General features: G+C 62.0%; 107 protein-coding genes and 1 tRNA gene (2 of these 108 only partly in view). 60 read left to right on the plus strand and 48 right to left on the minus strand.

Going from position 1 to position 114,323, the window contains the following annotated elements; translation table 11 throughout:
- The 3 genes in view from CLV41_RS02950 to CLV41_RS02960 are tightly spaced (at most 4 nt apart) and all read right to left on the minus strand, a layout consistent with a single transcriptional unit that may run on beyond the window.
- On the minus strand, positions 1–79 hold the start of the coding sequence (locus CLV41_RS02950) for an ABC transporter permease (RefSeq protein ID WP_103220765.1). It extends 812 nt beyond the left edge of the window; 79 of the gene's 891 nt are visible here — the first part of the coding sequence; the start codon lies at positions 77–79; its stop codon lies off the left edge, out of view.
- A gap of 4 nt (positions 80–83) precedes the next feature.
- Entirely contained in the window at positions 84–1,010 is a 927-nt protein-coding gene (locus CLV41_RS02955) for an ABC transporter permease (protein WP_170107098.1), read from the minus strand.
- On the minus strand, positions 1,004–1,816 hold the full coding sequence (locus tag CLV41_RS02960; protein ID WP_103221495.1) for an HAD-IIA family hydrolase: 813 nt from the start codon (positions 1,814–1,816) through the stop codon (positions 1,004–1,006). The genes CLV41_RS02955 and CLV41_RS02960 overlap by 7 nt, the downstream gene beginning before the upstream one ends.
- Before the next feature lie 227 nt (positions 1,817–2,043).
- Here CLV41_RS02960 and CLV41_RS02965 point away from each other — a divergent pair, with 227 nt between their 5' ends.
- Positions 2,044–2,952 (plus strand): LysR substrate-binding domain-containing protein, encoded by a 909-nt coding sequence (locus CLV41_RS02965; RefSeq protein WP_103220766.1) that lies wholly within the window; start codon positions 2,044–2,046, stop codon positions 2,950–2,952.
- A gap of 85 nt (positions 2,953–3,037) precedes the next feature.
- On the opposite strand, the gene adhP is transcribed toward CLV41_RS02965, so the two are convergent.
- The 5 genes from adhP to CLV41_RS02990 all read right to left on the minus strand — a co-directional run bounded on the left by adhP (position 3,038) and on the right by CLV41_RS02990 (position 8,536).
- On the minus strand, positions 3,038–4,054 hold the full coding sequence (adhP, locus tag CLV41_RS02970) for an alcohol dehydrogenase AdhP (RefSeq protein ID WP_103220767.1): 1,017 nt from the start codon (positions 4,052–4,054) through the stop codon (positions 3,038–3,040).
- A 310-nt stretch (positions 4,055–4,364) separates the two neighbouring features.
- Positions 4,365–5,924 (minus strand): ABC transporter permease, encoded by a 1,560-nt coding sequence (locus CLV41_RS02975; protein WP_103220768.1) that lies wholly within the window; start codon positions 5,922–5,924, stop codon positions 4,365–4,367.
- Positions 5,921–6,769 (minus strand): ABC transporter ATP-binding protein, encoded by an 849-nt coding sequence (locus CLV41_RS02980; RefSeq protein WP_103220769.1) that lies wholly within the window; start codon positions 6,767–6,769, stop codon positions 5,921–5,923. The genes CLV41_RS02975 and CLV41_RS02980 overlap by 4 nt, the downstream gene beginning before the upstream one ends.
- A 6-nt stretch (positions 6,770–6,775) precedes the next feature.
- Positions 6,776–7,762 carry an ABC transporter substrate-binding protein gene (locus tag CLV41_RS02985; RefSeq protein ID WP_103221496.1) on the minus strand — a complete coding sequence of 329 codons (987 nt, stop codon included), beginning with the start codon at positions 7,760–7,762 and terminating at the stop codon, positions 6,776–6,778.
- A 33-nt stretch (positions 7,763–7,795) separates the two neighbouring features.
- A complete protein-coding gene (locus CLV41_RS02990) occupies positions 7,796–8,536 on the minus strand; it encodes a 5-formyltetrahydrofolate cyclo-ligase (RefSeq protein WP_103221497.1) in 741 nt (246 codons plus the stop codon).
- Between the two features lie 140 nt (positions 8,537–8,676).
- On the opposite strand from CLV41_RS02990, the gene CLV41_RS02995 reads away from it, so the two are divergent.
- The 8 genes from CLV41_RS02995 to amt all read left to right on the plus strand — a co-directional run bounded on the left by CLV41_RS02995 (position 8,677) and on the right by amt (position 20,087).
- Positions 8,677–9,528 carry a MurR/RpiR family transcriptional regulator gene (locus CLV41_RS02995; RefSeq protein ID WP_103220770.1) on the plus strand — a complete coding sequence of 284 codons (852 nt, stop codon included), beginning with the start codon at positions 8,677–8,679 and terminating at the stop codon, positions 9,526–9,528.
- 485 nt (positions 9,529–10,013) lie between these two features.
- A complete protein-coding gene (locus tag CLV41_RS03000; protein WP_103220771.1) occupies positions 10,014–11,384 on the plus strand; it encodes an ABC transporter substrate-binding protein in 1,371 nt (456 codons plus the stop codon).
- Between the two features lie 91 nt (positions 11,385–11,475).
- Positions 11,476–12,780: a carbohydrate ABC transporter permease gene (locus CLV41_RS03005; protein WP_103220772.1), complete on the plus strand. Its 1,305-nt coding sequence runs from the start codon at positions 11,476–11,478 to the stop codon at positions 12,778–12,780.
- Positions 12,777–13,622 carry a carbohydrate ABC transporter permease gene (locus tag CLV41_RS03010; protein ID WP_408013432.1) on the plus strand — a complete coding sequence of 282 codons (846 nt, stop codon included), beginning with the start codon at positions 12,777–12,779 and terminating at the stop codon, positions 13,620–13,622. The genes CLV41_RS03005 and CLV41_RS03010 overlap by 4 nt, the downstream gene beginning before the upstream one ends.
- Positions 13,622–14,680 (plus strand): ABC transporter ATP-binding protein, encoded by a 1,059-nt coding sequence (locus tag CLV41_RS03015; protein ID WP_103220774.1) that lies wholly within the window; start codon positions 13,622–13,624, stop codon positions 14,678–14,680. The genes CLV41_RS03010 and CLV41_RS03015 overlap by 1 nt, the downstream gene beginning before the upstream one ends.
- Positions 14,681–14,690: 10 nt before the next feature.
- On the plus strand, positions 14,691–16,196 hold the full coding sequence (locus CLV41_RS03020) for a glycerophosphodiester phosphodiesterase (RefSeq protein ID WP_170107099.1): 1,506 nt from the start codon (positions 14,691–14,693) through the stop codon (positions 16,194–16,196).
- Positions 16,174–17,193 (plus strand): LacI family DNA-binding transcriptional regulator, encoded by a 1,020-nt coding sequence (locus CLV41_RS03025; RefSeq protein WP_170107100.1) that lies wholly within the window; start codon positions 16,174–16,176, stop codon positions 17,191–17,193. The genes CLV41_RS03020 and CLV41_RS03025 overlap by 23 nt, the downstream gene beginning before the upstream one ends.
- A gap of 467 nt (positions 17,194–17,660) precedes the next feature.
- The gene (amt, locus tag CLV41_RS03030; RefSeq protein WP_103220777.1) at positions 17,661–20,087 is read left to right on the plus strand and encodes an ammonium transporter; all 2,427 of its coding nucleotides are present in this window, start codon (positions 17,661–17,663) and stop codon (positions 20,085–20,087) included.
- A gap of 29 nt (positions 20,088–20,116) precedes the next feature.
- Here amt and CLV41_RS03035 read toward each other — a convergent pair whose 3' ends face one another.
- The 6 genes from CLV41_RS03035 to dctP form a co-directional block, all read right to left on the minus strand.
- A complete protein-coding gene (locus CLV41_RS03035; RefSeq protein WP_103220778.1) occupies positions 20,117–20,842 on the minus strand; it encodes a ribonuclease activity regulator RraA in 726 nt (241 codons plus the stop codon).
- An 18-nt stretch (positions 20,843–20,860) separates the two neighbouring features.
- Positions 20,861–22,594: an L-arabinonate dehydratase gene (gene araD / locus CLV41_RS03040; RefSeq protein WP_103220779.1), complete on the minus strand. Its 1,734-nt coding sequence runs from the start codon at positions 22,592–22,594 to the stop codon at positions 20,861–20,863.
- Positions 22,595–22,597: 3 nt separating this feature from the next.
- Complete coding sequence (locus CLV41_RS27705) at positions 22,598–22,765, minus strand: hypothetical protein (RefSeq protein WP_170107101.1); 168 nt, start codon at positions 22,763–22,765, stop codon at positions 22,598–22,600.
- Between the two features lie 10 nt (positions 22,766–22,775).
- Complete coding sequence (locus CLV41_RS03045) at positions 22,776–24,092, minus strand: TRAP transporter large permease (protein WP_103220780.1); 1,317 nt, start codon at positions 24,090–24,092, stop codon at positions 22,776–22,778.
- Positions 24,082–24,603, minus strand: a complete 522-nt coding sequence (locus CLV41_RS03050; protein WP_103220781.1) for a TRAP transporter small permease subunit — start codon at positions 24,601–24,603, stop codon at positions 24,082–24,084. Before CLV41_RS03050 ends, CLV41_RS03045 begins: the two co-directional genes overlap by 11 nt.
- A 69-nt stretch (positions 24,604–24,672) precedes the next feature.
- On the minus strand, positions 24,673–25,698 hold the full coding sequence (gene dctP, locus CLV41_RS03055; protein ID WP_103220782.1) for a TRAP transporter substrate-binding protein DctP: 1,026 nt from the start codon (positions 25,696–25,698) through the stop codon (positions 24,673–24,675).
- A 465-nt stretch (positions 25,699–26,163) separates the two neighbouring features.
- Here dctP and CLV41_RS03060 point away from each other — a divergent pair, with 465 nt between their 5' ends.
- On the plus strand, positions 26,164–27,273 hold the full coding sequence (locus tag CLV41_RS03060; protein WP_103221498.1) for an OmpA family protein: 1,110 nt from the start codon (positions 26,164–26,166) through the stop codon (positions 27,271–27,273).
- 58 nt (positions 27,274–27,331) lie between these two features.
- Entirely contained in the window at positions 27,332–28,777 is a 1,446-nt protein-coding gene (locus CLV41_RS03065; RefSeq protein WP_208987239.1) for a caspase family protein, read from the plus strand.
- Positions 28,778–28,810: 33 nt separating this feature from the next.
- Here CLV41_RS03065 and CLV41_RS03070 read toward each other — a convergent pair whose 3' ends face one another.
- From CLV41_RS03070 to CLV41_RS27415, 4 genes are all read right to left on the minus strand, one after another.
- Complete coding sequence (locus tag CLV41_RS03070) at positions 28,811–29,167, minus strand: carboxymuconolactone decarboxylase family protein (RefSeq protein ID WP_103220783.1); 357 nt, start codon at positions 29,165–29,167, stop codon at positions 28,811–28,813.
- Positions 29,168–29,293: 126 nt separating this feature from the next.
- On the minus strand, positions 29,294–29,944 hold the full coding sequence (locus tag CLV41_RS03075) for a ZinT family metal-binding protein (RefSeq protein WP_103220784.1): 651 nt from the start codon (positions 29,942–29,944) through the stop codon (positions 29,294–29,296).
- 220 nt (positions 29,945–30,164) lie between these two features.
- A complete protein-coding gene (locus CLV41_RS03080) occupies positions 30,165–30,827 on the minus strand; it encodes a L,D-transpeptidase (RefSeq protein WP_103220785.1) in 663 nt (220 codons plus the stop codon).
- A gap of 280 nt (positions 30,828–31,107) precedes the next feature.
- Positions 31,108–31,290, minus strand: coding sequence for a hypothetical protein (locus CLV41_RS27415; protein WP_146048484.1), 183 nt, complete (start codon positions 31,288–31,290; stop codon positions 31,108–31,110).
- A 297-nt stretch (positions 31,291–31,587) separates the two neighbouring features.
- Here CLV41_RS27415 and CLV41_RS03090 point away from each other — a divergent pair, with 297 nt between their 5' ends.
- From CLV41_RS03090 to CLV41_RS03100, 3 genes are all read left to right on the plus strand, one after another.
- Entirely contained in the window at positions 31,588–32,097 is a 510-nt protein-coding gene (locus CLV41_RS03090; protein WP_103221500.1) for a GNAT family N-acetyltransferase, read from the plus strand.
- Between the two features lie 42 nt (positions 32,098–32,139).
- Positions 32,140–33,072 carry an NUDIX hydrolase gene (locus CLV41_RS03095; protein WP_170107102.1) on the plus strand — a complete coding sequence of 311 codons (933 nt, stop codon included), beginning with the start codon at positions 32,140–32,142 and terminating at the stop codon, positions 33,070–33,072.
- A 226-nt stretch (positions 33,073–33,298) separates the two neighbouring features.
- Positions 33,299–34,132, plus strand: coding sequence for a hypothetical protein (locus tag CLV41_RS03100; RefSeq protein ID WP_146048486.1), 834 nt, complete (start codon positions 33,299–33,301; stop codon positions 34,130–34,132).
- A gap of 360 nt (positions 34,133–34,492) precedes the next feature.
- On the opposite strand, the gene CLV41_RS03105 is transcribed toward CLV41_RS03100, so the two are convergent.
- From CLV41_RS03105 to CLV41_RS03115, 3 genes are all read right to left on the minus strand, one after another.
- Entirely contained in the window at positions 34,493–35,683 is a 1,191-nt protein-coding gene (locus tag CLV41_RS03105) for a hypothetical protein (RefSeq protein WP_103220789.1), read from the minus strand.
- A gap of 336 nt (positions 35,684–36,019) precedes the next feature.
- On the minus strand, positions 36,020–36,640 hold the full coding sequence (locus CLV41_RS03110) for a ferric reductase-like transmembrane domain-containing protein (RefSeq protein ID WP_103220790.1): 621 nt from the start codon (positions 36,638–36,640) through the stop codon (positions 36,020–36,022).
- Between the two features lie 7 nt (positions 36,641–36,647).
- Positions 36,648–37,148: a peptidase associated/transthyretin-like domain-containing protein gene (locus CLV41_RS03115; protein WP_103220791.1), complete on the minus strand. Its 501-nt coding sequence runs from the start codon at positions 37,146–37,148 to the stop codon at positions 36,648–36,650.
- Positions 37,149–37,716: 568 nt separating this feature from the next.
- Between CLV41_RS03115 and CLV41_RS03120 the strand changes: the two genes are divergently transcribed.
- Positions 37,717–38,373: a DUF2161 domain-containing phosphodiesterase gene (locus CLV41_RS03120; protein WP_208987240.1), complete on the plus strand. Its 657-nt coding sequence runs from the start codon at positions 37,717–37,719 to the stop codon at positions 38,371–38,373.
- Positions 38,374–38,816: 443 nt separating this feature from the next.
- Here the strand turns inward: CLV41_RS03120 and CLV41_RS03125 are convergent, their stop codons facing one another.
- Entirely contained in the window at positions 38,817–39,815 is a 999-nt protein-coding gene (locus tag CLV41_RS03125) for an aldo/keto reductase (RefSeq protein WP_103220792.1), read from the minus strand.
- 185 nt (positions 39,816–40,000) lie between these two features.
- On the opposite strand from CLV41_RS03125, the gene CLV41_RS03130 reads away from it, so the two are divergent.
- Positions 40,001–40,867: a DUF3883 domain-containing protein gene (locus CLV41_RS03130; protein ID WP_235867042.1), complete on the plus strand. Its 867-nt coding sequence runs from the start codon at positions 40,001–40,003 to the stop codon at positions 40,865–40,867.
- Between the two features lie 59 nt (positions 40,868–40,926).
- Here the strand turns inward: CLV41_RS03130 and CLV41_RS03135 are convergent, their stop codons facing one another.
- The 6 genes from CLV41_RS03135 to CLV41_RS03160 all read right to left on the minus strand — a co-directional run bounded on the left by CLV41_RS03135 (position 40,927) and on the right by CLV41_RS03160 (position 50,612).
- Positions 40,927–41,715: an endonuclease gene (locus CLV41_RS03135; RefSeq protein WP_103220793.1), complete on the minus strand. Its 789-nt coding sequence runs from the start codon at positions 41,713–41,715 to the stop codon at positions 40,927–40,929.
- Positions 41,708–43,039: a DNA cytosine methyltransferase gene (locus CLV41_RS03140; protein WP_103220794.1), complete on the minus strand. Its 1,332-nt coding sequence runs from the start codon at positions 43,037–43,039 to the stop codon at positions 41,708–41,710. Before CLV41_RS03140 ends, CLV41_RS03135 begins: the two co-directional genes overlap by 8 nt.
- Before the next feature lie 69 nt (positions 43,040–43,108).
- On the minus strand, positions 43,109–43,513 hold the full coding sequence (locus CLV41_RS03145; RefSeq protein ID WP_103220795.1) for a very short patch repair endonuclease: 405 nt from the start codon (positions 43,511–43,513) through the stop codon (positions 43,109–43,111).
- Positions 43,514–43,578: 65 nt separating this feature from the next.
- Positions 43,579–47,073 carry an error-prone DNA polymerase gene (locus CLV41_RS03150; protein WP_103220796.1) on the minus strand — a complete coding sequence of 1,165 codons (3,495 nt, stop codon included), beginning with the start codon at positions 47,071–47,073 and terminating at the stop codon, positions 43,579–43,581.
- A gap of 1,474 nt (positions 47,074–48,547) precedes the next feature.
- Entirely contained in the window at positions 48,548–50,041 is a 1,494-nt protein-coding gene (locus CLV41_RS03155) for a Y-family DNA polymerase (RefSeq protein WP_170107103.1), read from the minus strand.
- The gene (locus CLV41_RS03160; RefSeq protein ID WP_208987241.1) at positions 49,995–50,612 is read right to left on the minus strand and encodes an ImuA family protein; all 618 of its coding nucleotides are present in this window, start codon (positions 50,610–50,612) and stop codon (positions 49,995–49,997) included. The genes CLV41_RS03155 and CLV41_RS03160 overlap by 47 nt, the downstream gene beginning before the upstream one ends.
- 440 nt (positions 50,613–51,052) lie before the next feature.
- On the opposite strand from CLV41_RS03160, the gene CLV41_RS03165 reads away from it, so the two are divergent.
- The 6 genes from CLV41_RS03165 to CLV41_RS03195 all read left to right on the plus strand — a co-directional run bounded on the left by CLV41_RS03165 (position 51,053) and on the right by CLV41_RS03195 (position 58,054).
- Positions 51,053–51,742, plus strand: a complete 690-nt coding sequence (locus CLV41_RS03165) for a hypothetical protein (protein ID WP_103220797.1) — start codon at positions 51,053–51,055, stop codon at positions 51,740–51,742.
- 429 nt (positions 51,743–52,171) lie between these two features.
- Complete coding sequence (locus CLV41_RS03170) at positions 52,172–53,482, plus strand: extracellular solute-binding protein (RefSeq protein ID WP_103220798.1); 1,311 nt, start codon at positions 52,172–52,174, stop codon at positions 53,480–53,482.
- A 113-nt stretch (positions 53,483–53,595) separates the two neighbouring features.
- Positions 53,596–54,477, plus strand: a complete 882-nt coding sequence (locus CLV41_RS03175) for an ABC transporter permease subunit (protein ID WP_103220799.1) — start codon at positions 53,596–53,598, stop codon at positions 54,475–54,477.
- An 11-nt stretch (positions 54,478–54,488) separates the two neighbouring features.
- Positions 54,489–55,331, plus strand: a complete 843-nt coding sequence (ugpE, locus tag CLV41_RS03180; protein WP_103220800.1) for a sn-glycerol-3-phosphate ABC transporter permease UgpE — start codon at positions 54,489–54,491, stop codon at positions 55,329–55,331.
- Between the two features lie 14 nt (positions 55,332–55,345).
- The gene (locus CLV41_RS03185) at positions 55,346–56,422 is read left to right on the plus strand and encodes a sn-glycerol-3-phosphate import ATP-binding protein UgpC (RefSeq protein WP_103220801.1); all 1,077 of its coding nucleotides are present in this window, start codon (positions 55,346–55,348) and stop codon (positions 56,420–56,422) included.
- Between the two features lie 501 nt (positions 56,423–56,923).
- Positions 56,924–58,054 (plus strand): DNA alkylation repair protein, encoded by a 1,131-nt coding sequence (locus CLV41_RS03195; protein WP_103220803.1) that lies wholly within the window; start codon positions 56,924–56,926, stop codon positions 58,052–58,054.
- Between the two features lie 399 nt (positions 58,055–58,453).
- Here CLV41_RS03195 and CLV41_RS03205 read toward each other — a convergent pair whose 3' ends face one another.
- Complete coding sequence (locus tag CLV41_RS03205) at positions 58,454–59,659, minus strand: MFS transporter (protein ID WP_208987242.1); 1,206 nt, start codon at positions 59,657–59,659, stop codon at positions 58,454–58,456.
- A complete protein-coding gene (locus CLV41_RS03210) occupies positions 59,649–60,008 on the minus strand; it encodes an MmcQ/YjbR family DNA-binding protein (RefSeq protein ID WP_103220805.1) in 360 nt (119 codons plus the stop codon). The genes CLV41_RS03205 and CLV41_RS03210 overlap by 11 nt, the downstream gene beginning before the upstream one ends.
- A 633-nt stretch (positions 60,009–60,641) precedes the next feature.
- Here CLV41_RS03210 and CLV41_RS03220 point away from each other — a divergent pair.
- The 3 genes from CLV41_RS03220 to CLV41_RS03230 all read left to right on the plus strand — a co-directional run bounded on the left by CLV41_RS03220 (position 60,642) and on the right by CLV41_RS03230 (position 62,410).
- Positions 60,642–61,502 carry a LysR family transcriptional regulator gene (locus CLV41_RS03220; RefSeq protein WP_103220807.1) on the plus strand — a complete coding sequence of 287 codons (861 nt, stop codon included), beginning with the start codon at positions 60,642–60,644 and terminating at the stop codon, positions 61,500–61,502.
- Positions 61,503–61,673: 171 nt separating this feature from the next.
- Positions 61,674–62,093, plus strand: coding sequence for an Hsp20 family protein (locus CLV41_RS03225; protein ID WP_208987243.1), 420 nt, complete (start codon positions 61,674–61,676; stop codon positions 62,091–62,093).
- A 32-nt stretch (positions 62,094–62,125) separates the two neighbouring features.
- The gene (locus CLV41_RS03230) at positions 62,126–62,410 is read left to right on the plus strand and encodes a BQ00720 family protein (protein WP_408013442.1); all 285 of its coding nucleotides are present in this window, start codon (positions 62,126–62,128) and stop codon (positions 62,408–62,410) included.
- A gap of 151 nt (positions 62,411–62,561) precedes the next feature.
- Here CLV41_RS03230 and CLV41_RS03235 read toward each other — a convergent pair whose 3' ends face one another.
- Positions 62,562–63,758: an OpgC family protein gene (locus CLV41_RS03235; RefSeq protein WP_103221507.1), complete on the minus strand. Its 1,197-nt coding sequence runs from the start codon at positions 63,756–63,758 to the stop codon at positions 62,562–62,564.
- A 162-nt stretch (positions 63,759–63,920) separates the two neighbouring features.
- Positions 63,921–65,306 (minus strand): tetratricopeptide repeat protein, encoded by a 1,386-nt coding sequence (locus CLV41_RS03240; RefSeq protein ID WP_103220809.1) that lies wholly within the window; start codon positions 65,304–65,306, stop codon positions 63,921–63,923.
- Between the two features lie 241 nt (positions 65,307–65,547).
- On the opposite strand from CLV41_RS03240, the gene CLV41_RS03245 reads away from it, so the two are divergent.
- Complete coding sequence (locus CLV41_RS03245) at positions 65,548–66,699, plus strand: YeeE/YedE family protein (RefSeq protein WP_103220810.1); 1,152 nt, start codon at positions 65,548–65,550, stop codon at positions 66,697–66,699.
- 124 nt (positions 66,700–66,823) lie between these two features.
- Positions 66,824–67,315: a DUF302 domain-containing protein gene (locus CLV41_RS03250; protein ID WP_208987245.1), complete on the plus strand. Its 492-nt coding sequence runs from the start codon at positions 66,824–66,826 to the stop codon at positions 67,313–67,315.
- 308 nt (positions 67,316–67,623) lie between these two features.
- Here the strand turns inward: CLV41_RS03250 and CLV41_RS03255 are convergent, their stop codons facing one another.
- The gene (locus tag CLV41_RS03255; RefSeq protein ID WP_103220811.1) at positions 67,624–68,376 is read right to left on the minus strand and encodes an SDR family oxidoreductase; all 753 of its coding nucleotides are present in this window, start codon (positions 68,374–68,376) and stop codon (positions 67,624–67,626) included.
- 217 nt (positions 68,377–68,593) lie between these two features.
- Between CLV41_RS03255 and CLV41_RS03260 the strand changes: the two genes are divergently transcribed.
- The 10 genes from CLV41_RS03260 to CLV41_RS03300 all read left to right on the plus strand — a co-directional run bounded on the left by CLV41_RS03260 (position 68,594) and on the right by CLV41_RS03300 (position 79,842).
- Positions 68,594–69,379, plus strand: coding sequence for a potassium channel family protein (locus tag CLV41_RS03260; protein WP_103220812.1), 786 nt, complete (start codon positions 68,594–68,596; stop codon positions 69,377–69,379).
- Positions 69,380–69,542: 163 nt separating this feature from the next.
- On the plus strand, positions 69,543–70,406 hold the full coding sequence (locus CLV41_RS03265; protein ID WP_208987246.1) for an alpha/beta hydrolase family esterase: 864 nt from the start codon (positions 69,543–69,545) through the stop codon (positions 70,404–70,406).
- Between the two features lie 328 nt (positions 70,407–70,734).
- Positions 70,735–72,015, plus strand: a complete 1,281-nt coding sequence (locus CLV41_RS03270; protein ID WP_103220814.1) for a CaiB/BaiF CoA transferase family protein — start codon at positions 70,735–70,737, stop codon at positions 72,013–72,015.
- Positions 72,012–73,628: a thiamine pyrophosphate-binding protein gene (locus CLV41_RS03275; RefSeq protein WP_103220815.1), complete on the plus strand. Its 1,617-nt coding sequence runs from the start codon at positions 72,012–72,014 to the stop codon at positions 73,626–73,628. Before CLV41_RS03270 ends, CLV41_RS03275 begins: the two co-directional genes overlap by 4 nt.
- Before the next feature lie 87 nt (positions 73,629–73,715).
- Positions 73,716–74,186, plus strand: coding sequence for a P-loop NTPase family protein (locus CLV41_RS03280; RefSeq protein ID WP_103220816.1), 471 nt, complete (start codon positions 73,716–73,718; stop codon positions 74,184–74,186).
- Positions 74,187–74,230: 44 nt separating this feature from the next.
- Positions 74,231–74,443 carry a thiamine pyrophosphate-dependent enzyme gene (locus tag CLV41_RS03285; protein WP_235867043.1) on the plus strand — a complete coding sequence of 71 codons (213 nt, stop codon included), beginning with the start codon at positions 74,231–74,233 and terminating at the stop codon, positions 74,441–74,443.
- Between the two features lie 135 nt (positions 74,444–74,578).
- The gene (locus tag CLV41_RS27420) at positions 74,579–76,459 is read left to right on the plus strand and encodes a helix-turn-helix domain-containing protein (RefSeq protein WP_146048487.1); all 1,881 of its coding nucleotides are present in this window, start codon (positions 74,579–74,581) and stop codon (positions 76,457–76,459) included.
- 269 nt (positions 76,460–76,728) lie between these two features.
- Positions 76,729–77,580 (plus strand): pantoate--beta-alanine ligase, encoded by an 852-nt coding sequence (panC, locus tag CLV41_RS03290; RefSeq protein WP_103220817.1) that lies wholly within the window; start codon positions 76,729–76,731, stop codon positions 77,578–77,580.
- 35 nt (positions 77,581–77,615) lie between these two features.
- A complete protein-coding gene (gene panB, locus CLV41_RS03295) occupies positions 77,616–78,425 on the plus strand; it encodes a 3-methyl-2-oxobutanoate hydroxymethyltransferase (RefSeq protein ID WP_103220818.1) in 810 nt (269 codons plus the stop codon).
- Positions 78,426–78,783: 358 nt separating this feature from the next.
- Complete coding sequence (locus tag CLV41_RS03300) at positions 78,784–79,842, plus strand: bifunctional transcriptional activator/DNA repair enzyme AdaA (RefSeq protein WP_103220819.1); 1,059 nt, start codon at positions 78,784–78,786, stop codon at positions 79,840–79,842.
- A gap of 207 nt (positions 79,843–80,049) precedes the next feature.
- Here CLV41_RS03300 and CLV41_RS03305 read toward each other — a convergent pair whose 3' ends face one another.
- The 6 genes from CLV41_RS03305 to CLV41_RS03330 form a co-directional block, all read right to left on the minus strand.
- On the minus strand, positions 80,050–80,904 hold the full coding sequence (locus tag CLV41_RS03305; protein ID WP_103220820.1) for a fumarylacetoacetate hydrolase family protein: 855 nt from the start codon (positions 80,902–80,904) through the stop codon (positions 80,050–80,052).
- 159 nt (positions 80,905–81,063) lie between these two features.
- A complete protein-coding gene (locus CLV41_RS03310) occupies positions 81,064–82,008 on the minus strand; it encodes an ABC transporter substrate-binding protein (RefSeq protein ID WP_103220821.1) in 945 nt (314 codons plus the stop codon).
- A 75-nt stretch (positions 82,009–82,083) separates the two neighbouring features.
- Positions 82,084–83,088 carry an ABC transporter permease gene (locus tag CLV41_RS03315; protein ID WP_103220822.1) on the minus strand — a complete coding sequence of 335 codons (1,005 nt, stop codon included), beginning with the start codon at positions 83,086–83,088 and terminating at the stop codon, positions 82,084–82,086.
- Complete coding sequence (locus tag CLV41_RS03320) at positions 83,085–84,611, minus strand: sugar ABC transporter ATP-binding protein (RefSeq protein ID WP_103220823.1); 1,527 nt, start codon at positions 84,609–84,611, stop codon at positions 83,085–83,087. The genes CLV41_RS03315 and CLV41_RS03320 overlap by 4 nt, the downstream gene beginning before the upstream one ends.
- Positions 84,612–84,646: 35 nt before the next feature.
- A complete protein-coding gene (locus CLV41_RS03325) occupies positions 84,647–85,402 on the minus strand; it encodes an SDR family oxidoreductase (RefSeq protein WP_208987327.1) in 756 nt (251 codons plus the stop codon).
- A 44-nt stretch (positions 85,403–85,446) separates the two neighbouring features.
- Positions 85,447–86,973, minus strand: coding sequence for a UxaA family hydrolase (locus tag CLV41_RS03330; RefSeq protein WP_103220825.1), 1,527 nt, complete (start codon positions 86,971–86,973; stop codon positions 85,447–85,449).
- 107 nt (positions 86,974–87,080) lie between these two features.
- Here CLV41_RS03330 and CLV41_RS03335 point away from each other — a divergent pair, with 107 nt between their 5' ends.
- The 4 genes from CLV41_RS03335 to CLV41_RS03350 are packed head-to-tail and all read left to right on the plus strand — an operon-like array spanning position 87,081 to position 90,130.
- Positions 87,081–87,794 (plus strand): GntR family transcriptional regulator, encoded by a 714-nt coding sequence (locus CLV41_RS03335; protein WP_103220826.1) that lies wholly within the window; start codon positions 87,081–87,083, stop codon positions 87,792–87,794.
- Positions 87,795–87,822: 28 nt separating this feature from the next.
- The gene (locus CLV41_RS03340) at positions 87,823–88,878 is read left to right on the plus strand and encodes an aldo/keto reductase (RefSeq protein ID WP_103220827.1); all 1,056 of its coding nucleotides are present in this window, start codon (positions 87,823–87,825) and stop codon (positions 88,876–88,878) included.
- Complete coding sequence (locus tag CLV41_RS03345; protein ID WP_103220828.1) at positions 88,863–89,294, plus strand: RbsD/FucU family protein; 432 nt, start codon at positions 88,863–88,865, stop codon at positions 89,292–89,294. The genes CLV41_RS03340 and CLV41_RS03345 overlap by 16 nt, the downstream gene beginning before the upstream one ends.
- Positions 89,291–90,130, plus strand: coding sequence for an amidohydrolase family protein (locus CLV41_RS03350; protein WP_103220829.1), 840 nt, complete (start codon positions 89,291–89,293; stop codon positions 90,128–90,130). Before CLV41_RS03345 ends, CLV41_RS03350 begins: the two co-directional genes overlap by 4 nt.
- Before the next feature lie 285 nt (positions 90,131–90,415).
- Here CLV41_RS03350 and CLV41_RS03360 read toward each other — a convergent pair whose 3' ends face one another.
- Positions 90,416–91,165, minus strand: a complete 750-nt coding sequence (locus CLV41_RS03360) for an SDR family NAD(P)-dependent oxidoreductase (RefSeq protein WP_103220830.1) — start codon at positions 91,163–91,165, stop codon at positions 90,416–90,418.
- Between the two features lie 85 nt (positions 91,166–91,250).
- Here CLV41_RS03360 and CLV41_RS03365 point away from each other — a divergent pair, with 85 nt between their 5' ends.
- Positions 91,251–91,622, plus strand: coding sequence for a winged helix-turn-helix transcriptional regulator (locus CLV41_RS03365; RefSeq protein WP_103220831.1), 372 nt, complete (start codon positions 91,251–91,253; stop codon positions 91,620–91,622).
- Between the two features lie 69 nt (positions 91,623–91,691).
- On the opposite strand, the gene CLV41_RS03370 is transcribed toward CLV41_RS03365, so the two are convergent.
- From CLV41_RS03370 to CLV41_RS03385, 4 genes are all read right to left on the minus strand, one after another.
- Entirely contained in the window at positions 91,692–91,901 is a 210-nt protein-coding gene (locus CLV41_RS03370) for a putative quinol monooxygenase (protein ID WP_103220832.1), read from the minus strand.
- Positions 91,902–91,938: 37 nt separating this feature from the next.
- The gene (locus tag CLV41_RS03375; RefSeq protein ID WP_103220833.1) at positions 91,939–92,346 is read right to left on the minus strand and encodes a hypothetical protein; all 408 of its coding nucleotides are present in this window, start codon (positions 92,344–92,346) and stop codon (positions 91,939–91,941) included.
- Positions 92,347–92,458: 112 nt separating this feature from the next.
- Positions 92,459–93,193, minus strand: a complete 735-nt coding sequence (locus CLV41_RS03380; RefSeq protein ID WP_103220834.1) for an outer membrane protein — start codon at positions 93,191–93,193, stop codon at positions 92,459–92,461.
- A gap of 577 nt (positions 93,194–93,770) precedes the next feature.
- A complete protein-coding gene (locus CLV41_RS03385; RefSeq protein WP_328590029.1) occupies positions 93,771–94,388 on the minus strand; it encodes a MarR family winged helix-turn-helix transcriptional regulator in 618 nt (205 codons plus the stop codon).
- Here CLV41_RS03385 and CLV41_RS03390 point away from each other — a divergent pair.
- Positions 94,387–94,908: a DUF4405 domain-containing protein gene (locus tag CLV41_RS03390; protein WP_103220836.1), complete on the plus strand. Its 522-nt coding sequence runs from the start codon at positions 94,387–94,389 to the stop codon at positions 94,906–94,908. The two genes, CLV41_RS03385 and CLV41_RS03390, sit on opposite strands and share 2 nt — an antisense overlap.
- Positions 94,909–95,381: 473 nt before the next feature.
- Here the strand turns inward: CLV41_RS03390 and CLV41_RS03395 are convergent.
- Positions 95,382–95,471 (minus strand) — tRNA-Ser (locus tag CLV41_RS03395).
- A gap of 640 nt (positions 95,472–96,111) precedes the next feature.
- On the opposite strand from CLV41_RS03395, the gene CLV41_RS03400 reads away from it, so the two are divergent.
- From CLV41_RS03400 to CLV41_RS03480, 17 genes are all read left to right on the plus strand, one after another.
- Positions 96,112–96,771 carry a 50S ribosomal protein L21 gene (locus CLV41_RS03400; protein WP_103221509.1) on the plus strand — a complete coding sequence of 220 codons (660 nt, stop codon included), beginning with the start codon at positions 96,112–96,114 and terminating at the stop codon, positions 96,769–96,771.
- Positions 96,772–96,825: 54 nt separating this feature from the next.
- Positions 96,826–97,095 (plus strand): 50S ribosomal protein L27, encoded by a 270-nt coding sequence (gene rpmA / locus CLV41_RS03405; RefSeq protein WP_103220837.1) that lies wholly within the window; start codon positions 96,826–96,828, stop codon positions 97,093–97,095.
- Between the two features lie 138 nt (positions 97,096–97,233).
- The gene (locus CLV41_RS03410) at positions 97,234–97,839 is read left to right on the plus strand and encodes a GNAT family N-acetyltransferase (protein ID WP_208987247.1); all 606 of its coding nucleotides are present in this window, start codon (positions 97,234–97,236) and stop codon (positions 97,837–97,839) included.
- Positions 97,836–98,405, plus strand: coding sequence for a GNAT family N-acetyltransferase (locus tag CLV41_RS03415; protein ID WP_103220839.1), 570 nt, complete (start codon positions 97,836–97,838; stop codon positions 98,403–98,405). The genes CLV41_RS03410 and CLV41_RS03415 overlap by 4 nt, the downstream gene beginning before the upstream one ends.
- Positions 98,402–98,947: a GNAT family N-acetyltransferase gene (locus CLV41_RS03420; protein WP_103220840.1), complete on the plus strand. Its 546-nt coding sequence runs from the start codon at positions 98,402–98,404 to the stop codon at positions 98,945–98,947. The genes CLV41_RS03415 and CLV41_RS03420 overlap by 4 nt, the downstream gene beginning before the upstream one ends.
- The gene (locus CLV41_RS03425) at positions 98,944–99,510 is read left to right on the plus strand and encodes a GNAT family N-acetyltransferase (RefSeq protein ID WP_103220841.1); all 567 of its coding nucleotides are present in this window, start codon (positions 98,944–98,946) and stop codon (positions 99,508–99,510) included. The genes CLV41_RS03420 and CLV41_RS03425 overlap by 4 nt, the downstream gene beginning before the upstream one ends.
- A gap of 24 nt (positions 99,511–99,534) precedes the next feature.
- On the plus strand, positions 99,535–100,581 hold the full coding sequence (gene obgE / locus CLV41_RS03430) for a GTPase ObgE (RefSeq protein WP_103220842.1): 1,047 nt from the start codon (positions 99,535–99,537) through the stop codon (positions 100,579–100,581).
- The gene (gene proB, locus CLV41_RS03435) at positions 100,578–101,720 is read left to right on the plus strand and encodes a glutamate 5-kinase (protein ID WP_170107104.1); all 1,143 of its coding nucleotides are present in this window, start codon (positions 100,578–100,580) and stop codon (positions 101,718–101,720) included. Before obgE ends, proB begins: the two co-directional genes overlap by 4 nt.
- A gap of 39 nt (positions 101,721–101,759) precedes the next feature.
- Positions 101,760–103,040 carry a glutamate-5-semialdehyde dehydrogenase gene (locus CLV41_RS03440; RefSeq protein WP_103220843.1) on the plus strand — a complete coding sequence of 427 codons (1,281 nt, stop codon included), beginning with the start codon at positions 101,760–101,762 and terminating at the stop codon, positions 103,038–103,040.
- Positions 103,037–103,672 carry a nicotinate-nucleotide adenylyltransferase gene (locus tag CLV41_RS03445; protein WP_103220844.1) on the plus strand — a complete coding sequence of 212 codons (636 nt, stop codon included), beginning with the start codon at positions 103,037–103,039 and terminating at the stop codon, positions 103,670–103,672. Before CLV41_RS03440 ends, CLV41_RS03445 begins: the two co-directional genes overlap by 4 nt.
- A gap of 229 nt (positions 103,673–103,901) precedes the next feature.
- On the plus strand, positions 103,902–104,285 hold the full coding sequence (rsfS, locus tag CLV41_RS03450) for a ribosome silencing factor (RefSeq protein WP_103220845.1): 384 nt from the start codon (positions 103,902–103,904) through the stop codon (positions 104,283–104,285).
- Positions 104,286–104,364: 79 nt separating this feature from the next.
- Positions 104,365–104,847 carry a 23S rRNA (pseudouridine(1915)-N(3))-methyltransferase RlmH gene (gene rlmH / locus CLV41_RS03455; RefSeq protein ID WP_103220846.1) on the plus strand — a complete coding sequence of 161 codons (483 nt, stop codon included), beginning with the start codon at positions 104,365–104,367 and terminating at the stop codon, positions 104,845–104,847.
- Between the two features lie 31 nt (positions 104,848–104,878).
- Entirely contained in the window at positions 104,879–105,382 is a 504-nt protein-coding gene (locus CLV41_RS03460) for a GNAT family N-acetyltransferase (RefSeq protein ID WP_103220847.1), read from the plus strand.
- A 269-nt stretch (positions 105,383–105,651) separates the two neighbouring features.
- Complete coding sequence (locus CLV41_RS03465; protein ID WP_208987249.1) at positions 105,652–107,043, plus strand: murein hydrolase activator EnvC family protein; 1,392 nt, start codon at positions 105,652–105,654, stop codon at positions 107,041–107,043.
- Positions 107,040–108,368, plus strand: coding sequence for a S41 family peptidase (locus CLV41_RS03470; RefSeq protein ID WP_103220848.1), 1,329 nt, complete (start codon positions 107,040–107,042; stop codon positions 108,366–108,368). The genes CLV41_RS03465 and CLV41_RS03470 overlap by 4 nt, the downstream gene beginning before the upstream one ends.
- Positions 108,369–108,487: 119 nt before the next feature.
- Complete coding sequence (locus tag CLV41_RS03475; RefSeq protein ID WP_208987250.1) at positions 108,488–109,633, plus strand: divergent polysaccharide deacetylase family protein; 1,146 nt, start codon at positions 108,488–108,490, stop codon at positions 109,631–109,633.
- 9 nt (positions 109,634–109,642) lie between these two features.
- Entirely contained in the window at positions 109,643–110,173 is a 531-nt protein-coding gene (locus CLV41_RS03480; protein WP_103221512.1) for an RNA pyrophosphohydrolase, read from the plus strand.
- A gap of 258 nt (positions 110,174–110,431) precedes the next feature.
- Here the strand turns inward: CLV41_RS03480 and CLV41_RS03485 are convergent, their stop codons facing one another.
- The 3 genes from CLV41_RS03485 to CLV41_RS03495 form a co-directional block, all read right to left on the minus strand.
- A complete protein-coding gene (locus tag CLV41_RS03485; protein WP_208987251.1) occupies positions 110,432–112,612 on the minus strand; it encodes a hypothetical protein in 2,181 nt (726 codons plus the stop codon).
- Between the two features lie 154 nt (positions 112,613–112,766).
- Positions 112,767–113,912 (minus strand): tRNA epoxyqueuosine(34) reductase QueG, encoded by a 1,146-nt coding sequence (queG, locus tag CLV41_RS03490; RefSeq protein ID WP_235867044.1) that lies wholly within the window; start codon positions 113,910–113,912, stop codon positions 112,767–112,769.
- A 71-nt stretch (positions 113,913–113,983) separates the two neighbouring features.
- Positions 113,984–114,323 carry the end of a glutathione S-transferase family protein gene (locus CLV41_RS03495; RefSeq protein ID WP_103220850.1) on the minus strand. Its footprint extends 353 nt past the window's final position, so the window shows 340 of its 693 coding nt (coding positions 354–693); its start codon lies off the right edge, out of view; it ends in the stop codon at positions 113,984–113,986.

Raw genomic sequence — 114,323 nt, forward strand, 5'->3', positions numbered from 1 at the left:
CGATCCAGTTCGCATCCGACCACATCGGAATATGGAAAGGAGTGCCGCGCGATGAAGAGGTTTGGGTCACATCGGTCATCTGCTCATCCCTTGGCAAGCCGGATGCGGGGATCCGCGTAGGCGTAGGCGATGTCGACCGTCGCGTTGATCACGATGACGACGATGGCGACCGACAGAACGCCGAACTGAAGGACGGGATAGTCGCGAAGGATGGCGGACCGCACGAGCAGGTCGCCGATGCCGGGCCAGGCGAAGATCGCTTCCACGACGACGCTGCCGGCGGCGGCCAGTCCCGCGATCTGCAGTCCGATCACGGAGAGAAGCGTGATGGAGGCATTGCGCAGGCCGTGTTTCAGGATGACGATCCACTCCGGCAGACCCTTCGCGCGGGCCGTGCGCATATAGTCCTGGCTGAGCACGTCCAGCATGGCGTTGCGGGTAAACCGGGTGATGGCGGCGACCAGCATTCCGGAGATCGCAAGCGTGGGCATGATGAAGTGCAGGGCGGAACCGTCCCCGATCACGGGCAGCCAGTTAAGCGTGTAGCCGAAGATCAGCACCAGCAGGATGCCGATGATGAAGGCGGGCACGGCATAGCCGAGAAAGGCGATGACCATGACCACGCTGCCGACGATGCTGGTGCGATAGATCGCGGCCAGGATACCGAGCGGCACGGACACGATCAGGGTGAAGCTTACCGCGCTGAGCAGCAGTTTCAGGGACGGCCATGCCCGTCCCAGCACGATTTGCGATACCGGGCGGCGCTCAAGGAAGGACAGGCCGAACTCGCCGGAGAAGACGGAGGCAAGGTAGCGCCAGTATTGGGTTCCGATGGAGGCATCCAGACCGTAATAGGCGATCAGAAGCTCCCGGTCTTCGCGGGTAATGCCTTCGCCGAGAACGAAATCGACCGGATTGCCGGAGAGCCTTGTGGCAAAGAACACCAGCGACACGATGACGACCAGGGTGATCGCCATTTTCACGAGGGTGCGCAACACATAGGTCAGCATGAAGCCACCTCGATGGTTGTCGGTTCAGGGAGGGTCTGGGGTGTTTCCGGATAGCCGGCCGCCGGCGTCCGCCGGCCGTCCGCGACAAGGTGAATGAAATCGAGGCCGGCACGGATGGCCGCGGCGCCATCGGTATCGGCATTGTCGCCGACGAAGACTGCATCGGCCGTCGGAACGCCGGCATTTTTGAGGGCGGCTTCGATCAGGAACGGTTCGGGTTTGCCGAAAACCCTTGCCGGAATGTCAGGCCAGCAGGCCTGGAACGCCGCGAAAAGCGAACCGGTCTCCGGTACGGGCCGGCCATCGGCATTCGGGTGGGAGAGATCCGGATTGGTTAAAACCAGTTCCGCTCCCTTGTCCAGAAGACGAAGGGCCCGTTCCAGGCAATTCAGGGTGAAGCTTGTATCGCGGCCGAGCACGACGACATCGGCGCGGTCGTCGGTTTCCTGCAGGCCGAGATCCGCTGCGAGGTGCCGAAGCGGCGGTTCCGCGAACAAAAGCACCCGCGCGCCGGGGCGCTCCGCCGCGACTGTGCGCACAGCAAGCTCGCCGGCGAGGAAAATGCGGTCGGGCGGCAGCTCCAGCCCGATCGCCTTGAGTTTCCCTGAAAGCGTGGCTCCGGTATCCGCCGAGTTGTTCGATACGATCGACAGCCGGGTCCCGGCGGCCTGCACGAAGTCTTGCGCTCCGGGCAGGGCGCGCGCCTCGGCAATCAGGCATCCGTCCAGATCGCAGAGAATAGCCGCGTAGTCATCGACATCCGCCGCGCTCAGCGTTTTGGTCAGTGTTGTTTTGCGCGCATGCATTGCGAATTCCACACCTGTCCGCTTGCCGTTCAGCCCGCGCTGACCGGCATTGAAATGTCCGCCGGTCGGTCCGGCGACGGTCGAATTTCAGAAAAGCCTTGTCCGGTGGAGGCGGCCTGCTGAGGTCGCGATCAAACTGTCGTTACTCTGTGACGTTGCCGTTACAGACAGAACGTAAAGTTTGGGGTGATGAAACTTTTGGCTTTATTCTTTGGAGAAAGACGGAAATGTCCGTAACGCTGCCCCGTATTCGCGCCGTCAACGCGGTCGCTGCCGGTGGGTCGTATGCTGCTGCGGCACGTGCGCTGAAAATTTCGCAACCGGCCGTCGCCAGGCATGTGAAAGACCTTGAAACCGAATATGGCGTCCGTCTGTTCGATCGAAAGAACGGCATTCTGTCGCCGACGCCCTTATGCAACGAACTCTGTGATATCGCCGAACGCATGGAAGAGGCCGAGCGCGCGGCAACACGGCTCCTGACCCGGCACAACACACTTCTCAACGGCAGGCTGGTCGTCGGTCTCGGCAATTCGATGCCCGGCATGGCGTTGATCGCCCTGTTCCTGAAAAGGCATCCAAGCATCGAGATCGCCGTGGAGACCGGATCGCACGAACAGATCACCCGTGCGGTGCTGACCCGTGAGGTGGATATCGGCGTGTTGCCGGATGTTCCCGCCGACGGCCGCTTCCGGCGCGAACTGCTGGCAAGGCAGAACGTGGTCGCGATCGTTCACCCGGACAGCCCGCTGTCGCGGGAAAACCCGGTTACATGCGAGCGTCTCATGGCCGAACCCCTGATCTTCCGGACAAAAGGCTCGTCGACCCAGCGGGTGGTTGACCGGGCCTTTCGCACCGCCGGCTTCGAACCGTCGCCGCTCCTGACCCTCGATACGCGCGACGCGGTCTACGAGGCCGTCGTCAACGGGCTGGGTGTCGGCTTCATGTGGCGGTTCGGAACCGGCCGCACCGACATTGTGCACCGTGTCTCGGTGACCGACATGCATCGCCAATATGAAGAGGCGGTCTTTTCGCTGACGGACGAACGAAATCTGCTGTTCGATGCATTCTATTCCACCGTCACGGCCTTCCGGAGCGAGGCCGAGGTCATCCTGGAAAACGGCAAACCTTTTCCTTGATGAAGGCAGCCTGTCTGCCGCCGCCTCCACCTCCGTCTCCACGGGCCAGCCCGACGCCGTCGACGTGCCGATGTGCTCGTCGAAGTCAGATCTTCATGACGATCCGGCCCTCGATCTGGCCTGCCTTCATCCGGTCGAAAATACTGTTGACGTCGTCCAGCGTTTCCTCGGTGTAATGCGCGGCAACCTTGCCTTCGGCGGCAAAGGCGAGGGATTCCAGCAGATCGAGTCGTGTGCCCACGATGGAGCCCCGGATGGTCTTGCCGTTCAGCACCGTATCGAAGATCGACAGGGGGAAGTCTTCCGGCGGCAGACCGACGAGACTCATGGTGCCGCCGCGCGCCAGCATGCCGACACCTTGCTGGAAGGACTTGCCCGCGACCGCGGTGACCAGAACGCCTTCCGCGCCGCCGCCTGCCTGCACTTCGGCCACCGGATCGCATTCAAGTGCATTGATCACCTGATCCGCACCCAGTTTGCGGGCGAGTTCCAGCTTGTCGTTGGCAATGTCCACGGCGATGACGTGCAGCCCCATCGCCTTGGCGTATTGCACGGCCATGTGGCCGAGGCCGCCGATCCCGGAAATGACCACGGTCTGACCCGGGCGGGTGTCGGTTTCCTTCAGTCCCTTGTAGACGGTGACGCCGGCACACAGCACAGGCGCGGCCGCCGCAAGGCCAAGGCCGTCCGGAATGTGCCCGACATAGTCGGGATCGGCCAGAACGTAATCCGCGAAACCGCCGTTCACGCTGTAACCGGTGTTCTGCTGGTCGTTGCAAAGAGTTTCCCAGCCGCCCATGCAATGTCTGCAATGGCCGCAGGCCGAATGCAGCCACGGAATGCCGACTCGATCGCCTTCCTTGACCGCAGTGACACCGGCACCGACTTCGGCGACGATCCCGACGCCTTCATGGCCGGGAATGAACGGTGGATTGGGCTTGACCGGCCAGTCGCCGTTGGCAGCGTGCAGGTCCGTATGGCAAACCCCGGAGGCTTCCACCTTCACGACGATCTTGCCGTCCGTCACAACCGGCTTCTCCACCTCGCAAATGTCCAGGGGAGCACCGAACTTGCGCACTACGGCGGCTTTCATGCTGACCATGCCAGATATCCTTTTCCATATCGATCGTGAAACCCTTGCTCGGCCGGAGGTCCTGCCGACAGGACCTGTTTCGTGCATCGGGCGATAACGTGACGCAAACCGGTGACATTCGCCTGCCTGGCGTAAAAGCGGGAATGCCGACAGCCCGGGAAACCGGTTTTGCGCGATAGCGGAAGTCATATGGGAGGCAGCCGGGTCACGCCAGTTCGTCCGATTACGTACCGGGAACCATGCTGGCCGAAATACACAAGCGACAAACGGCGATGCGCCTGTCAGGCGAGGGAAGGTTCATCGGCGGCACTGCGCCCCATCACTTGCTCCGCCTGTCGGAGCGACCGACCCATTCCAGCACCGGAGTCAGCTGGTAGAGCAGCACGGACAGGAGAATGGAGACCACCGCGACGGCCCAGATCATGCCGTAGTCGAGATAGCCGCGCGACTGGTTGAGAAGATTGCCGAGGCCTTTTCCGGTGGCCAGCCACTCCGCGATCATGACGCCCAGCAGGGCCTTGGGCAGGGCGAGGCGCGCGGCGACGAACAGCCACTGCCGGCTGGCGGGAATTGCGATCAGCCGCAGCTTGCGGAGTGTGGAAGCGCCATAGGCATCGACAAGATCGAACGCGGCCTTGGGGATCATGGCAAAGCCCTGCGCCAGAACGACGAAGGCTGCGAAGAACGTGACGGAAATGGTGATCACCAGCGTCACCGTTATTCCCCGCCCGAAGATCAGCACCGCCAGCGGCGTCAGCGCCACCAGCGGCATGGTCTGCGTCACCAGCGCGAAAGGCAGAAGCGCCCGCATCAGAAGAGGCGCGGCGAAGGAAAGCAGCGCCAGGGCGAAGGCAAAGCCGAGCCCCAGCAGCATGCCTGCAATGGTGATCGGCACGGTTTCGGCAAGTGCCGCCAGCAGGCGCGTCTGCGCGGAAGATGCGGTCTTGCCGGTGATGAGATAGTCGATCACGCCCATCGGCGTCTTGGCGATGATCGGGGAAAGATCCGCCCACAACAGCATTGCCTGCCAGATCAGCAGCGGCATCAGGATCGCGGCGGCCAGCAGCAGCGCGCGGCGGACGGGCGCCTCGCTTGCCGTGTCCGGTTCCGGGCCCGCGATGCCGATGTTCACCGCGCGGTTGAGCGACGTCGTGCGCGCGGCAAGGGTCGCGGACAGGGCATAGCCAAGTCCGGCGATTGCAGTGGCGGTGAGACCGATCCCCCAGAGACGGTCCGGTTCCGCGCGTCCGAGCGAGCCGAGCAGAAAGGTGCCGAGGCCCCATCGGGCGCCGGAGCCGAATTCCGCCAGGACGGCCCCGAGCACCGCGGCCGGCGCCGCCACCTGAAACCCGCTCAGGATGGCGGGCAGGGCCGCCCGCAGACGCAACAGCCAGAGTGTCCTCAGCGGACCGCCGCCATAGGCACGGATGAGATCCACCGCGCGCGGATCGGCCGACCGCAAACCGGCCATGGCGGCGGTCATCGTCGGGAAATAGACTAGCAGGGCGGCGAGGGTGATCCGCGCCGTTTCGCCGTCGAGCGCGATCACCAGTACCGGCGCGATGGCAATCGGTGGCACGGTGAAGGCGGCGATGTTGACGCCCCGGAAAATCCGCTCCGTCACCGGCCACAGACAAAAGGAGACGGCAGCGGTGAGCGCCACGGTGTTGCCGATGAGGAAGCCGAGTGAGGCGGTGTAAAGCGTGGCGCCGACATGCGGCCAGTATTCGCGCCATTCCGCCGCCAGCCGCAGGAGGATTGCCGAGAGGGGCGGCAGCGTGCCGTCGGCAACCAGTTTCAACTGTCCGGCAAACTCCCAGGCAGCCAGCAGCAGGAGGATCAGAACGCCCGTGGCGATATGATCTCCGAGCCGGGTCATGCCGTTGTCCCGGTCTTTGCCGGGGCGGTTACAGATGAAGTCTCCAGGGCAGCGGTTTCGGCGGCGGCGCTGGCGGCCGAGGTTTCGGGATCCAGCAGGGCGGCGATCCTGTCGCACACGTGGTGAAACGCGGGGTCGCGCAGCAGTTCCGCACCGCGCGGACGGGAGAAGGAAACCGGAATGTCGGCAAGCACCCGCGCCGGCCGGGGCGACAGCACGATGACACGGTCGGCCAGATAGACCGCCTCGTCGATGCCATGGGTTATCAGCAGCGTTGTCGGCCGTTTCGCCGACCAGATACGCTGCAGTTCGAGATTCATCTGCCGCCTGAGGATCAGGTCGAGAGCCCCGAACGGCTCGTCCATCAGCAGCACCCGGGGCTCCGTCGCCAGCGACCGGGCGATGGCGACGCGCTGGCGCATGCCGCCGGACAGTTCGCCCGGGCGGGCCTTCTCGAACCCCTTGAGCCCGACCAGCTCGATCAGGCCGTTTATCTTCGCCGCGTCCGGGCGCTTGCGCCCGAGCACTTCGAACGGCAGGCGGATATTGCTTTCAACGCTGCGCCATGGGAGCAGGGCCGCATCCTGGAATGCGACCCCGACCGCCCCGGAACGGCAGATCGACCGTGGGCTGTCGCCGCCGATCCGCAGCGATCCGGAATCCTCGCTCTCCAGCGCCAGCGCCAGCCGGAGCAGCGTGGACTTGCCACATCCGGACGGTCCCAGCAGCGCGGTGAAGGACCCGGCCGGACAGTCGAGCGAGAGATTGTCGATGACGGGCAGAGCCTTGCCCTTGATTGAAAACGCCTTGGAGACGTTCGTGAACTGAAGGGGAAGGCCCTGCATTTCCGGTCAGCCTTTGATCTCTTCCAGGAGGCTCGTGTCGAACATGTCGGGCGTTGCCTTGATGCCGATCCGGCCAAGGGTCTCGATATTGGCGGCGATCCCCTCCGCGTCCATTGTAAAGATCCCGCCGGAATGTTCCATCAGCGGCTTCTGGGCGCCATTGAAGAAGACTTCGTTTTCGATGGTGCGGCCGGTTCCGGCAAACCAGGTGGAGGCGAATTTCGGCGGATAGGAGGCGGTGTCGGCGAAGTTGGCATTCCAGCCCGCGCGGCTCGCCTTCAGCCAGGCGACCAGTTCGGCGCGCTTGGTCTTCAGCACCTCTTCGGTCACCACGACCGTGTCGTTATAGGTCTTGTAGCCGAAATCGTAGAGCAGGAAGCTGACGGCTTTTTCGCCGGACTGTTCGATCGTGAAGGGCACGTTGGTGGTGAAGTCGAGCGAGGCGTCGATTTCGCCCTTGATCAGCGGTGTCGGATCGTAGGCGTAGGGAACGATATTGACCTCCGAGCGGTCGATGCCGTTGATCGCCAGCAGCGCCTCGACCGAGATGACATTGACCGGCGGCACCGCAAGCGTCTTGCCCTTGAGTTCCTCCGGCGAATTGATCGGCGTCTTGGCGAGCGAAACGATGCCGATCGGATTCTTCTGATATTGCGCGCCGATGATCTTGAACGGTGCGCCCTGATCGACAATCGTCTTGATGGTCGTGTCCGGCGTGGTCAGCGCCAGGTCCGCCTTGCCGGCGATGATCGAACTTTCCGGGATCACGTCCGGACCGCCGGACAGATAGGTCAGGTCCAGGCCTTCATTCTTATAGAACCCGTCGTCGATGGCGGCGAAGTAGCCGGCGAATTCCGCGTCGTTGATCCAGGCAGCCTGCATGGTCAGCGGAGTGGCGGCGAGGGCGCGCGAGACGAAGCCCGGCATGGCGCCGGCGGCTGCGCCGGTGCCCATGAGTTGCAGGAAACGGCGGCGGTTGGTCATAAGCGGCATCAAATGCATCCTTTCATATCCGGGAAGGCGGTTTCAGGCGTCAAGGCCCCGTAACTTGCGGAGTTCCTGAAGGGGGGGCGTCTGGGCGATCTGTTCGGGTTCGAGCAGATCCCAATGAATGCCGCGGGGACGTGTGCCGCGGTTTTCGATGCTGTGGAAACGCTCGGGCGTGGCGATATGATCGACCAGAATGTCCGTCGGGCTGGGGAAGAGCTTGTCCTCGACCACCTGAATGTCATGCACGATCGCGGTCACCGGAGACCTGTCGTCGACAATGCCGAGTTCCGTGAACATGCCCCATTCCATGTCGAAAAAGCCGTGGCCCTTTCCAAAGCGCACGCCATCCAGCGAAACGGCCGAGGCGCCGGTGACCAGAAAGTCGAACCGGCCGCGCTCGGCGATTTCGGCAAGGGTGATCGGACGGCCGAAATGCTCCAGCCCGTCCAGCCAGGCGGCGAACAGTTCCTGACCCTTCGGCACCATGTCCGGTTCCAGAAGCCAGAAGCCGCGATAGATCCCGTAGGTCGACACGACCATGGACTTGCCCGCCTCGAGCATGCGGCGGCGCAGATCGACGAGGCAATTGTCGGGAGTGATGAACGCATACGAGCCGGTCTGGAAAAACGGCTGTTCCACGATCCGGTCCGTCGCCTTGTCCGAGCCGATAAAGTCGGGGATCACTTCCGCGAAATTCTTGTGAAATCTGGAGTCCGGCAAGGCTACCGCATCGAGCTTCGACCAGATTTTTTCACGGACGATCTTGGTTTTTGTCACGTTAGGGTCCATTTGTTTCGTAATTGACATTTTCTGAAACAAGAGTTTCATAGACATTCTCACTTGTCACGTGTTTTTTCAAAACGGCCGTGAGAGTCCTGAATCGCACGGCGATTCTGCGAAAAGGGCGAAGGGTAGGAATGGGAACTCGACTGGCGCTGCGGATCCAGGAACGCTACGAGGAGCTGACCCCCTCGGAGCAGAAGCTCGCCCAGTTTCTGCTCGACCGGCCGGACGAGATCCTTGCCTCATCCGCCACCGAGCTCGCCAGGTTCACCGGCGTCTCCAAGGCGACCGCCGCCCGCCTGTTCCGCAATCTCGGCTACAATGATTTCAACGATGTGCGCCTGCAGGCGCGCGAGGAACGCAACCGCACCGGCCCGGTCCAGCAGATCCCCATGCCGCAGGCGGCGGTCGACGAGGTGGTCACCGTGCCGACGCATCTGCAGGTCGAAAGCGCCAACCTGACGCGCACCTTCGAGGAACTGCGGCCGGATGTCCTCAATGCGGCCGCCGAACAGATCGGCGGCGCCGGGCGGGTCTGGGTCGCGGGTCTGGGCATCGAGAACGGCATCGCCCGCTATCTGCGCATCCTGCTGACCCGCGTGCGTCCGGGCGTCCACATGATTTCCGAAAACGCGGCGACCTGGCCGGAGGAGCTGGCCTCCACCGGGCCCAACGACGCCCTGATCATCATCGCCGTGCGGCCGTGGACCAAGCAGATCGCGACCGTTCTGACCTTCGCCCGCACCACGCGGCTGAAGACCATCGTCATCACCGATCCCACCAACACAGGCAAGGCGCGGCGCAAGGAGGCGACGGTGCTCAACTGCCATGTCTCCACGCCCTGGAGCGAACTGACCCAGACCAGCGTCCTGTCCATGGCGCAGCTTCTTGCGGCGACAGTCGCCAACCGTATCGGCGGCCGTGCCAAGGCCCGCCGCGACCTCATCGCCGATCTCGCCGAGGAAATTGAATCGGGAGACATCTGAGCGCGGAGGGAGGGATTTCCCGGCGGTGTGCCCTTCGGAGACTGTCGATCAGGTTTGCAGGAGCAACACACCCACCGCGTCACCCCGGTCAAGCGCAGCGCAGAGCCGGGGCCCACTCGTAGTGCAACTTGTTGAAGCAGGGCAAATTTTACCAGCTGAGGGTCTGCAAGGTCGCCGGCTCTCTGGAAACGAGTAGACACCGGTATTTGAGGCAACTTCCGGATCAAACGTGATCGTTCTGCCTGAAAGAAGGGAGATCGCGAAAAAACGCTATATCTGAAACTCTATCGCTTCACCGTACACCAGCGGCTAAGACTTGCCCGATCGCGCCCTCGGCAGCCGAAATTTAGATTTCCCGTCCTCTTGTCATATCCCCGTAATCTGCCCGCTTTAAAACCGCCTTTGCACACGTGTGCAAAAAGTATCTATACTGCGCTTGGCGCCTCCGGGAGGGACGCCGCGCAACAGACAGCAGGCGAGATCAGATGACAACTCTAGTTTCAAAACTGCGCCAGTCCACAGCGGCTGCCGTTCTGGCCGTCACCGCGGCATCCTTTGCCGGTGACGCCTTCGCGAAAGACCTGACCATCACCGTTTGGGCCGGCGGTTCCAACGACAGCGACGTTTACCGTCTCGACGCAATCGAGATGGCGGCCGACATGCTGACGCGCGAATACGCGATCAACGGCGAAGAGCTGAACATCACGGTTGAAAAGAAACGCGACTTTGCCGACTGGGCCGCCTTCAAGCAGGCCGTGACCCTGGCCGCCGAAGCGGGCGACGCACCGAACATCGTCGTCACCAGCCACCTGGACATCGCTCCGTGGAGCCAGGCCGGCCTCATCGTTCCGGTCGAGGACTATGTCGACATGGACGCCTGGCCGCTGAACAACATCTATGAAAACCTGATCGAGATCACGTCCTATAACGGCGTTGTCTACGGCCTGCCGCAGGATGCGGAAAGCCGTCCGTTCTTCTTCTGGAAGGACACCATGAAAAAGCTCGGCTACTCGGACGCGGAAATCGACGCTCTGCCGGCCAAGGTCGAATCCGGCGAATACACGCTTGCCAACGTTCTGGAAGACGCCAAGAAGGCTGTCGACATGGAACTGGTGGAAGAAGGCTACGGCTTCTACCCGCGCGTTTCCAACGGCCCGGACTATGCCCAGTTCTACCAGTCCTTCGGCGGCGAGATGCTCGACAAGGAAACCGGCAAACTGCTGCTGGACAAGCAGGCCATGACCGATTTCTACCAGTTCTTCGTGGACGCCGTTGAGGCAAAGGTCACCCGCAAGAACCACATCGGCACCGAGTGGGACCAGTGGTACGCGGAAGTGGCCAGCGGCAAGGCGGCCATGTGGCACGGCGGCACATGGCACTATGCCCGCTACACCGGCAAGGAAGGCCTCGACGATTTCTTCGGCAACATCCAGTTCACGCTGATCCCGGCCGGCAATGAAAACGGCCGCGCCAACACCATCACCCATCCGCTGGCCTATCTCCTGACCGCGCAGGACAACGAGGACGATGTCGAAATCGCAGCGCAGCTGATCAAGATCGCTTCCGAGCCGCGCATCAACACGCTGCACGCGATCAAGTCCGCTCACCTTGGCATCGCGAAGGAACAGTCCAACATCGAACTCTATGCCAACGACCGCTGGGCGGCGGAAGCCACCGAGCGTCTGCTCGGCCAGGCAAATGCGCAGCCGAACCACACCGGTTACGGCCAGTTCTCCCAGATCATGTTCAAGGGTCTGGAAACGGCCTGGACCGGCACAAGGACCCCGGCCGAGGCCGTGGCCGAAGTCGAAGCCGAAATGAAGGCGACCCTGGGCGACGAAGTAATCGTTCGCTGATCCCGGTCCTGATCCAAGGATTGATTTAAGTACCGCAAACCGGGCGGCGGCGTCATGCGCTCCGCCGCCCGGGACCTTCAGGAGTTACCTTATGCGGCGCGCACATCTGCTGGGCCTCGGCTTTCTTTCGCCGGCCCTCGCGATCATTCTTATGCTTTTTCTGATCCCGGTCCTTCTGACCGTGATGTTCTCTTTCACAAACATGAGCACGGCGACCGGGATTTCCGGCGGCGCCTATGAAATCAACGCGGCTTCGCTGAGAAAACTGAGCGACGCGGGTGCTCAGGAGAGCTTTGTCGAAACACTCGGCAAGGAAGCCTTCGTTGTTGACGACGCCGGTATCACCGCGGCGGCCGCCGCCTATGGCGAACAATTCGCCAACGAGGTCGGTTCGCAGATGCTCGGCGAGCGGTTTGACAGCCGCCGCGATCTGGAGCGGGCCTTCCGCAAGTTGAAGTCCCGGCCAAGATCGACACGGGACATCAAGAAGGCCGCCGACCTTTTCAAGCGCTCCGTCCTCAACGTGCGTTTCGAGACGGCCGGCGGACTTCTGGACGCGGTCACGGGCAACGGCATCGAGATGACGCCGGATCAGCAGGAACTGCTGACAAAAACAATCTATACCGGCTGGACCTGGACCTCCGACAATTTCGCGCTGATGGCTCAGATCCCCTATGTCTGGCGGGTTGCGGGCAACACCTTGATGTATGTGGTCCTGACACTCGCGGCCTCCGTCGGTCTCGGTCTGTTTCTGGCGATCACCACCTTTTACCTGCCGTCCGGGACGGCGACCACGTTCCGGGCGATCTGGTTTTTTCCGCGAATCCTGCCCAACGTGATCTTCGTGCTGATGTGGAAGTGGCTTGCCTGGGACACGGGCTTCCTCTCCTCTCTGCTCGGCAATTTCGGCGTTCCACCCAGAAACTGGATGCTGGATACCGGGGCCAATGCCTGGGTGTTCATCGTGCTGATAAACGGCATCGTCGGAGCTTCGCTCGGCATGATCCTGTTCGGCAGCGCGATCAAGTCCATCCCGCAATCGATGCTCCATGCCAGCGAGGTGGACGGCGCGTCACGCTGGCAGCAGATCCGCTACATCATTCTGCCGCAGCTGCGCTGGCCGATCATGTTCATATGCGCCTATTCGACGCTCTCGCTGCTGACGAGTTTCGAATACATCCTGCTCTCCACCGACGGCGGACCGGGCGGGGCGACGGAAGTCTGGTCCCTCATGGCCTTTCACACAGCGCTCGACAATTACGCGGGCAATCTTCAATACGGCCTGGGTGCCGCCATGGCGCTGATGCTGGTGATCGTCGGCATTCTGGCATCGCTCGTCTATCTGCGCATATTCAACTTCAACGACCTCGTGGCCAAGCCACGGATCGAACAGTGAGGAGGGCCGCCATGACGTCCTCGAATTTCCGCTCCTGGCCCCTGTTCCTGGTTCTGGGCGTGATCTCGATGCCGCTGGTGATAATGTATGTGTACCTGTTCGTCGACACGGTCACGGATACCACGGCCGGGTCGCTGATCCCGGACCGGTTCACGCTCCATCACTGGCGCTTTTTATGGGAAGAGCCGGAAACCGGCCGCGTCAGCATCTGGACGGTGACGCTCAACACCTTCATCTTCGCCATCTGCACGACGCTTATAAACGTTTCGGCCTCCGTCACCGCCGGCTACGCGCTGTCGCGCCTCAACATGCCGTTCAAGCGTTTCTTTCTGGGCGGTATTCTGACGCTGCACGCCTTTCCCACGATCACCCTGATCATCTCGATCTTCCTGATCCTGCAGATGATCGGCCTCTACAACACGCTGATCGGCGTCATTCTGGTGAAGACCGCGCTGGAACTGCCGTTCGGCATCTGGATCATGAAGGGGTTTTTCGACAACGTGCCGTGGGAAATCGAGATGGCCGGGCTGCAGGACGGCGCCAGCCGGTTCACCGTGTGGTGGAAACTGGTGCTGCCGCAGGTTCAGCCCGGTGTCGCGGCACTTGCCGTGTTCGTGTTTCTATCCGCCTGGAGCGAGTTCATTCTTCCCCAGGTGCTTGCCCCGAGCGGCAGCGCGCAGGTGCTGTCCACCTATCTCTCGAACCTGATCTTCGATGACATCAAACCGGACTTCAACATGTTCAAGTCGGTCGGCGTCTTCTACGCGCTGCCGGTGATCGTCGTCTATCTGATCTTCAACAAGCAACTCATGAACATCTATGGCGGAGGCACGAAGGGCTGATGCGAATTTCAATCGAAAACTTCACCAAATCCTTCGGCGACACCACTGTCATCGAGGACATGTCGCTGGAAATCGGGGACGGCGAAATGCTCGCCCTGCTGGGGCCGTCCGGCTGCGGCAAGTCGACGACGCTGTTCGCCATTTGCGGCATTCACCGGATGAACGCCGGCCGCCTGCTGTTCGGCGATGCCGACGTTACGGAAGTCTCCTCGCAGAAACGCAATGTCGGGGTGGTGTTCCAGAACTACGCCCTCTACCCGCACATGAACGTCTACGAGAACATCGCCTTCCCGCTGAAGGTGCGCAAGGAAAGCAGGGCCGAGGTCGACCGGAAAGTGCAGGAGATCGCCGACCTGGTCCATATCGGCGAATTGCTTCAGCGGCGCCCGGTGCAGCTCTCGGGCGGCCAGCAGCAGCGGGTCGCCCTGGCCAGGGCGCTGATCCGCAAGCCCGATATTCTCCTGCTGGACGAACCGCTGGCGAATCTCGACGCCAAGCTGCGTCTGGAAATGCGCTCCGAAATCCGGCGTATCCAGCTCGCCACAGGAATCACCGCCGTTCTGGTGACCCATGACCAGGTGGAGGCCATGTCCATGTGCGACCGGATCGCCATCATGGACAAGGGACGGATCGTGCAGCTGTCCACGCCGAAGGACATGTACGAAAATCCGTCCTCCGCTTTTGTCGCCGGGTTCCTCGGCAATCCGCCGATCGCCTTTCTGGAGGGGACCGTGGCCGATGGCGGTTTCAGGCTGGCGAATTCGCGCGTCACCCTGCCGGTGCCCTCCGGCATTGAATTGCCGGGCGATGGCGCACCCATTCGCTTTGGCGTCCGGCCCGAATTCTTCCAGCCGGGCAACCCGCTCAAGGTCTCCGGCAAGGTCAGCTTCGTCGAAATCCAGGGCCGGGAGGAGCTCTACGACGTGACGCTGGAAAACGGCGCCGTGTTACGCTCCATTCAGGCCCAGAGCGCCGGCTTCAGACTGGGAGAGGATGTCTCCTGGGGGATCGCCCAGGACAAGGTCCTGGCCTTCGGTCCGGACGGCAACCGGCTCTGACGGAGGCATCATGACGCAGTTTGGCCCTGACAGGACCTGGATCCACGACACGCACCGCCCACCGCTGGCAATCGCCCATCGCGGCGCGAGCGCCTATGCGTTCGACAACACGATGCGCGCCTTTGAAGTGGCGCGGGAACTCGGCGCCGACATGTGGGAGGTCGATGTCCGGCTGACAGCGGATGGTGTTCCGGTGGCCTTTCACGATGCCGACCTGAAGGCCGCCTGCGGCAGGGACCTGCGTTTGAGCGATGTGACCGCCGCCGTCCTGGCGGATCTGACGGCGGCCGCCGGCCGATCCGCGCCGCTGTTTGCGGATATCGCCGCCCTCGCGGCGCGGGCGGGGGCCGGCATCTATCTGGACGCCAAGGAGGGGGAAGCCGCCTCGCGCGCCGTCGATATCCTGCTGGACAACCGCATCGCGCGGGCGATCGTCGGCGCCAACACTCCCGACTACTGCGCCGAGTTGCTCGCCGCCGGCTGCCCTTACCCGGTCTCCATCCTCGTCGGGCTCGGCGGGGACCCGTTCGAGATCGCCGACCGGTGCGGCGCGCAGATCGTCCATCCCTGCTGGGAGCGGGCGGGTGACCGTCCGGACGCGTTGCTGGACGATGCCTTTTTCGCGAAGGCCCGCGAACGCGGCCTGCCGGTGGTCACCTGGCACGAGGAGCGTACCGATGTCGTCGAGGCGCTGGTGAAGATGCCCGTTCTGGGCATCTGCTCGGACCAGCCGGAAATGGTCGCCCGGTATAAATCCGCAGGCCTGCGGCGCCCGGAAATCGTCTGTCATCGCGGCGCCTGCGGGATCGCTCCTGAAAACACCAAAAGCGCGGCGCGGGCAGCCTGGGCCGCGGGCTTCGACAGTGTCGAGATCGATGTCCGCGAAACCTCCGACGGCGAGCTGGTGGTTCATCACGATCCGCTGCTGGAGCGCACGACCTCCGGCGCGGGTGAACTTGCGGAAAAAACACTTGCCGAAATTGCTGCCCTCGACGCGGGAAGCTGGTTCGATCCGTTTTTCAACGATGAGCCGGTGCCGCTGCTTGCCGAGATCGTCGACATGGCCTTCGGGGCGGGCGGCAAGCTCTATGTCGAACTCAAGCAGGCCGATCCTGTCAGGACCGTGCAGGCGGTGCTGAAACGGATGGCGCCCGAGGATGTGTTTTTCTGGTCGGCCAATGTCGACTGGCTGCACCTGATCCGCGAGACCTTTCCTCAGGCCATGCTGATGGCCCGGCCGGAGGATTTCGATAGCCTGGATACCTGCCTTGCCGCTTTTGAAGCCGATATCATCGAATTCAACCGGCGCAATGCGAACGCGGCCGGTTTCGAAACGGTCCGCAGGGCCGGGAGGAAGGTTATGGTTGCCTATATGGGGAGCGACACCGCCGAGATGGAGCGGTTGCTGGGGCTTCAACCCGATCTTGTCAATGTGAATGAACCTTTTCAGGTGGCGCGTTTGCTGGCCGGAAAAGAAGATAACGGAAGTATGGATGTCAGACGCATCAGGGCCTAGGAAACAGATAAATTCCTTCGATGTCGCCCGGTTGGCCGGTGTGTCGCGCTCGGCCGTTTCGCGAACCTTTACCGATGGCGCCAGTGTTTCGAAGGAGACCCGCGACAAGGTGATGGAGGCGGCCCGCCGGCTCGGCTACCGGGTCAATGTCCTGGCAAGATCGTTGCACAAGCAGAAATCGGATCTCGTCGGTGTGGTTGCCGCCGATCTGGACAATCCGTTTCGCGCCGAACAGATCGACCTCCTGACGCAAGGTCTGCTGGAACTCGGTTTCCGCCCCATCCTGCTCAGGGGCGAACCGTCCGCCGACGTTGCGGACCTGATCGGCTCCCTGCTGCAATACAGCGTCGCCGGTGTCATCGTCACATCCGACACGCCTCCTGAGGAAATCTGCCAGGAATGCCTTCAGAACGGGGTCCCGCTGGTGGTGGTCAACAAGCGCGATCCGGGTGCGCCGGTCGACAGGGTGGTGACCGATTTCGAGGCCGGCGGCCGGATGGCACTGGAGCATCTTCTGGACTGCGGCTGCACAAGACTTGCCGTCGTCACGCCCGAACGGTCCTCCTATTCGATCAACGGCCGGGCGCTCGCCTTCGAACAGGCGGCGAACGCCAAAGGCGTTTCCGTCATCCGGATTGCCTGGGGGACCCAGTCCTATGAAGGCGGACTGGCCGCGGCCGGCTTCGTGCACCGCGTGCGCAGCGAAATCGACGGCATTTTCTGCACCGCCGACTATCTCGCCCTTGGCGTTCTCGATGGTCTGCGCCATGTGCACGGCCTGAAGGTGCCGAGGGACATTCAGGTGATCGGCTACGACGATATCCCGCAGGCGTCCTGGAAGGCCTACGACCTGACCACCGTGGCCCAGAGCCGCCGGGACCTGTGCGAAGCGACGCTGGACCTTCTGATTCAGCGCCTGGAAGAGCCCGAGACGCCGCCGCAGATCCGCACCTGCGGCGTGACGCTGGTCCAGCGCGGAACGACGCTGGGCTCGTGACCCCGCGGTGTGAATGATTCGCAGCACCCGGTTTCCCGGCGGTCGTCTGCATCGTGTGTGTGCGAGCCTGCATTCGCGGGAAGTCTCCGAAAAAACGAAAGTTTTTTTCGCGTCCGCAAAATGGAAATCCGGCGGGAAGCAAAAGAAATTATAAGTGAGCGAGATGAAATTAATAGGTTAGAAAGAGTGACCCCTCAATCAACCGCTTGTAATTATAGAAAATAATATGATTAACAATTTTTATATAGTTATAAATACGCAATATTGATTTTAGGAAGTATTCGTAAAAATGTCTATATCAATATCTTTTACGACATTTTTGGAAAATATCAGTAATTTACAATGTTAACACAAGAAAAAATCATAATCATAATAATCTAGAAAACGGAGTTACTTTTCGAGTTTACCTCCAGTTAAGCCGTTGCGTGGAACTTGGGTGCGACTACTTCGGTAACCGGAGGCTTCACATGCGTTTCGTGGCATTGGCTATTCTGACTATATGGGCATTCAGCTCCGGCGCGCTTGCGGCGGAGCCATCTGTCGAGGATCAGTTGCGGCAACTGAGATCGATGATCGAAAGCCAGCAGGCGAATGCCGATCACATGTGGACGATGACGGCGGCGGCTCTGGTACTGCTGATGCAGATCGGATTCCTTTTCCTGGAAGCCGGTATGGTTCGCTCCAAGAACTCCATCAACGTCGCACAGAAAAACGTGACCGACTTCGTTCTCTCGGTCTGCCTGTTCTACCTGGCCGGTTTTTCAATCATGTTCGGCTCCTCCATCGCGGGATTTCTCGGCGCACCCGGGCAACTGGCTGCTCTTGAGACCGCATCGGACTGGACATACACCTTCTTTGTCTTCCAGGCGGTTTTTGTCGGCACGGCGGCGACGATCGTTTCCGGCGCCGTCGCGGAACGGATGAAATTTTCCGGCTATCTGGTCATGTCGGGGGCCCTCGCCGTTTTCATCTATCCCGTTTTCGGTCATTGGGCCTGGGGCAATCTTCTGCTTTCGGACAATACCGCATGGCTGGCCGACGCGGGCTTCATCGATTTTGCCGGATCCACAGTCGTTCATTCCGTGGGCGGCTGGATCGGTCTGGCCGGTATCGTTGTTCTGGGTCCGCGTCTCGGCCGGTTCGATGAAAACGGTCAGGCGCGCACCATACACGGACATTCCATGGTCCTGTCGGCAGCCGGAGCGCTGATCCTTCTGGTCGGCTGGATCGGTTTCAACGGCGGTTCGACGACAGCCGGTACACCGGACTTCGCCCATATCATCGCCAATACGCTGGTTGCCGCGGCGGTCGGCGGCGTGGTGGGGCTGATTGCGGGCAGGTTCTATGACGGCTTGTTCCTGCCGGTGCGCTCGCTCAACGGCATGCTCGGCGCGCTTGTGGGGATCACCGCGGGCTGCGACGCGGTCAACCTGCATGGCGCGATGATGATCGGCGCCTTTTGCGGCGTGCTGGTGATCGTATCGGAAGAAATCCTGCTGCGCGTCTTCAGACTGGACGATGTGGTTGGCGCGGTTTCCGTCCACGGTGTGTGCGGCGCGATCGGAACCCTGCTGGTTGCCCTGTTCGCGGTGGAAGAAAAACTGGCCGCGGCCAACCGGTTCGAACAGTTCATCGTGCAATTGGAGGGAGTGGCTGTCGGATTTGCCTGGGCCTTCGCCCTGAGCTTCGTCGTGTTCAAGCTGATCGACATGCTGATCGGCCTGAGGGTGACACCGGAAGAGGAGATCAGCGGCCTGAACGCCTCCGAGCACGGCGCGACGCTGGGAACCGGCGCACTTCAGGAGGCCCTTTACCGCATCACCCATCTCGACAAGGACCTCACCCGGCGCCTGGACGACTCGGGAGGAGACGAAGCGGCCGAACTTGCCCAGGTGATCAATCCGTTTCTCGACGAAATTCACAAGCTCGTCGCGGGTCTGTCCGGCCAGGCGAGATCCGTCGCGGCGACCTCGAGTTCCCTGGAACAGCTGTCGGGCCACTTCTTCAGCGGATCCGAGCGGGTGACGTCCGGCTCGTCGGAGCTGTCCGAACAGGCGACTGCCTTGTCGGCCGATTCCGGCAACGCGGCCGACATAACCGGGCGGATCCTGTCCGACTCGCAAAAAGTGGCCGATGCCTCCCGGGCAATGGCCGATGAAATGCAGGAAGTGTCCGGCATCATCGGAGAGCTGGTGCATTCCGTCGGCCAGGTGGCCGGTTCGGCGAACGAAGCCTCCGACGTTACCGAGAAGGCGAACACGCTGGCGGCCAGCGCGAAGGAAACCATGCAGGCGCTTGCCGTGTCCTCCCGCCAGATCGAGGATATCGTCGGACTTATCGACGGTATCGCCGATCAGACCAACCTCCTGGCGTTGAACGCGACCATTGAAGCGGCCCGCGCCGGCGAGGCCGGCAGGGGGTTCGCGATCGTCGCGGGGGAAGTCAAGGCGCTCGCCGAACAGACCCAGAAGGCGACCGAGGAAATCCGTCAGAGAGTGGTGAGAATGCTGGCCGATTCAGACAAGGCGAATATCGGCATCGACGAGGTCATAGACATCATCCGCCTGGTCAACGAGACGATGGGCGGCATCGCGGCGGCCGCCGGCCAGCAGAATGCCGATGCGACGCGCGCCGCGCAGCGAACCTCCGACGTGTCGGACCAGGCCAGCGGTCTCATGGAGAGCCTCACCGGCATTAATGGCGATATCGGTCAGATCGCGGAGTTCACCGGCAAGGTCGCCTCCTCCGCCCGCAATTCCACGGACCAGGCACAGCAGCTTCGCTCCGAGGCGCAGAAAAACATGGACGGCGTGTCGTCGATGAAAACCGCCGTTGGCGATCTCGGCACTGTCGCCGGCGCACTCAAGACGGCCGTCAGCACCTACCGGTCCTGACGGCAAGCGTCCGTGGATGGTGCGAGCCGTCAGCGGCCGTTCCGTTTGCGCCAATCCTCGTATTTGGTCTGGTGTTCTTCCTTGGTGCAGGGATAGAGCCCGATGATGGATTCTCCCGCCTGAACCTGTTCGAGCACAAAGTCCTCGAAGCTTTCCATGCCGGTGCATTCCTCGGCGATTTCATCGGCCAGATGCGTGGGGATGACCATCACGCCGTCCCCGTCGCCCACCATCACGTCGCCGGGAAAGACGGCGACGTCACCGCAGGCGACCGGCACATTGATGTCGAGCGCTTCATGCAGGGTCAGGTTTGTCGGGGCCGACGGCCGCGCGTAATAGGCAGGCATGTCCAGCCTGCCGATGCCTTGCGCGTCCCGGAAACCGCCGTCGGAGACGACCCCGGCGGCGCCGCGCAGCGCCAGCCGCGTGATCAGGATCGATCCCGCTGTCGCCGCCCGGCTGTCCTTGCGTCCGTCCATGACCAGGACCCAGCCGGGAGGGCAGGTTTCCACGGCGACGCGCTGCGGATGATCGGCGTTGCGGAAGACGGTGATCGGATTGCGGTCCTCGCGCGCCGGGATGTAGCGCAGGGTGAAGGCCTGGCCCACCATCGTTTCCGCCTTGGGGGAAACGGGAACCACGCCCTGGACGAACTGGTTACGCAGCCCGCGCTTGAACAGGGCGGTGGCGATCGACGCGGTCGAAATCCGTTTCAGCTTGTCGCGGGTTTCGCTGGAAAGCACGTAGTCGGTCATGGGTGTCCTCGATAACGGTCAGTAGATGTCCGGCTCGCCCGCGGCGGTGCCGAAATCGGTTTGCAGGAAGTCGAAGTCGCAGCCCTTGTCGGCCTGGGTGACATGGCGGGAGAACATATAGCCGTAGCCCCGCTGGAAGCGCGGTTCCGGCGCCTGCCAGGCCGTCCGCCGCCGTTGCAGTTCGTCCTCGCCCACCAGCATGTCGAGCCGCCGGCCGGCAAGATCCAGCCGCACGATGTCGCCCGTGCGAAGCAGCGCCAGCGGGCCGCCGATATAGCTTTCGGGCGCGACATGCAGCACGCAGGCGCCGTAGGAAGTGCCGGACATGCGCGCGTCGGAAATCCGCAGCATGTCGCGGTAGCCCTGCTTGATCAGCGCCTTGGGGATCGGCAGCATGCCCCATTCCGGCATTCCGGGCCCGCCCTGGGGACCGGCGTTGCGCAGAACCAGAACATGGTCCGGTGTCACATCCAGCGTCTCGTCATCGATGGCGGCCTTCATGTCCGGGTAGCTGTCGAAGACGAGCGCCGGGCCTTCATGGAAATGAAATTTGGGGTCGCAGGCCGCCGGCTTGATCACGGCCCCGTCGGGGCACAGATTGCCGCGCAGAACGGCGAGCGAGCCTTCATGGTAGACCGGATTGGAAAGCGGACGGATGACGTCGGCGTTGTGGACTTCCGCGCCGATCAGGTTTTCCCCCAGCGGCCTGCCGGTGACCGTCATCGCCGTGCAATCGAGCCGGTCCTCAAGCTGCTTCATCAGCGCGCGCAGGCCGCCCGCGTAGTGGAAATCCTCCATCAGGTAGTCCTTGCCCGCGGGGCGGACATTGGCGATCAGCGGCGTGGTGCGGCCGAGCGCGTCGAGATCGTCCAGCGTCATGGCGACCCCGGCGCGCCGCGCCATGGCGATCAGGTGGACCACCGCATTGGTCGAACAGCCGGTCGCCATGGCGACGAGTGCGGCGTTGTGGAATGCCGCGGGCGTCGCGATCCGGTTCGGGGTCAGGTCTTCCCACACCATTTCCACGATCCGCCGGCCGCACTCCGCGGACATGCGCTGGTGGCCGGAATCCACCGCCGGAATAGACGATGCGCCGGGCAGCGAAAAGCCGAGCGCTTCGGCGATTGCCGTCATGGTGGAAGCGGTGCCCATGGTCATGCAGGTTCCGGCGGAGCGGGCGATGCCACCCTGGATGCCCCGCCATTCCGCGTCGGAAATATTGCCGGCGCGCCGTTCGTCCCAGTATTTCCAGGCATCCGATCCGGAACCGAGGGTCTTGCCGGCGTAATTGCCCCGGAGCATCGGCCCGGCGGGCAGGTAGATCATCGGAACGCCCGCCGACAGCGCGCCCATCACCAGCCCCGGCGTGGTCTTGTCGCAGCCCCCCATCAGCACCACGCCGTCGAGCGGGTGCGAGCGGATCATCTCCTCCGTCTCCATGGCCAGCATGTTGCGGTAAAGCATCGAGGTCGGCTTGGTGAAGCTCTCGTCGACGGAGAGCGCGGGCATCTCCACACCGAAGCCGCCCGCCTGCAGGATACCCCGCTTGACGTCCTGGACCCGGTCGCGGAAATGCGCGTGGCAGGTGTTGAGCTCCGACCAGGTGTTGAGGACGCCGATGACCGGCCTGTCGCGGAAATCCTCTTCCGCATAGCCAAGCTGCATCATGCGCGAGCGGTGACCGAAGCTGCGCAGGTCGTCTGGGGCGAACCAGCGCGCCGAGCGGAGGGTCGTGGGAGTTTTTCTTGTCATGGTTCAACCCGTGAATGCAAAAATCAGCCAGATGACGAAAAGGGTGAAGACAGTCCCCGCGATTTCCGGCCAATTGCCGAAAGCATAATGCTCCCGCCGCTCCTCGGCGGCGAATTCCGCCGGGGATATGTCCTCGTCCTGGCGGGTCAGGTCGCGGTCGTCGATGGGCATTTGCGCTTCCTCACTCGAACAGGCCCGGAAGCCACAGGGCGATTTCCGGAAAGAACAGGACCAGGAACAGGCCGACTGCCTGCAGGGCGATGAACGGCAGCACCGCGGCGAAGATCTCCTGCAGCTCGATGCCTTTCGGAGCCACCGACTTCAGGAAGAAACAGGCGGGCCCGAAGGGCGGCGAGAGATAGTAGATCTGGATGTTCATGGCGAACAGCACGCCGAACCAGACCGGATCGAACCCCAGGTCGACGACCACCGGCGCGAAGATCGGCACGGTGATGAAGATGATCGCGATCCACTCCAGGAAGGTGCCGAGCACCATGACGATCAGCATCATGACGACGATCACCAGGATCGGCGCGATGTCGAGCGCGTTGAGCGTGCCGCGCAGGAATTCGCCGCCGCCGATGCGGTTATAGATGCCGATGAGCGAAACCGCGCCGAGCACCAGCCAGATGATCGAGCCGACCGTCAGCACCGTCTGGCGCATGGCGTCGCGGGCCATCACCCAGGTCAGCTCCTTGCGGGCGGCCGCCACCACGAGGGCGCCGACCGCGCCGATGGCGGCGGCTTCCGTGACGGTGGCGATGCCGGAATAGATGACGCCGAGGACAGCGCCGATCAGAAGGCCGGGGAGAATGACGCCTTTCAGGAACTTCATCCGCCGGAACAGCGGCAGCCCGGTTTCGGGTATGTCGAAGATCGGCGCCAGTCCCGGATTGAGCCGGACGCGGACCAGGATATAGGCGATGAACAGGCTCGCCAGCATCAGTCCGGGAAGGGCGGAGGCGGCGAACAGCTTGGTGATGGAGACCTGCGCCGCGAGGCCGTAGACGATCAGCACCACGGAAGGCGGGATCAGGGTCGCCAGCGCGCCGGCCGCGCAGATGATGCCGATGGAAAGCTTGCGGTCATAGCCGAGGCGCAGCATCTGCGGCAGCGCGATCAGGCCGAGCATGACGATCTCGCCGCCCATGATGCCGGACATGGCGGCGAGCACAACGGCGACCACGCAGGTCTGCACCGCGACGGAGCCGCGGAACCGGCCGCCCATGATCGCCATGGAATCGAACAGGGACCTGGCGATGCCGGAGCGTTCCAGGACATTGGCCATGAACACGAAGAAGGGCACCGCGATCAGCTCGTATTTGTGCAGCACCTCACCGACATTGGCGGCGACGATGAAGAAGCCCGCCCGCGTGCCGAAATAAAGGATCGCCGTTGCCAGCGATACCGTCAGCGTGGTGATGCCGAGCGGCACGCCGAGCGCCATGAGCCCCAGCAGCGAGGCGACGATCAGCAGGGTGATGAGTTCAATGCCCACCGGCAACGTCTCCTTCGCTGTCCTGCGCCCAGTGTATGATGTTGGCGGCGAGCTGCAGGATGTAGAGAATGCAGCCGGCGGTGAGCAGCAGCTTGAAATAGCTCGGCTGGATGGAATTGAGGGCCGTGCCCGATGTTTCGATCCGCCGCAGCACTTTCATCGCCGGACCCCAGAGCGCCATCGTCAGCACCAGCACCGCGCCGGTGGCGATCAGCATCTGGATCAGGCGCAACACCCGCCACAGCTTCGGGCTGACCAGCATTTCGATCATGGTGATCGAGATGTGCCGGTGGCGTTCGGTCACATAGCCGACCGAAAGGACCCAGGCGCTGGCGCACAGCGTCATGGCGAGCTCGGTCGACCAGACGGTGGGCCGGTCGAAGCCGTAGCGCATGACGACCTCGAAGGCTGAGACGAGAATGCAGGCAAAAAGCAGCATCGAACAGCTCTGGCCGATGAAGACACTGATCCTGTTCATCGACGCTGCGTATCCGGCCAATAGGCGTTTCATCGCGGCGATCCTGTGAGAAGAATAACAAGACCCGCACCATGGATCATGGCGCGGGCCGCAACAAAGGGCTTAATTGCCGAACAGCCCGATTTCCGTCATGTAGGCGATATGCGCGTCGAGCGCTTCCTTGGCCAGATCCGACTTCCGCGCGTAGTCTTCCCACTGCTGGCGGGCGACCTTGCGCAGCTTGTCCCGGTCCGCCTGGGCCCAGTCGATCACCTCGATCTTTTCCCCGGCGGTATCGCGCGCGGCAAGTTCGGTGTCCTTTTTGGTGACCTCGGCCGCCATGGCGAACATCGCCTCGTACCACCAGTCCCGCAGGGCCGTCTGGTCCGCTTCGGAAAGGGAGTCCCATTTTTCGGTGTTGAGGGTGAACTGCATCGACGGCATGGAGTGGATGCCCGGATAAAGCGGGTAGGGGGCAACGTCATGCAGGCCGGTCGCGTCATTGTTCACATAGGCCGAGGCATCGGCCGCGTCGACGATGCCTTTTTCAAGCGCGCCGTAGACTTCGGAGAACGGGATCGACAGCGGCGAGGCGCCGGCGGCCTTGAAAACGGCCGCGGCCAGGCCCTCCGGCGAACGGATTTTCTTGCCGGCGAGATCCTCGAAGGTCCGGATCGGCACGCGGGCGGGCAGCGCTTCGCGCGAATAGGGGCCGCAGGCGATCACATGCACTTCCCCGCCGGTGACCGCGTCGGCCGCTTTCTGCATCACGGCCTCGCCGCCGCCGTCCTTGCAAAAGGCGAGCATCTGCTCGGGCGTGTCGTAGCCGGAGATCAGATCGCCCATGATGGCGTAGGCGGGCTCCAGTCCGGCGAAATAGTTGACGGAGGTGAAGTCACCGTCCAGCACGCCCGCGGCGACCGCGTCCGGCGTTTCGCGCGCCGGCACGACGGAGCCGTTCGGCGTCAGCTGGATCTCGACCCGTCCTTCGGTCATTTCGGCGATTTTCGGCAACCAGGTTTCCGTCAGGTACTGGGTGGAAAAGTCACCCGCGTTGAACGAGGTCTGAATGGTGAATATTTCGGCGTGGGCGATGGTGGCCAGCGACGATACGGAAGCCGCAAGAATGGCGGCGCTGATGAGTTTCATGATGTCCTCCAGGCAAAATCGCGGGAAGTTCCTCCCTCCCGATAATTGATGTATTAATATATTAGTGTGTTGATGGCAAGCCGCAGCTTGATGCCTCGCCCGGTTTTTGCCCGTTCCATCGAAGAGTTGCCGGAAACCGTGCGATAGGGGGCTATCTGTCCGCCCAGACAGCAGGCAAAGCCAATTTCGCTATCAACTCTGTTGAGAGTAGTGCTGACTTGAGAATCGCAGACACTTCGAAATCGCCCCGTCATCGCTGGGCTTGACCCTGCAATCCATGCCGTGACATTTGTCAGGTCAGGCTGTCGTGCGTGGCAACCGGATCGGCTCATGCTATTTCATGCACATCAACGGCTCCTGGTCCCGGTAAGTTGCTTTGAACTTGCAACTTTGCAACATTTGGATGACATATCGGATAAATGGGTGAAGCCGTAAGGGCTCATGGGGAAGAAAAAGGATTCGAAGATGAACTTCGCGCGGTCCGTTTTACCGGAACTGACGCTTGCAATTCTTGCTGCCCTGTTGCTGCTGTCATCGCCGGCGGGAGCACAGGAGAACTTCTTCGAACGAGGTTGGACGCTTCAGCCCGAGGCGTCGTCGCTCCGGTTCCAGTCGGTCAAGAATCTCACCAAGGTCGAATCAAGCGGTTTTGCCGATTTCGCGGGAACGATCGATGAAAGCGGTGCCGCGAGCATCCGGATCTTTCTTGATTCGATCGATACCAAGATCGATCTCAGAAACGTCCGCATGCGGTTTCTGTTCTTCGAGACGTTCCAGTTTCCCGAAGTCGTCATCACCACCCGGATCGATCAATCGCTGCTGACCGATCTGCCCGCCCTCAAGCGCAAGATCATTCCGCTGACCTACACGCTGTCGCTTCACGGTCTTTCCAAGACGCTGGAAACCGAGGTCGCGGTAACGATCATGAGCGATGACCTTGTCGCGGTTTCGACGACGGCGCCTATCTCCGTGGCGGCTTCCGACTTCGGCCTCGACGGTGGAATCCAGAAACTGGAGGAAGCCGCGGACGTGGTGATCGTTCCTTCCGCGACGGTGTCCTTCGACTTCGTGTTTTCCCGCAATGGCGGAGAAGGGCCCGGTGCGCAGACGGCGGCTTCATCCACCCCGCAACCGGCCACGCAGCCAGCCACCCAGCCAGCCCCGCAGGCCGCCGCCGCCAAGGCGCTGGAACCGGAGGGCGATTTCGACATCGAAGCGTGCAAGGGCCGGTTCGAGATCCTGTCGCGAACGGGCAACATCTATTTCGGAAGCGGGAGCGCGCGCCTCGACGCACGCAGCGAACCGCTGCTGAACAGTCTCAGCGACATCATCTCGCGCTGTCCGGGGCTTGTCATCGAGATTGGCGGTCACACGGACAGCGACGGAAGCGCTGCTGCGAACATTCGTTTGTCCGAGCGCCGCGCGGCGGCGGTGAAACAATACCTGACCCTGAAGAATATACCCGCGGACCGGATCGTGAGCGTCGGATATGGAGAAGCGCGCCCCGTGGCCCCGAACGGGACTGCTGACGGCAAACGCCGCAACCGCCGTATCGAGTTTGTCGTTGTCGAATAACCTCTGCATACGCCGGTCCCCCGTAGTCCTTGTCGCGGCTTTTTTGCTGCTGATGACGATGCTCGTTCCGCTTCGGGCGAATGCAGAGGCGCGTCTGGCGCTGGTCATCGGCAACGGGGCTTACAGCAATGTCACAGCCCTGGACAATCCCGTCAATGACGCGGCCCTGATGGCGCAATCCCTTCGCCAGGTGGGCTTTGACGTCACGCTGATCACCGAAGCCACGCAGGATCAACTGATCCGGGCGATTTCGGATTTCGGCCGCAAGCTCCGCGAAGCCGGGGACGATGCGACGGGGTTGTTCTATTACGCCGGGCACGGGGTGCAGTCCTTTGGCTCGAATTACCTTCTGCCTGTTGATATAGAGCTCCGGGATGCCGCCGATCTGAGCCTTGTCGGCGTTCCGGCGAACGCCGTGCTCCGGCAGATGTTCTCCGCCCGCAATCAGACGAACATCGTCATTCTCGACGCCTGCCGGAACAATCCCTTCGCGACGATCCCCGACCTGAGCGACAACGGTCTTGCCGAGATGAAGGCGCCGACGGGGACTTTTCTTGCCTATTCGACCGCCCCGGGCGAGATCGCCGTCGACGGCGGCGGATCGAACAGCCCCTTCACCGAAGCGCTCGCGCGGCGGCTCTCCACACCCGGCGTGCCGATCGAGGTGCTGTTCAAGGATGTGCGCGTCGAGGTGCTTGAGGCGACAGACGGAAACCAGACGCCGTGGGACACGTCTTCCCTGACCGTCGACTTCCAGTTCGTGCCGGCCGTGGTGCTTTCCGCGGAAGAAATCCAGACGCGCCAGCTTTGGGACTCCGTGCGGCTCAGCCGCGATCCCGTTCAAGTGCTCCTTTTCCTGCGCGCAAGTCCCGCAAACCCCTACACACACGAAGCGCGCGCGCTTCTGCAGGAACTCATGTCGCAGGAACTGCAGGTGGAGGAGAGCGCCCCGCAGGCCGAAGCGCCGAAGGCGGAACCCGTCGATCCCGTCCAGTCCGAACGCGACCTGATCGAGCAGGCCCGTCAATCGGGAACGGCCGAGGCCTACCGGAAATATCTGGACGCCTTTCCCGAAGGAGCCTTCGCGGAACTCGCGCGTCTTGAACTTCAGACCATCGTGGAGAGCGGACCGGGCACCGACCCGGTTGCCGAAGCGCCCGTCGCCGCCGCACCCGAGCCGCAGGCGTCCGAGGAAGCCGGTTCCGGTCCACCGGAGACTGTGGCGTTCAACGCGCCACTCGGCGTAGGCGATCCGGAGATCGCGACCCGCAGCATTGCGGAACTCATCACCGGCTTTCCGCGGTTCCCGCCGATAGAGGGCCTCCCGGAGGCGGTCTGGAAGGACAAGACATGCGCGTCCTGCCATCAATGGGAACAGTCGAACCTGTGCGAACAGGCGCAAAACTACGTGGCCGACAAAACGCGGACGGTGCCCCAACAGCATCCCCTCGGCGGCCTCTTCAAGGAGGCGCTGGGCATCTGGGCGCGCGACGGCTGTAATTAGAATCTACGCCCTGGACTATCAGCCCCTGCCGCGTCAGGCGCCAGACGTTTCCGCAAGTCCGTCGAAGGCGGCCAGCGCTTCGGCGCCATAGATCATCGACGGCCCGCCGCCCATATAGACCGCGACACCGATGACCTCGAGGATCTCCTCGCGACGGGCGCCGTGCCGCGGGGCTGCGCGGGCATGATAGGCCAGGCATCCGTCGCAGCGCGCGGTGATGCCGATGGCGAGCGCGATCAACTCCTTGGTCTTCGCGTCGAGCGCCCCCGGTTTGGTCGCCGCCGCCGCCAGCGCACCGAAGCCCTTGGCGACGTCCGGCATACTCTTGCGGACCTCTGCCATGCGCGCGTCGGTCTGGTCTACGAATGCGGTCCAGTCTGATATGGCCATGTGCGAAACTCCCTGCGTTTTGGAAAAATTCGTAAGGAAGCGTAGTTGGCGGAGCGCGCGCGGGCGTTGATGTGGCTCAAGGGGAGCCGGGACCGGTGCGCCATCGGCGCACCGGATGGTTTTTGATCAATGGGCCGTCATCTCGTGGATGATCTGCTGGCCGCTAAGCGAGGCGGGATAATAGGTTGGCCAGTTTGTCAGTTCTTCCAGAAGGGCCGCACGGTCGTCTCCCCAGTAAAGATGATAGTGGTCGGCTCTCGCCGGTGCGATACGGTGATCGCTGAACTGGATAACCTGCGGCGCCCCGGCGTCGCCGCCGGTCTTTGAGAAGATGAAGCGTACACCGCGGTTGCCCTTCTTGTAGGTCAGGATCTCGTAGCCGTCGGCGGCATATTGCCCCGTAACGCTTTCCCCGTCCTTTTGGTAGGTGACTTCATCGCCGCCGATGACAATGCGGTTGACGTCGGTCCGGTAGCCGATCTCGTAATAGGCGCGGTACTCCTCCACGGTCTTGTCGCCATGCTCCGCCTTATGTTGCAGGACCGTATCTAGCGTGCCGTCCTGCAGGTGGGGGTAGACGGATTGCCAGTCCCCTTCCCAGTCGGACAGCTCGCGGGCCCGGATCTGCTCATCCTTGAAATAGCCCTTGTAGATCTCCTTGTCGTGGCTGTGGGCCGCGGTTTCGCCGGCCTTAGGGCTTTTTTGGGTCTGTGCGGTGGCGGGCAGTATTGTCACGATCGCCAGCGTGAGAGCCAGCGTGCCGATCAGCATTCGCATGGTTGTGAACCTTTCCAGGATGTTGAAGAGGACGCTTCGCGTCAAAGAATCTAAATGTTATAACATAACAAAAAAGATGTAGCTTAATTGACGCGTTGTGGCAATGGGGATTGTTCGGCCGGGGGAATGTTCTGGCGAGGTGGCGGAATAGCGCGATGCCGAACCTCACTCTCCGCGCTGCCCGGCTCAAAGCCGGCGTGGCGCGGAGACGGAAAAACCTCTACCCGAGCACGATCACCGTGGCGCCGACGTCGACGCGGTCATAGAGGTCGATGATGTCCTGGTGCCACATGCGGATGCAGCCGCTGGAGGCATTGGTGCCGATGCTGGAGGGCTGGTTGGTGCTGTGGATGCGATAGAGCGTGTCCTGATTGCCCTGCCACAGGTACAGCCCCCGGGCGCCGATCGGATTGCGCGGTCCGCCTTCCTGGCCGTCGTCATATTTGGCAAGGCTCGGGTCGCGTTCGATCATCTCGTCGGGCGGGAACCACTTCGGCCATTCCCGCTTGAAGCGGATTTCCGCCTCGCCGTTCCAGGAAAACCCTGCCCGTCCGACGCCGATTCCGTAGCGGATCGCCCGGCCGCCTGGCTGGATCAGGTAGAGGTATTTCTGCTGCGGGTCGACGACGATGGTCCCGGCCGGATGGCGCGAGGGATAGACCACCACCTGGCGCAGAAATTTAGGATCGAAATTCTGATACTGGATGCCCGGCAGCGAGAAGCCGCCGTCGGTGACGGGCGCATAGGCCGTGGCGTAATCCGGCGTTCCGTCCGCCAGTGTTGCCAGCCCGGCCGAGATCGGCGCGCTCTTGCGGCCTTGGCACGCGGCCAGCAGCAGCGGAATGCCGGCAATCAAACTGCGGCGGCTCAGATGTGACACCAATTGAACGTCCTTTCCTCAGCGCCTCGCAACTCCGGTTTCAAGAGCGGTGTTTGACGCAAGAAGGGGGCCATAAGGGACCGGATAAGGGATAAATCGAATACGCGACCTGAATTTGAAAAAACATCATTATGGTAAACGGGGTCTTAACGCCAGAGAGATCCCGCGCCCGCTCATAGAAAAACAGGCCGAACGCACGCCCGAGCATGGAGAGGCCAAAAGCCCATGCAGTCGTGTGGAAGACGCGCGGGCGGGCGCAACCGCCCGCGGCGTTTCCGGTCGTTCAGCTGTCGTTGTCGGCACTCTTTTTCGCCGGCGCCATGCCCTCATCCGGTTCCTGGCCGAAGTATGTGCCTCCGAGCTGTCCGCCCGTGGTGGTCTTTTCCGCGACGCGCTTGATCCGGGCCGCTTCGGCCTCGGCTTGCTTGCGCTGTTGCGGGCTCATGGTGGTCTTGTCGTCGCTCATCTGATCCTCCTTTTCGCTTCTGGATCTGAGGGAATAACGGCGCGCGCGCCGGTTCGTTCCCATCCGGTATCCGCAAACAGCGAGGCGGGATCGGCGATCCGCCCCAATGCCCGCCTCCGCGAACCCGGCGAACAGACTTTGCGCCCACGTGCCGGCCGGATGAGAGATGCCGGGAGGGGCAGATGTCCGCGCCGCCGCGCACACGCAGTCTTGATCGCCCGGAGTCTCTTCCCTCTTGATCGGGCGGGCCGTTTTCATGTGCAAATGGCGCCGGGAAATTCCAGGAGACGCATGTCCATGTCCGCCCGTTCGCAACGGCACATCACCTTCGCCCGCCTGCCGGAGATCCCGGCGGACGAGCTGATGACCCATATGTCCGACCCGCGCGTCGCCGAGCATATGCCGCTGTTGAATTTTACATGGGACCGGGACGCCATCAAAAAATTCGTCGCCTCCAAGGAAGCCTGCTGGCATCGCGACGGGCTTGGGCACTGGGCGTTTCTGTCCGCCGGCCGCTATGTCGGCTGGGGCGGCTTCCAGAAAGAGGGCGAGGAATGGGAATTCGGGCTGGTTCTGAGGCCGGATGCCTTCGGTCTCGGTACATGGATCACCCGAAAGGCACTCGCGTTCGCCGCCGCCGACGCGCGCATTCCCTTCGTGACCTTCCTGCTGCCACCCTCGCGCAGGAACCTCGGCGCGCTCAAGAGACTGGGCGCGCGGTTCATTGGCAAGACCGATCATGAGGGCGCAGGTTTCCTGAAATACCGGCTGGACACGCCGGCACCGCCCGCGTTTCACCCCTTGTGACAACCCTCTGACGCCTCGCTATGATCCTTGGCAACGATGCGGGTGTGCCCGCAACTCGCAAGGGAGACGGAAGTGGATGTGCTTGTCCTCGGTGCCGGCGCGGGCGTAAAATCTTGGGATGGCGCGCCGGCCAGCCGCCCGCTGCGCACCAAAGGCAAGCGCCAGGCGCAGAAGATCGGCGCTTTTCTGGGGCGGGAAGACCTGCGCCCGGACCGTGTCCTGACCGATGGCAGCCAACGCGCCCGCGTCACCGCGGAAAAGGCGCTGAAGGCTGCCGGCTGGACCGCCCGCGATATCGAGACCTCCGCCGCCCTCGCCAGCGGAGCCCTGCCCGATCTGTCCGCCAGCCAGTGCCCGCTTCTTGTCGCGCTTCCCGGCACGCTGCGCACCCTGATCGAAGGACTGCCCTTCGGTCCGCAATCCGACCTCCGTCCAGATCGCCATTGCGGGCTTGCCCCCGGCGTCCTCCTCCGGCTGTCGCACACACCGGGCCACACCCGTCTCCTTGCACGCACCGACCCGCAAACACTGCCCGATCTCTTCCCCTATCCCGCCCCGGACGGTGCGGGCCGCCGAGAGCGCCCGGCCTATTACTACCGCCAGTCCGCCGTCATCCCGTTCCGCCGCACGCCGGATGGCAGGCAGATCCTCATCGTCGGCTCCTCCAGCGGCCGCCACTGGACCGTCCCCAAGGGCATCGTCGACCCCGGCCTCACCCCCGCCGCCTCGGCCGGGGTCGAGGCACGCGAAGAGGCGGGCATCGAAGGCGAGATCGAGGAGATCCCGCTCGGCCATTTCACCTACGAAAAATGGGGTGCGCCCTGCAAGGTCACGGTCTTTGCGATGGAGGTGACCAAGGTGCTGGAGGGCGAGGCCTGGGAGGAAAGCCACCGGCGGCGAAAGTGGGTATCGCGGCAGGAGGCCGCGGAACTGCTGTGGCTGGAGGCGTTTCGGGAGATGGTGGCGGGGATGTGAGGCAGAGAGACCGGGAAGAGGTGACGGCCGCGCGGATGTCCGCGCTTGCACCGGTCCCGCGGCTCCGCGATCCCGCGCACGGCGGGAATAACAGCATTCTGTGATCTGCAAAACAGACAGGCTCCCCATGCGCATCGCATTTTGGGTCGCCGGTTGCTGACTGTCAGACGCCGGGCACCCTGCCATCCGACAGGTCCTTTGAGGGCCCGATTGAAGGAGAATGAATGTGGCTGAATCCTTTTTCCTGCCTTATGAATATGTCGACCGTCTCATCAACCCGGGCCTGCAGACCAGTGCCGGGCCGGTCAGACTGAACCAGTATCTGTGCAAGGACCGCGGCAATGGCGGCAATGACAGTGCGACCAGTTTTTTCAAGAATTTCCGCTGGGTCAAGGACGCGGACGGCATCAACCTGAACCAGCACGTCGGCGGCAGCGCGATCGATCTGGCGCTCAAGGGCCAGGGAAACGACAAGACCTTCGTCAAGATCTGGAACTTCATGCTGAAGAACAAGGACCTGCTCGACAAATACAAGGTCGAGGTCTGCGGCCGGGCCAACAAGGACGGCTCCAAGGACGTCGAGGGAAAGGGCAAGATCAAGCAGATCTATTTCGACAAGATGTCCGACCGCGCCGCGCTGCAGGAAATGGTCCAGGACCGTTTCTTCGGCATGGACTGCATCGGCTTCGTCGCCAATTTCCTGATCCATACCGGCGAGTGGGACAAATATCACGGCGTCGCGCCGAAGAACTATCCGAAGCATGTCGCCAAGATCAACATCGACGACATCAAGGAGGTCAGACCGCTCGACTTCATGGTCTGGAACGGCCATGTGGCGCTGGTCGACTGGGTCTGGAAACTGATCGACGACAAGAGCGCCCAGATCGACATGTGCCAGAGCTCCAGCGGCGGCCCGCAATGCAACGAGTATGTCACCCTGAAAGAGACCGGCGGCAAGGGCCTGAACGGCGGCCGTGAGTTCACCATCCTCGGCGGCACCCCGTCCCCGCCGGTGCGCGGCCATTTCACGATCTGGCGGAAGGAGGGGTTCTGGTACTAAACACCTAGAGCGTGTTGCGGTTAAGTGGATTCATGGATTTAGGAAGACGCCCGAGGCAGCGTTTGCATTGCGAATGCGTTCGGGCGATTTCCTGAATTCAATTTAACGCGACACGCTCGAGAGCGGCGATGCGAGACGATCGCCGGGAGAACCGCAAATCGTTTTCGCGTCAGGCAACTTCGCCTTGGCGCGAAGCGGTCCAATCCAGGCTGACCTGCCGCTCCGGCCGGCCGGGCTTTCGTTCGTTCGGCGGGACCGGCCGGCCTCCCGCCATCCGCCGGGAGCTTCAGGCGGCACGCGGCCGCTCATGGCGGTTGTGCAGGCTGTTTCCTGTCAACAACGATTGGTATGAGGTTGCGGTCACGGCCAACTGTGAGGCCCGGTGCCATAACCCGCGCTGTGCCCGCCCTTGATGTTGCCAAGCACGGTTCCCCTCGGTTGCGGAACATAGCGGACCATCTTGAGCTCGGCCTGGGAAATACCTTCCTTCCTGGCGTAGTCGCGGACAAGCTTTTCGGCAGCGTCGTACCTGACTTCCTGGCTTATCGCCTTGCTGCCGGCCACGCGCAGGGCCTTGATGCCGGCTCCGACCCCGACAACCAGCAATACGCCTTCGGCCACCTGGCCGCTGGTTTTGGCCACTTTCAAAATCTTGACGGCCGTTTCGGCGCCACCGATCGTGTCGCTGACATAATCCGCAAGAAGTTGTGCGTTGTATTCGACACCATGCGCGGCGGCCAGCAGGTACACCTGCGCCTTGATCACGTCTCCGCCGGCATTTGCCTCCCACGCCTTCATTCTCAGCTTGTGCGGACGGTTCCAGATCGAAGTGGCGGGAAAAGTCGCTCCGCCCAGCCAGTCGGACACCTTCGCAACACCCGGCGCCGCACTGTGACGGTCCCTCATCAAGTCCATGTGCATGGACCAGCCGTTGTCATACTGGGTGTCGAAACGCTCGAACGCGCGCTTGAGCTTCGTCTGCACATGTCCCGTCAGCACGGACCTGTAGTAGCCTGCGCCCAGCATCGTCGTATCGAGCAATTCCTCCCGGTCGATGAGCGCATCGTCGGTCTTGATGGTGTCGCCGTCGTAACCGAGCGAGAACCAGAATTCCCATTCCGTGGGAGTGTTTCCCTGCGCGTTCCAGGGCTGGCCCAGTCGCAGCCAGATCCCCTTCGATTCGAGGGTCTGTCGCACGCGCACAAGATAGTCGGCCTCATCCGGATTGTTGCTGCGCGGGACAAGCGCATCCGCCGTCAGCATCTTGTTGTGATCGACCCGGATGCAGCCGTCGCTTCTCGACACATGCACCCGCTTGTCAAGTATCCTGCGTGCCTTCCGTTCTTTCGCCCGGTCACGCAACACAAGGTTCCCGGCGCGCGAAATCACCGCGGCCTTCATGGCGTTTCTGTAGGCATCTTCGTAAAGCGGATTGAGAACGGCCGCGTCGAGCACCCTTTGCACCTGCGCGACCTGGTCCCTTGAAAGCAGGCGCGCCAGTTTCGGAACCGTAGCTATGAGCGTTTCCGCTTCCGGCGCTCCGAGTTCCATTGCCTTTCGCCGGTTCGTTGCGTCGTTTCCCACGTTACTTACCTTTCGAAAACCGAATTTTGGGATCCGCGACGCATTCACACCCTCGTGAAGCGCGGCGCTCGACTTCATTGTCAGGCACAGTATGCCGGACCCGTCCCGCGCGCGCCTGTGCCGGACGTCACACACATGACGTTGTTGCTGCGCATTCCGGTTAGCTGATTGTTTTCAAAGGTGGTTTCAATAAATCAGCGAAACGCGGCAAGAGCGCCCGGATCCGCATGTGCCGGAACACCAGCGGTGGGCCGCAATGCAATGCAATCGTCATCCTGAAGGGGACCGGTGGCGAGGGACCCGTCACGTCCCCCGACGTGGCCCACGTGCTGCCCAGACCTTGAGATCCGCCGCCACCTTCACGGTCGCCGCCACGACCAGCGCGCACAGCCCGGCCTTCGACAGCGTCTCCATCGTGCCCTCGATCAGCAGCGCATGGACCACGCTGCCGGTGACGATTGCCACCGCCAGGGCCGTATGAGCGGGCCGCCAGACGCGCGGGCGCAGGCGGCGGCGGAAAATGGCGAGCACTGCAGCGGCGAACACCGCCCACATGGCGATCACGCCCCAGACGGAGAACGGCGTCGGCGAGCGGAACAGGAGCGCGTCGATCACGTCCGGCGGGCTGGTGATCCACAGCCCGGCGACATGGACGATCACCACCGCCACCAGCAGGCCGCCGGTCCAGCGGTGGATACGCCGCCCGCGCGGACCGGCGAGGCCCGGTAGATATCCGCCCGCCAGCAGCGGCTGGAGCAGCAGCAGGGCCATCGCGATTATCCCGGCGAAGCCGGCGGCGATATAAACCGGCTGGCGCCATTGCAGCAGCGGGCTTGCCGCTGCCGCGGCCAACGGCACGAGGAGCGCTGCTGCAAGCGCGGCCCAGATCAGGACGGCACGGGCCCGGCGCGTGGCTGTCGGCATTCCCCGCTCAGGCAGGCTGCAGGACGAAATGGGCTTCAAGGGCGGTGTCCTTCGCGCTCGACATCACCGGGCGCAGGAAGACAGTCTCGAAGTCGCCGCTGTCATAGGCAAGATGTCCGTGCGGCTGGCCGAAGGCCGGAACGATCTGCGGCATGTCCATGTAAAAGACGCCGTTGGCGTCCGTCAGCGTCGCCCCGTGGCTGCGTTTGTCGCGCTCGTGCCCTTCAGTGGTATGTGCCCACATCTGGATGCGCTGCCCGGCCAGCGGCGCGCCGTCGCCCGCACGGCGGACGGTGCCGGTCATCCGGAACCCGCCGCTGCCGATCCGCTCCACGATGGGGGCGCCGGGCAGATAATTGTTGGCCCCACCGCGCATCGACCGCGTCGGCGCCAGCCCCGCCGCCCGCGCGGGCACAACAAGCCCGGAGGCTGCCGTCACCAGAGCGGCGCCCAGGATAACGCCACCGGTGGCAAGCAGGCTGCGGCGGGTGAGGAGGTCGGTGGTCATCAAGATCTCTCCTGTCAGACGAATGGCGGCCGGCGGCCTGTGCCGGCCCGGGTCCTTGAAACTCTCTGTGTGCTCCCATAGGAAATTATAGCGCCTTTGTGGCGATTTCCGAGTTGGAGCCCGTGCGGAGGCGATAAAGCGCGCTCACGGTTGCGTGAAAATCAGGCATCGGCACCGCCACCGACCGGTCAGATGATTGCAGAATGAATGTGCGCGTGGGGTAATCGGGAGAAATCATCCGCATTCGATCGGCTATAGCCGGGGTGAGACGGCCGGCACGCGTTTTTCGAGGGGCATGCCGCACACCACAACCTCATCCTGAGGAAGCGCGCAAGCGCTGTCTCGAAGGATGGACGGCAAACTCAAGATCCAAGCGCCCATCCTTCAAGTCGGACCCGAGGGTCCTCCACACGGCCTGGCATGAGCGTGTGGCACGGATCGTCACGGTCCTTCCCTTCCCACCGAACGGGAATACGGATCCTTCCCTGCGGCCCGGAAACCGTGGACCGTTTCCAACGGCGGCTGTTTGCCGATTGTCGAGGTTTTTTGTCCTGCCTAAACTCCCGGCATGGGACGCATTCTGGAAACCGAACTCTACCTGCCGGTCAAGACCTTCCTCGAGGGGCAGGGCTATGAGGTCAAGGCCGAGGTCGGCGCTGCCGACATCGTCGCCTGCCGCGAGGGCGGGGATCCGGTGATCGTCGAATTGAAGACCGGCTTCACCCTGAGCCTGTTTCACCAGGCCGTCGACCGTCAGTCGATCACCGATGCGGTCTATGTCGCGGTCGCGCGGGGGCCGGGCAAGCGGTTTCTGGCAAGCCTCAAGAACAACCTCAAACTCGCCCGGCGGCTGGGCCTGGGCGTGATCGTGGTCCGCCTTGCCGACGGGCACGTTGAAGTTCCCCTCGACCCGGCGTCCTACGCACCGCGCAAGTCCAAACCTCGCAAGGCCCGCCTGCTGCGCGAATTTTCCCGCCGCGTCGGCGACCCCAACACCGGCGGCTCGACCCGGGTGACGCTGGTCACCGCCTACCGCCAGGACGCGATCCGCTGCGCCGAACATCTTCATACCAACGGCCCCAGCCGCGGGGCTGACGTTGCCAAGGCAACCGGCGTCACCCGCGCCACCCGCATGATGGCCGACGATCACTACGGCTGGTTCGAACGCGTCGACCGCGGGATTTATGGCTTGACCGTAAAGGGGCGAGGCGCGGTGGGGGCCTGACGCCGCCCCACGCTCTAAACCCCGACGACACCAGCAAATCCATCCGCTTGCTCCCCTCTCCCCCCTTGAGGGGGAGATGTCCGTGAAACGGGCAGAGGGGGGGGGAACGCCGCCGCAAATTCGGGGAAAGCCGTGTCACTTCGAGAGGCCGTCACCCCCCTCTGTCTCCTGTCGGAGACATCTCCCCCTCAAGGGGGGAGAAGGGAGCAAGCCGCGAGGAGTATTGCCGAAAGCAGGGATCTCCAACACCGCGCGCATCTCTCCCTCCGGGCGTCATCCCCGCCCCCGAACGGGGATCCAATCCACCTCACCGCTCGCCGCAGGACCGGATGGTGTTCAGCCGTCCCGCCAACGTCGGTAGCTGCAGCAACAGGTCGGTCCGTCGGCGTTGCGCCACATGCGCCCGCCGTCGGAGTACATGGCAAGCTGACGGCGGGAAGCTGTCAGCAATACCGCTCGGGGCCGGCCCATTGCGCATCCGAGTACCTGTCGCCGTGGGTCCAGCCGACCGGCAGCACGGCCTCGATCCGCTCCAGATCCTCTGCCGTGAGGCTGAGGGCTGCGCCCGAGATGCACTCGCGCAGGTGATCCACCGAGCGCGTCCCCGGGATCGGGATGACATGCGGTCCGCGGCTCAGCAGCCAGGCATTCGCCAGCCCTGCCGCCGTCGTGCCCATCTCTGCCGCGAGCTTGCGGAAGCCTTCCATGATGCGCAAGTTTTCGCTCAGGTTCGGCTCCGTGAAACGCGGGTTCGCAGCGAGGAACGGCAGACCGGCGATCCGCTCGCGCGCGATCGGGGTGTCCGTCAGCAGCGAGCGGCCCAGGGGCGAGAAGGCCACCATGGCGACACCGAGTTCGGCGCAGGCCTGCACCAGTCCGAGATCGGGCGCCCGCGTGGAGAGCGAATATTCCGATTGAACGGCGGCGACGGGGAAGGCTTTCATGGCGCGCCGCAGGGTCGAGGGCGCGACTTCCGAAAGACCGATCGCGCGGGCCTTGCCCTTTTCGACCAGCCGGCCAAGATTGGCTGCCGTTTCCTCCGGGGTGAAGCGCGGATCGCGGCGATGGGCGTAGAAGAGGTCCACACACTCCAGGCCGAGCCTTTGCAACGATTTGTCCAGTTCGGTTTCAAGGTGCTCAGCCGAATTGTCATAGCCGCGGTTGCCGTCAGCATCGCGGGTGATCGTGGCCTTTGTCGCGATAACGAATTCGTCCCGCGCGCCCGGATTGGCTTTCAGATAGGTCCCGATGGCGTTTTCCGATTTGCCCATGCCGTAGACATTTGCCGTGTCCAGATGCGTGACGCCAAGGTCGCGGCAGGCATCGAGAATCGCGTGGCTTTCGGTCTCGTTCGTCGGCCCGTACATGTCGGAAAAGGACATCGCCCCATAGCCGATCGCGGCTATTTCCGGTCCGTTTGCGCCCAGTCTGCGTTTTTCCATGTTTCTCTCTACCCGCTGGAAAAGCTGAAGAATTCTTTCTTAAGCCATTGGCTTGATCCCTGAAAGAGCCGAAGCGCCCGAAACGACCTCCTGCGCGCCTGGCGGGCAAACCCCGACCGGCCGTTCAGGGGGCTGAGGCCGCCATATTGCTTTTGGGTGGGGTCAGGTAGCGCTGCAATTCCCGCATGACACAACCGCCGGACCGCACTACCCTGGCGCGCATGAGTTCAGGCGATTGGTCAGATACGGAAAACGACGCCGTTGTCGCGGCTTATTTCGCCATGCTCGGCGATGAGCTGTCCGGTCAATCCTACAACAAGGCCGCCCATAACCGCCTGTTGCAGGAGCAGATCGGGCGCAGCCGAGGCTCGATCGAATTCAAGCTTTGCAATGTCTCGGCCGCAGCTATGGGGCTTGGCGTGCTGACCATCAAGGGCTATCTGCCCCGGTTCAATTTCCAGATGGCGCTTGCGGAAGCCGTGTCTCGCTGGCTGGCGCGGCATCCGGAATGGGAAACCGCACTCAATGGGATGCAGTCGCACAGAGCCGAGGAGCCTCCAGCCGTGTTCGTCGGCGTTGCGCCGACACTCCAAAACGCACCGCCCCCAGAGGAAACCGAAAAGCTGATCGCCGTCGCCCGACGCTTCGACGTCGCCGGCCGCGACGAGCGCAACCGGGCGCTGGGCCAAGCGGGCGAGGAACTGGTGTATCACCATGAACGCGGCCAGTTGCTGCGGCAGGGCCGCGACGATCTTGCCGGGAAAGTCGTCTGGGTGTCCAAGGAAGACGGCGACGGCGCGGGCTACGACATTTCAAGCTTCACACCGGAGGGCTGCGACCGCCTGATCGAGGTCAAGACCACCAACGGCTGGGAACGCACGCCCTTCCACATTTCCCGCAACGAACTGGAGGTGGCGGAGGCCCGCCGCGACGACTGGTATCTCTTCCGCCTCTACGAATTCGCCCGCACCCCCAAAGCCTTCGAACTGCGCCCGCCGCTGGAGGCACATGTGGCGCTGACAGCGACGAGTTTTCAGGCGAGTTTCGGGTGACGAGTCTGGAAAATGTCCAACCACCTTGCGAATGAGACCAGAATAAATGAGGTTTTTTGTTAGAGGCGATAATTGCGGATTGCGTTTTGGTCAATTTTATTAGCGGGCACGAGCTTATAGTGTCTTTCTTCAACAACTTTAATTTCGTCTTCCAGAAGCGTCAGTTCGAATAGTGCAACAATTTTGTCCGACATAAACTGTGCCGCAATTGCTCTGCAACGCATACCCGTAAATTTTTCTTCAACAAACCTAATATCTTGAGTTGTCTGAACAATTCCTATTTGATCTTTGCCACCCTTGGCTTGTACCGGGATGACGTACTGACAACCATGCTTGTCCAGACCGACGTAGAGTTCGTCGATCTCAATCTGCCCGATACCTTTTACTGTCGTACGAAGATGATTCTGTAGACTGTAAGTGGTGAGTCCTAGGAAAGTATCGATTAGTCGATTGTATCGAACAATTGCTAGCAACGCTTGTTCATCGTCAAGCGCATAGGCCCGTATGATTTCAGGAGTAGCATCGGGAATGTTGATTGTTATGAGATCGCTGCGCGGAAGAATGCGGTTGATTTTAACCAACCTAAAACGATATACAGCACGCCCTGCGAGCTCGATGACCCATTCCATCCCTTCCGGTTGAGTGTTCTCTATATTGTCCGGCAAGGCAGTACGAAATCGAAATGAATAAAGGACATCTCCCAAGTTTTTAGGTAGTCCGATTTTCAGTTCGCTCGCTGATTCTTCGATGTCTTGTCGGGCGAATTCTAATTCTTTTGCTCCTTCGAAATACCGATCGAAGAATATCTTTTCAATTAGTACTGAATACCGATTTTCTGCTTTAGCCATTTGCCACCCTGAGTGCGTTCAGTTCGACTTCAATCTCTTCCTGCTTACGTTTTTTTGCACCGCTCTTACGATCCCGCCTGCTTGGTGGTGGATTTATACCGTAACTTGCAGAAGCCTCCGATAGGGTCAGGGTTAGAAGCCGGGGGTTGCCAAGTTTCAATGACTTTTCTGGTTTGTTTTGTGCGACGCCGAGAGCTTCAATTACTTTCTCGGCAATCGCTCTAGCCATCGGTGGAGGCACGGCGTTACCGATTTGTCTGGCCCCGTGCCATTTCGTTGCGTGAAGCCTGAACCAATCGGGGAAGCCGTGTAATCGCGCCATTTCTCTTACTGTGATGCACCGAGGATAACGATAATGGATTGGACGCGGGCTTGTGAATGCTCCTCTCGCTCCGTCGGTTCCTGCGCGCAAAGTGTTCGATACCCCATCGCTTGGAAGTTTGAAAAACCGGCTAATTGGTTCGACCTTCCCCTCTTCTGTTTCGCGGAAGCGACGGCGGGAGATTTCAGTGTGTTGGGTGCGCGCACTAGATGTGAGTAGGCCGGGTTCCCATTGTCGCGGATATCCGAAATGCCAAGGATCGTTTGTTAGGCAACGAAGTTCGGCAGCATACGCTGACGGTTCATTGAAGCGAGAAGTTTTTACTGCATCGCTTTCTGTAAGAGATTCAAACCGATCTGCATCTGGAAGGTCTCCAATGGCTTCATGGCACGATGGGCCATAATCAAGTTCCGGATCGAATTTGGGACGGCCGGATATATTGGTGATGGGTTGCGGGTAGTCGGGAACTGTTTTTCCTTTTTTTGCACCGAGAAGGATAAAACGTTCTCTAGATTGGGGGGTGCCGAAGTGAGCTGCATTGAGGACTTGCCACTTCAACCGGCATTCATATCCAGCTTGATCGAATTCATGTACTAGTTCGTCCAAAAAAGATTTGTGCTTACCAACCGTGAGACCTTTTACGTTTTCAAAGACAAAGCATTTTGAGTCTAATTGCTTTACTAATTTCACGAAGTGACCGACGAGTTTGTTTCGAGGGTCCTCCAGGGCTCTATGACCGATGAGTGAAAATCCCTGGCAGGGTGCTCCACCGAATACACAATCGATGGGTTTACCTTCGATGCCCGCTAGTTTTCGGATTTTTTTGCCCGTTAGTGTTTCAACCGACTCAGAAATTACCTTTGTGTTAGGAAAATTGAATTCATGGACTGCGCAGTGAACGGGATCTATTTCGACTGCTGCCTTTACATCGAAACCTGCTTGTTCGAAGCCGAGGCTCAATCCTCCTGCTCCTGCAAATAGGTCGATGCCGATTGGTCTCATGTTGTATTTCCTTGTTGAGTCTTGATTCTCGAATTTAACAGGCGCTTCAAATAGTGTCGATCGCTTTTTTCAGCTCTCCATAAAATCTTTCAGTTTAAGCCAAAGCGTTTGGTTGTCGGGGAGCTCGCACTGCCAAATGACGAGAACTTTCCATCCTTTGGCTTCGAGCTCTGCCACGTTCTTGGCGTCGCGTGCTTTGTTCGCAGCGATCTTGGGTGTCCAGTATTCAAGTTTAGATTTGGGGAGTTTGCCTTTGTCGCAGTTGTGACCATGCCAGAAACAGCCATGCACGAAGATTGCTTTGCGTTTGGAGGCAAAAACGATGTCGGGCCTCCCAGGCAAATCTTTGCGGTGTAAGCGGTAGCGGTAACCGTGGCTGTGCAACAGTTGACGGACAACCATTTCCGGTCCGGTGTTTTTAGTCTGCACCGATTGCATGATGCGCCGACGTTGTTCCGGCGTGCGTGTGTCCATTTGACTAGCCCGTTATACTCTCGATACTCGTTTGAATAGTTTCTTATTGGTCGCATCTCTCCCCCTCAATGAAAATCCCGGCTCGGAAACAGCCTCTTCGCCTGATCCCGCGGATGCATCGCCCGGAGTCGCGGAGCTGGCGGTGGTTTCATGTGGGCGGGGACGTCGTCGGTCTTGGTTGTCGTTTGTCCCAGCACGTTGCCGTTCGGGTGGCCGAGCAGGGAGAGGTCGGCGGAGCGGTCTTCTATGGTGTCGGCGATCAGGTGCACGACCTGGCCCTCGCGTTCCAGGCGGCCGGTGACCTTGACGAGGCGGCCGCCGAGGACGGTGGGGCGGTATTTTTCGTAAATTTTCGGCCAGACGACCACGTTGGAAACGCCGGTCTCGTCCTCCAGCGTCAGGAAGATCACGCCTGACGCCGTGCCCGGCCGCTGGCGGGTGATCACAAGCCCGCAGACGGAGACGCGGCGCGCCTCGCGCGGAGAGAGCACGGCCAGCCGGTCGTGCGGGGTCAGGCCGGGGATATGCGGACGCAGCAGCTCCATCGGGTGAGCGCGCAGGGTCAGGCGCGTCGAGAGATAATCCTCCACCACCTCCTGGCCCAGATGCATGGCCGGCAGGGTGACCTGCGGCTCGAAGATCGCCTCGCCGTCTATCGGGTCGTTGAAGAGCGGCAGCGGCTTCGGGCTGCGGATGGTCTTCACCTGCCACAGGGCCGCGCGGCGGCTCAGCCCCATGCCGGCGAAGGCGTCGGCCTCCGCGAGGCGTTCCAGCGTTGCCGGCGCGACGCCGGTGCGCAGCCATAAAGATTCCGGGTCCGGATAGCCGTTGCCGCGCGCCGCAACGATCCAGGAGGCGTCTTCCTCGCGCAGGCCCTTGATCTGGCGAAAGCCGAGCCTGAGCGCCAGCGCGCCGTCGCCGCGCCGCTCCAGCGTGCAGTCCCAGGAACTGGTGTTGACGCACACGGGCCGCACCTCCACCTGGTGATCGCGGGCGTCGCGCACGATCTGCGCCGGGGCGTAAAAGCCCATCGGCTGGGAGTTGAGCAGCGCGCAGGCGAACTCCGCCGGGAAGTGGCATTTCAGATAGGCCGAGACATAGGCGAGCATGGCGAAGGCCGCCGCGTGGCTTTCCGGAAAGCCGTATTCGCCGAAGCCCTCGATCTGGCCGAAGCAGTTCTGCGCGAACTCCAATTGGTAGCCGCGCTCCAGCATGCCGGTGATGAATTTTTCCTTCAATTGGCCGATGGTGCCCATGCGCCGGAAGGTTGCCATGGAGCGGCGCAGCTTGTCCGCCTCCGACGGGGTGAACCCGGCGGCGACCACGGCGATCTGCATCGCCTGTTCCTGGAACAGCGGCACGCCGAGCGTCTTGCCGAGCACCTCCTCCAGTTCCTTCGAGGGAAAGACGACGTCCTCGCGGCCCTGGCGGCGGTTGATATAGGGGTGCACCATGCCGCCCTGGATCGGCCCGGGCCGCACGATCGCCACCTCGATGACCAGATCGTAGAATTCGCGCGGGCGCATGCGCGGCAGGAAGTTCATCTGCGCCCGGCTTTCCACCTGAAAGACGCCGACCGCATCGGCCACGCACAGCATGTCATAGGTGGGCGTGTCGTGCTGCGGCACGCTCGCCAGCGTCAGCTCGCGGTCGTGATGGTCCTTCAGCAGGTTGAAACACTTGCGGATGCAGGTCAGCATGCCGAGGCTGAGAACATCGACCTTGAGAATGCCGAGCGCGTCGATGTCGTCCTTGTCCCATTCGATCACCGTGCGGTTTTCCATGGCGGCGTTCTCGATCGGGCACAGCGCGTCGAGCCGCCCCTGCGTGATCACGAAGCCGCCGACATGCTGGCTGAGATGACGCGGAAAGCCGATGATCTCGCGGATCAGCTCGATGGTCTGGATGACGCGCGGATTGGCGAGGTCGAGGCCGATTTCCTTCGCCCGGCTCTCCTCCGGGCCCGTGTTCGAGCTGCCCCAGATCTGCCCGGTGAGCGCGGCGGTGACATCGGCGTTCAGCCCCATCACCTTGCCGACTTCGCGGATCGCCGCGCGCGAGCGGAAATGGATGACGGTGGCGCACAGCCCCGCCCGGTGGCGGCCATAGCGCGCGTAGATATACTGGATCACTTCCTCGCGGCGCTCATGCTCGAAATCGACATCGATGTCCGGCGGCTCGCCCCGGTGCTCGGAGATGAAGCGCTCGGAGACCATGGTGATCGTCTCCGGCCCCACATCGGTGATGCCGAGCGCGTAGCAGATGATCGAATTGGCGGCCGAGCCGCGCCCCTGGCACAGGATGTGCCGGCTGCGGGCGAACTGGATGATGTCGTGCACGGTGAGGAAATAGGCGGCGAATTTCAGTTTGCGGATCAGCGCCAGTTCCTTTTGCGCCAGCGTCTCGGCGCTTGCCGGAACGCCCTGCGGGTAGCGCCGCTCCAGGCCCTCCCGCGTCAGCCGTTCCAGCCGCTCCTGCGGGCTTTCGGCGCCGGTGACCTCGTCCGGATATTCATAGGAAAGCTCCGACAGGTCGAAGCTGCAGCGGGTGGCGATCTCGATGCTGCGCCGCAGCGCCGCCGGGTGGTGGCGGTAGAGCCGGGCCATGTCGGCCGGCGATTTCAGCCGACGCTCGCCGTTGGGCAGGGCGCGGGTGCCGATCTGATCGATGCCGCAGCCTTCGCGCAGGCAGGTCAGCACGTCGGCCAGCCGCCGCCGCCCGGCATGGTGCATCAGCACGTCGCCGACGGCGACCATCGGCGTGGCCAGAGAGTGAGCGGCCCGGGCGCAGGCTCGGAACCACGCCTGGTCCGAGCCGTCATAGCGCGGCGCGGCGCCCAGAAAGACATGCCCCGGGACGGCTTCGCGCAACCGGCGGATATGATTCTTAGCCGTCTCACAAAATTCATGCACGGGACCGGATACCCGCGGCAGCGCGATCAGGATCAGCCCGGCGGCGGCGTTCACAAGATCGGCGAAATCCAGATGGCAGTCGCCCTTTTCCGCCCGCCGCTTGCCGAGGGTCAGCAACTGGCTGAGCCGTTCATAGGCCGCCCGGTCGCTCGGCAGCGCCACCCACTCCACCGGACTGTCGCGCAGCACCAGCCGCGCGCCGACGATCAGCCTGGGCAGCTTCAGGGGGACGGATTTCGAGGCCGCGCGGAGCGTGGTCGCGGTGGTAGCCTCACAGGCGGCACTGGTGGCGGCTTCGGAAGGGGCTCTTGCCGGGTCTTGCGGCGCGGGCAGGGCCAGGGCAAGCGGCGGTCCGGCGGTCGTGACCTGACGGGAGGACGGGTCGGTCTGTGCATGCGAGCGCACGGGCACACCTTCCTCCGCCGCCGCGCGTTTGATCTCCTTCAGCGCCGAAAACGCCCGCACCACCCCGGCCAGCGAATTGCGGTCGGTAATGGCAATCGCCTCCAGCCCCAGCGCCGCCGCCCGCGTCACCAGTTCCTCCGGATGGGAGGCGCCCGTCAGGAAGGTGAAATTGGACGTCACGCACAGCTCCGCATAGCGCACCGGCTCCACGCGGAACGTACCGGGGGAGGGCAGGGAACTCATCGCCGGTCTCCGTGCGGCGGCATGTGCCGGGAGGCGGTGGCGAACGGCAGCCTTTCTCGACCCGGGTTCATTTCCCACGCCGCCCCGGCCTTGCGCCGGGGCCTTGCCTTGGAGGCACGCCGAAGAGGTCCCGGATCAAGTCCGGGACGGCGGCGGTGTTTGCCGGTGTCTCTCCAGCCAAGCGTAGGCTCCGAGGTCCAGCGATGCCCTTCCCGATGTTTTGGATATGGGGGAGGGTAGCATCCTCCCGGGTCATCCCCGGCCTGACCGGGGATCCACTCGTTCGCGGAGCGTTGCGGTTTTGGCGCAGGTGCTGCGGCCGTGCCGTGCCCTTTCCTGCTTTCCGGATGTACGGGGCGGTGGATTGGATCCCCGGTCGAGCCGGGGATGACCGCGCCGGGGTGGGACCAGACCTTGCCTGACACACTGTCTCCCTGCCGCCGCATACGCTCCGCCGCCCCGGCCTTGCGCCGGGGCCTCGCCTTGAGGGCACGCCGAGGAGGTCCCGGCTCGAGGCCGGGACGGCGGCGGTGTCTGCCGGTGTCTCTCCAGCCATGCCCTTCCCGATGTTTTGGATATGGGGAAGGGTAGCACCCTCCCGGGTCATCCCCGGCCTGACCGGGGATCCACTCGTTCGCGGAGCGTTGCGGTTTTGGCGCAGGCACTGCGGCCGTGCCGTGCCCTTTCCTGCTTTCCGGATGTACGGGGCGGTGGATTGGATCCCCGGTCGAGCCGGGGATGACCGCGCCGGGGTGGGACCAGACCTTGCCTGACACACCGTCTCCCTGCCGCCGCATATGCCGCGCCGCCCCGGCCTTGCGCCGGGGCCTTGCCTTGGAGGCACGCCGAAGAGGTCCCGGCTCGAGGCCGGGACGGCGGCGATGTCTGCCGGTGTCTCTCCAACCAAGCGTAGGCTCCGAGGTCCAGCCATGCCCTTCCCGATGTTTTGGATATGGGGGAGGGTAGCATCCTCCCGGGTCATCCCCGGCCTGACCGGGGATCCACTCGTTCGCAGAGCGTTGCGGTTTTGGCGCAAGTGCTGCGGCCGTGCCGTGCCCTTTCCAACTTTCCGGATGTACGGGGCGGTGGATTGGATCCCCGGTCGAGCCGGGGATGACCGTGCCGGGGTGGGACCAGACTTTGCCTGACACACCGTCTCCCTGCCGCCGCATACGCTCCGCCGCCCCGGCCTTGAGCCGGGGCCTCGCCTTGAGGGTACGCCGAGGAGGTTCCGGCTCGAGGCCGGGACGGCAGCGATGTCTGCCGGTGTCAAAGGGAAGCCTGGCCGCGCGGCGAACACCTCCCTCCCCCCTTGAGGGGGAGATGTCAGCATAGCTGACAGAGGGGGGTGAAGCGGTGCGGCGTATTCTGAAAGGCTGTGTTTGCCGGGAGGTCGATACCCCCCTCTGTCCCCTGCGGGGACATCTCCCCCTCAAGGGGGGAGAGAATGCGCGAGCGGCGAAGGAGCAAGGCATCAGGCGAACTCCCCTTGCACGAACCATCCCGGGGCCCGTGGCGCCTGGGGGGTGTGAAACAGCCACAGCCGCCGGCCCTCGCCGGTTTCCACGCGCCAGTAATCGCGCAGGCCGCCGCGCCAGCCATCGTCGTTTTCCCACCACGCCGGGGTGATCCGCTCCGGGCCCTCGGCGCCGATGGTGGTCAGAAAGCGGCCGCGCCAGCGGAAGCGGGACGGCGGCTCCATCCCCTGGTGGCCCCCGGCGCCGGAGGCGATCACCGGTTCGGGGGCAAACAGTCTCAGGGGCCGGGGACGGCGGCTCGGCCAGGCCGGGGCGGGGCGGCTGCCGGCGGCGGGCACGAGCGTGAAGCTGCGCTCGGGAATATGGCTGTCGACGGGCTGGAAGCGCAGGATGTTCTCCAGCCCCAGCCGGTTGCCGAGCTGGGTGACGAGATCGTCGAGACTGTCCTTTTCCCGGTTCTGGGCGCGGTCGAGCTGGCGCATGCCGAGCGCCTCGATCTCCACCGCTTCCAGGCGGATCATGTCGATACCGTAGCCGGCATCCACCGCGCCGACGCCGCGCTCGAACAGCGCCGCGATGCGATCCGGATCGCGCATCGGCCGGGCGAGGCGCAATTCGACCGAGCGGTTTTCCTGGTCCACCCGGCGGAAGGTCAGCCTCAGCATGCGCGCGCCCTTCTGCGCCGCGTCCAGCTGGGTGCACATATGGCCGATCAGGCGCCGGGCGCCGGCCATCACATCGTCCAGAAGGCCGATGGGGTCCGGCAGGGTGAGGCGGGCCGCGAAGCCTGGCGCGTCCTGCAGGGGGGAGATCTGTTCCCCGACCGCGCCGAGCGCCTGGTCGAGACGGCGCAGCACATCGGGATCATAGCGCCGGGCGACGGTGGCCCGGGGGAGGTTGTGAAGGTCGGACACCGTCGCGATGCCGAGCCGCTCCAGGCTGGTGCAGGTCTGGTCGGCAAGGCGCAGGGCCGATAATGGCAGCGAGCCTATGCGCGACAGGTTCTCGCCGGGCGGCGCAATGCCTTCGCAAAAGTGCGACAGCGCCCAGGCTGCCCCCGGCGTCCCGGCAAGGCCGAGGCGGGCGGACAGGCCGGCGCGTGCCAGCCGGGCGCGGATGTCACCCAGAAGCGGCTCCTCGCCGCCCAAGAGATGGGCCGAGCCGGTGATGTCCAGAAAAAGCCCGTCCCGGCCGTCGAGCCCCACCCAGGGGCAATAGCGCGTCGCCCATCTTGCCAGAATGCGCAGAAACCGCTGGTCGGCGTCCGGATCGGCGGCCCGCGTCAGCAGGCCGGGGCAGAAGCTGCGCGCGTGAACCAGCGTCATGCCGCGCTGCAGGCCGAAGCTTTCCGCGCGCGGGCAAAGGTCGTGGATACGCTCCGAATTGCGGTCAAAAAGGCTCAGCGCAAAGGGCGCGTCGACGGGACGGGCGCGTAGGGAGCGCTCAGCCGCCAGCCTCGGAAACCACAATGATACGATGCGCCGCTGCATCCCAACCTACAATCCATTCAGACAATGTTCCTATTTTGTTCTTTATAAGCGACCAGCGCCAGCGAGTCGAGTCGGGACCGTTTTGCGGAGGGTAGTTTTGACGTTGAGGCAGATCGGAAGAACCGCCTGTATCCGGCGGAAGACCCGTGCAGCGCCAGCGGGTTTCCGCCGCATTGCTTCCCGCGCCCTCCGGAATGACCAGCAGCGCCGTGGTGCCGCCGGCTTCGGCGGCCAGTTGCAGGCGCCGGCCTTCCGTCAGGCCGATGGCGCCGCCGAGTTCGGCGACCACAAGGCCCGCCGCCCCGGAGCGCAGCGCCGTCTCCGCGCTGGCCAGCACGTTCAGCTGGCTGTCGGCGCGGGTGACGAGCAGCCGGCCCGGATCGCAATAGGCAAAAAGCCCTTCCGGGTTCACCACCGGCTGCCGGTGCTCCGACACCCACACGACGGCACCTTCGCAAAGCCCTGCGCTGATGGCGGCAAACGCCAGCGCGCCGTCGCCGCACACTTCATGGGCACGGGCTTTCTTCAGCGGAAAGGCGGAGGAGAATTTCAGGGACATCGTCTGCTGCACCGGTTTCTTCTGGCAATCGAACCTAACGGAAGCCGGCCGCGTGCGGAACCGGCTTTCATGCAACCGGCATGTCTTCATTATCGGCTCCCTCATTGACCGGATGGCGGCCGAGAAGCTGTCAGGGCAGAGCAGCGCATAAAGGTGGTCACCCCGGCCAAGCGCAGCGCAGAGCCGGGGCCTACTCGTTTCCAGAGCGGAAGGATAGGGCAAAGCCGTGCGACGGATCCGGGCCACCGTGCGATAGCAAAAACTCTGCCGCTTCGCGAGGTGGATTGGGTCCCCGATTGAATCGGGGATGACTCAGAGCGTGGGACAGCTACTTCCGCACTCGCCAGAACCGGGGGGATGACAATCCGGTCCCCCTCTTCCCCCGCAAACAGCCGTTGCCGGTCGGGGGTGGGATTGCTATACGGCCCGTCACAGCAATTCAGGAACATGCGATGACGGGCGGCATTCCGGACTTAGGGCCGATCAGGACGATTTCCATCGTCGGCAACGGACCTGTTTCGCAGGCCGATGCGGCGCTGATCGACGCCGCGGATTTCGTGCTGCGCTTCAACAGCGCGCCGGCCTGCGGGGCGGCGGGCCAGAGGGTCGATGCCCTGATGCTCAACCGGGCGCGCGTCTATATGAGCAAGCGGATCAACCCGCTGGCCCTGCACCGTTCGCCGGAAGTCTGGGTAAACGACATCGAGGAGAACGGCCGGGTTGACTGGCTGTTCGAACGCGAGTGCAGGCCGCGCTACCTTGGCTTCGGTCCTGTCACCAGGGCCCGCGCCCATCTGAAGGAATTCGACGCGCTCGAGCAGAGCAATCCGACATCGGGTGCATCGATCATCGCCGAGGTTCTGGACGTCTATCCCGAGGCGGAGATCCACCTGTTCGGCTTCACCCATCAGGGCAAGCAGCACACCCATGACTGGGACGCGGAGCGCCAGTGGACCGAGCGGCTCTGCGCCGAGGGCCGCATCGTCAGACACCTGACCCCGGGGCCCCGGGCGCGCAGGAGCCTGACCGGCAGGCTGGAATACGCGTTCCGCTTTGTCCAAATGCGCGCCAGGCACTACCTCTTCAACAAGATCCTGCATTCCTCGGCCAGCACCAAACGCCGGATTTTCGGCAGGCAATAAGCCTGTCCGGCTTGCGGGAGCGGAATCCCGCGCGGATTCATAGGCTTGGGAATATGTCGCCGTCTGTTCATATGAACAGCGTTCAAGTTTCATATGAGCCGTCTAACCTTCAACGCGCATAACCGTCTGAAATGACTCTTCCGTCTTCTCGAGGAGGGTGGACGCGAGAGATTCGCGCGGCCGGCCGGACCCGCGATCCAGCAAGAAAACGGGACCAGGACCGGGTTTTACAGATTTAAAACCGTTTCTGCTTGCGGACGCGGTCATGGCGTCTTTTAATGTTCATATGAGCGTCATATAACGTTCATATGAAAACAATACGAAACGCAGGCGTTATCGTTTCTGATGCTGACAGAGCCATTTCGGCATCGTGAAAGAGACCAACTGCTGACCGGGGCCTTCACGCCCCGCTAGATGGGAGCAAAGAACATGGCTTATCGTAAGACTGTCGCCAGCCTGGTGGCTGCGGCTGCCCTTTTGGGCACTTCCTCCGCTTCTTATGCGGCGACCGACATCACCTGGTGGCACGCCATGGGCGGTAAGCTCGGCGAAGTCGTCAACCAGATTTCCACCGACTACAACGATTCTCAGGACGCCTGCAGCCTGACCCCGGTCTACAAGGGCGGCTATGAAGACACGCTGACCGCCGGCATCGCCGCGTTCCGCGCCGGCGAGCAGCCGAACATCATCCAGGTTTTCGACGCCGGTGCCGCGACCATCATCGGTGCCAAGGGCGCCGTCGTGCCGGTCGAGGACCTGCTGAAGGCGAACGACGTTCCCTTCAACATCGAAGATTACATCGCCGGTGTCCGCTACTTCTACGCCGACAGCGACGGCAAGATGATCGGCATGCCGTTCAACTCTTCCGCGCCGATCCTCTACATCAACGACGATGCGATGAAAAAGGCCGGTGTCGAAGCTCCGAAAACCTACGAGGAATTCGAGGCGATCACTCCGAAGCTGAAGGAAGCCGGTTACATCCCGTTCGTTCAGTCTCACCTGCCGTGGGAATTCGTCGAGAACTTCAAGTCCCGTCACAACCTGCAGTTCGCAACCAACAACAATGGCTATGAAGGCGCGACCGGCACCGAACTGGTCTTCGGCGAGCCGATCAAGAACCACTTCAAGGCCGCCAAGAAGTGGCTCGACGAAGGTCTCTTCGGCTATTACGGCACCGGCTGGGCGGACAACCAGCAGCCGTTCAACGAAGGCAAGGTCGCTCTGTGGATCGGTTCCTCGGGCTCCTTCGGCGGCATCGCCGACACCGTCGACTTCCCGTTCTCCGCAACGTTCCTGCCTTACTGGGAGTCCGTTGAAGGCGCCAACAAGGCTTCCTTCATCGGTGGTGCCGCCCTGTTCGCAATGTCCGGCAAGTCGGATGAAGAGAACAAGTGCGTTGCCTCCTTTTTCGAATACCTGACGACCCCGGAAGTCCAGTACATGTGGCACAAGGAAACCGGCTACGTGCCGATCACCGAAGCCGCTTACGCACTGGCCAAGAAGGACGGTCACTACGAGCGCACGCCAGCCGCCGAAGTCGGCATCCAGCAGCTGTCCCTGCCGGGCGGCGAGTGGACCAAGGGCTACCGGATGGGCTTCTATGTCCAGATCCGCGACGTCATGAACCGTGAACTCGGCAAGGTCTTCTCCGGTGAGGCTTCCGTCGATGAAGCGTTCGCGACCATCAAGGCTGACGGCGACAAGCTGCTTGCCCGCTTCGCCAAGACCATCGACAACTGATCTCCACTTTGCGACCATCAAGATGAGGGTGCCTTCGGGCATCCTCATTCCACTAAATGTGGCGGGCCTGTCCGGGTAACCGGAAAGCCCGCCACGTCGTTCGCGGTGAGGCGATGAAAAAAGTCCAATTCAACACGCCGGCGGTCCCTTATCTGCTGCTGTTTCCGCAGCTTGCGATCGTGGCGGTCTTCTTCCTCTGGCCGGCGGCCGAGGCGGTGCGCTCGTCCTTCTACCTGGAAGATCCGTTCGGTTTCGGCTCGACCTTTGTCGGCTTCGACAATTTCGTCGATACGGTCACGTCCACCAACTACGGCCGGGTGGCCCGGTTCACCGGGGTCTTCACCTTCCTCGTCACGATCCTGTCGCTCGGCGCCGCTCTGCTGCTGGCGGTCAAGGCGGACAAGGTCCTGCGCGGGGCCTCCTCCTACAAGACCCTGCTGATGTGGGTCTATGCCGTGGCGCCGCCCGTCGCCGGGCTGATCGGCATCCTGCTTTTCGACCAGCATGTCGGCCCGATCGTCAAGTTCGTGGCCCTGCTCGGCTGGCATCTGCAGATCGGCGTCGATTATTACGACACCGCCTTCGCGATGATCGTCGCGTCGGTGTGGAAGCAGATCCCCGTCAATTTCATCTTCTTCCTGTCGGGCCTGCAGAGCATCTCCAAATCCGTGCAGGAAGCGGCCAGCATCGATTGCCGCTCTGGTTTCCGCCGGTTCTGGACGGTCACCTTTCCTCTGCTCGCCCCGACCGGCTTCTTCCTGCTGATCATCAACATCACCTACGCCATGTTCGACACGTTCGGCATCATCGACGTGGTGCTGAAGACCGAGCCGGGCAACAACCCGGTCACGCTGGTCTACAAGGTCTATCTCGACGGCTTCCGCGGTAACGATCTGGGCGGATCCTCCGCGCAGTCCGTGCTGCTCATGATCGTGGTCTTCATCCTGACAATCATCCAGTTCCGCCTGATCGAACGGCGCGTGCATTACACCTGACGGGGGCTGAAATGAAACGACTGCAGATCTCGGATCACATCATTCTGCTGGCCGGTGTCTTTTTCATGGTCACGCCCGTGGTGCTGGCGTTCCTGACATCGACCCATGACGCGGTCACCATCTACCGGACAGGGCTTCAGTATTCGATCGGCGACCAGGGCCTCAGCGCTTACGGCACCGTGCTGACCAGGGCCGGCGGCTTCACCAAGGAAGTCAACGGCATGGTGATGCTGAAGAACTCGCTGATCCTCGGCTTCGGCTTCGCCATCGGCAAGATCGTCATTTCCATGCTGGCGGCCTACGCCATCGTCTATTTCCGCTTTCCGATGGCCTCGTTCTGCTTCTGGGTGATCTTCTGCACCCTCTTGCTGCCGCTGGAAGTGCGCATCCTGCCGTCCTATGAGATCGTGCAGAAGCTCGGCATGGTGAACACCTATTCCGGGCTGATCGTGCCGTTGATCGCCTCGGCGACGGGCACGTTCTTCTTCCGGCAGTTCTTCCTCTCCGTGCCCGACGAACTGCTGGAGGCGGCGCGGATCGACGGGGCGGGACCGTGGAAATTCTTCATCGACATCCTCGTCCCGATCTCCAAGACGATGATCGCGGCGATCTTCATCATCATGTTCGTCTACGGCTGGAACCAGTATCTCTGGCCGACGCTGATCACGACGGACGAGAGTTTCTTCACTTTGGTGCGCGGCATCAAGCAGATCCTGCAGGTCTGGGTGGGCGCGCAGATCCCCGATTACGATCAGGCAATGGCCCTGGCGATCCTGGCAATGCTGCCGCCGGTCGTGATCGTGGTCGTCTTCCAGAGCTGGTTCATCAAAGGGCTCGTCGAGAGCGACAAGTAAGGACGCAGACGAAAATGGCAACGATTACTCTCGACACGGTCCGCAAGGTCTATGCGGGCAATGTGGAAGCGGTCAAAGGCGTTTCCATCGACATCGCGGACGGCGAGTTCATCGTCCTTGTCGGCCCGTCCGGCTGCGGCAAGTCGACCCTGCTGCGCATGGTCGCCGGCCTGGAGGAAATCACCACCGGCGACATCAGGATCGGCGAGCGCGTGGTCAACAATATCGACCCCGCCGACCGCGACATCGCCATGGTGTTCCAGAACTATGCGCTCTATCCGCATATGTCGGTCTATAACAATCTGGCCTACGGTCTGAAGAACCGGGGCATGAACAAGGCGGAGATCGACCGCCGGGTGAAGGAAGCCGCCGGCATCCTGGAAATAGGCGAGTATCTCGACCGCAAACCCCGGGCGCTGTCCGGCGGCCAGCGCCAGCGTGTCGCCATGGGCCGGGCCATCGTGCGCGAACCGGCGGCCTTCCTGTTCGACGAGCCGCTGTCCAATCTCGACGCCAAGCTGCGCGTGCAGATGCGCGTGGAGATCAAGCGCCTGCAGCGGGCGCTCGGCACCACCAGTGTCTATGTGACCCACGACCAGCTCGAGGCGATGACCCTGGCCGACCGGCTGGTGGTCCTGAATGGCGGCAATATCGAGCAGATCGGCGCCCCGATCGAGGTCTACGACAATCCGGCATCCACCTTCGTGGCCAGCTTCATCGGTTCGCCGGCGATGAACCTTCTGGAAGTCAAAGCCAATGGCGGCGGCCTGGAACTTGTCAGCGGTACGGGCCTCTCCGGTGCGAACGTCAAGGGCCGCGACGGCTACACCGTCGGCATCCGTCCCGAACACATGGAAGTCGTCGACGGTGCGGCAGCGGGCGAGGGAATAACCCTTGAGGTCACCGTCAACGTGCTCGAACCGGTTGGCGCGGAAAGCTTCATCTATGCCAGCTTCGAAGAGGGCGGTCCCGAGATCGTGGTGCGCGTCTCCAGCCACGCGGTCCATCCGGCCGGTGAAAAGCTCACCCTCAAGGTCGCGCCGGAACATGTCCATTATTTCGACGCGGAAACCGGCCGCCGGATCGACTGACTGCCGGATGGCATGACACATGAAATCCGAACAACGGACCGCAGCGGCGGACCGAAACGGGTCTCCGGACCCGAACAGGCCACCCCGGAAAACCGGGGTGGCCTTTTTGGAAGGCCGGCCTCGATACGGCCGCCGCCATGCATCCTTTCCGGGGTCATCCCCGACTTGATCGGGGATCCAATCCGCGTTGCTCGCGGCATATTTGTCGGAACGGGCAATGCCGCGCCGGTGTACTCCTGTCTCCAACCCTGCCGCTCTGGAAATGATTAGGCTCCGGATCAGGTCCGGGGTGACTGCCCTTATTTGCTGCAAGGCGTTGTTGCCTCTGATGCGGGTATCATCTGAAAAGTGACTGAACGGGGGATTGATGGGGGCATCCGACGCTCCAGAAGATCGATTTGTTTTCTCCTGACATGCACTGTCAGGAATCCCTTTCCTTCCGACTTGGATCGCCGCGCGGCTTCTGGCACATCGTTCGGGGACCGTCACAGGAGCACGCGCATGGAACCGTTCAAGAACAATATCTCGCCGGACCTCGTGCGCTGTCTCGGCGGCCACTTTGCGCGGCATGTGAGCGGCTTTGACAGGCAGGCCTATGAAGCGGAGATCCTGTCAGATCTGGAGCAACTGGAGCTTAAACAGCGGGCCGCGCATATTGCCGATGTGACGGACCGCCATCTACCGGAGGGTCTGCGCGCGCGCTTCGCCGTTCTGGAAGCTGTCCTGCATCCGGTAACGGAGATCGCCTTCGACCGGGGCAGCGACGACAAGGGTATCCGCGGCTGGGGGATCATGCCGCTGGGCATGGTCGTTTCCAGATCCGGTCTCGATGATTTCGAAAAGTCCTTCGCGCTTCTGAAGGAAATGACTAAGAGGGCGACGGCTGAATTCGACGTTCGTCCGTTCCTTGACAAGGATCAGGACCGGGCCCTCGCGATCATGGCGCCCTGGGTCAGGGACCCGAGCGTGCATGTCCGCAGGCTGGTTTCAGAGGGTACCCGGCCGCGCCTGCCCTGGGGCATGCGGCTCAGGCGCCTCGTGGAGGACCCGTCGCCGACCCTGCCGCTGCTGGACGCGCTGAAGGACGATCCGGAAGATTACGTCCGCCGCTCCGTCGCCAACCATCTGAACGACATTGCCAAGGACCATCCGGATCTGGTGGCGGAGATTGCCGCGCGCTGGCTGAAGGATACGGATAAGAACCGCCGGAAACTGGTCCGTCATGCCTGCCGGTCATTGATCAAGCAGGGGCACGCGCCAACCCTCACGGCCTTCGGTCTCAATCCGCCGGAAATCCGTGTCGAGGGTCTGCGGATCTCGACGCCGCAGGTTGCTTACGGGGATGCCGTCAGCTTCGACATCGACCTGGTGTCGACTGGGTCGGCGCCCCAGGACCTCGTGCTCGACTACCTGGTGCACTTCAAGAAGGCCAATGGCGCGCTAGCGCCGAAGGTGTTCAAGTGGACGAAGCTCAGCCTTCGGCCCGGCGAGAGCGTGTCACTCTCCCGAAACCACGCGATCCGGCCGATCACCACAAGGGTCTATTACGCTGGTAAGCAGGCCGTCAGTCTCAGGATCAACGGGCGGGATTTTGGGTATTCGGAGTTCGAGCTGGTGATGGAGAAGGACTAGCTATCTAAGGGAGAGTGAATTTCTAAACGGTTCATAGCAAGCGGTCTCCCTCTTCGATTTTCTGCATGAAAATCGCCAGCGCAAGGAGCACTGTGTAGCCTGAGACTAGCAGCAAACCGACAAAAATGGAGCTCAGCAGTCTGAGGTCCGGATTGATGGAAAATAGCGCAAAATATGAAGTCCAGCCGATCACGCAGACCACTAGCTCATTGAAAAATGAGGGGTTTCTCTGTTTTCTTTTCCTTTTTATGAGTAGTATGAAGAAAAGAATGGTCATAAAGATCAGAGCTATGAACACTTTTCCGACAGATTTCGATTCAAATCTAAGCTCTTGAATAAGAAGGTAGAGTGGCCAGAATATTGGCAGACAGATAGAAAGTATTTTGAAGTCTCGATCCGTCACGGTTTCATGGCGCTTTTCAAAATCCGTTTCAACCTCAGCATCCCCAATATACCGAACACCGGACCGATGGCCATAAGCGCGAACACGCCCGGCCAGCCGATGAGATCGACGCCGAGCGGGGTCAGTTGCACGGTGAAGAACGTCAGTGCGAATCCGAGCGCGGTCTGGAACGTCATCAGGCTGCCGGCCTGGTCCGCCGGGGCGTAATCAGCGACAAGCGCGGAAAACTGTGCCGAGTCCGGCAGGATCGCCGCACCCCAGATGAGAACGCAGACAATCGTCAGCCAGACCGGGCCGCCGAAGGTGAGGGCCGAGGCAAGGGCTGCCGTTCCGCTGACGGCCATGGCGATGATGGCGATATTCGCCTTGCCGATCCGGTCGGCGGCGAGACCGGCCACGATGCAGGCGGCGCCACCCGCCGCGATGGCCGCGAATGCAATCAGGCGGGCGAGCGGAACGGCTGTCTCCGGTCCCATATGAGCGGAAAAGGAAACGCCAAGAGCAACGCCGATCCACGCCCACATGGCATAAAGCTCCCACATGTGGCCAAGATAGCCGGCATAGGCATAGCGGATACGCGGATTGGTCCAGGCCGTCAGGATCGCCCGGACCTGCATGCGCGCGGCCCGGGCGTGATAGGGGCCAAGATCTGTCAGAAGACACAGGACACCGCCCACAGCGGAGGCAATCGAGGCGACCGTCAGGCTCCAGCGCCAGTCCGTGCCCCCCAGAAGGGCCAGAAGATGCGGTCCGGCCGACCCGAACGTCAGCGCGCCGACAAGCATGCCGACCAGAAATCCACGATCCTTCTGACCCCAGCCGACGACGATTTTCATGCCGACCGGATAGACCCCGGCAAGCAGGGCGCCGGTCGCGAACCGGGCCACGATAGAGGCCGCGCCGCCCGGCTCCACAATCAGAAGGCTGGCGTTGAAAAGCCCGGCAAGGATCGCGCAGGACGCAAACAGGCGCCGCGGATCGATCCTGTCGGCCAGCCCCAGGGACGCGGAGACGAGAGCCCCGGCGACAAAGCCGATCTGCACGGCGCTGGACAGTGCTGCCTGCCGGAACGGGGAAATTCCGAATTCGCGGGTGAGATCGGGCAGGATGGCGGCGGACATGAACCACAGGCTCATGGCGGCGATTTCGGCCAGCATGAGGAGGCCGAGCGACCGCCATTTCAGGGCGCGTTCAGACGGCAAGGCCGAGCTCATTACGTTGTTTGCGGGTCAGCTTTGCCGAAATGATCTTGTGCGCGGCCTCGATATAGGCTTTCAGGCTGTCGTCGTCGAGCGCGCCGTCCTCCTCCATCTGCACCCATTTCGCCCGGGCGAGGTAAGGGGCCGGGATCAGGCCTTCCTGCTGGATCAGCAGCGCATAGGAGATGTCGGAACATTTGAAGCTGAACCGGGGGAAGTCGCCTTCACCCCAGGTCGAGCAGATGGCGAAGATCTTGCCGCCGACCTTCCACACCGAGGCGTTGCCCCATTGCACGACATGCGTGGTTGCGGGCAACCGGCGGCAAAAGGCGTCGAACTCGTCGCGGGTCATCGGGAAACTCATGGGACAGAAGGCGGGTACACGGAATGAACGGGCGGCAAGAGTGACGTCTCTTGCCGCGTCGCGCAAGTTGCCGCGCGATGAAAAAAACGTGTCTCGCGGGCTTCAGGCCACGGACTGCCGAACGGGAGGAAATGGCTCGGTTCAAGACCCGTCATCCGGCCCGATGCCGTTTCATCCTCATTTATGAGCCCGTGACCTGGCTGGGGCAACGTCCGCAACATTTCGCGCCCGCTGCGGGAGGACCGGGTTCAACGCAACCCGTTCCGTCAGGCGCCCTTGGCGATGATTTTTGAAATTTGAGCCAGCCCCAGGCGGTCCGGAATATCTGCCTGCGCAACTGACGGCGTTGTTCGCGGACAAGCGCCCGGTTCATCCTCTCGAACTTGATGTGTTCCGGCAGGTCTTCTGGCCAGAAATGCGCGTGGTGCGGGAAGATACCCCTTCGCGGATCGTTCCAGGCGAGCGGAGCGTCCTCGGGAATGCTGTGAATGAAGGATATTGAAGGGAAAATGAGCATGGCACAGGCCTTGTCAATTCTGTTTTCCTTGGGAAGGATTTCTTGGATATTCTCATAAGAGGGATCTACAGAACTGTTTTTTAACTGAAATCGAGATTGCAAAAATGAAACGAAATACGGACTGGGAGGATTTACGGCTGTTCCTCGCTGTCGCCAAGGCTGGAGGCCTGGCGGGTGCGGCGGAAAAAACCGGTGTCAGCGCGGCAACCCTGGGACGGCGGGTGTCCGCCCTGGAGAAAAGCCTGAACGTGCGTCTCGTGGAGCGCGAAGCCCGGGGCTACCGGCTGACGGCAGCCGGGCGCGATCTGCTCCTGCATCTGGAAGACATGGATCAGGCCGCCCGGTCCATCGCCACCTGGCGGGAAAGCGGCAGGGTCCGCCGCCGGATCCGCATTTCCGCCGGCGACTGGACCACGCGCCTCCTGATCGACAACATTGCCGGCTTCTGGTCGCCTGGATCGGACTGGGTGCCGGAGTTTCTGGTCGATCTGCGCAACCGCGATGTCGCCAGACGCCAGATCGATATCGGCGTCAGGAACGACCGGCCCAAGCAGGCCTGGCTCGCGGGACAAAAGGTCGGGCAAGTTGAACATGCGGCCTATCAGGCAAAAGACGTTCCTCCCGGCGGTGAGCCTGGCTGGATCGGTCTGGTGGAGGACGAGGCCCATTTCCCGACAGGTCTGTGGCTCAAGGAGAACCATGGAGAAGAGGTCGATATCACGGTGAACAACGCAACCCTGGCGCTGTCTCTCGTGCGCAAGGGATACGCCCGGACGCTACTGCCAACATTTGTCGGTGATGCCTATCCGGATCTGGTCCGGATCACGGACCCCATCGAGAGCCTGAGAACAGAGCGCTGGCTGGTCATGCACCAGGATGAACGCCATGAGCCGGCTGTGCGCCATGCGGTCTCCGCTCTCGCGAGGATGCTGAAACAAGATCCGCTTTTGTCTCCTGACGGGTAGTGAAATTTCTGTAGGTGGAGCTAAAAAGAGCGGAAAAACCGCCCTCCTTGAATCAAATTTAACGAAGCTCCATATTTAATAGCGAATGGAGCCGGTGGGTTCCGGTCCGGATGCCTGATCTAAGGGTCCGGATGCAAGGTCGCTTCAACGAGGACTTTGAGGATATCACGCATGTCAGCGTTTTCTAGCCCGTTCATGCTCGGGTTTGACGATATCGAGCGCGTGCTCGACCGCGTCTCCAAGGCCGCGAATGACGGTTATCCGCCCTATAACATCGAAAGATTGCCGAAAACGGACGATCAGGGCGATACCATCCGCATCACGCTGGCTGTCGCGGGATTTACCAGAGACCAGCTTGATGTCTCCGTAGAGGAGAGCCAGCTTGTCATCCGGGGCCGTCAGGTCGATGACAAGTCCAGGCAATATCTGCATCGCGGTATTGCCGCCCGGCAGTTTCAGCGGGCCTTTGTCCTGGCCGAGGGGATCGAAATCCTCGGCGCCGACCTGAAAGATGGGCTTTTGTCCATTGATCTCGCACGTCCCGAACCGGAACGTGTTATAAGAAAAATAGAAATCTCCAGCGGCGAATAGACCCTCGTCGGCTAACGGATGGAGAATGACTGATGCACAATACCAAGATGCCGGTGTGGACAGACCGCAAAATTCTGTCTGAATTCATGTCCGTTGACGAGCTGACGGAGCTCGGCACGGGCGATGTTGCCTATATCAAGCCGATCAAGGCGCGTGACCTCAAGGAAATGTTCCCGGATGTCCCGCCGCTGCACGACAACATGACGCTCTACGCGCTGCTCAACGCTGACGGGACGCCGATCCTGCTTGCCGACAGCCGTGAAGCCGCGGTCGCCAACGCCTTCGAGGCCGACCTGCAAATGGCCTCGCTGCACTGAGTAACGAGCAGAACGTGACAAGCAAAAACACCGGCCATGTGCCGGTGTTTTTGTTCAAGGGACAGGTCATGGCATTTGCAGCCACACCCACGGCGCCGTCCCGGCCCTGAGCCGGCCCTGCCGTGAGATCCCGGCCAAACGCTCCCGGGTATCAGGTAAGCTCCGGTTCTTTCGCTTGCGTTTTCGCCTTTGGTTCAGAAGCGTCCCGAACTCCCGGCTGGGGTGGTTCACGGGAGCCGTCGGAAGAGACTTTGGGCGGTTTGCGCCAGGGCTCGCTCTTGTACCAGGAGACGGTATAGGCAACGGCGATGAGCGCCACGAAACCCAGAAGGTTCGAGAGGATCTGCGGGATCCAGTCGCCGCGTCCCCAGACCATGTCGCGCAGCAATCCGGCCGCCTGGGCGATCACCAGGCTGGCCATGAAGACGGCGAGCGACTGCTGGCCGACCTTCTGGACCACCCGCACGAACCGGCCCCAGAGCTCGCCATGCCCGAGCAGGTATTTGCCGTGCTCGCCCGCCGCGACCCAGGCGAGATAGGCCAGCGCCAGGAAGTGGATATAGCGGAACAGGCCGAACTCGGTCTTGATCCACAAGGGGCGGATGGATTCGCGGATCTCCTGGATCCATTCCACATTGAGGTGAACGCGGAAATAGGCGAAGGGAACTGTCACGATCACGATGGCGGCACACAGAACCATCAGCTTGCGGCTGACGGGCGGCGCGGGGATCCAGCCGCGCATGAAGGCGAATCCCGTGAAGAACAGCATCTGCCAGGCAAACGGGTTGAAGAACCACTTCCGGTCCGACCAGGGTTCCGCGGGCAGGTTGAGCAGGCCGAACTGGGAGGCAAGCCAGAGGCCGATGGACAGAGCGAAGGCCACTTTCACCGATACGCGGGACGCCAGCATGATCAGCGGGATCAGCGACAGGATCACCACGTACATGGGCAGGATGTCGAAGTAATTCGGCACCCAGGTCAGCGTCAGGATCCCCGGCAGGGCGACGCTGGTATTGTCGAAAAGGTGCCAGAGGTTCAGCGACGCCACATAATCCTGGGTCAGGCCGCAGCAACTGGTCAGGTAACCGCTTTCATGCAGCATCACCAGCCCGACGGCGATCAGCAGGAACTGGCCTATATGGGCCCAGTAGACCTGCCACATGCGGTGCAGGATACGGGCGGCGCCCATGCCCCAGCCGTGAACGTCGAAGATCTTGCCGAAGGCGATCGCCGAGGCCATGCCGGAGCAGAAGACGAAGATTTCCGTCGCGTCGGAAAAGCCGAACCTGGCGGGAATCCACAAGGTCCACCAGTTCCCTGGCACATGGGCGACATAGATGATGAACATGCCGAGGCCGCGGAAAAAATCGAGCCGCGGATCGCGGGGGCGTTTCGTTTGAGAATGAGCGTTCACGTTTGGTCCAGCTGATGCATGGGATGAGGCCGGACCGCTTCCATGGCACGACGCCTGAAAAGGGAAAGGTTGCTCACCCTTCGGGGAGCCCGGGTCTTATACCGAATCCGTGGCCCTGAGTTTCTTGTCTTCCATCACGCGTTGGGCGCGATGCATTTTATCGCAGATTTCAAGACGTTGTTCGGCAAATCTGTCAAGTGCCCCGCGCTTGCGGGTGCGGCTTTTGAGCAGATTTTCCGCTTCGGGAGAAAATCCGGCGCGCAGGGCGGCATCGATGGTGATCCGCTCGAAGACGTCGCGCTGGGCATGAGAGCCGCCGATGATGTGAAGATTGTTTCTTGCGGAGGCCAGGAGGGTAAAGGCCGAGGCGTAGTTGCCCTTCCGGTACTGCTCCAGGCCGAGACCGGTCGGCAGACCCGCTTCGGCGGTGACATGGCCGATATCGGTCTCGCTCTGCGCCCGCATCCTGAGGCCGGCGAGAAGCCGGTCGGCACCCATGCGCCGCCCGCCGTTGAGCAGCGCCATCAGATAATGCAGGTCGGCGAAGACATTGCAGCCGTCTTCGGCGCGCTTGTCGGACAGAAGCGCCAGTTCGTCCCATCTTGTTCCCACGGGGATGCCTTCCAGCTCCAGCCGGACAAGCAGCGAGGCGGCATTGGAGATGTCGCGGTAGTCGTCCGTCTTGTCCTTGCGGATCTCCGCGTCATAAAGCGCCAGCGCCTTGTCCGGATTGTTCTGGTCGAGATACATCAGCGCCAGGTGCCACCACACGTGATAGCCGAAATTGTTGCAATGGGCCCAGCCGTCGGGATGGTTTTCCAGCCAGCCTGCGCCTTCTTCCGAACGGCCGGTCATGTCATGCACATGGGCGACGGCATGCAGCCCCCACGCGTCGTCGCGGGAAAATTCCAGCCCCTTGCGCCCCAGGGCTTCGGCCTGCCGGTAGTCCCCGGTCTCTTCCAGCGAGAAGGCCCGGCAGCCAAGCAGGTATCCATAGGCGGGATGGGTGTCGCCGTAGGCCGAAAAGACGCGCTCTATCGACTGGCGCATGCCCGCCGCATCGCCCATGACGAAGCGGATGGCATGCACCAGCTTCATCATCAGCGCGTCTTCGGGAACCCTCACCAGCATGGCGTCCAGTATATCGGCGGAGCGCGAGGGGAAGCCCTTCAGCCAGCTGTCCAGCGCGTCGACGACCGCCGTTTCGCGTTCCGTCAGCGGCGTGTGCATGGCGGAGCCGCGCGCGACCTCGAGGCATTCCCGTGCGGTCGCATTGAGTTCCTTGCGCGCCAGCAACAGGCAGAACAGCCCGCGGGTGGCGTGTGCGAGTGCGAAGTCGGGGGCGAGGCCAAGGCAGGTCTCGAGATGTTGCGGCGTTGTTTTCCCGTGGGCCAGAAAGGCGTTCACGGTCGCATTCCAGGCCGATACGGCGTCCTTGTCCGTAAGGGTGAGATCATACCCGAATTGATCGCTTAGACGCATGACAGGCCTTTTTGTTTCCCGGGCTGGCGGATTGCGCGCCTTGCGCGCGGATCGCGCTGCGGCGAACGCCAGCCGAATAATATGTCAGCGCCCAAAATCCGCAGCCTTTACTTGAACTGCAAAACACAAAAAGGTGTTGGCATTGTGTAGACCGGGGCGGACACTTGCGTTGCGGAATGAACTCCGATGGTGCGAGGCTGACAGCCGTTGCGCGCACAGGGTGTGCACAGGACCTTAGAGAATGGCGATATCTGTCCGAAGATCCCAGGGAGCCGTCATCGGCATCGCGGCCACCCTCATGGCGCTGCTTGCGCTCGGTGCCTACGGTGAAGCCGGACCGCGGCAGGCGGCTGCCGTGCTTATCGGCGGCCTGGCCGGCCTGTCGCTTTACCACGCCAGCTTCGGCTTCACCTCCGCCTGGCGGCGGATCGTCACCGAAAGACGCGGCGGTGGATTGCGCGCCCAGTTCGTTCTCATCCTGCTGACAAGCGCGGTCTCGTTTCCGCTGATCGCCTGGGGCGGTGCGCTTGGCTGGCCGGTCGGCGGATTTGTGTTTCCCTTCGGCATCGCCGCCGCGATCGGCGCATTCATGTTCGGCATCGGCATGCAACTCGGCGGTGGCTGCGGCTCCGGCACCCTTTTTACCGCCGGCGGCGGCTCCACCAGGATGATGATCACGCTGGCGGCCTTTGTCCTGGGATCGGTTGCCGCGACCGCCCACTTGCACCTGTGGGGCCGCTTGCCGAAGCTGCCGCCCGTCTCGCTGATCCGCGAACTGGGCCCGCAGGGAGCCTTCCTGGCGACCGCCGTGGTGCTCGGGTTCCTGGCGATCGCGACCGTCCGGATCGAAAAACGGGCGCATGGCGGGATCGCCGCCCCGCCCCGGACGCGGTCCTTCTTGACCGGACCCTGGTCGCCCATGCTGGGGGCGGTCATGCTGGCCGTGGTGGGGATCGCCACCTTTGTGGTGGTCGGCAGGCCCTGGGGCATAACCTCCGCCTTCGCGCTCTGGGGCGCGAAGTTCTTTCACGCGTTCGGCGTTCCCGTCGACACCTGGCCCTATTGGAGCTGGCAACTGGGCGCGCTGGAAAACTCCGTTCTGAGGGACACCACGTCGGTCATGGATTTCGGCGTCATTCTGGGCGCCATGGTCGCCGCCGCGCTGGCGGGCCGCTTCGCGCCCGTCTGGCAACTGGGCAAGCGGGATATCCTGACCGCGCTCGCCGGAGGCCTGTTGATGGGCTACGGCGCCCGCCTTGCCTATGGCTGCAATATCGGCGCTTATCTCGGCGGGCTGGTGTCGGGCTCCCTGCACGGCTGGCTGTGGCTGGTGTTCGGCTTTCTCGGCAGTCTTGTCGGAACGCGCCTGCGGCTTCGCCTTGGGATGGGATGAGCGCAGCCGGTTCACGCCGCCCCTCACTGCCCACCACCGCCCAACACCCGATTGTGAAACGCCTGTGACCGAAGGCCCGCTAAGGTCCCGTGAACGATACGAGAAAAATGCGGGAGATGAGAAAATGCGCTTGCTGAGCTGTTTCATTGTGATGATGTCGCTTGCCCCGGGACTTGTCACTGGACTTGCCCGGGCGGACAGTATCGCGCCCCGGGAGGGCTGGCAGGTGATGCCGACAACCCTTGCCTATGACGATCTGGTGGAGAAGCTGCAGGCCGCCGTCAAGGCGGAGGGCATGATTGTGGTGACCCAGGCAAGCGCCTCGGCCGGCGCCAAGGGGCGTGGCCTGACGATCCCGGGCAACCGGGTCATCGGCGTCTACCGCAACGACTACGCGGTGCGCATGCTGGAAGCTTCGGTTGCCGCCGGCATCGAGGCGCCGATCCGCTTTTACGTGAGCGAAGACAGCGGCGGCACGGCGACCCTGTCGTGGAAAACGCCTGCTCTGGTGTTCGCGCCCTACATGGACGAGGGCGGTCAGGCGCTTGCCGAACTGGCCGCGGAACTGGACGCGGTCTTCATGAAAATCGCGCAAAAGGCTGTGTCTTCCCGGTAACAGGCCGGGAGATGCACGTTTGAAAGGCAGCACCGGCCGGATTTTTAGGCTTGTTAAACCGGTAGAACCACCTCACATTAATCAGGTCATCAACAACTGAAAGGAGGTGTGCCCATGTCTAATGAGTATCCGAACGTGGCCCATGTGTCTGGGCGGACTGGAACGATGTTGGAGCAGCCTCTTGCATTGAACGGTTTCGTCGGGATCTGATCCGGACCTCGTGTCACGTCGATCTCATGGGAGGGCCGCAATTGCGGCCCTCTTTTGATTCCGGCGGCCATTTCAACGCCGCCGACTTCCAGAAGCACTCAGACCAGCCCGACCGCCTTGCGCACATCTTCGTCGCGCAGGGAGCAGTCGACGCCGCGATAGGCGTCGCCCGCGGCGGTGCACAGCCAGCAGATGGTTTCTCCCACCCATTCGGCGGGAATGTGGACCGAAGGATCGAGCTGGCTGACCGGATTGACGCCGGAAGCCTTGATGTCGACCTGCATCCGGGTGGCGACCGTTCCGGGGCTGAGGCCGACGACGCGCAGGCCCCTGTCGGCGAATTCCTTGTCTCCGCAGCGCGTCAGCGCCAGGGCCGCCGCCTTTGACGAGCAATAGTGGCTCCAGCCTTCCAGCGCCCCGGCCGCGGCGCCGGAACTGATGTTGACGATGGTGCCCGAGCCCTTTTCCAGCATATGCGGAGCCACGGCCCGGATGCCGTGATAGACACCCTTCACATTGATATCGATGGCCTTGTCCCAAGCGTCCGGATCGGAGGTTTCGATCCGGCTGATCGGTTCGATCACCCCGGCATTGTTCACCAGAATGTCGATGCCGCCAAAGGTGTCGACACAAAACTGAACGGCCCCGGCCACCGCGCCGTAATCGGCCACATCGCATGTGACGGCCGCGGCCTTGGCGCCGATGTCCCGGGCAATCCGGTCGATGTCATCGCCGGAGCGGGCGGCCAGAACCACCCTGGCTCCGTATTTCGCAAGGCTCCGCGCGGCGGCCTCGCCAATCCCGCGGCTCGCGCCGGTAACCAGCGCAACGTGTCCCGACAAATCGAACATGTAACTTTCCTGTCTTTCGGCCCAATCGGCCAATGGTGTTCAAGATGGCTCCTATTAGGGCAGACAGTCCCCGGAATAAACAACCTGTTCGCATGAGGATCATGCGGCTTCCGCACGAATGCCACCATGAACCGTGCAACACGCGGATTGACTTTTGCCCCCGCCTCTTGTCGTTTGCCTCTTCAGGCGGAAGCGAACACATGAGGAAGCGGTGCCGATGGCGGAAGCAATGTCCGGTTTGAGAGCCTTTTTGCGCCAGCTTTATTACGGGCATTCCACAAAGGCGCAGATCTTCCGCTACGCGCTGCTGGCCTTCGATCTGATTACCATTGGTTATTTCATCGTCTCCTCGGTGATCGATCCCTACCGGCTTCAGCACGGGCTGGATTATTCCATCGCGGTGGTGCTGGTCCTGGACTTCACGGCCCGGCTGATCGTGGCGGCAAAGCCCGGGCGCTACATCCTCAGCTTCACGTCCTTCGCGGATGTGGTGGTGATCATGTCACTTGTCGCGCCGGCCTTCTTCGAGAACTTCGCCTTCCTGCGCGTTGTCCGCATGCTGCGGCTGATGCGCTCCTATCACCTGCTGAAGGAATTGCGCTCGGCCTCCAAATGGTTCCGCAGCAACGAGGAGATCGTCCAGTCGGCGGTCAATCTCGTGGTGTTCATCTTCGTGGTCACGGCCCTTGTCTTCGTGGTGGAGGACGACCGCAATCCGAACATCAACAATTATCTCGACGCGCTTTATTTCACGGTCGCGACCCTGACCACCACCGGCTTCGGCGACATCACCATGACCGACAGCGTCGGCCGCCTGATGAGCGTCCTCATCATGATATTCGGCGTCGCCCTGTTCCTGCGCCTGGTGCAGACGATTTTCCGGCCGGCAAAGGTTTACGCGCCCTGCCCGGATTGCGGGCTGAGCCGTCACGATCCCGATGCGGTCCACTGCAAACATTGCGGCAAGACCATCAATATCCCGACCGAAGGCACCTGGGATTAGGGTATGGACCCCTAGATGACTTCCCGAAGCTCTCTGACTTGTGAACGCCCGCGTCCGGACAAGTGCTGTCGCTCCCGCATTCTTTGGCGATATGCTGGGCGGTGGTCGAGACAGGCTCGCCGCTGATCGGATCGGACCATTCCAGATGTTGCAGAAGCCGGTTTTGTTTTCGAAATTTCTTCAGTCCATCGCCTGCGCGGCCTTTCTGGCCGCCGGGCTGTTTTCGTCCGCCGCCCTGGCGGCGGAAAAGGGCACATGCGGCGAGGAAACGCCCTGTGAGCTCAAGAACGGGGAATACTTCATTCACCTGCCGCGAACGCTGCCGGAGATCCGCAAGAACGGCGAACCTCTGGGCGCCATCTTTTATCTCCACGGCCATCGCGGCAAGGCCGTGAACGCCTTGCGCAACAAGAACTTCCAGCGCATGGCGGACGAGCTGGGGGTGGCCTTCGTGGCTGTCCAGGGCATCAACGGCACCTGGTCCTTCCCGACCGCGCCCCGCAATCTGCGCGATGAGGCCGTCTTCTTCGACGCGATCCTCGACGATCTGTCCAGCCGGTTCGGCGTCGACAGGCACCGCACGCTTCTGTCCGGGTTCTCCTCGGGCGGGTTCATGACCTGGTATCTTGCCTGCTCGGATTCCGGCCGGTTCTCGGGCTACGCGCCGATTGCCGGCGCCTTCTGGCAACCGCTGCCCGAGGAATGCCCGACCGCCGCGCCCTATCTCTTCCACGTCCATGGCACCACGGACACGGTGGTGCCGCTCGCGGGCCGCGCGCTGGGGGGAGGCAAGTGGCATCAGGGCGACGTCTTCAAGAGTTTCGATGTCTGGCTGCGCCAGAGCGGTCTCGCCCGCACGCAGCCGCAAACGCTGACGGACGGCAATCTGAAATGCGAACGCTGGCAGCCGAAAACCGGCTTTCTGGAACTCTGCCTGCATGGCGGCGGCCACAGCGTTCAGGCGGCGTGGATCAAACGGGCCTGGATGGAGCTGAGCGACATGAAGGGATGGAACCGCAAGACCTGAACCATGGCGGCCAGCCTGGGCGCACCCCCCTCCGCTGTGCCGCCCCGGCCCTGAGCCGGGGTCATCTTCGGATGGCAGACCGGCCTGTGCGCAACCCCCACCGTCGTGCCGCCCCGGCCTTGAGCCGGGGCCATCTTCGAACCGCTAGCTCAAAGGTCCCGGCTCAAGGCCGGGACGGCGTGGGTGCGTTGGTCAAATATTCTCCGGCAAGAATTCTGACAGGAATGTGAGCCGTGTTGTTGTCACCCGCGCCCGGGTGGAGTTGACGCGGGCGGTTGCCGTGTGGCCTTTACCGGAATGTTCCTGAACCCGTGACCCAAGGTGGCCCTTGTCAAAGTCTTCCTCCGCGCCCGGCGCGCTCTCCGGTCTTGTCGTCCTCGATCTGTCGCGCATTCTGGCCGGGCCGACCTGCACCCAGATCCTCGGCGATCTCGGGGCCGAGGTCCTCAAGGTCGAACGGCCGGGCCGTGGCGACGATACCCGTGGCTGGGGGCCTCCGTTCCTGAAGGACGGGGAGGGCAACGAGACGGCGGAAAGCGCCTATTACCTTTCCTCCAACCGCAACAAGGCCTCCCTCGCCATCGATCTGGCGGCTCCGGAAGGCCAGAAGCTGATCGCGGATCTTGCCGAAAAGGCAGATATCCTCGTCGAGAATTTCAAGGTCGGCGACCTGAAGCGGCGCGGGCTGGATTACGAGACGCTGAAGGCGCGCAATCCCAAGCTGATCTACTGCTCGATTTCCGGCTTCGGCCAGACCGGCCCTTACGCGCAGCGCGCCGGGTATGACTTTATCGCTCAGGGCATGGGCGGCATCATGTCTTTGACCGGCTTCCCGGACGAGGAAGGCGGCACGGAGACCAAATGCGGCACCGGCATCGCCGATGTCATGTGCGGCATGTATGCGGCCGTCTCCATCCTTGCGGCGCTCAATCACCGCAACACCACCGGCGAAGGCCAGTCCATCGACATCTCGCTTCTGGATGCCCAGGTTTCCTGGCTGATCAACCAGGGCGTCGCCTATCTGATCTCCGGTGAGGTTCCCGGCCGGATCGGCAACGGCCATCCGGCGATCGTGCCCTACGAGACCTTCCCGGCCGCCGACAGGTCCTTCATTCTGGCCGTCGGCAATGATACGCAATTTGAAAAGTTCTGCGCAATCGCCGGTGCCCCCGAGCTGGCGGCCGATCCGCTCTATGCCCGCAACGCCGACCGGGTGCGCAACCGCAAGCAGCTCATTCCGCTGATCCGCCGCCTGACCATCGAAAAGACGGCCGCGGAATGGATCTCCCTTCTGGAGACCGCGGGCGTGCCCTGCGGACCGGTGAACGATCTTGCCGACGTTTTCGCCGATCCGCAGGTGCTTGCACGGGAGATGCGCATCTCCCTGCCGCACCCCCTCAGCGGCGGCGTGGACCTGATCGGCTCCCCCATCAATCTTGAAAAGACGCCGGTCTCCTACAGGAGCGCACCACCAGTTCTGGGGGCGGACACGGCAAACGTTCTCAGCCGTCTTCTCGGACTGGACGAAGCGGCGCTGTCGGCGCTCGCAGAAAAAGGCATTGTCGATCTCGGCGCTTCGGCCGGGCAAAAAGGGAACGCAGCGAAATGACCACAGGCGCCGATATCATCGCGGGCAAGCTTTTTGCCGCCGGCTGCCGCCATGCCTTCGGCATTCCCGGCGGCGAGGTTCTGGCGCTGATGCAGGCGCTCGATCAGGCCGGCCTTGAATTCGTGCTGGTGAAACATGAAAACGCCGGCGGCTTCATGGCCGAGGGCGGCTGGCATGCGAACGGCGCGCCCGGCGTTCTGCTGGCAACGCTGGGGCCGGGGGCGGCCAACGCCGTCAATGTGGTCGCCAATGCCTGGCAGGACCGCGTGCCGCTGATCTTCCTGACCGGCTGTGTCGACCACGGCGAAGCCGAGAGCTACACCCATCAGGTGTTCGATCATCAGCAGCTGCTGCGCCCCATCGTCAAGGCGAGCTTTTCCGCCCGCTCGGGCGCGCTTGACGTCATGATGGAAAAAGCGCTCGCCATCGCCCTCGACGGCCAGCCGGGCCCGGTCCATATCGACGTGCCTATCAGGGTTGCTGAAACGGAAACGGACGAAGCCTGGTCGAAGAGCTTCCGCTCCGGCCCCGCAGCGCTGGCCCCGGCCGCCGGGCCGGATCTCGAAACCGCATTGGAACTCTTTGCCAAAGCAGAACGGCCGATAGCGATTGCCGGTGTCGATGCGGTGAACGAGATCGCCTCCGCCGTCATTTCCGATTTCTGCCGGACATTCCGCGTGCCGCTGGTCACCAGCTACAAGGGCAAGGGCCTTCTGGGGGAGGCCGATCCTCTGGCGCTGGGCGGCGCCGGGCTCTCCCCGAAAGCAGACAACCACCTGCTGCCGCTGATCAACCGCAGCGACTGCATTCTGCTTCTGGGCTACGATCCCATCGAAATGCGCATCAACTGGCGGAGCCCATGGGCGGCGGACGCCCCGGTGATCGATGTGACCCCGGTCCTGCGCACCCACGGCATGCACGCCGTCTCGGCCACCCTGCGCAGCGCCGTCGCCCCGGCGCTTGAACGTCTGAGCGCGGCCAGGGCTGCGGACAAGCCGTCATGGCCGGACGGAGAACCTGCCCGGATCAGGGCGGACCTCGAAAAGGCCTTCGCGCCGGAGCCCTCCGGCTGGGGACCGGGAACGGTCTTCCACACGCTGCGCGACACCTTGCCTGCCGACACGGTCGCAACCGCCGACAGCGGCGCGCATCGCATCCTCGTCAGCCAGATCTGGCGCTGCCCCAACCCGCGCGGCATGCTGCAATCCTCGGCCCTGTGCACCATGGGCTGCGCCGTGCCGCTCGCCATGGGCCACCGGCTTGTCGAGGGCCGCTCTCCTGTCATCGCCTTCGTCGGCGACGCGGGCCTGGAAATGTGCCTCGGCGAACTCTCCACCCTGCGCGATCTGAACCTCCCGGTCATCATCTGCGTGCTGGTCGACACAAGCCTCTCTCTCATCGAACTCAAACAACGCTCCAGCCAGCGGCCTAATGTGGGCGTCGATTTCGGCGAGACCGATTTCCCGGCGGTTGCCAAGGCCTACGGCGGCCACGGTGTGTGGATCGAAAATGCGTCGGATCTGAAGGCGGAAGCCGAAGCGGCCTTGAGCCGCGACGGCTTTACGCTGCTGGCCTGCCGGATTGAACGGCGGGCGTATGATGGGGCGTTTTGAGAGGCTGACGATTGGCTTGAAGGCGCAATTCGGCAGTCGTCTCCCTTTGCGGGCTGCCCTGGGTGCCGAAGGGGCCGAGGGTGGAATATGACAATTTCCCGGATCATGATCATAGGTGGTCCCGGGTCGGGAAAGACCTGGGTGGCAAGCCGCCTCGCGGAGAAATATGCGTTGCCTTTCTATTCCGTGGATGAGGCTGTCTGGGATCGGGATGGGAAACTCCGGTCTGATGATGAGATAGATGGCCGGGTCCGCCGTATGGCTGCCAAGGACCGATGGATCATCGAAGGCGGCAATACCCGCACATATGCCGATCGGGTGCAGCGGGCGGAAGCCATCATTCGGCTCTCCCCGCCGCGATTGCTGCGCCTTTACCGGGTTCTTCGGCGCAATGGATTTCGGCGCGACCTTGTGTGGTGGACACTTCGGTACGACGGGATGTTCGCCGGCAAGGACAGGAACGCTCTTTCAAGCGGGCGGGCCACGGCCAAATGTATTGAGATCAGGTCCGGCCGCGAGTTGTCGCGGCTGATGCGCAGCGGGATCGAAAGTTTCTAGCCCAAGGCAGCAGGATTTCAGACAACCTTCAGGCGCTTCATCACGTGAGCGTGTTGGTCGACACCAGCCTGTCCCTGATCGAACTCAAACAACGCTCCAGCCAGCGCCCCAACGTCGGCGTCGATTTCGGCGAGACCGATTTTCCCGCCGTCGCCAAGGCCTATGGTGGCCGCGGTGTCTGGATCGAAAATGCATCGGACCTGAAGGCGGAAACCGAGGCGGCCTTGAGCCGCGACGGGTTTACGTTGCTGGCCTGACGGATTGAGCGGCGGGCGTATGATGGGGCGTTTTGAGGGGGGAGGGAAGGGTGACAGGCGCGCGTTGCCTGCGTTCCGCATTATGTGTCAACAAGATCTGCCTTCGCTGTCCTTAATGACAGACAACCCAATATTATGTTTAATCAGGCCTTTAATGAGTTTGAACTGAAGGGTGTCGGGAAAATGGCAGGTCATCATCGCGAAATTGGAATCGCTGACGATCTGGAACTTGTTGTTGATAGGGAGTTCCTTCTACCAAAGCCTCTCGATAGGCATATCGCCTCGGTAACAATTGACACCAGAGATAACTATTTAAATGAAGGCTATACTGTAGAATTATCTGCTTCTTTTGGGTGCGAGTCCATTAAACTAGTATCTGATGGATTCGAGGTAGAAGTGGATTTGTCCATACGCAAAGCTGAAATAGATCTTCAATTTAGAAGGACGGAATACTCTCGGATTGTCGATGAGGACGGCGAACAAAATAGCGAGTGGTCGCTATCAGAGACCGAGACATTTACGAACCAAAAAAACCACAATTATAAAATTGGAGCTCAACTTCGCGGTAAGCTGGGAAGTTCTGACTTAACTGCAGAAGGGAGTGCTGACGCTGCGTTCGGCTATGAAGGTAAAAAAAACCAAAGCAAGACACATGAAGCGAGCCGTAGTCGAAAAAATTGGCATTTCATTGGAAAGCACACAATTGCAGTCGGGGTCGCAAGGCAACCATTAGATGGGCGCGAGGTGGACGCTCTAAAAGGTTGGAAAGCAATTCCTTCTGACGTGAATTCTGTATCAGCGATTTTTGCTATGCTAAAAGTTCGCGAAAAGTGGATCGAATTCTCGAATACAAAATACACATACTATAAAAATCCTATTGGGAAGAAAATTAAGCATTTTGCACAATTACAATCTAAGAAGCGAAAAGAACTTTTTGAACTTCTACTGAAGGAACTTGCATACAGGCAATTGCCAAAATCAGAAGATAAACGGGATGCAGTACTCGCGGTTGACGCATTGATTGTAAAGCCAGGATATGAGCACGCAGTTGGACTTGATAGCGAAGCGAGCTCTGGTGAAATTCATCTGCCCTCGGAACCGATAGCTGAATTTCTTCAATCTCCTAGTGGCACCGAAATCCAAACGCTACTTGAGCTTGGCGTCTCGGCAGATGCGATATCATCAATTGCTGACTCAGAAGAGCTCAGCTCTCTAAATATGGAGTTCGTTCCTCAAAGTCGTCCAGAGGTGGTTTTTCTAGCATTTAAAGAAATAATATCTGATGCTAACATGAATAAAAGAATATCTAGATCAAGATTAATTAGTAAATTCGGAAGAAACGCTATAAGGGATATTTACGGGTTAAATATACTTTCTGAAAATGATCGTAATGCAAAAAATAATGACGATGGAACTAAAATAGAGGTAGATATATTTTCGTCTCCAGAATTTATATTTAAACATCTTGCGACATCTACAAGCAGCCTTCGAATTGCTCGGCGCGCAATCATCCAAAATCAGGCCCTCTCGGGAAAAGAGATTGCAGAGATAGTGGGCGAGGTGCTTGGTAAAAAATGGGCTGATAGTTCTAAGCAAAGGTATGGATCAGAACTTAAGAGGTGGGCAATTTGGCTGGAGCCGCACATAGTCAATCCAAGTAAAACAGCAAGTGGGTATTCTTTGGTTGCTTTTGCGCAGGGGGATAAGCCAGTGCATGGCCGTCGACGAAGCATAGTTACTCCAGAATTGATACAAAAAGTGCTTTCGATGCGTAGAGCTGGGATGTCCAAGAATGCCATATCGAGTCAATTAAAAACGACAGCCTATGTAATCCGCAAAGCTCTTGAGGGCGTTGAGGATCCTTATGTCAGTACGACCAATAATCGCAGATTGTCGCCGGAAATAATCTCAAAAATAAGAGCCCTGCATGAGGATGGTGTTACGCAAAAGCGTATTTCTGAAATTGTTGGATTATCAGCACCTACAGTGCGCAAAGCACTGCGAATAGAGTCATGATTTACAAATTGGAACCAGCGTGCATGAGCTAGTGGCGTTGTGTGTGAATGACTGTTTTATGCGGCCAATCGACTCTAGTGCTGCGAGCATTAGAGACTACTTCGAGTCAGGAACGATCATTGGCTGAACGTTGCGCAAAAGGCTGAGCATGTTCAAACAGGGACATGGCCACCAGTTCGCCCTCCCCCCTAGACCTTGCCCGTTCCCCTCATTATGCTGCACCCGCGAAAAGACCGGTCTGACAACAAACCGGCTGCGGGAGGAACGAAATGAAAATCTGCCCGACAAAGGCGGAGATGCGCGATACCGTGCGCGCGTGGCGGCGCGAGGGCGCGGCGGTTGGTCTGGTTCCGACCATGGGCTACCTGCATGACGGTCACCTCGGCCTTGTGCGCCTGGCCCGCGAAAGGGCGGACCGGGTGGTGGCGAGTATTTTTGTCAATCCGACCCAGTTCGGCCCCAACGAGGACCTTGCGACCTACCCGCGCGACGAGACCCGCGACCTGGCGCTTCTGAAGGCGGAAGGCGTCGATGCGGTGTTCATGCCGAGCGTTGAGGAAATGTACGGCGCGGGCGGCGATACCTTTGTGGAGGTGCCGGGCCTGTCCGCCATCTTGCAGGGCGCCCTGCGGCCGGGGCATTTTCGCGGTGTCGCCACGGTGGTCACCAAGCTCTTCAACATCGTCACGCCGGATTTTGCCGTCTTCGGCGAAAAGGACTACCAGCAGCTGGCCGTGATCCGCCAGATGGTGCGCGATCTCGACATGCCGCTGGAGATTGTCGGACACCCGACCGTGCGCGAGGCGGACGGTCTGGCCATGTCCTCGCGCAACGTCCGCCTCAGTGCGGAGCACCGTGCGCAGGCGGTTGTCCTCAGCCGGGCGCTGTCCCGGGCGCAGGAGCTGGCGAAATCCGCAGCCGATATCGCCGCTCTGCAAGCCGCCATCCGTAAGGAGCTTGCCGCTGCGCCGGCGGCCGAGGTCAGGAGCGTCGATATCCGGGATGCCGACACGCTTGCCGAGCTCTCCGGCCGCCTCGACCGGCCGGCAGTCGTCCTGCTCGCTGTCGGCTTCGGCAACGTTCTTCTGATTGACCAGCGGGTCATCTCGCCCGATACCTGAATTCGCCTCTCAAGCCCCCTTCGAAAGGACGCCGCATGAGCACCCAGAAACCCATCCGCCGCACCACGGCCCCGCAGATCACCAGGCGCAAGGGCGGCGACCCGATCGTCTCGCTGACCTCCTACCACGCCCACACGGCGGCCATCGTCGATCAGTACGCCGATTTCATCCTCGTCGGCGACAGTCTCGGCATGGTGATGCACGGCATGGAATCGACCGTCGGCGTGTCGCTGGAACTGATGATCATGCACGGCAAGGCGGTTGTCCGCGGCACGAAGAAGGCGCTTGTCGTCGTCGACATGCCGTTCGGCACCTATGAGGAAAGCCCGTCCGAAGCCTTCAGGAACGCTGCGCGCGTCATGAAGGAAACCCAGTGCGGCGCGGTCAAGCTGGAAGGCGGCGTGCGCATGGCCGAAACTGTTCATTTCCTGACCGAACGCGGCATTCCCGTCATGGCCCACACCGGCCTCACGCCGCAATCGGTCAACGTCATGGGCGGCTTCCGCACACAGGGGCGCGACGAGGACACCTGGGCGATGCACGAGGCAGACGCCCGAGCCGTCTCTGATGCTGGGGCCTTCGGCATCGTTCTGGAAGGCATGGTCGAGCCGCTGGCGGCAAGGATCACAAGCCAGATCCCCATCCCGACCATCGGCATCGGCGCCTCTCCCCAGTGCGACGGCCAGATCCTGGTCCTGGAAGACATGCTCGGCCTCAACCCCACCCCGCCGAAATTCGTCAAGGTCTACGGCAACCTCGGCGGCCAGATCGAGGCGGCCGTGAAGGCCTACGCCGAAGAGGTCAAGGCCCGCAGCTTCCCGGGCGAGGATCAGGTTTACAGGTAGGGCCACACGAAAAGACACCTCCGCTTGCTCCCGTCTCCTTTTCTCCGGGGCGGTCATCCCCGCCCCCGAGCGGGGATCCAATCCACTTCACCGCTTGCCGCGGGGCCGGATGGAGCCCAAACGGCCCGCAACGCCGGTCTCCACCTCTCCGGCTCTGGAAACGATTGGATCCCCGGTCGCGCTCCGCTTGCCGGGGATGACCGCCGGGAGAGGGCGCGTCGCCGTGCCTCCAACCCCGGCGGCACCCAAGCAGCAAGGCCCGCAACCAATGCCGGAACCGTCCGGTGAGCCGAAACGGAAAAGAATAAACGCCCGATTTCCGGCTGCACTATCCGTCCGCTCAGCTTAATCTCAGGCCATGCTGATGACCCGACCTTCTTTCGATACGCTCTATCAAGCGCTTCTGGCGCGCGATGCGTCCTATGACGGGCGCATGTTCGTCTGCGTTTCCTCCACCGGCATCTTCTGCCGGCTCACCTGTCCGGCGCGCAAGCCCAGGGTGGAAAACTGCAGCTTTCATGAGACCGTGGCCGAATGCATCGAAGCCGGGTTTCGCCCGTGCAAGCGCTGCCGGCCGACAACACCCGAGGCCAGTGCCGACCCGGTGGTGAAACCGCTGATCGAGGCGCTGGAAAAGCGGCCCGGCTATCGCTGGGGCGAGCCGGATCTGGTGCGCATGGGGTTTGAACCTTCCACCGTGCGCCGCGCCTTCAAGCGTCATTTCGGCATGACCTTTCTGGAAATGGCCCGCCAGCGCCGCCTGCAGGAGGGGTTTTCGGCGCTCGCCGGTGGCGGCAAGGTGATCGAGGCCCAGATCACGGCGGGCTTCGAGTCCCCGAGCGCCTTCCGGGAAGCTTTCGCGAAAATCCTCGGCCAGCCGCCGGGCGCGTTTTCCACGCAGCCTTTGCTGTTCGCCGATTGGGTCGCATCGCCGCTTGGGCCGATGATTGCGGTGACCGACAATACACAGCTTCATCTTCTGGAATTTCTAGACCGCAAGGCGTTTCCCGCCGAGTTCAGAAAGCTGCAGACCTTCGCGAAAGGCCGGATCGGCTTCGGGCGCACGGAAGTCACGGACCAGATCCAGGCCGAGCTCGACCGTTTTTTCGCGGGCCAGGGCGGCACCTTCGAGACGAAACTCGCCCTGCACGGCACGGCCTTCACCCGCGACGTCTGGCGCGAGCTGCTGAGGATCCCCGCCGGCGATATCCGCAGCTACACCGATGTGGCGAAAGCTCTCGGCCGGCCGGAAGCGGTTCGCGCCGTCGCCCGCGCCAATGGCGCCAACCAGATCGCCGTGGTCATTCCCTGCCACCGGGTCATGGGCGCCGACGGCTCTCTCACAGGCTACGGCGGCGGCCTCTGGCGCAAACAGCGCCTGATCGAGATCGAGCAGGGGTATCGCAGCAAGGGGTGAAGGCGAGCGCTGGTGCCGCTGCTTCAGCAAGCGGAAATGCGAGCAGCCCCTGGATTGCCGCTTCGCTGCGTCCGGGGAATCACCCAGGGCAAGGCGCGAGGTATTCGGTCCAGGCGGGGGCTGAGGCACGCCTTCCGGAGATTGCCCGGCGCAAACAGGAAAAGGGCCGGAGGCCGGCCCTTTTCGCTTTATCTGCAGTCGTGAAGCCTAGGCTTTCACGACCTTCTGAGTCTGGCTGCCGAGCTTGTCGATGCCGAGGCGCATGACTTCGCCGCCCTTCAGATAGACCGGCGGTTTCTGGCCCATACCGACGCCCGGAGGGGTGCCGGTGGAGATGACGTCGCCGGGCTGCAGGCTCATGAAGCGGCTCAGATAGGAGACGAGGAACGGCACCCGGTAGACCATTGTCTTGGTGGAGCCGTCCTGGTAGCGCTTGCCATCGACTTCGAGCCACATGCCCAGGGCGTCGTGGTCGCCGACTTCGTCCGGCGTCACCAGCCAGGGGCCGGTCGGGCCGAAGGTGTCGCAGCCCTTGCCCTTGTCCCAGGTGCCGGAGCGTTCGATCTGGTATTCGCGCTCGGAGACATCGTTGACGACGCAGAACCCGGCCACATGGCTCATGGCGTCGGCTTCCTCGATATAGGCACCGCCCTTGCCGATGACGACGCCGAGCTCGACTTCCCAGTCGGTCTTCACGGAACCGCGCGGAATTTTCACATCGTCATCGGGGCCGATGACGGCGGACGTCCATTTGTTGAACACCACCGGCTCCGGCGGAACGTCCATTCCGGCTTCGGCGGCATGGTCGGCGTAATTCAGGCCGATGCAGATGAACTTGCCGATGGCGCCGACGCACGGTCCCAGACGCAGATCCTTCTGCGGATCGCCGCTGACAACCGGCAGGCCGGAAATGTCGAGGCCCTTCAGGCGTTCGATGCTTTCGGGCAGAAGCGCGTCGCCGGCGATATCCGCGACAACCGATGACAGATCGCGAACCCGGTTGTCCGCATCGAGAACGCCCGGCTTTTCCTGCCCGGGAGCGCCAAATCGCAGCAATTTCATAAAATCGGTATCCTTGGTGCTGGAAGCCCGGCCGCACCGGCGGCCGGGTTCGTCGGTTCAAACTGCCTTCATATGGACCGATAGGAAAGCAGAAAAGGGGATCTGTCCGCAAAGCCCGCAGCCTCCCGCGCATCTGGTCGCGGGATGCTCCGGTCCGGGTCAGTCGTACAATACAGCGGCGATTTTCGGATCGTCGATGTTGGAGCTGTCGTAGTAGTAGAAACCGGTGTCGATATGCGCCGGAACGTCCTTGCCCTGCGAGGCTTCGAGCGCCGCCTTCACGGTTTCATAGCCGATGCCGACCGGGTTCTGGGTGATGGCGCCGGCCATCACGCCGCTGCGGACCGCGTCCTTCTGGGCCTTGCCGCTATCGTAGCCGATGATGACGATGTCGGATTTACCCATCTCGGTAACACCGTTGACCACGCCAAGGGCGGAGCCTTCGTTGGCGCCGAAGATACCCTTGAGATCCGGGTTGGCGGTCAGGATCGCCTTGGTCAGTTCGGTCGACTTCAGATGGTCGCCGCCGCCGTACTGGACCGTCACCACTTCGATATCCGGGTACTTGGACTTGATCTGGTTCGCAAACCCGTCGACCCGGTCGATGCCCGTGCGGCTGGTCTGGTCATGGGCGACGATCGCCACCTGACCGGAACCGCCGATCAGCTCCGCCATCTTGTCGGCGGCAAGCGCGGCGGCGGCAATGTTATCGGTGGAGGCGGTGCTCACCGGGATGTCGCTGTCCACGCCGCTGTCGAAGGCGATGACCGGAATGCCCTTTTCCTGCGCCTGGCGCAGAAGCGGGATGGCGGCCTGGCTGTCGAGCGCGGCGAAGCCGATTGCCGTCGGGTTCTTGGCGAGCGCGGCGGCGAGCATGTCGATCTGGCGATCGACCATGGTTTCATTGTCCGGTCCCTCGAAGGTGATGGTGACCCCGAACTCTCCGGCGGCCTGATCCGCACCGGCCTTGACCGCCTGCCAGAACTGGTGCTGGAAGCCCTTCGAAATCATCGGAATGTAGATTTCCTGAGCGGAAGCGAAATTACCGGAAAGCATGAGTGCGAGCGCACTTGCGGCTCCGATGAGGTGACGTCTGTTGAGCATATTCCTCTCCTTTGTCGTGATCGGACTTTTTGTCCGCTTGCCGGGGTTTGGGCACCCTCTTCTTGTTGATGAACTTCAGGCCTTGCGTCTGCGCACCATATCCGCGTAGACGGCCAGAATGATGATGGCGCCGGTCACCACCGTCTGCCACTCCTGGGCGACGGACAGCACACGCAGGCCATTGGTGAGCACGGCCATGATCAGCGCGCCGATCAGCGTGCCGAGCACGGTTCCCCGTCCGCCGGAAAGCGACGTCCCGCCGATGACGACGGCCGCGATCGCCTCAAGCTCGTAGCCGAGGCCGAGCGCGGGCTGGGCCGAGTTCAGGCGCGAGGCGATCAGGATGCCGGCGATGCCGCAGATGCCGCCCGCCAGACTGTAGACCGCCATTTTCCAGAAATCGGTGTTCACCCCGGACAGGCGCACGGCTTCCTCGTTCGAGCCGAGCGCGAATGTGTAGCGTCCAAGCACCGTGCGCCCGAGAACATAGGCCGCCGACAGGGCGACGATGAACAGGATCAGCACACCGTTGGGGATGGGAAGGGCTGGAAAGATCTCGCCGATGAGCGAGCCGCGCGAGATCTGGTCGAAGCCCGGCGTGTCGTTGAAATAGATCGGCCGCGTGCCGGAAATCACCAGCGACAGGCCCTTCAGGATCAGCATCATGCCGAGGGTGGCGATGAAGGGGGGGATCTTCATCTTGGCGACGAAGGTGCCCGAACACAGGCCGCAGAGCGCACCCGTGCCGATGGCGGCAAGCACGCCGACCGGCAGCGGCATGCCGAGATTGGTCAGCACCACACCGGCAATCACCGCGCAGAAGGTCATCAGCGTTCCGACCGACAGGTCGATGCCGCCGGTGATGATCACCAGCGTCGCCGCCACCGCCAGCACGCCGTTGACCGAAGTCGCCTGCAGGATGGCGATCATGTTGGAGGTCTGCATGAAGTTGGGCGAGGCGATCGAAAAGCCGATCAGCAGCAACACCAGACTGGCGAAGGCCAGCAGCTTCTGATGCGCGCCCGTGTCGATCATCCGCGCGAACAGGGAGGGGGTGGAGGTCGGATTGACGGCTGTCATTGCTGGTATCCCTCTGGCTGCATGGACGGTGCGCGAAGCGTCGCCAGGTGCATGATGTCTTCTTGCGAGGTTTGCTCGCCGCCCGGCAGAATGCCGGTCAGCCGTCCCTCGCACATGACGGCAATACGGTGGCTGAGCCGCATGACTTCCGGCAGTTCGGAGGAAATCACGATGACGGCCCGGCCTTCCTTCGCCAGGTTCTTCAGGAGCTTGTGGATTTCCGATTTCGCACCGACATCGATGCCGCGCGTCGGTTCGTCGAAGATCAGGATATCGCAGTCCCGGTAGAGCCACTTGGCGATGACGACCTTCTGCTGGTTGCCGCCGGAAAGCAGCCGCACCTCCTGCCTGTCCGACGGGGTGCGGATGTCCAGCTTGCCGATATAGTCCTGCGCCGTGCGCCGCATGTCCTCTTCCTTCAGGACACCGAAGCTGCCGGAGAAACGGTCGAGGCTGGCGAGGGCGATATTGGTGCGCACATCCATGCCGGTCGCGAGACCGAAGTGCTTGCGGTCTTCCGACAGATAGCCGATCCCGGCCTTCACCGCGTCGGACGGCTGCGAAATCGCGCAGGGCTTTCCATGCACGCGGATTTCTCCGCTGTCACGCGGATCCGCCCCGAAAATTGCCCGCGCTACCTCGGTCCGTCCTGCGCCCATCAGCCCGGCAAAGCCGAGGATCTCGCCCTTGCGGACGGAAAAGCTGACATCGCGGATCTCACGGCCCCGGTTCAGGCCGCGCACTTCCAGAAGGGTGTCGGCCTGCGACAGGTCCGGAATCTCGGCCGCCTCGTTGGTGACCTCGCGCCCGACCATCATGGAGATGATGCTGGAAACAGGCGTTTCGGCCGCGCCCACCGTGCCGACATAGGCGCCGTCGCGCATCACGGTCACCCGGTCGGCGATCTGTTTCAGCTCATCCATCTTGTGGCTGATATAGATGATGCCGACGCCATCGGCCTTCAGCCGCCGGATGATGGTGAAGAGTTCCGCGATCTCGGCATCGTTCAGTGCGGCGGTCGGCTCGTCCATGATCAGGACGCGGGAGCGGTAGGAGAGCGCCTTGGCGATTTCCACCATCTGCTGCCTGGCGATGGTCAGGTCGCCGACGACTGTCTTCGGGGCCAGCTTCAGGTTCATGGATTTGAAGATCTCGACCGCCTGTGCGTTGAGCGCGGTCTCGTCCAGCCGGCCGAACCTGAGACGCGGCTCGCGGCCGATGAAGATGTTCTGCGCGACCGTCAGGTCGTTCATCAGGCTGAGTTCCTGATGAATGATGCCGATGCCGAGGTCCTGCGCGGCCCTCGGGCCGTCCAGTTCCGCCTCGCGGCCGTTGACGAGGATCTCGCCGCCGTCCCTGGGGTAGATGCCGGACAGGATCTTCATCAGCGTGGACTTGCCGGCGCCGTTCTCGCCCATCAGAGCATGAACTTCTCCAGCGGCCAGATCGAAGCTGACATTCTTGAGGGCATGAACGCCCGGGAACCGTTTGTCGATCCCCGTCATTCTGACCAGGTCTGTCATCGCGCAGTCCTCCCAAACCGCGACGGAAGTACCACCTAAATGGTGACACCCCCATCGACAAGAAGTGCCTGCCCGGAAACGAACCGGCTTTCATCGGACAGCAGGTAGACGACCATCGGGGTCATGTCGTCGACCGTCGCCAGACGGCCCATGGGCTGGCGGGCGATGAAGTTCTTTTCCGCCTCGACAGGATCGGGGGCGGAGGCGATCCGACCGCGCAGGGACGGCGTGTCGACGGTTCCAGGACACAGCGCGTTGCAGCGGATGCATTCCTGCACGAAGTCGGCGGCAACCCCCTTGGTCAGGCCGATGACCGCGGCCTTGGTGGTGCCGTAGAGCGTGCGCACCGGAAAACCCTTGATGGAGGACGCCATGGACGACATGTTGAGGATCGACGCGGTTCCGGTCGTCTTGGCACGCTCGCGCATGCCCGGCAGGAAAGCCTGGATCATGCGATACATGGATGTGACGTTGAGGTCGAAGCTGAAGGCCCAGTCGTCCTCGGGGATGTCGAGAACCGTGCCGTGGTGAACAAAGCCCGCGCAGTTGAACAGACCGTCGAGCTGCGGCAACTGGTCCGCCAGTGCGATGATCTGGCCGCGGTCGCGCACATCCAGCTTGTGGATCTCGATGCCGGGACATTCCTGCGGCAGGGAGGCAAGGGTCGCCTCGTTGATATCGACGGCAATGACCTTGGCGCCTTCCTTCGCGCAGGCGATCGCGCTGGCACGGCCGATCCCCTGGCCGGCTGCCGAGACCAATATTGTTTTATCCTTCAAGCGCACTGAAATCCTCCCGAAACCCTGAGCGGGTATGTTCTGTTTTTTGCAGCGTGTTACATCACGGCGCCGATTTGCCAGGGAACGAACTCGACTCCGCCGAAGCCCAGTTGTTCACTCTTGGAATGCTCCCCGGAGGCAACGCTGATGATCTTTTCGAAGATCTCCCGGCCCTTGTCCTCCAGGCTGATATTCTCGGTGATCACATCGCCGCAGTTGATGTCCATGTCTTCCGACATGCGGCCGTACATCTCGCTGTTCGTGGCCAGCTTGATGCAGGGCGTCGGCATGTAGCCGGAGACCGAACCGCGTCCGGTGGTGAAGACGATGATGTTGGCGCCGGAGGCGATCTGACCGGTGACGGAGCAGGGGTCGAAGCCGGGACTGTCCATGAAGACGAAGCCCTTCTTGTCGACAGGCTCACCGAACTTGTAGACGTCCACCAGCGGGGCCGATCCACCCTTCGCCGCTGCGCCCAGAGACTTCTCGAGGATCGTCGTCAGGCCGCCGCGCTTGTTGCCGGGAGAGGGGTTGTTGTCCATCTCGCCGCCGTTGCGGGCGGTGTAATCCTCCCACCAGCGGACCCGCTCGATGAGTTTCTTGCCCACATCGACGGAAACCGCCCTGCGGGTAAGAAGATGTTCGGCGCCATAGATTTCCGAGGTTTCGGAGAGGATGGTCGTGCCGCCGTGACGGACCAGAAGATCGGACGCCATGCCGAGGGCCGGATTGGCGGTGATGCCGGAATAACCGTCCGAACCGCCGCACTGCATGCCGACCGTGATCTCGGAAATCGGAACCGGTGTGCGTTCGGCCTTGTTGGCGATCTCCGCCAGATCCTTCAGTTCCGCAAGGCCCGCTTCGATGGTCTTGCGGGTGCCGCCTGTCTGCTGGATGGTCATGTATCTGAGATCGCCGCCCGGACGCATCTTGCGTTCGCCGATCAGGTCGGCGACCTGCATCACTTCGCAGCCGAGGCCGATCAGCAGGATGGCGGCAAAATTGGGGTGCTGGGCATAGCCGGACAGCGTGCGGAAGAGGGTCGCGTAACCTTCGTCCTTGCCGGACATGCCGCAGCCGGTGCCGTGCACGATCGGGACGATGCCGTCGACATTGGGATAGTCCTTCAGGAAGCCGGATTTTTCCGCCGCTTCCGCAATGAATCTGGCAACCGAGCCCGAACAGTTCACCGAAGTGAGAATGCCGATATAGTTGCGGGTGCCGGCTTTGCCGGTCGGGCGCCGGTAGCCGAGGAATGTCCGCTCCTCGGTGATCGGCTCCAGCGGGATGCAGGCCTCGCCATGCTGGTAATCCTGGCTGTGGTCGCCCATGCCGAGATTATGCACATGCACATGCTCGCCCGGATGAATGTCTGATTTGGCCTGGCCGATGATCTGGCCGTAGCGGATGACGTTCTCGCCGGCGGAAATCGGCCTGCGCGCGATCTTGTGGCCGCGCAGAACCTGTCCGGGAAGCGGTATGTCCACGAAGGCCGCGTTCGCACCCGCCTCGATATCCTGAAGCGCGACGACCACGTTGTCGCCGGGGTTGAGAAGGATCGAATTGGCGTAGGTCTGCAACACGTCGGCTCTCCCTGTTCAGCCTCTCGCTCAGGCCAACCTCGTCTTCAGGATTAGCTTGACAGGGTAACTGTGTCAACTAACATGTTAGCATTCCAAATGAGATAGTCATGTCGCTGCCGAACGAACAAGATCCTGACGAAATCGCCTTGCCGGACATTGGCAAGCTGACGGGCTCCCTTGCACAGCGTGTCTATGAAGCGCTGCGCACGGCCATTCTCGCCATGGACCTTCCGCCGGGCACCATTTTGAGAAAACAGCTCATCTGCGAGCAGCTCGGGGTCTCCCGCTCACCGGTCACCGAAGCCATCACCAGGCTGGCGGGAGAGGGGCTGGTGGAAGTCGTTCCCCAGTCGGGGTCCAGGGTCACGAAATTCTCCATGTCGGAAATCCACGAGGGGGCCTTCCTGCGCGAGGCGATCGAGCTGGCCGCCGTGGCGAAGGTCGCGGCGGAACGCACCGAGGAACAGCTTTCCGAACTGACCCGCAATCTCCGGCTCCAGGCGCTTTGCCTCGAAGACAACGACGAAGCCGGATTCTACAGGGAGGATCAGCGCATGCACGAACTCATCTTCTCCTTCACCGGTTATCCGAAACTGAACACGCTTGCCGCGGCCGGCTGGCTCCAGGTGAACCGCGCCCGGCAATTGCTGCTGCCGATACGCGGCCGCGCGCAGGAAGCCTATGAGGAGCACAAGGTCATCATCGAGGCGATCCGCGCCCGGGACCCTGAAAAGGCGCGGCGGGCCATGCGGAAACATTTGAGCCGGCTGGTCACCCGCCTGGAGCCGCTCATCGAAAGCCGGCCGGACCTGTTCGACTAGGGTACGGACCCATAAATGAGGATATGCAATGAACGGTCTTCGAACGCATCTGCTGAACAGCCGGACACCTGAAAAGATAACGCTGACGGAAATGGGCTTCGGCGGCGCGCCGCTGGGCAATCTCTACCGCAAGGTTTCCGAAGCCGATGCCCAGGCCGCGCTGCAGGCGGCCTACGATCACGGCATCCGCTATTTCGATACGGCGCCGCAATACGGCCTCGGCCGTTCGGAGGAACGCTTTGCGCCTGCCATAAAGCGTTTCGGCAGGAACACTATCCGCCTGTCGACCAAGATCGGCCGCCTGCTGCTCGACTGCGAACCGGAGGAGGTGACGCCGGAAGCCTTTGTCGATGTTCCCCAGAAACGGATCGTCTTCGACTACAGCTATGACGGTGTCATGCGCAGCTACGAGGCCAGCAAGGCCCGGCTGCAGGTCGAAAACGCGGACATTCTCTTCGTCCATGACGTCTGCGCCTTTTCCCAGGGCTCCCGGGAAGCAAGCGATGCCCGCGTCAGGGAACTCTTCGACCTCGGTGGTTACCGCGCCCTGAGCGAACTTAGGGAGGCAGGCGAGATCGGAGCGATCGGTGCCGGGGTCAACGAATGGCAGGTGTGCGAGAAACTGCTTGGCCTGGCCGATTTCGACTGTTTCCTGCTCGCGGGCCGCTACACGCTGCTCGAACAGGAAGCCCTGGAAAGCTTCCTGCCGCTCTGTGAAGCCCGCGATGTCGGCATCATTCTGGGCGGGCCGTATAATTCCGGCATTCTGGCCACCGGCGCCGTGCCCGGCGCGAAATACAACTACGAGGACGCACCGCCGGACATACTGGAGCGGGTCCGCAGGATCGAGAAGATCTGCGCGGCCCATTCCATCCCCTTGATCGCCGCCGCCCTGCAATTCGTGCTCGGTCATCCCTGCGTCAAGACAGTCATTCCGGGCGCCGTCGACGCGGCGCAGGTCGAGGCCAATCTGGCGGTGTTGAAGACCCCCATACCGGACGGTTTCTGGTCGGACCTGAAATCCAGCGGCCTCGTCCGCCCCGATGCCCCCATGCCGGAGGATCGCACATGCTCCGCGGCCTGAACCCTCTTCTTTCCCCGGACCTGCTGCATGCCCTCGCGGCCATGGGGCACGGCAACGACATCGTCATCGCCGATGCGAACTTTCCCGCGCACAGCAATGGCCAGCGCGTGGTCCGCCTCGACGGCGTCACGGCGACGGCGGCGCTGGAAGCCGTCCTTCAGGTCCTGCCGCTCGATACTTTCGTACCCGAACCGGCCCTCACCATGCAGGTGGTCGGCAACCCGTCCGAGGTCCCGCCGGTGGTCGCCGAATTCCAGAAGATCGTCGATGAACGGGCTGACATTCCGGTGAAAATCGGCGGTCTGGAGCGGCACGCCTTCTATCAGCGCTCCAGGGAGGCCTTTGTCATTCTCCAGACCGGAGAAACCCGTCTCTACGGCAATATCCTGCTGAAAAAAGGTGTGATCGGTTCATGACGTCCGCCAGGACCCGCATCGACGCCCACCAGCATTTCTGGCAGATCGGGCGCGGCGACTACGGCTGGTTGACACCCGATCTGGGGCCGATCTACCGGGATTTCCTGCCCGCGGATTACCAGCCCTTTCTTGAGGCGCACGGCGTCGCCGGGACGATCCTTGTCCAGGCGGCGCCGACCCTGGCGGAAACCGCCTTCATGCTCTCGCTGGCCGAGGGCAATCCGTTCATCAGGGGCGTCGTCGGCTGGGCGGATTTCGAGTCGCCCGACGCTGCCGGGCAGATCGCGGTGCTGGCGGAGCATCCCGGCCTTGTCGGCCTGCGTCCGATGATCCAGGACATTGCCGATGTCACCTGGATGCTGTGCCCGCACTTGACGCCGGCCTTCGAGGCAATGGAGCGGCACGGCCTGACCTTCGACGCGCTGACCCTGCCGGGTCACCTGCCGCACCTGCGAACGCTGCTGGGCAGGCACCCCGGCCTGAAAACCGTCATCGACCACGGTTCGAAACCGGATATCCGCTCCGGAGAGTTCGATGTCTGGGCGGAGAACATGAGCGCGCTTGCCAGCCAGACGCAGGCCTGTTGCAAGCTCTCAGGCCTCGTCACCGAAGCGGCCGACGGCTGGACGGTGGAAGACCTCAGACCCTATGCGGACCATCTCCTCGCCACCTTCAGCCCGGACCGCCTGATCTGGGGCAGCGACTGGCCGGTCTGCACCCTGGCGGCAAGTTACGCGGACTGGGTCGCGGCAACGGACCGGCTTCTGGCCGGATTGAGCGAGGCGGAGATAATATGCGTCCTGCATGACAACGCCGTCAGGGTCTACGGCATCTGAGGATCGGGCAGTCGGGCCAGGCTGTCTCCGAAGGATGAGGGAGAAGCAGGAGAGCACCGTCATAGCCAGCGCCCGGTCGAGGTGGTCGGCCCGCTTCTGGAGGACGAAGCCGCGCAACTTCAGGCGGACTTCTGGTCTTAGGGGGGCTCAGCCAAATGCCCCATATCAACGGGACACGCTCTCGGCCTGCTGACCTGCATACGGAACGGCCGGGCAACTCACGTGGCCCGGCCGTGTTCCGTTAGTTCCGAAGCGCGGATGCGCTGTCACCGTTCTGGCGGAAGATCAGACCTGGGCGAAGCCGCCGTCGACGAAGATCTCGCTGCCGGTCATGTAGCTGCTGTCATCGGATGCAAGGAAAGCCGCGACGGCTGCCGTCTCGCTCGGATTGCCGAGCCTGCCGAGCGGTGTCTGCTCGTTGAAGTTGGCGATAATCTGGTCCGTCGCACCGGTCTGGTCGAAGAGGTCCTTGACGCCTTGCGTCTCCGTCGCGCCTGGAGAAAGCACGTTCACGCGGATACCCGTTCCCTTCAGGTCCAGGGCCCAACTGCGGGCGAAGTTGCGGACCGCCGCCTTCGAGGCGCTGTAGATACTCATCGAGGCAGTCCCCGTCACGCCGACGGTCGATCCGGTCAGGATGACAGATGCGCCGCGATTGAGAAGCGGCAGCGCCTTTTGCACCGTGAACAGCGTACCCTTGACGTTGATGTCGAAGGTCCTGTCGAAATGCTCCGGCGTGATGTCACCCAGTGCGGAGAATTCGCCGATGCCCGCATTGGCGACCAGGATGTCGATGCTGCCCTTGTCGGTTTTCACCGTCGCGAACAGGCGGTCGAGATCCTCGAGCTTGGTCGTGTCGCCCTGGACGGCGCGTGCATTGGCACCCAGTTCGCCCAGAGCCGCGTCGAGGGCGTCCTGGCGGCGCCCGAAGATGTAGACCGATGCGCCTTCGGCGACAAAGCGCTTTGCCGTTTCCAGACCGATACCGCTTGCGCCACCGGTGATGACGGCCGTTTTTCCTTCAAGTTTACCCATTGGAACTCTCCTTGGTTTGGGGTCGACCTGAAGCTAAGATGCGATTTCCTGATCGCAAGTATGCACCTTTTGGTAAGTAGGCAGAATGAACACCAAACCTGAAGATAACTTTCCGTTTATCTGCGGCCTCGACGCGGCCCTGCGCGTTATCGGAGGTAAGTGGAAGCCGCTTGTTCTCTATTTTCTTCGCAAGGGACCCATGCGCTACGGCGAACTCCAGCGCTCCGTGCGCGGCGTCAGCGACAAGGTGCTGATCCAGCAGCTCAAGGAGCTCGAGGCGCACGGCATCGTCCTGCGCACCGACCACCGGGAAATCCCGCCAAGGGTCGACTACACCCTGACCCCGCTCGGCTGCAGCCTCGCAGATGCACTGACCTCCCTGTGCGGCTGGGGCGAGAAACACTCCGCCACGATCGCCGCGGCACTCGCCGGGCGGGAGAAGGAGGGGGTGGGGTAGGTGTGAGTTCTAAGAAGGCTGTTCATTCGTGTCTTGCCGCGAGTCTGTGCGACCCAGCCCCCGATTGATCTACGCCATGCTCTGTGCAAGGGGCACGAACGGCACCCGTTCGCGGTGAGCGGCCAGGGAAACCAGTTCATTGACGACGCTCAGGAAATGAAGGGACTTGTTGTGGGCGTCCCATCCGGCCTCGTCGACATAGAGTTCATAGACAAAGAAGGACAAGGCGTCGGTTGGCGAACGGTACGGCACGAAGTATTTGACGCCCTGTTCCACCATCGTCGGCGCGATCAGCCGTGGCCCGGCGGGCTAGCGCTCATCCTTCGCCGCTCCATTTCCTGATGTCGCTCATGTCATTTTTGGTCCATTCACTATAAAATACCGAAATCTTGAAGGAGCTGGCCTTCGCAGAAACCAATGACTGCCAAGCTTTGACAAATGTTTCTCTATCGAAATCTGCAGCTATATTCTGAGCGTGATAATTTTTCACCGGATTCTCGAGCAGCTTCCTGGACAGGTCTTCCGGAGAAATCTCGGGATCTTTCTCCACAATATCCTGGTCGCCGAAGTCGTAACAGGCTTCAAAAGGAATTTGCAGCCCTTCAAGGACAAGCTTGAAATGACTTTTCCGATCCTGCGCCGGTTCGTCTCGAACCCATTCCACCATCAGACCGCTTTCCAGGTGAACCGCCCGCTCAGACTCCAGACCAATCTCGACAGTCATTCCCTGGTTCCCTGTCCGACACTTGCACCTTGGCGGTCATCCTGCCTGTTCGGCCACGCCCTGCCAACGCCTGCACAGTCTGAAGGAAAGCAGCGAAGCGAGACTCAATGCTTTAGAACTTATAGCGCAGGCCAAGCATCAATTCGTTCGTTGTATAGTCACCTACAACGCGCTTTTTTAAGTTACCACTTAGTCCGGAAGTCAATTTCGTTCCAGATTTGAAATTTCCAAGATCAACATACCTGTACCCCAAGTCGAGTGTGGCCTTTTCAGACAACTTGATGCCGGCACCGGCTCCCAGGCCCCACGCAAGATTGGTTGAAGTATCGCCATTCCAGACGGCGTTCGGTTCTCCGGGCGCTGTCGCGGTAAAGTCGCCCGACTGGTTGATGGCAATACCCGCCATTCCCGTGATGTTGGGGGTTATCTCTATTGCACCCATCTTGAAGGTGTAAATATCGAAAATTCCGGCTGCCATGAGGGAATATGAGGACAGGTTGGCGTCAAATTTCTCGTTAAAGTTGAAGTTTGCAAGTCCTGTGTCCCACTGGTGACCTGTTCTGTAATTGAACATCAGCTCCGCGCGCAGCATGTCCGTTATATGGGTCCCCACGCCAACACCGAACGCGCCGCCCAACCCGAGAGTGGTATCTTTCGTTCGGCCCGTCGATCCCGTTTGATCGCGGAAAGTAATTTCACCGGTAGAACCGCCGATGGAAGCACCTGCCTCGCCTTTCAGATAGAACCCGGACAGGAAGGTATCTTCCGCGATTGCCTGGGATGCGTGGGCCAGATTGGCGAGAACCAGGCTTGATGCAGCCAGAAGGATCCTTTTCGAAAACTGCATGTACTCGTAATCCTGTCTTATCCGACGGCCGAATTTTGACGGTTGGTTTCAAGCCGTATGACTGAAATGTGTGTGCTGGCATCTGTTTACCGACAAGCCTCGCAGCGCCGGTCCGGTCGGAAAACACGGAACCCGGAGGCCCGACCGTGCCGAAGCAGTATCAGCGAGCGCCCTAACAGGGCGTAAAGATGTTGCGGAGCACGTATCTGAAAACATCAACGCGTGTCGCGTCGCCAGAGACAGAAAGCCGGGCGCATGTATACTTCTCCGCTTTGAATTCGTTGGATAAATTCCCTGTCAGAGGGAAGGAACTGCGGCCTTCGGCAACAAGAACTGACGAATAGACTCTCGACTGCCGGTGTGTCCGTCTGCCGTGGCAAAATCAAAGATCTGCTTCGATATTTCGCGGGTCTTTAGCATCAATCACATGACCCGGCAGCTCTATAGACACGGCATCAGGTCCTGGCCCGGCCAGCATGCGAGTCCAGGGTCCACGGCCCCTCGTTCAGGCAGCGTCGTCTTGGAGCGAATACAGCCGGTATGGCGCAAGCCGGTGATCGGGTCACTGGTGATCAGGTCACTCTTCAGTTGGCAGATCCTTGATGTCATCGGCAAACTTGCGCATCAGGCGGGCGAATGTCGTGAGGTCCTCATCCTCCCAAGAAGCAAAGATCGTGCGGCCGATCTTCTGCCGCGCCGAGTCAATCTTGTCGGTGTAGGAACGGCCTTGCGCTGAAAGAACCGCTTCGCGCACGCGGTGATCCGAAACCGAGCCCCGGCGTTCGATCAGGCCGAGTTTTTCGAGCTTGGCAAGTTGGCGGCTGACGGTCGTGTGGTCCCGCCCCGCCCGGTCGGCGAGTTCCATTACACCGATCGGGCCGAAGTGCTGCACCCCGACCAGCAGCGGAAACAGCGCCCGGTCGAGCCTGACACCGGCTCTGGCGAGAATCTCGTCATCCCGCTGCGGGCGGTTCATCACTGCGATGATCTCGACCAGCGCTGCATGAATTCCGACCATATCGTCAAAACTACGTGCATCTTGCACGGACTTCTCGTTTGGCATATAGAAACTCCGCTTCCGTGCAAGATGCACGCGAATTGGCACTATGGCAAATTGCGCTTTCCATCGCCAGTGGAGCGCGGCTTTGCCGTATTGCGGCCCGAACGGACATTTTTCTCGAAGGAGCATCACCATGGCGACAAAGATCCCCCTGCGCCGATGGGCCACCCCGCTGACGATCGGATCCTTTCTGCTGATGACGGGAACGGGGGTGACGATGTTTTTTGACTTCGAACCAGGGCTGATAACGGTCACCCATCAATGGCTGTCCTGGCTGTTCCTGCTGGCGGTTGCCGCCCATATATGGCTCAATTTCAGGCCATTCCGATCCCACCTGAAATCCTCCTGGGGGCGTGGCGGCATCGCGGTCTTCGGCGTTCTGCTGATCCTGTCATTCTTCACCTGGGGGATGATCACCGGTCCTCAGATGAAGGACAGAATTGAGCACAGGCTGGTCGAAGCGCCCCTTTCCGCGCTTGCCGCGGTGGCCGGCGTTCCGGTCGCGGAACTGCTCCGCCGGTTTGCAGCCAACGGCTTTGAGGCGAGCGCGGAGGACTCCATCCACGCTCTTGTCGCCAGGCATGGCGGAGACGAGAACTTCCCGCTCGCCATCGTGTTCCTGCCCGAAAGGGTGGACACGCCCGCCAGCGAATAGGGTGCTTTGGTTTCGTGTCGTGAAGGGAGGCAAGGCACTCTCGTCGCGGCAAACGCGAAAGTTTCAAGGGGTGCTACGTCCGCAAAGTAGATACTTATAGGCACCGATACCGGGTGCTCATAAGGAAAAAGCCCGCGTTTCGCCCACGTGTCAGATCGTCAGGCGCTAACCAGGATACTGAAAGTGCAACTCTTCGCTCTGGGGCGGAAACCGATTCTGCGGATGTGATCTATTTCTGAAAAAATGGCGGAGTGAGGACAAAGTCCGAACCCGGAGCCATGCGCTCAAGTAGTCCGAAGGGCGATAGCGCAAGAAATAAATGGAGGAGTGAGGACAAAGTCCGAACCCGGAGCCATGCGCTCAAGTAGTCCGAAGGGCGATAGCGCAAGAAATAAATGGCGGAGTGAGGACAAAGTCCGAACCCGGAGCCATGCGCTCAAGTAGCCCGAAGGGCGGTAGCGCAAACAAAGAAATGGCGGAGAGAGAGGGATTCGAACCCTCGGAACGCTTGCGCGCTCAACGGTTTTCGAGACCGCCCCGTTCGACCACTCCGGCACCTCTCCGCGATACTTTTGACTAAACGGGTCTCAAGTGGCGCGGAACATAGACACACAGCGCGCGCGCCGCAAGACCGGATTTCAGTGTTTTTCGCCGAATGTGGATGAGCCGGATTTCCTGGCCCGCGCGGGGAGGCTGAACGGCTGAACGCGAGCGGTTCGGAGGTTTCCCGACGGCCGGCTTGTCACGGATCGGCTGGCGGTTCGGAAAGAGGCCCGGGCAACGGATCGCCTAACGAGGTCTACGCCCTGACCCGGGACGGCGAGGCCCGGAGCTCATGCGGCGCGGGCACGGCGCGCGACGGGGCGGCGGCTCTCACATGGCGCTCCGCTGCGGGCCGGGCCGGACAACGCAGCCGGCCGGAAGCATAATCCCGGCGGAACGGCTCAGATTTCCGTTTGACATCACGGGCTGGCTGACTATATTGCGCGGGCTCGAAAAGGTTCGCCTTTCCGGGCATTGACCGTCGTTCCAGGCCTGCCGGGCTTTTACAGCTTCACGCTCAACCCGTCACCAAAGACTTGTCAACCGGGCTTTTTGCTCCGGTGAGACAGGCGCCTCGTTTCGACCCGATAGCTGCCGGCCGACAGGTGTTTGATCATCGCGGCCGGTGAGTTCAAAAACGAAAAGAAGGACGTGCGAGACATGTTCGCAGTGATCAAGACCGGCGGCAAGCAGTATACTGTCGCTGCCGACGACCTCCTGAAGGTCGAAAAACTGGATGCCGACGCCGGCAGCACCGTCACCTTCGACGACGTGCTGATGGTTGGCAACGGAACCGATACCACAATTGGCGCGCCGCTTGTCGAAGGCGCCAGCGTCGTTGCGGAAGTGGTCGAGCAGGGCCGCAACCGCAAGATCATCATTTTCAAGAAGCGCCGGCGTCAGAATTCCCGCCGCCGCAACGGCCATCGTCAGTCCTTCACCCTCGTCAAGGTGACCGACATCCTGACCGGTGGCGCCAAGCCGGCCAAGAAGGCTGCGCCGAAGAAGGCAGCGCCACAGGCCGAAGAGGCTCCGGCCGCAGCGAAGGTTGCTGAAGAGAAGCCTGCCGCGGATAAGAAGGAAGAGGCGGCTGTCGAGCCTCTCTTCACCGCACCGGACGGCAAGGACGATCTGAAGAAGATCTCCGGCGTCGGCCCGGTTCTGGAAAAGAAGCTGAATGCCCTGGGCATCATGACCTATGAGCAGATCGTCGGCTTTTCCGCGGAAGACATTACCCGCGTCGACGAGGTCCTGAACTTCAAGGGCCGCATCGAGCGCGACAACTGGGTTGAACAGGCCAAGGAACTGGCCGGCAAGTAAGCCGCCGTTTCGCGTACCTGTTAAAGAGAATTCGAAGAACGAGGAGTTCTAACGATGGCACATAAAAAGGCAGGCGGTTCATCCCGCAACGGCCGCGACTCAGCCGGCCGCCGTCTTGGCGTCAAGAAATTCGGCGGGGAAGCTGTAATTCCCGGCAACATCATCGCTCGTCAGCGTGGCACCCAGTGGCACCCGGGCAACGGCGTGGGCATGGGTAAGGACCATACCATTTTCGCGACCGTGGAAGGCAAGGTTGAGTTTCAGGCGAAAGCCAACAAACGAACCTATATCAATGTGGTCCCGGTAGCGGTAGCTGCGGAGTAAAGCCGACGTGAAGTTTCGAAGCGCCGGTGTCCCTCACGACCCCGGCAATTCGAGACAGGTCAGCAATCGACCGGTCAAAGATCCAAGGGAGAGATGGGACACCATCTCTCCCTTGATTTGTTTTGGCTGGAGGAAAAAATGGTTGTTGAAAGCGATGGTTTATTAGACGAGAGCAGTCTGATCGCGGCCCCGTTGCCGCAGGAAGCGGTTCGTGTGCGGCTGGACAAGCCGCGCAGGGACGATCTGGCCGATCTGGTGTATCTGGCCGACAACAGGACCGTGGCGGCGAACCTCGCCACCATGCCGCATCCCTTCACCGCCAGGGATGGCCGCGCCCTGATCGAAAAGGCGGGTCATGACCGGCCCTGCACGGCCGTCTTCGCGATCCGGCTGAAAAGCACCGGCCGGCTGATCGGCATAGCCAGATACGCGGCCGTGGAGGCGGATGGCCCTGTCCATGTCGGCTACTGGCTGGGCGAACCGTTCTGGGGGCGGGGTTTCGCGACCGAGGCGGTGCATTCCCTCGTCGATCACGCTTTCACCTGGCACGGCATGAACGAACTTCAGGGCTCCTGCAGGGTGACCAATCCGGCCTCCCGCCGGGTGCTGGTCAAATCCGGGTTCCAGTACCGCGACCAGGCGATGATCCGCTCGATCGGCGCGGGCGGATCCGTGCCGATCGAGCGCTATACGCTGGAACGGGCCGTCTGGAAGTCGCTCAAGGGATGGGGACAGGGACAATGATCACCTTACCGGAATTGAAGACGCGGCGATTGATCCTGCGGGCGCTTGCCGCGGGCGATGCCTCCGCGATCGCCGATCTGGGCGGCCGCGATTTTGAAATCGTCCGCTGGCTCACCGGCGCGTCCTGGCCCTATGTCGAAGGCGAGGCGGAAGATTTCGTCAACAAGGTGGTCGGCACGAACCCGATGGAGACCGAGGCGCCCTTCGTGGTGACCCTGGGCGGTGTCTTCATCGGCGTCGTGGCGGTCGAAGCGCCCGGAGATCTGGACGACTTGCCCGATTTGCCGTCGCTTGGCTATTGGATAGGCCGTCCATTCCAGGGCCACGGCTACGCCGGCGAGGCGGTGGAAGCGGTTCTGCAATGGGCTTTCGATGCCTATGGAACCGATGCGATTGCCGCCCGCGCCTTCGAGGACAACACCCGTTCGCGGGCGCTCTTGCGCAAATTCGGCTTCAGGCCGCACAGCATGACGGAACGCTTTTCCAAGGCATTGGACCGGAAGGTCTCCAATGTCGTTGTCCGGCTGGAGCGGGCCGACTTCGAAGCCCGGAAGGAACCGGCATGAGCCTTCCAGTTCTCAAGACGGCGAGGCTGGTGCTGCGGCCTGTTGCGCAGGGCGATGCCGACAGGATTGTTGAGCTTGTCGGGAATTTCGACGTTGCCCGCATGCTCTCCCTCGTGCCGCATCCCTACCGCCGGGAGGATGCGCTCTGGTGGATCGACCAGACATGTGCCTACGCGGACGGCGGGGAACGTGCCTTTGCAATCGACGAAGGCAGCGGGCTGATCGGTGCCGTCTCGGTGGGGCGTGACGGGCCCGCACCGGAATTCGGCTATTGGCTCGGCAAACCCTATTGGGGCAGGGGGCTCATGACCGAGGCGGGACGCGCGGCGCTTGCCTGGTATTTTGAAGCCTTCCGGGACGCGTCGATCTTGAGCGGCGCGCTGGACGAAAATAGCGCTTCGTTGAATGTACTGCGCAAACTCGGCTTTGCCGGGCCGCACCCCCACCGCCTGCGGATCAAATCCCGGGGTCAGGACCTGCCCGGCACACGGGTCAGGCTGACGTTTGAAACGTTTAATTCTGCAGCGAGGGTATTGTCATGACCCCGATCAACCTGGAGACGGACCGTCTGCGGTTGCGGCCACCGGTCCCTGCGGATCTGGAGCGCTGTGCGGAACTGCTGGGCGACTATGAAGTTGCCAGGATGCTGTCGCGTGTGCCCCACCCTTACGATCTGGAGCGCGGCAGAACCTCGCTGCAGGCGTCCGTGGACAGCTGGGCCGACTGGAAGACAGCCGGAGACCTCGGCTTTCAGATTGACCATGAAGGTGAAATGATCGGCGGCTTCGCCTTCAAAAAGTTGCAGGAGACCCCGGAGATCGGCTATTGGCTGGGGCGTCCCTATTGGGGCAGGGGGTTTATGAGCGAGGCGGTCGGAGCCGCGATTGACTGGCTGTTCCGCAACACGGATCACCAGCTTGTGGCCTGCGAGGCCATGACCGAGAATCCTGCCTCCCTCAAGGTTGCGGAAAAACTCGGTTTCCGTGAGGTCGGACAAGTGGACTGCGCCAGTGTATCGCGCGGGACAACGGTGCCTGCCATCCGCATGGAACTGACACGGAAAGATTTTTTAAACGGCTTTGACTCGAGACAGGATCAGGCCTGACAACCGGATAAAAAGAGAAGAACAATGAAATTCCTCGATCAGGCCAAGATCTATCTGCGCTCCGGCAATGGCGGGGCGGGCAGCGTCTCGTTCCGGCGCGAGAAATACATCGAATACGGCGGTCCGGACGGCGGCGACGGCGGCAAGGGCGGCGATGTGATCGTCGAATGTGTCGACGGTCTCAACACGCTGATCGACTACCGTTACCAGCAGCATTTCAAGGCCGAAACCGGCATTCACGGCATGGGCCGCAACCGCACCGGCGCCCATGGTGGCGACGTGGTTCTGAAGGTGCCGGTCGGCACGCAGATCTTCGAGGAAGACAACGAGACGCTGATTGCCGACCTGACCGAACTGGGCCAGCGTGTGCTGCTGCTCAAGGGCGGCAATGGCGGCTTCGGCAACGCGCATTTCAAGTCTTCGGTCAACCAGGCGCCGCGCCGGGCCAATCCGGGTCTCGAGGGCGAGGAAAAATGGATCTGGCTGCGGCTCAAGCTGATCGCCGATGCCGGACTGGTCGGCCTGCCCAATGCCGGCAAGTCGACATTCCTGTCCAAGGTGACCGCGGCCAAGCCGAAGATCGCCGACTATCCCTTCACCACCCTTCATCCCAACCTCGGCATTGTCCAGATCGACGGCAACAGCTTCGCGATGGCCGATATTCCCGGGTTGATCGAAGGCGCCCATGAAGGCACGGGTCTCGGCGACCGGTTCCTCGGCCATGTGGAACGCACCCGCGTGCTGCTTCATCTGGTCGACGGCTCCGGCATGGAAGATCCGGGCGAAGCCTACAAGGTCGTTCGCGGCGAACTGGAGGCCTATGGCGCTGGCCTCGTGGACAAGCCGGAAATCGTCGCCCTGTCCAAATGCGACGCGCTCAACGAGGAGCTGATCGCCCAACAGTCGGCAAGCCTGGAAGCCGCGTGCGGCCAGAAGCCGCTGATCCTGTCCTCGGCCAGCGGTCTCAATGTCGACCGGGCGCTGCGCATGATCGTGCGGGCCATCGACAAGGACAAGCAGGACGCGGCCAATCAGGTTCCCTCACCCGAACAGGAGGGCTGGCATCCGTGACGTCCGCGTCCCGCGGCCTGAAGGGCTACAGCCGCATCGTCGTCAAGATCGGGTCCGCCCTGCTGGTCGAACGGGGTGAGCTGAAACGCGCATGGCTGGATGCCCTGGTTTGCGATCTGGTGGCGCTTGTCGATTCCGGCGCCGAGGTGCTGATCGTCTCCTCCGGCTCAATTGCTCTCGGCCGTGGCATTCTCGGGCTGCCCGCGGGGCCGCTGAAACTGGAGGAAAGCCAGGCTGCCGCCGCCGCCGGGCAGATCTCGCTGGCGCAGGCCTACGCGGATGCGCTCGGCGCCCATGGCAAGAAGGCCGGACAGATCCTGCTGACCCTGGGCGACACAGAAGAACGCCGCCGCTATCTGAATGCCCGCGCCACAATCGGCATGCTTTTGAAACTGGGCGCGGTGCCGATCATCAATGAAAACGACTCTGTGGCCACCTCGGAAATCCGCTACGGCGACAATGACCGCCTGGCGGCGCGTGTCGCCACGATGGCGAGTGCCGATTGCCTGGTGCTGCTGTCCGATATCGACGGGCTTTATACCGCGCCTCCCCAACAGGATCCCGATGCCGTGTTCCTGCCGGAAGTCGCGCGCATCACGCCGGAAATCGAGGCGATGGCCGGCAGCGCCGGATCGGAGCTTTCACGCGGCGGCATGAAAACCAAGATCGACGCAGGCAAGATCGCGACCGCGGCAGGAACCTCGATGGTCATCACCTCCGGCAAGGAACTCAATCCGCTGAAGCGCCTCGACGAGGGAGGCAGGGGGACCTGGTTCCCGGCAATCGCCACGCCGGCCAGCGCCCGCAAGGCCTGGATCGGCGGTCACCTGGAGCCGCGCGGCAGGATTGTGCTGGATGCCGGTGCGGTCAAGGCGATGAAATCCGGCAAGAGCCTGCTGCCCGCGGGCGTGACATCGGTCACCGGGACGTTCACCCGCGGCGATGCCGTCATTCTGCTCAATCCCGAGGGCGGGATGATCGGCCGGGGTCTTGTCGCCTATGACGCGGACGAGGCCCAACTGATCGCCGGGCGCAACAGCCGGGAAATCGAGGCGATTGTCGGCTATCCGGGCCGCGCCGAAATGATCCATCGGGACGATCTGGTCCTGGAAGATGCGTTTTTGAACGGAACAGGTTAAAAGGCCGGAGACATACCGGTTGAACAGGAGTTTGCAGCTATGCTGGATGTAGTCGAGGCAAAGACCACCGAGGACCTGATGGCGCGGATCGGGCAGCGTGCCCGCGCAGCCGGGCGGATCCTTGCCACGGCACCGGCAGAGCAGAAGAACAAGGCCCTGCGCGAGATGGCGGTTGCCGTGCGCGCCTCGATGCCGGAAATCCTTGCCGGAAACAGGCAGGATATCGACGCCATGACCGCCAACGGCCAGGCCGCGTCTTTCCTCGATCGCGGCACCCTCACCGAAGAGCGGATCGAGGCCATCGCCAGGGCGCTGGAGGATATCGTCGCACTCGAGGATCCCGTCGGCAGCGTCATTGCCGCCTGGGAACGCCCGAACGGTCTGAAGATCGAGCGCGTGCGCACGCCGCTCGGCGTCATCGGCGTGATCTATGAAAGCCGTCCCAACGTGACGGCCGATGCCGGGGCCCTGTGCCTGAAGGCCGGCAATGCGGTGGTCCTGCGTGGCGGCTCCGACACGATCCGCTCCAACAGGGCGATCCACGCGGCCCTTCAGAAAGGTCTCGCGGCGGCGGGACTTCCCGAAGACGCCATCCAGATGGTTCCGGTCACCGACAGGGCGGCGGTGGGCGAAATGCTGCGCGGTCTGAACGGCAATCTCGACGTCATCGTGCCGCGCGGCGGCCGCAGCCTTGTGGAACGCGTGCAGAGCGAGGCGCGCGTGCCGGTCTTCGCGCATCTGGAAGGCCTCGTGCATATCTTCGTCGACAAGGCCGCCGATTTGAGCCAATCCGTCGATATCGTCGTGAATTCCAAGCTCCGCCGCACGGGCATTTGCGGTTCGCTGGAAACGCTTCTGGTGCATGAGGACGTCGCTCACAGCCACCTGCCTGTGATCGTCAAGGCCCTGCAGGAACGGGGCTGCGAGATCCGCGGCGGCGCCCGCGTGCGCGAGATCTGCGAAAACATCGTTCCGGCCAGCGAGGATGACTGGTCCACCGAGTACCTCGACAAGGTCCTCGCGGTGAAGGTCGTCAAGGATCTGGACGCGGCAATGGACCATATCGCCCGGTACGGTTCCAACCACACCGACTGTATCCTGACGGAAGACCAGGGCGCGGCGGAGCGGTTCCAGCGGGAAGTCGATTCGGCCATCGTCCTGCACAATGCCTCCACCCAGTTTGCCGATGGCGGCGAATTCGGCATGGGCGCGGAAATCGGCATCGCCACGGGGCGGATGCATGCGCGCGGACCGGTCGGCGTCGAACAGCTGACCAGTTTCAAATACAAGGTTCACGGGACGGGCCAGACGCGCCCATGAGTGCTTCAGGTCCTGGGCCGGACCTCGGCCGTGACTGGCTGAAACTGCCCCATGCCGAAGCCGGAAACCGGATCGGCATCTTCGGCGGATCGTTCAATCCGCCGCATTCCGGTCACCGGCTTGTGGCCTCGACCGTGCTCAAGCGGCTGGGGCTCGATCAGGTCTGGTGGTTCGTGACGCCGGGCAATCCGCTCAAGAGCCATTCAGATCTCGCGCCGCTGGAAACGCGGCTGCACCTGACCAGCGCGCTTGCCGATCATCCGCGCATGAAAGTGACCGCTTACGAGGCGGTTCTCGGCACGCCCTATACGGCCAGAACGATCATGGCGCTGCGCGCGAGGCGGCCGGCCGTGCGATTCGTCTGGGTCATGGGGGCGGACAATTTAGCCGGCTTTCATCGCTGGCAGGACTGGCGGGCCATTGTCGGCTCGGTACCGGTCGCCATTGTCGACCGGCCGGGCGCATCGCTCTCGGTTCTGTCGTCGCCGATGGCGAAAGTCTATGAAAAATATAGACTTCCGGAAGAAGATGCGGCACTTCTACCCGGCATGAAAGCCCCTGTCTGGACCTTTCTGCACACCCCGCTGGACCAGACATCCTCGACAAAATTGCGGCAAATCCGGAGACGGTAAACTCCGGATTTGCCATGTGAAAATCCCTGTCTTGAAAATGCCAAACGGGAAGCGGTATTATAGGCGCGGTCGCGGTGACGCGGCCGAGGTACGGTCAACCGGTCCTGTATCCAAAACGGGTGACGTATGAAGTCGAACTTTTTTGTTCGTGACGACGTTGGGCACAGGACGGCACAAACGGCGAAAGGCACAACACCTGACCATGACCTTTGAAAGTGGGCGGACAGATATGTCCTCTCCTCTGCAGGCATCCGTAAGCACTGATCTTGCGGCTGACCTTCTCGATACGGTCCTCACCAGTCTGGACGACTCCAAAGCTGAGGACGTTGTTACTCTCGACATCGCAGGCAAAAGTTCCCTGGCCGATCACATGGTGATCGTGTCCGGACGCTCCCACCGTCATGTGGGCGCGATAGCGGATCATTTGCAGAAGGACCTGAAAGCGGCCGGCGCCGGCAAGGCAACGGTTGAGGGTATGGCCACCTGCGATTGGGTGCTGATTGATGCGGGTGATGTGATCGTTCACATTTTCCGTCCGGAAGTACGCGGCTTCTACAATCTTGAAAAGATGTGGGCGCCGGAAGCGGACGAAACACCGCAATATATCGGTTGAGACGGGAATGAGGTCCTGACGGCAGGGCCTCTGTCCGCCGAGGGATAAAGTCACCGGATCGTTTTCCGGCGGAGATTTCATGCGCTTTACGCTTTCCTGCATTGGCCGGATGAAGGCTGGTGCGGACAGGGACCTTCTCGACCGTTATCTGGACAGGGCCCGCAAGTCCGGCCGCGGCCTCGGCATAACCGGGGTGCTCCTCAATGAAATGCCGGAAAGCCGTGCTCAGCGCGCCGAAGACCGCAAGGCGGAAGAGGCCGGCGGCATTCTCGCGTCGCTCCAGAGCGGCGCCCGCCTCGTTGTTCTCGACGAAAACGGCAGGAACATGAGCAGTGCGGCATTCAGCCGGACGCTGGAAACCTGGAAAAACGACAGCGTGCCGGAAATCGTCTTCGCGATCGGTGGCGCTGACGGCCACGGCGGAGAGGCTCTTGCAAGAGCGGATCTCAAGCTGGCTCTCGGCGCGATGACCTGGCCGCATCAGATCGCCCGCATCCTGCTGGCCGAACAGATCTACCGGGCCATGACCATTCAGTCGGGCCATCCCTATCACCGGGTCTGATGTCGCGGCGCTGAAACAAACCTGAAGAGGAATTGCAGTGATCCCGACGATCGAAACAGAACGCCTGATCCTGCGGCCGATCACGATGGAGGACTGGCCGGATTTCTCCGCTTTGATGCAGTCGGACCGCGCGGCCTATATGGGCGGCCCGATGTCGAAGGAAAAGGCCTGGGGCGCCTTCTGCCATGACGTGGCGCTCTGGCCGCTGATGGGACATGGAGCCCTGATGATCGCGGAGCGCGGCTCCGGCCGATGCCTCGGTCAGGTGGGCATCAATCATGGCCCGCTCTTTCCCGAACATGAAATCGGCTGGTTGGTCTATCCGCATGCGGAGGGTAAGGGGATTGCCTTCGAAGCGGCAAAGGCGTTTCGGGACTGGGGCCTGAAGGAACGCGGCCTGCAGACCCTTGTGAGCTATGTGGATCCGGACAATATCCGCTCCTGCAGGCTTGCCGAACGGCTGGGCGCGAAGCTGGATGCGCAGGCCCCGCGCAACGATCCCCGCGATCTGGTGTACAGGCACGCCGTGACGTAATGCCACTGCCGGAGCCGTCATGCGTCGCTGGCATTGAATCATGTTGAATCATGAAGGATCTTTAATGCGGCTATCGCAGGGAAAACGCGCCGCTGCCCGTATCTCGCCGCAATCGGCACGTAACGGTCAGATCATCATGGGAAAAAGAGGTTGGAGCGTGAGGCGATACACGCGGGAGCTGACGTTGAGCAACCGGCCGACAGGGTAAACGGTTCGTTAACACAGACTGTGTATCGCAAACAGGTCTAACCTTCGGGAGCTGAGACAGGTTGAAACCGGATCGCATCAAGGTCGTGCGTCCTGGACTTAAGAAGCGGCTGCTTGTCAAGCCGCTCTTGGGCAGCCTTCTTGCGGGCGCGCTTGCATTGCCGCTGCCGGCGCTCGCGACCGAAAGCGTTGATGAAGCGCCGCAGAACCGGCCCGCCGCCACAGCGGAGACCGATGCCGCGGCCGAAAGCAAAAAGGTGCGCGAAGAGGAACTGGCCGCACTGTCGCGGGACATTGAAGTCTCCACCGACCGCCAGGCCGCCATCGCCCGCGAAATCAGGTCCCTGGACCGGGATCGCGAAACGCTGAACGCCAGGATCATCGGCACGTCCGATACGATCCAGGGCCTGGAAACCGAACTGACCGATACCGAGCGCCGGCTGAGAAGTCTTGGCGAGAACGAGGACGCCGTGCGGCTGTCCCTGATCGCCCGCCGCGATATTCTGTCGGAAGTGCTGGCCGCGCTGCAAAGACTCGGACGGCGCCCTCCGCCAGCCCTGGCTGTGCGCCCGAGCGATGCCTTGTCCGCTGTCCGCAGTGCGATTCTCCTGAACGCCGTCATGCCGGAGCTGAAAGTGGAGACGGAGGCTCTGGCGGAGGATCTGGAGGAGCTTCACCGGATCAGAAGCGTGATTGCCGAGGAAAAAAACCGTCTGCGCGGCGATGCGATGCGATTGGCTGAGGAAAAGTCGCGTCTGGAGCTTCTGTTGAGCGCCAAAAGGCAGGAACATCAAAGATCCGTACGGGATCTCGAAGCGGAGAAGCAGCGCGCCGCCGAACTGGCCGAGCAGGCCGGGTCTCTCCAGGAGCTGATCGCGAATTTGGAAACTGAAATCGAAAGCGCCCGCGAGGCCGCGGAGAAGTCCAGGCAGGCGTCGCTGGAGACGAAGGGAAAGTCATCACGCGGGTTTGATCCGTTTTCCGATCCGGGACGGCTGGCGCCGGTGATACCTTTCCAGGAGGCGAGGGCCCAACTGCCTCAGCCCGTTGCCGGAACCCTTCTCAAGGATTTCGGTGAGGAAGATGATTTTGGCGGTGTGACGGAAGGACAATCTATCGCCACAAGGCCGGGTTCTAATGTAACCTCTCCGGCGGACGGCTGGGTGGTCTATTCGGGACCGTTCCGTTCGTTCGGACAGCTCTTGATCCTGAATACCGGTGATGGCTACCATGTGCTGTTGGCCGGGATGGACCGGATCGATGCGGAGTTGGGGCAATTTGTTCTTACCGGGGAACCGGTTGGGGTCATGGGCGCGACGCAATGGGCAAGCGCCTCGACCTTTGGCTTGGGTTCGACCCAGCCGATACTATATGTTGAATTTCGGAAGGACGGCCGTGCGATCGACCCCACACCCTGGTGGGCGCACATAGAAGAAGAAAAGGCTCGCGGATGATACGGAAAGCTTCCTTGCTGCTGGTGGGTGCCCTGATGGGAGCTGCGGCAGTCACGACAATGGCCCAGATGCCGCTCAATGTGTCCGTGGCAGCCAATGCGGCGGCAACGGATACGTACCGGCAGCTCAATCTGTTCGGTGACGTGTTCGAACGGGTACGCTCGGACTACGTGGAAGTGCCGGACGATGCCCAGTTGATCGAGAATGCCATCAACGGCATGCTGACATCGCTGGATCCCCATTCCAGCTACATGTCGCCGAAGAGTTTTCGCGACATGCAGGTGCAGACCCGCGGCGAATTCGGCGGTCTCGGCATCGAGGTTACGATGGAAGACGGTCTTGTGAAGGTCGTCTCGCCGATCGACGATACACCGGCGGCCAAGGCGGGTGTCCTGGCCGGCGACCTGATCACCTCCATCGACGGAGAGCAGGTTCAGGGTCTGACGCTGAACGAAGCGGTCGAGAAGATGCGTGGTCCAGTTCATACGGACATCGTGGTCACCCTCCGCCGCGAGGGCCGCGCGGAACCGTTCGACATCACCATCACCCGCGACATTATCCGCATCCAGTCCGTGCGCTGGCGGGAAGAGGACGATGTCGGCTATATCCGTGTCACCCAGTTCAACGAACAGACCTTCGACGGTATCAGGGACGGCATTGAGGAAATGAGCGGCAATATCGGTGGGGACAAGCTGAAAGGCTTTGTCATCGATCTGCGCAACAACCCGGGCGGTCTTCTGGATCAGGCAATCGCCGTGTCCGATGCCTTCCTCGACCGGGGCGAAATCGTTTCGACCCGCGGACGCGAAGCGGAAGAAACCCAGCGCTACAATGCGCGTGCGGGTGATCTGACGGATGGCAAACCGGTGATCGTTCTCGTGAACGGCGGGTCTGCTTCAGCTTCGGAAATCGTTGCCGGCGCGTTGCAGGATCACCGCCGGGCGACCATCCTGGGGAGCCGTTCCTTCGGCAAGGGCTCCGTGCAGACCATCATTCCGCTGGGTGCCAACGGCGCGATCCGACTGACGACCGCCCGCTATTACACGCCGTCCGGAAACTCCATCCAGGCGAAAGGCATCGTGCCGGATATCGAAGCCCTGCAGGAGCTGCCGGAAGAGCTGGTCGGCCGTGTCGACACCAAGGGGGAAGCGGGTCTGCGCGGCCACCTGGAAGCCGACGGTGAGGAAGAATCCGGCAGCCAGGCCTATGTGCCGGCGGATCCGAAAGACGACACCCAGCTGAAGCTGGCTCTGGACCTCTTGCGCGGTATTCAGGCGAACAGCGCCTTCCCGCCGGTCTCCGACAGCGCGGCCGTCAAAAACTGACAAACAGCAATGTGCGCCGGTCCGCCGGCGCACATTTTCCATTCTCGTTCTGCGTATCCATACAACAACCATGATGCCGGTCAGCCCGTTCGCGCGCCGGTCAACAGGCTCAGGACGGTATGTCGAGCGAAGATCTCACAGCTCCCCTAGGTATGGGAAAACGGCGGCTTGTCAGGCTGCCGTTCGGTCTTATCGGTGCGGGCCTATTGAGTGTGATCGTCACCACCACGCTCGTCTGGGTCGCAGTGGTGGACGATCCGGTGGGCGGAGAGCCCGTTGCGGTTCTGCCGCTGGACGCCGTTGTCGAGGGCGTGACCTCCCAGGACATCGAAGTTGTCGAAATCCGGCCTGGTATCGGTGACGATCTGGGTCCCAACCTGCGACCTGAAACGAGCGGCGACCTGCTCGGTCCCCGTTATGAGATGGTTATGCGCCCGGACGGGCTGGGGCCGGACGCTCCCGTAACCGGCCTTTCCCTCAATCCGGACACGCGGGTGAGCGAACGCTCGGAACTCGGCTTTCTGCCGAAGGTCAGCGATGCCGGAGTGCGGCCGCTCGATGCCTATTCCCGGCCGATCGTGCGTGAATTCACCTCCATCCCCAGGATTGCCGTCATCGTGAGCGGATTGGGATTGAGCGAGACCGGAACCCGAAACGCCATCAGCAGCCTGCCGTCCGATGTGACCTTCGCCCTGGCTCCCTATGGAGAGGAACTGGACCTGTATATGCAGCAGGCCCGGATGGAGGGCCATGAATTGCTGTTGCAGTTGCCCCTAGAGCCCTTCGATTTTCCCGACAACGATCCGGGCCCCCATACCCTTCTTGTCAGCCTCATGCCGGACAAGATGGTTGAGCGGCTGGTCTTTCTGCTGACGCGCGCCACCAATTATGTCGGCACGATCAACGAAATGGGCGCCCGCTTCACCTCCACGAAGCCCTCCATGCAGTTCCTCATGGAGAAGCTGAAGGGGCGGGGACTGATGTTTGTCGACAACGGGACATCCTCACGCAGCATCGCGGCCGAGGTCGCCGCGGAAACGCGCCTCCCGTTCAGCGGTGTCGACGTGGTTCTGGACGAGGTGCCGCGGGAAGACGAAATTGACGCGAAGCTGTTGCAACTTGAAAGTATAGCTCGTGCCCGCGGAGTTGCTGTTGCAGCAGGCTCCGCGCTTCCGGTGACAGTGCGCCAGCTTGAAAAATGGTCTCGGGATCTTGAAGAACGCGGCCTGCAGCTTGTGCCGGTCAGCGCGACCATCGACAGATAGGTGCAGGGTGTGACGAAGCTTGAACTTGGACCGGGATTTCCGCAACCGGCAGGGGGGCTTCCGTACCGTCCCTGTGTCGGCATCATGCTGATCAACCGAGATGGAAAAGTGTGGATTGGCAGCCGTGACGATGGCTCCGGATCCTCCTCCTACGATTATGCCTGGCAGATGCCGCAGGGCGGCATCGACAAGGGGGAAACGCCGGAACGCTCCGCGCGCAGGGAACTTTACGAGGAAACCTCGATCCGATCCGTGACGTTGCTGGAAGAAGCGCCGGAATGGTTTGCCTATGACTATCCGCCCGAAGTCGTCCGGGCGTCGCGCAAGGGAAAGTATCGCGGTCAGGCGCAGCGCTGGCTTGCCTACCGTTTCGACGGCTCCGAGGACGAGATAGACGTCCTGACCCCTCCGCACGGACATTCGGCTGAATTCAACGCCTGGCGCTGGGAAGACGCCGCGCGCCTCCCGGATCTGATCATCCCGTTCAAGCGCCCGGTTTATGAACGGGTCGTCGCGGCCTTTTCGCACCTCACGTCATGAGCGCAACGAACTCGGGTTGAACGGCGGCCAGGTTTCTGCTCGCGGTCGATGAAGGCGCGGCAGGCTCCTGGAAATCTTGCATTGTATGGGAGCAACCGTTGGTGTCCGGTTTCCTCCCTGTCTCCCCCCAGGGCTATCGCATTGACCCGGAAAGTTGCCACAAATACGGGTGCACCCCCGCCCCGACACCTCCCCACAAGGGGAAGGTGCAGGCATTCATCATAGATTGATCCGCAAAGGAGGCGATTTGCCTCTTTTTCAGTTCGCCTCGATGTTCACATTGAGGAGAACGGGCAGCACCTGGGGAGTGGCCATGCTGCCGAGGATCTGCGCCATCGGCACCGGATTTTCAGGCTTCAGCGTCACCCTGAATTCCCTCGGGTCCTTCAGGAATGCCGAAACCGCCTCGCTCACCATCCGGGTGAAGGCCTCATTGCCGATCACCGCTGTCGCCTCGGTTGCCTGGGCCACCAGGGCCTCGCGGAAGACATTTTCCGGAATGCCCTGCTGCTCCGCGACGTGGGCAAGGCCTTTGGCTGTCAGTCCGCCATCCTTGAAGACCACCGACGCATCGACGAATTGCGCGACGATCGCCGCCATTTGTCCCTGGCCCTGGGGATCTTCGAACAGGGCTTTCGGCACATTGGCGAACCGGGCGGAAGCTTCAGCCTTTCCCAGCCCCTTGATATCCAGCATCAGGCGCTCCAGGCGCAGCTCCAGCGTCGCCTCGTCCCAATACAGGCGCGTCTCGTCCGACCAGTCGAGTGTCTCCAGACCGAGTGCCTGAAGGAGGGCCTTGGTGTCCTCGTCCTCGATGGCGCTGACGGGAACCCGGATGCCGTCATTCTTGACGTAGAGGCTTGTCGGGACCGGTGGAACGGAGGTGGACAGGGTCATCTCGGCCTTGCCGATCTGGGTCCGGCCGATTTCCGGCAGGTTCACATCCAGACCCTCGATCTCGTATCCGAAGGAGCGCGGCAGAAAGGCGCGTGCAACGTCGAGCGGATTGCTTTCACCGTAGTTCGGATCGGCCATCAGCGTGGCGATCATGGCGCGCATGGGCGAATATTCGGCGAACTCGATGTCGCCGATCGCGGCCCAGTCGAGCTTCACGGAGCTGCCTTGGGGAAGCTCGGGCGCATCGAGACCGACGATCAGCATCTCGCCGATCCCTTCGGAGCTGATGTCGGTCATCGCCATTTCCCTGATCGTGATACCGACATCTCCGTCACCCGGCCCGGCTGGGCCGGGTGACGGAAACTCGACGGAAATACCGCTGATCCTCGCATCGGCGATGGCAAAGGACCGGTAGAACTGAAAGACGCCGGCAATCAGCTCTTCCGGCGCGGGGGCTTTCTTGTTCAGCAACTGGTCCAGCATCGACAGCAGAGAGTTGCCCTGCTTGACGACCGTGATATCGCGGATCGATCCTCTCTCGACAGATGTCTTGAGCGCCTTGCCATCGGGCAGATCCTGCGAGCTTTCATAATCGACCATGGAGCCGGAGCCGATCAGCGTCTCCTCCTCACCCGTGACCGGAACGTCCGGATCGAACAGATCGACGATGGCGGCGGCGTCGATATCCCGGTAGACGGTTTTGCCCTGCCGCGTCGTCTGGCGCAGCATCCTGCCTGTAGCCGGATCGAGCGTGCGCAGGTCCTGGGTCATGAGATCGATGGAATATTCCCCGATCCAGCCTTTTTCGGCATCCGCCATGCGGTAGCCGTCCAATTCGGAGGTTCCGGAAAAGGCCAGCGTCTCCTTGCCGTCCGTGCTCGCATGGCCTTCGAAGGTCAGGCCGGTGCTGTCGATCCTGACCTCCTCATAGGACGTCAGAAAGAGCGCTTGCATGAAGGGCAGCCAGCGGCTGACCGGATGATCGGGGTCTTCCGCCGGTATTTCCGGCAGGGTAAAGCTGTAACCGGTCGCGGAAATGCCCGCCAGCCGGCCCTCGACCTTAAGGCGGCCTTCGTTCTCGACCGATCCTGTCACCAGAAGCCTGGTGTCGTCGGAATGGGTCCAGCTCCCGGTCTTGAAATCGCCGTCCTCGTGGATCAGTCCGGTAATGGCGAGCGAGCCGCTGGACATGGAAATGGCGAAGGCCAGATCCCTCGGTTTCGAAGGAACCATATCCTTGGCCCCGTCTTTTCCGGACGCCTCCGTCTCTTTCGGCGGAAGGTTCCTGATTGTGCCGCTGAAAGTGTAATTCGGGTTCGTCACGGTCAGCGTGTCGCTGGCCTCGTCATAGGCGACGGCGCCGGTTTCAATCTCGACGCCAAGCTTTTCAAGGCCTTTGACATAGGCGTCGAACGCCGCGGTTCCCTTGTCCTGCGCGAAGGCGGCTCCGGAGACCAGGATCAGTGCGCCGCAAAGGGCGAGGAGCCGGGCGGAGGCTTTCGCCAGCTTAGGCCGTGAAGTGGATACAGGCTGAGAAAACAATATCATGGCTCCAGAAAGGATAATCGGAAATGGCCGGATGAATCGCGGCCGGGTCCGATTAAAGGAAACATTTCCGACCTTTCCATGACTATGACCCAATCTCATCACGGCGTCGAGCCGCTCCCACTTGAGGACGCCGGTGGTTTTCCGGTTCTCAAAGCCGGTGCGGTGCCAGCCATTCGGCACGGACGGTTTCGTCGGTTTCCTGCGCCATTTCCCCGGGTCTGACGGCCAGGACAGATTGTTCGGGCGCCAACCGGCGGTAGGCCCAGACCGCGGCGCCTCTGACGACCGGATCTGCGTCCTTCAGCAGCGGCCGGACCTTGTCCAGCAGGACAGGCTGCCCGGAATTGCCGGCGGCGATCAGAACGTTACGCAGGAACCGGCCGCGCCCGATGCGCTTGACCGGCGAGCCGGAGAAGAGAGCCCGGAAGGCCGCGTCCTCCAGGGACAGCAGGTCCGCCAGCTTCGGATTTTTCAGATCCTCCCGCGCGATCAGCTTGGCTTCGCGCGCGGCTGAGGCGAATTTGTTCCACGGGCAGGCGGCAAGGCAGTCGTCGCAGCCGTAGATCCTGTTGCCGATCGCCTCGCGGAATTCGCCCGGAATGGGGCCGGGATGCTCGATGGTCAGATAGGAAATGCAGCGGCGGGCGTCGAGCTGATAAGGCGCGGGAAAGGCGTCGGTCGGGCAACTGTCGAGGCAGGCCCGGCAGGAGCCGCAATGGTCCTCTTCCGCACCGCTCGGCGGCAGGTCCAGCGTCGTGAAGATCGCACCGAGAAAGAACCACGAGCCGAGGTCCCGCGAGACCAGGTTTGTGTGCTTGCCCTGCCAGCCGAGCCCGGCGGCCTGCCCGAGCGGCTTTTCCATCACCGGGGCGGTATCGACGAAGACCTTGACGTCGCCGCCGGCGCGCGACACCAGGAAACTCGCAAGCTCCTTCAGGCGCCCCTTGATGATGTCGTGATAATCGCGATGGCGGGCATAGACCGATATTCCGCCGCTGCTCCTGTCCTGCAGATGGGCAAGCGGATGATTTTCGGGCGCCGCGTCCGGTCCGTAGTTCATGGCCAGCATGATGACCGATTTGACCTCCGGCCACAGGTTGACCGGCGCTGAACGGCGCTCCGCAGTTTCGGCCATCCAGCCCATGGTGCCGTGATAGCCCTTGTCGAGAAAGCGGCGCAGACGGTCCCCGGCCTCCGGGATGCCGTCGGCCGGCGCGATCCTGACATCGTCGAAGCCGAGGCCGGATGCCTTCTCGGCAAATGCGGTCAGGAGGTGTCGTTTTTTTTTATCCAAGACTGTCTGCAGCGCGTGTTGGGTCACGGACCTGGAAGCGGGGTCCGCTCCCGACCCTATGGCTCGACAGCCTAAAAATCCAGATCCGCGTAGGTTTGGGCGGGCGGCATGCCCAGCACCTTCTCGCCCAGAAGCGGGCGCATGCTGGGGCGCGATTTCACCCGGGCGTACCAGCTTCTGATGTCTTCCTCGTCGCTCCAGGAGACTTCCCCCAGATAATCGGCGCAGGACAGGCAGGCGGCGAGGGCGAAGTCGGCGAAGGACAACCGGTCCCCGGCCAGCCAGCGGCGGGCGGCGACGAGATAGGCGAAATATTTCAGATGGTGGTGGATGTTGGCCCTGGCGACCCGGAGCGCGGCGGAATCCGGTTCACCGCCACCGACGGATTTCGGCATGATCTGCTTGTAGATG

Source organism: Roseibium marinum (assembly GCF_002906165.1).
Lineage (GTDB): Bacteria > Pseudomonadota > Alphaproteobacteria > Rhizobiales > Stappiaceae > Roseibium > Roseibium marinum.

Excerpts from the sequence above, each read along its gene's own strand:
- CLV41_RS03110 (WP_103220790.1), bottom strand. The coding sequence starts at position 36,640 with ATGCCGACAGCCACGCGCCGGGCCCGTGCCGTCCTGATCTGGGCCGCG.
- CLV41_RS03140 (WP_103220794.1), bottom strand. The coding sequence starts at position 43,039 with ATGAGACCAATCGGCATCGACCTATTTGCAGGAGCAGGAGGATTGAGC.
- CLV41_RS03315 (WP_103220822.1), bottom strand. The coding sequence starts at position 83,088 with ATGACAGCCGTCAATCCGACCTCCACCCCCTCCCTGTTCGCGCGGATG.
- CLV41_RS03385 (WP_328590029.1), bottom strand. The coding sequence starts at position 94,388 with ATGGTGATGCTCCTTCGAGAAAAATGTCCGTTCGGGCCGCAATACGGC.
- CLV41_RS03225 (WP_208987243.1), top strand. The coding sequence starts at position 61,674 with ATGTCAGCGTTTTCTAGCCCGTTCATGCTCGGGTTTGACGATATCGAG.
- CLV41_RS03470 (WP_103220848.1), top strand. The coding sequence starts at position 107,040 with ATGATACGGAAAGCTTCCTTGCTGCTGGTGGGTGCCCTGATGGGAGCT.
- CLV41_RS03245 (WP_103220810.1), top strand. The coding sequence starts at position 65,548 with ATGGCGATATCTGTCCGAAGATCCCAGGGAGCCGTCATCGGCATCGCG.
- CLV41_RS03220 (WP_103220807.1), top strand. The coding sequence starts at position 60,642 with ATGAAACGAAATACGGACTGGGAGGATTTACGGCTGTTCCTCGCTGTC.
- CLV41_RS02975 (WP_103220768.1), bottom strand. The coding sequence starts at position 5,924 with ATGACCCGGCTCGGAGATCATATCGCCACGGGCGTTCTGATCCTCCTG.
- CLV41_RS03070 (WP_103220783.1), bottom strand. The coding sequence starts at position 29,167 with ATGGCCATATCAGACTGGACCGCATTCGTAGACCAGACCGACGCGCGC.
- amt (WP_103220777.1), top strand. The coding sequence starts at position 17,661 with ATGCGTTTCGTGGCATTGGCTATTCTGACTATATGGGCATTCAGCTCC.
- rlmH (WP_103220846.1), top strand. The coding sequence starts at position 104,365 with ATGCGCTTTACGCTTTCCTGCATTGGCCGGATGAAGGCTGGTGCGGAC.
- CLV41_RS03410 (WP_208987247.1), top strand. The coding sequence starts at position 97,234 with ATGGTTGTTGAAAGCGATGGTTTATTAGACGAGAGCAGTCTGATCGCG.
- CLV41_RS03075 (WP_103220784.1), bottom strand. The coding sequence starts at position 29,944 with ATGCGAATGCTGATCGGCACGCTGGCTCTCACGCTGGCGATCGTGACA.
- CLV41_RS27415 (WP_146048484.1), bottom strand. The coding sequence starts at position 31,290 with ATGAGCGACGACAAGACCACCATGAGCCCGCAACAGCGCAAGCAAGCC.
- panC (WP_103220817.1), top strand. The coding sequence starts at position 76,729 with ATGAAAATCTGCCCGACAAAGGCGGAGATGCGCGATACCGTGCGCGCG.
- CLV41_RS03345 (WP_103220828.1), top strand. The coding sequence starts at position 88,863 with ATGCTCCGCGGCCTGAACCCTCTTCTTTCCCCGGACCTGCTGCATGCC.
- CLV41_RS03065 (WP_208987239.1), top strand. The coding sequence starts at position 27,332 with ATGCTCGTTCCGCTTCGGGCGAATGCAGAGGCGCGTCTGGCGCTGGTC.
- CLV41_RS03155 (WP_170107103.1), bottom strand. The coding sequence starts at position 50,041 with ATGCAGCGGCGCATCGTATCATTGTGGTTTCCGAGGCTGGCGGCTGAG.
- CLV41_RS27420 (WP_146048487.1), top strand. The coding sequence starts at position 74,579 with ATGTTTAATCAGGCCTTTAATGAGTTTGAACTGAAGGGTGTCGGGAAA.
- CLV41_RS03240 (WP_103220809.1), bottom strand. The coding sequence starts at position 65,306 with ATGCGTCTAAGCGATCAATTCGGGTATGATCTCACCCTTACGGACAAG.
- CLV41_RS03415 (WP_103220839.1), top strand. The coding sequence starts at position 97,836 with ATGATCACCTTACCGGAATTGAAGACGCGGCGATTGATCCTGCGGGCG.
- CLV41_RS02965 (WP_103220766.1), top strand. The coding sequence starts at position 2,044 with ATGTCCGTAACGCTGCCCCGTATTCGCGCCGTCAACGCGGTCGCTGCC.
- CLV41_RS03300 (WP_103220819.1), top strand. The coding sequence starts at position 78,784 with ATGCTGATGACCCGACCTTCTTTCGATACGCTCTATCAAGCGCTTCTG.
- CLV41_RS03000 (WP_103220771.1), top strand. The coding sequence starts at position 10,014 with ATGACAACTCTAGTTTCAAAACTGCGCCAGTCCACAGCGGCTGCCGTT.
- CLV41_RS03320 (WP_103220823.1), bottom strand. The coding sequence starts at position 84,611 with ATGACAGACCTGGTCAGAATGACGGGGATCGACAAACGGTTCCCGGGC.
- CLV41_RS03230 (WP_408013442.1), top strand. The coding sequence starts at position 62,126 with ATGCACAATACCAAGATGCCGGTGTGGACAGACCGCAAAATTCTGTCT.
- CLV41_RS03060 (WP_103221498.1), top strand. The coding sequence starts at position 26,164 with ATGAACTTCGCGCGGTCCGTTTTACCGGAACTGACGCTTGCAATTCTT.
- CLV41_RS03335 (WP_103220826.1), top strand. The coding sequence starts at position 87,081 with ATGTCGCTGCCGAACGAACAAGATCCTGACGAAATCGCCTTGCCGGAC.
- CLV41_RS03420 (WP_103220840.1), top strand. The coding sequence starts at position 98,402 with ATGAGCCTTCCAGTTCTCAAGACGGCGAGGCTGGTGCTGCGGCCTGTT.
- CLV41_RS03280 (WP_103220816.1), top strand. The coding sequence starts at position 73,716 with ATGACAATTTCCCGGATCATGATCATAGGTGGTCCCGGGTCGGGAAAG.
- CLV41_RS03105 (WP_103220789.1), bottom strand. The coding sequence starts at position 35,683 with ATGGAACTCGGAGCGCCGGAAGCGGAAACGCTCATAGCTACGGTTCCG.
- CLV41_RS03310 (WP_103220821.1), bottom strand. The coding sequence starts at position 82,008 with ATGCTCAACAGACGTCACCTCATCGGAGCCGCAAGTGCGCTCGCACTC.
- CLV41_RS03135 (WP_103220793.1), bottom strand. The coding sequence starts at position 41,715 with ATGGCTAAAGCAGAAAATCGGTATTCAGTACTAATTGAAAAGATATTC.
- CLV41_RS03390 (WP_103220836.1), top strand. The coding sequence starts at position 94,387 with ATGGCGACAAAGATCCCCCTGCGCCGATGGGCCACCCCGCTGACGATC.
- CLV41_RS03115 (WP_103220791.1), bottom strand. The coding sequence starts at position 37,148 with ATGACCACCGACCTCCTCACCCGCCGCAGCCTGCTTGCCACCGGTGGC.
- CLV41_RS03150 (WP_103220796.1), bottom strand. The coding sequence starts at position 47,073 with ATGAGTTCCCTGCCCTCCCCCGGTACGTTCCGCGTGGAGCCGGTGCGC.
- CLV41_RS03340 (WP_103220827.1), top strand. The coding sequence starts at position 87,823 with ATGAACGGTCTTCGAACGCATCTGCTGAACAGCCGGACACCTGAAAAG.
- CLV41_RS03120 (WP_208987240.1), top strand. The coding sequence starts at position 37,717 with ATGGGACGCATTCTGGAAACCGAACTCTACCTGCCGGTCAAGACCTTC.
- CLV41_RS03370 (WP_103220832.1), bottom strand. The coding sequence starts at position 91,901 with ATGGTGGAACAGGGCGTCAAATACTTCGTGCCGTACCGTTCGCCAACC.
- CLV41_RS03275 (WP_103220815.1), top strand. The coding sequence starts at position 72,012 with ATGACCACAGGCGCCGATATCATCGCGGGCAAGCTTTTTGCCGCCGGC.
- CLV41_RS02985 (WP_103221496.1), bottom strand. The coding sequence starts at position 7,762 with ATGCCGCTTATGACCAACCGCCGCCGTTTCCTGCAACTCATGGGCACC.
- CLV41_RS02955 (WP_170107098.1), bottom strand. The coding sequence starts at position 1,010 with ATGCTGACCTATGTGTTGCGCACCCTCGTGAAAATGGCGATCACCCTG.
- rpmA (WP_103220837.1), top strand. The coding sequence starts at position 96,826 with ATGGCACATAAAAAGGCAGGCGGTTCATCCCGCAACGGCCGCGACTCA.
- araD (WP_103220779.1), bottom strand. The coding sequence starts at position 22,594 with ATGACAAGAAAAACTCCCACGACCCTCCGCTCGGCGCGCTGGTTCGCC.
- CLV41_RS03255 (WP_103220811.1), bottom strand. The coding sequence starts at position 68,376 with ATGTTCGATTTGTCGGGACACGTTGCGCTGGTTACCGGCGCGAGCCGC.
- CLV41_RS03035 (WP_103220778.1), bottom strand. The coding sequence starts at position 20,842 with ATGACCGACTACGTGCTTTCCAGCGAAACCCGCGACAAGCTGAAACGG.
- CLV41_RS03365 (WP_103220831.1), top strand. The coding sequence starts at position 91,251 with ATGAACACCAAACCTGAAGATAACTTTCCGTTTATCTGCGGCCTCGAC.
- CLV41_RS03130 (WP_235867042.1), top strand. The coding sequence starts at position 40,001 with ATGACACAACCGCCGGACCGCACTACCCTGGCGCGCATGAGTTCAGGC.
- CLV41_RS03375 (WP_103220833.1), bottom strand. The coding sequence starts at position 92,346 with ATGACTGTCGAGATTGGTCTGGAGTCTGAGCGGGCGGTTCACCTGGAA.
- CLV41_RS03260 (WP_103220812.1), top strand. The coding sequence starts at position 68,594 with ATGGCGGAAGCAATGTCCGGTTTGAGAGCCTTTTTGCGCCAGCTTTAT.
- CLV41_RS03250 (WP_208987245.1), top strand. The coding sequence starts at position 66,824 with ATGCGCTTGCTGAGCTGTTTCATTGTGATGATGTCGCTTGCCCCGGGA.
- CLV41_RS03090 (WP_103221500.1), top strand. The coding sequence starts at position 31,588 with ATGTCCGCCCGTTCGCAACGGCACATCACCTTCGCCCGCCTGCCGGAG.
- CLV41_RS03015 (WP_103220774.1), top strand. The coding sequence starts at position 13,622 with ATGCGAATTTCAATCGAAAACTTCACCAAATCCTTCGGCGACACCACT.
- CLV41_RS03400 (WP_103221509.1), top strand. The coding sequence starts at position 96,112 with ATGTTCGCAGTGATCAAGACCGGCGGCAAGCAGTATACTGTCGCTGCC.
- CLV41_RS02960 (WP_103221495.1), bottom strand. The coding sequence starts at position 1,816 with ATGCATGCGCGCAAAACAACACTGACCAAAACGCTGAGCGCGGCGGAT.
- CLV41_RS03050 (WP_103220781.1), bottom strand. The coding sequence starts at position 24,603 with ATGAAACGCCTATTGGCCGGATACGCAGCGTCGATGAACAGGATCAGT.
- rsfS (WP_103220845.1), top strand. The coding sequence starts at position 103,902 with ATGTCCTCTCCTCTGCAGGCATCCGTAAGCACTGATCTTGCGGCTGAC.
- CLV41_RS03445 (WP_103220844.1), top strand. The coding sequence starts at position 103,037 with ATGAGTGCTTCAGGTCCTGGGCCGGACCTCGGCCGTGACTGGCTGAAA.
- CLV41_RS03145 (WP_103220795.1), bottom strand. The coding sequence starts at position 43,513 with ATGGACACACGCACGCCGGAACAACGTCGGCGCATCATGCAATCGGTG.
- CLV41_RS27705 (WP_170107101.1), bottom strand. The coding sequence starts at position 22,765 with ATGCCCATCGACGACCGCGACCTGACCCGCCAGGACGAGGACATATCC.
- panB (WP_103220818.1), top strand. The coding sequence starts at position 77,616 with ATGAGCACCCAGAAACCCATCCGCCGCACCACGGCCCCGCAGATCACC.
- CLV41_RS02995 (WP_103220770.1), top strand. The coding sequence starts at position 8,677 with ATGGGAACTCGACTGGCGCTGCGGATCCAGGAACGCTACGAGGAGCTG.
- ugpE (WP_103220800.1), top strand. The coding sequence starts at position 54,489 with ATGAAACGACTGCAGATCTCGGATCACATCATTCTGCTGGCCGGTGTC.
- CLV41_RS03005 (WP_103220772.1), top strand. The coding sequence starts at position 11,476 with ATGCGGCGCGCACATCTGCTGGGCCTCGGCTTTCTTTCGCCGGCCCTC.
- CLV41_RS03020 (WP_170107099.1), top strand. The coding sequence starts at position 14,691 with ATGACGCAGTTTGGCCCTGACAGGACCTGGATCCACGACACGCACCGC.
- CLV41_RS03235 (WP_103221507.1), bottom strand. The coding sequence starts at position 63,758 with ATGTTCATCATCTATGTCGCCCATGTGCCAGGGAACTGGTGGACCTTG.
- CLV41_RS03165 (WP_103220797.1), top strand. The coding sequence starts at position 51,053 with ATGACGGGCGGCATTCCGGACTTAGGGCCGATCAGGACGATTTCCATC.
- CLV41_RS03440 (WP_103220843.1), top strand. The coding sequence starts at position 101,760 with ATGCTGGATGTAGTCGAGGCAAAGACCACCGAGGACCTGATGGCGCGG.
- CLV41_RS03210 (WP_103220805.1), bottom strand. The coding sequence starts at position 60,008 with ATGACCCGCGACGAGTTCGACGCCTTTTGCCGCCGGTTGCCCGCAACC.
- CLV41_RS03185 (WP_103220801.1), top strand. The coding sequence starts at position 55,346 with ATGGCAACGATTACTCTCGACACGGTCCGCAAGGTCTATGCGGGCAAT.
- CLV41_RS02980 (WP_103220769.1), bottom strand. The coding sequence starts at position 6,769 with ATGCAGGGCCTTCCCCTTCAGTTCACGAACGTCTCCAAGGCGTTTTCA.
- CLV41_RS03360 (WP_103220830.1), bottom strand. The coding sequence starts at position 91,165 with ATGGGTAAACTTGAAGGAAAAACGGCCGTCATCACCGGTGGCGCAAGC.
- CLV41_RS03025 (WP_170107100.1), top strand. The coding sequence starts at position 16,174 with ATGTCAGACGCATCAGGGCCTAGGAAACAGATAAATTCCTTCGATGTC.
- CLV41_RS03475 (WP_208987250.1), top strand. The coding sequence starts at position 108,488 with ATGTCGAGCGAAGATCTCACAGCTCCCCTAGGTATGGGAAAACGGCGG.
- CLV41_RS03195 (WP_103220803.1), top strand. The coding sequence starts at position 56,924 with ATGGAACCGTTCAAGAACAATATCTCGCCGGACCTCGTGCGCTGTCTC.
- dctP (WP_103220782.1), bottom strand. The coding sequence starts at position 25,698 with ATGAAACTCATCAGCGCCGCCATTCTTGCGGCTTCCGTATCGTCGCTG.
- obgE (WP_103220842.1), top strand. The coding sequence starts at position 99,535 with ATGAAATTCCTCGATCAGGCCAAGATCTATCTGCGCTCCGGCAATGGC.
- adhP (WP_103220767.1), bottom strand. The coding sequence starts at position 4,054 with ATGGTCAGCATGAAAGCCGCCGTAGTGCGCAAGTTCGGTGCTCCCCTG.
- CLV41_RS03425 (WP_103220841.1), top strand. The coding sequence starts at position 98,944 with ATGACCCCGATCAACCTGGAGACGGACCGTCTGCGGTTGCGGCCACCG.
- CLV41_RS03170 (WP_103220798.1), top strand. The coding sequence starts at position 52,172 with ATGGCTTATCGTAAGACTGTCGCCAGCCTGGTGGCTGCGGCTGCCCTT.
- CLV41_RS03175 (WP_103220799.1), top strand. The coding sequence starts at position 53,596 with ATGAAAAAAGTCCAATTCAACACGCCGGCGGTCCCTTATCTGCTGCTG.
- CLV41_RS03305 (WP_103220820.1), bottom strand. The coding sequence starts at position 80,904 with ATGAAATTGCTGCGATTTGGCGCTCCCGGGCAGGAAAAGCCGGGCGTT.
- CLV41_RS03350 (WP_103220829.1), top strand. The coding sequence starts at position 89,291 with ATGACGTCCGCCAGGACCCGCATCGACGCCCACCAGCATTTCTGGCAG.
- CLV41_RS03380 (WP_103220834.1), bottom strand. The coding sequence starts at position 93,193 with ATGCAGTTTTCGAAAAGGATCCTTCTGGCTGCATCAAGCCTGGTTCTC.
- CLV41_RS03125 (WP_103220792.1), bottom strand. The coding sequence starts at position 39,815 with ATGGAAAAACGCAGACTGGGCGCAAACGGACCGGAAATAGCCGCGATC.